109 protein-coding genes, 2 tRNA genes, 15 pseudogenes and 2 riboswitches (2 of these 128 only partly in view) are annotated in these 115343 nt (G+C 55.6%); of the genes and pseudogenes, 63 read left to right on the top strand and 63 right to left on the bottom strand.

Annotated features, from left to right (window positions below; translation table 11 throughout):
- The 4 genes and pseudogenes from JCM17844_RS04630 to JCM17844_RS04620 form a co-directional block, all read right to left on the bottom strand.
- A pseudogene (locus tag JCM17844_RS04630) lies at positions 1–160 on the bottom strand (sodium:solute symporter family transporter); it reaches 1321 nt to the left of the window's first position.
- Positions 85–303, bottom strand: a complete 219-nt coding sequence (locus JCM17844_RS14415; protein ID WP_210431365.1) for a hypothetical protein — start codon at positions 301–303, stop codon at positions 85–87. Before JCM17844_RS14415 ends, JCM17844_RS04630 begins: the two are co-directional and overlap by 76 nt.
- Positions 300–1601, bottom strand: coding sequence for an MGH1-like glycoside hydrolase domain-containing protein (locus JCM17844_RS04625; RefSeq protein ID WP_149999872.1), 1302 nt, complete (start codon positions 1599–1601; stop codon positions 300–302). Before JCM17844_RS04625 ends, JCM17844_RS14415 begins: the two co-directional genes overlap by 4 nt.
- 124 nt (positions 1602–1725) lie before the next feature.
- Positions 1726–4224, bottom strand: a complete 2499-nt coding sequence (locus JCM17844_RS04620) for a TonB-dependent receptor (protein WP_149999871.1) — start codon at positions 4222–4224, stop codon at positions 1726–1728.
- 451 nt (positions 4225–4675) lie between these two features.
- Between JCM17844_RS04620 and JCM17844_RS04615 the strand changes: the two genes are divergently transcribed.
- The 3 genes from JCM17844_RS04615 to JCM17844_RS17140 all read left to right on the top strand — a co-directional run bounded on the left by JCM17844_RS04615 (position 4676) and on the right by JCM17844_RS17140 (position 7782).
- A complete protein-coding gene (locus JCM17844_RS04615) occupies positions 4676–5836 on the top strand; it encodes an ROK family transcriptional regulator (RefSeq protein WP_149999870.1) in 1161 nt (386 codons plus the stop codon).
- A gap of 153 nt (positions 5837–5989) precedes the next feature.
- Positions 5990–7116 (top strand): IS3 family transposase gene (locus JCM17844_RS04610; protein ID WP_371864738.1). Its coding sequence is split into 2 segments (ribosomal slippage): positions 5990–6230 and positions 6230–7116, totalling 1128 coding nucleotides; the frame shifts between segments, so codons are not numbered across the junction.
- Positions 7117–7251: 135 nt separating this feature from the next.
- Positions 7252–7782 (top strand): tyrosine-type recombinase/integrase, encoded by a 531-nt coding sequence (locus JCM17844_RS17140; RefSeq protein ID WP_149999907.1) that lies wholly within the window; start codon positions 7252–7254, stop codon positions 7780–7782.
- Here the strand turns inward: JCM17844_RS17140 and JCM17844_RS04600 are convergent.
- The 7 genes and pseudogenes from JCM17844_RS04600 to JCM17844_RS04580 form a co-directional block, all read right to left on the bottom strand.
- Positions 7733–7807: transfer RNA gene (locus JCM17844_RS04600), tRNA-Val, on the bottom strand. The two genes, JCM17844_RS17140 and JCM17844_RS04600, sit on opposite strands and share 50 nt — an antisense overlap.
- Entirely contained in the window at positions 7798–8067 is a 270-nt protein-coding gene (locus tag JCM17844_RS14410; protein WP_210431364.1) for a hypothetical protein, read from the bottom strand. Before JCM17844_RS14410 ends, JCM17844_RS04600 begins: the two co-directional genes overlap by 10 nt.
- 13 nt (positions 8068–8080) lie before the next feature.
- The gene (locus JCM17844_RS04595) at positions 8081–9541 is read right to left on the bottom strand and encodes an NAD(P)(+) transhydrogenase (Re/Si-specific) subunit beta (protein WP_149999868.1); all 1461 of its coding nucleotides are present in this window, start codon (positions 9539–9541) and stop codon (positions 8081–8083) included.
- Positions 9542–9551: 10 nt separating this feature from the next.
- Positions 9552–9872, bottom strand: a complete 321-nt coding sequence (locus JCM17844_RS04590; protein WP_371863757.1) for an NAD(P) transhydrogenase subunit alpha part 2 — start codon at positions 9870–9872, stop codon at positions 9552–9554.
- A 29-nt stretch (positions 9873–9901) separates the two neighbouring features.
- Positions 9902–11043 (bottom strand): annotated as a pseudogene (locus tag JCM17844_RS04585) (Re/Si-specific NAD(P)(+) transhydrogenase subunit alpha).
- A 112-nt stretch (positions 11044–11155) separates the two neighbouring features.
- Positions 11156–11284, bottom strand: coding sequence for a hypothetical protein (locus JCM17844_RS16410; protein WP_268885058.1), 129 nt, complete (start codon positions 11282–11284; stop codon positions 11156–11158).
- A 142-nt stretch (positions 11285–11426) separates the two neighbouring features.
- Positions 11427–12791 carry an ABC1 kinase family protein gene (locus tag JCM17844_RS04580; RefSeq protein ID WP_149999866.1) on the bottom strand — a complete coding sequence of 455 codons (1365 nt, stop codon included), beginning with the start codon at positions 12789–12791 and terminating at the stop codon, positions 11427–11429.
- Positions 12792–13029: 238 nt separating this feature from the next.
- On the opposite strand from JCM17844_RS04580, the gene JCM17844_RS04575 reads away from it, so the two are divergent.
- Together JCM17844_RS04575 and JCM17844_RS04570 are read left to right on the top strand one after the other, a co-directional pair.
- Positions 13030–14475, top strand: a complete 1446-nt coding sequence (locus tag JCM17844_RS04575; RefSeq protein WP_149999865.1) for a sigma-54-dependent transcriptional regulator — start codon at positions 13030–13032, stop codon at positions 14473–14475.
- Between the two features lie 142 nt (positions 14476–14617).
- Complete coding sequence (locus tag JCM17844_RS04570) at positions 14618–15478, top strand: glutamate racemase (RefSeq protein WP_149999864.1); 861 nt, start codon at positions 14618–14620, stop codon at positions 15476–15478.
- Between the two features lie 29 nt (positions 15479–15507).
- Here JCM17844_RS04570 and JCM17844_RS04565 read toward each other — a convergent pair whose 3' ends face one another.
- Complete coding sequence (locus tag JCM17844_RS04565; protein WP_188873742.1) at positions 15508–15786, bottom strand: DUF2312 domain-containing protein; 279 nt, start codon at positions 15784–15786, stop codon at positions 15508–15510.
- 324 nt (positions 15787–16110) lie between these two features.
- Here JCM17844_RS04565 and JCM17844_RS04560 point away from each other — a divergent pair, with 324 nt between their 5' ends.
- Genes JCM17844_RS04560 through JCM17844_RS04545 form a run of 4 tightly spaced genes read left to right on the top strand, consistent with a single transcriptional unit; the run spans position 16111 to position 18569 of the window.
- A complete protein-coding gene (locus JCM17844_RS04560) occupies positions 16111–16386 on the top strand; it encodes a BufA1 family periplasmic bufferin-type metallophore (RefSeq protein ID WP_149999863.1) in 276 nt (91 codons plus the stop codon).
- A gap of 35 nt (positions 16387–16421) precedes the next feature.
- A complete protein-coding gene (gene bufB / locus JCM17844_RS04555; RefSeq protein ID WP_149999905.1) occupies positions 16422–17273 on the top strand; it encodes an MNIO family bufferin maturase in 852 nt (283 codons plus the stop codon).
- The gene (locus JCM17844_RS04550; protein WP_210431360.1) at positions 17254–18045 is read left to right on the top strand and encodes an HvfC/BufC N-terminal domain-containing protein; all 792 of its coding nucleotides are present in this window, start codon (positions 17254–17256) and stop codon (positions 18043–18045) included. Before bufB ends, JCM17844_RS04550 begins: the two co-directional genes overlap by 20 nt.
- A gap of 35 nt (positions 18046–18080) precedes the next feature.
- Positions 18081–18569: a DoxX family protein gene (locus JCM17844_RS04545; protein ID WP_149999861.1), complete on the top strand. Its 489-nt coding sequence runs from the start codon at positions 18081–18083 to the stop codon at positions 18567–18569.
- 40 nt (positions 18570–18609) lie between these two features.
- On the opposite strand, the pseudogene JCM17844_RS04540 reads toward JCM17844_RS04545, so the two are convergent.
- The 3 genes and pseudogenes from JCM17844_RS04540 to JCM17844_RS04530 form a co-directional block, all read right to left on the bottom strand.
- Positions 18610–18920 (bottom strand): annotated as a pseudogene (locus tag JCM17844_RS04540) (DUF1244 domain-containing protein).
- A gap of 27 nt (positions 18921–18947) precedes the next feature.
- Positions 18948–19724: a prepilin peptidase gene (locus JCM17844_RS04535; RefSeq protein ID WP_149999860.1), complete on the bottom strand. Its 777-nt coding sequence runs from the start codon at positions 19722–19724 to the stop codon at positions 18948–18950.
- Positions 19725–19748: 24 nt separating this feature from the next.
- A complete protein-coding gene (locus JCM17844_RS04530) occupies positions 19749–20111 on the bottom strand; it encodes a response regulator (protein WP_149999859.1) in 363 nt (120 codons plus the stop codon).
- Positions 20112–20228: 117 nt separating this feature from the next.
- On the opposite strand from JCM17844_RS04530, the gene JCM17844_RS04525 reads away from it, so the two are divergent.
- From JCM17844_RS04525 to JCM17844_RS04510, 5 genes are all read left to right on the top strand, one after another.
- Entirely contained in the window at positions 20229–21128 is a 900-nt protein-coding gene (locus JCM17844_RS04525; protein WP_149999858.1) for an N-formylglutamate amidohydrolase, read from the top strand.
- A 141-nt stretch (positions 21129–21269) separates the two neighbouring features.
- Positions 21270–23228 carry an acetate--CoA ligase gene (gene acs / locus JCM17844_RS04520; RefSeq protein ID WP_149999857.1) on the top strand — a complete coding sequence of 653 codons (1959 nt, stop codon included), beginning with the start codon at positions 21270–21272 and terminating at the stop codon, positions 23226–23228.
- A gap of 304 nt (positions 23229–23532) precedes the next feature.
- Positions 23533–24840, top strand: coding sequence for an ABC transporter permease (locus tag JCM17844_RS04515; protein ID WP_210431358.1), 1308 nt, complete (start codon positions 23533–23535; stop codon positions 24838–24840).
- Positions 24729–25172, top strand: coding sequence for an ABC transporter permease (locus tag JCM17844_RS14400; protein WP_210431357.1), 444 nt, complete (start codon positions 24729–24731; stop codon positions 25170–25172). The genes JCM17844_RS04515 and JCM17844_RS14400 overlap by 112 nt, the downstream gene beginning before the upstream one ends.
- 97 nt (positions 25173–25269) lie before the next feature.
- Entirely contained in the window at positions 25270–26313 is a 1044-nt protein-coding gene (locus JCM17844_RS04510; protein WP_149999856.1) for a Fe(3+) ABC transporter substrate-binding protein, read from the top strand.
- Positions 26314–26377: 64 nt separating this feature from the next.
- Here JCM17844_RS04510 and JCM17844_RS04505 read toward each other — a convergent pair.
- The 3 genes and pseudogenes from JCM17844_RS04505 to JCM17844_RS04495 all read right to left on the bottom strand — a co-directional run bounded on the left by JCM17844_RS04505 (position 26378) and on the right by JCM17844_RS04495 (position 30414).
- Positions 26378–27909 (bottom strand): annotated as a pseudogene (locus JCM17844_RS04505) (FMN-binding glutamate synthase family protein).
- Positions 27910–28299: 390 nt separating this feature from the next.
- Positions 28300–29310 (bottom strand): annotated as a pseudogene (gene nadA, locus JCM17844_RS04500) (quinolinate synthase NadA); the annotation flags it as partial.
- A gap of 165 nt (positions 29311–29475) precedes the next feature.
- The gene (locus JCM17844_RS04495; RefSeq protein ID WP_149999854.1) at positions 29476–30414 is read right to left on the bottom strand and encodes an MBL fold metallo-hydrolase; all 939 of its coding nucleotides are present in this window, start codon (positions 30412–30414) and stop codon (positions 29476–29478) included.
- A gap of 400 nt (positions 30415–30814) precedes the next feature.
- Here JCM17844_RS04495 and JCM17844_RS04490 point away from each other — a divergent pair, with 400 nt between their 5' ends.
- Together JCM17844_RS04490 and JCM17844_RS04485 are read left to right on the top strand one after the other, a co-directional pair.
- Positions 30815–31846 carry a PAS domain S-box protein gene (locus JCM17844_RS04490; RefSeq protein WP_210431354.1) on the top strand — a complete coding sequence of 344 codons (1032 nt, stop codon included), beginning with the start codon at positions 30815–30817 and terminating at the stop codon, positions 31844–31846.
- Positions 31828–32328 carry a sensor histidine kinase gene (locus tag JCM17844_RS04485; RefSeq protein ID WP_210431353.1) on the top strand — a complete coding sequence of 167 codons (501 nt, stop codon included), beginning with the start codon at positions 31828–31830 and terminating at the stop codon, positions 32326–32328. Before JCM17844_RS04490 ends, JCM17844_RS04485 begins: the two co-directional genes overlap by 19 nt.
- A gap of 9 nt (positions 32329–32337) precedes the next feature.
- Here the strand turns inward: JCM17844_RS04485 and JCM17844_RS04480 are convergent, their stop codons facing one another.
- A complete protein-coding gene (locus JCM17844_RS04480; protein ID WP_149999851.1) occupies positions 32338–32808 on the bottom strand; it encodes a PAS domain-containing protein in 471 nt (156 codons plus the stop codon).
- Positions 32809–32952: 144 nt separating this feature from the next.
- Here JCM17844_RS04480 and mnmC2 point away from each other — a divergent pair, with 144 nt between their 5' ends.
- The 6 genes from mnmC2 (at position 32953) to JCM17844_RS04450 (ending at position 44171) form a co-directional block, all read left to right on the top strand.
- The gene (gene mnmC2 / locus JCM17844_RS04475; protein ID WP_149999850.1) at positions 32953–34821 is read left to right on the top strand and encodes a tRNA (5-methylaminomethyl-2-thiouridine)(34)-methyltransferase MnmC2; all 1869 of its coding nucleotides are present in this window, start codon (positions 32953–32955) and stop codon (positions 34819–34821) included.
- A gap of 96 nt (positions 34822–34917) precedes the next feature.
- Complete coding sequence (locus JCM17844_RS04470) at positions 34918–36756, top strand: autotransporter assembly complex protein TamA (protein WP_149999849.1); 1839 nt, start codon at positions 34918–34920, stop codon at positions 36754–36756.
- On the top strand, positions 36753–41162 hold the full coding sequence (locus JCM17844_RS04465; RefSeq protein ID WP_149999848.1) for a translocation/assembly module TamB domain-containing protein: 4410 nt from the start codon (positions 36753–36755) through the stop codon (positions 41160–41162). Before JCM17844_RS04470 ends, JCM17844_RS04465 begins: the two co-directional genes overlap by 4 nt.
- Positions 41163–41289: 127 nt before the next feature.
- Positions 41290–42195 carry a 30S ribosomal protein S6--L-glutamate ligase gene (gene rimK / locus JCM17844_RS04460; RefSeq protein WP_149999847.1) on the top strand — a complete coding sequence of 302 codons (906 nt, stop codon included), beginning with the start codon at positions 41290–41292 and terminating at the stop codon, positions 42193–42195.
- Between the two features lie 12 nt (positions 42196–42207).
- Positions 42208–43266: a succinylglutamate desuccinylase/aspartoacylase family protein gene (locus tag JCM17844_RS04455; RefSeq protein ID WP_149999846.1), complete on the top strand. Its 1059-nt coding sequence runs from the start codon at positions 42208–42210 to the stop codon at positions 43264–43266.
- Positions 43267–43394: 128 nt separating this feature from the next.
- A complete protein-coding gene (locus JCM17844_RS04450; protein WP_149999845.1) occupies positions 43395–44171 on the top strand; it encodes an alpha/beta hydrolase in 777 nt (258 codons plus the stop codon).
- Here the strand turns inward: JCM17844_RS04450 and JCM17844_RS04445 are convergent.
- Together JCM17844_RS04445 and JCM17844_RS16860 are read right to left on the bottom strand one after the other, a co-directional pair.
- Positions 44168–44535: pseudogene (locus tag JCM17844_RS04445) on the bottom strand (DUF6691 family protein). The gene JCM17844_RS04450 and the pseudogene JCM17844_RS04445 sit on opposite strands and share 4 nt — an antisense overlap.
- Positions 44536–44600: 65 nt before the next feature.
- A pseudogene (locus tag JCM17844_RS16860) lies at positions 44601–45028 on the bottom strand (YeeE/YedE family protein).
- Between the two features lie 76 nt (positions 45029–45104).
- Between JCM17844_RS16860 and JCM17844_RS04435 the strand changes: the two are divergent.
- The 5 genes from JCM17844_RS04435 to JCM17844_RS04415 all read left to right on the top strand — a co-directional run bounded on the left by JCM17844_RS04435 (position 45105) and on the right by JCM17844_RS04415 (position 50401).
- Positions 45105–45431, top strand: a complete 327-nt coding sequence (locus JCM17844_RS04435; RefSeq protein ID WP_210431350.1) for an ArsR/SmtB family transcription factor — start codon at positions 45105–45107, stop codon at positions 45429–45431.
- 405 nt (positions 45432–45836) lie between these two features.
- Complete coding sequence (locus JCM17844_RS04430; RefSeq protein ID WP_149999843.1) at positions 45837–46445, top strand: 2OG-Fe(II) oxygenase; 609 nt, start codon at positions 45837–45839, stop codon at positions 46443–46445.
- A gap of 89 nt (positions 46446–46534) precedes the next feature.
- Positions 46535–47590: a ferrochelatase gene (gene hemH, locus JCM17844_RS04425; RefSeq protein WP_149999904.1), complete on the top strand. Its 1056-nt coding sequence runs from the start codon at positions 46535–46537 to the stop codon at positions 47588–47590.
- Between the two features lie 136 nt (positions 47591–47726).
- On the top strand, positions 47727–48716 hold the full coding sequence (locus JCM17844_RS04420) for an alpha/beta fold hydrolase (protein ID WP_210431348.1): 990 nt from the start codon (positions 47727–47729) through the stop codon (positions 48714–48716).
- 680 nt (positions 48717–49396) lie between these two features.
- Entirely contained in the window at positions 49397–50401 is a 1005-nt protein-coding gene (locus JCM17844_RS04415; RefSeq protein ID WP_149999841.1) for a carbon-nitrogen hydrolase family protein, read from the top strand.
- Here JCM17844_RS04415 and JCM17844_RS04410 read toward each other — a convergent pair.
- Positions 50398–50607 (bottom strand): hypothetical protein, encoded by a 210-nt coding sequence (locus JCM17844_RS04410; RefSeq protein WP_149999840.1) that lies wholly within the window; start codon positions 50605–50607, stop codon positions 50398–50400. The two genes, JCM17844_RS04415 and JCM17844_RS04410, sit on opposite strands and share 4 nt — an antisense overlap.
- Positions 50608–50747: 140 nt before the next feature.
- Between JCM17844_RS04410 and JCM17844_RS04405 the strand changes: the two genes are divergently transcribed.
- Positions 50748–50822, top strand: a tRNA-Val gene (locus JCM17844_RS04405).
- A 166-nt stretch (positions 50823–50988) separates the two neighbouring features.
- Here JCM17844_RS04405 and JCM17844_RS04400 read toward each other — a convergent pair.
- Both JCM17844_RS04400 and JCM17844_RS04395 read right to left on the bottom strand, forming a co-directional pair.
- Positions 50989–52197, bottom strand: coding sequence for a cation:proton antiporter (locus JCM17844_RS04400; RefSeq protein ID WP_149999839.1), 1209 nt, complete (start codon positions 52195–52197; stop codon positions 50989–50991).
- A gap of 40 nt (positions 52198–52237) precedes the next feature.
- Entirely contained in the window at positions 52238–52504 is a 267-nt protein-coding gene (locus JCM17844_RS04395) for a DUF6356 family protein (protein ID WP_149999838.1), read from the bottom strand.
- Between the two features lie 179 nt (positions 52505–52683).
- Here JCM17844_RS04395 and upp point away from each other — a divergent pair, with 179 nt between their 5' ends.
- Together upp and JCM17844_RS04385 are read left to right on the top strand one after the other, a co-directional pair.
- Positions 52684–53328 carry a uracil phosphoribosyltransferase gene (gene upp / locus JCM17844_RS04390; RefSeq protein WP_149999837.1) on the top strand — a complete coding sequence of 215 codons (645 nt, stop codon included), beginning with the start codon at positions 52684–52686 and terminating at the stop codon, positions 53326–53328.
- Between the two features lie 138 nt (positions 53329–53466).
- Positions 53467–54846 (top strand): sodium-dependent transporter, encoded by a 1380-nt coding sequence (locus tag JCM17844_RS04385; protein WP_210431347.1) that lies wholly within the window; start codon positions 53467–53469, stop codon positions 54844–54846.
- Between the two features lie 49 nt (positions 54847–54895).
- On the opposite strand, the gene JCM17844_RS04380 is transcribed toward JCM17844_RS04385, so the two are convergent.
- The 4 genes and pseudogenes from JCM17844_RS04380 to ispH form a co-directional block, all read right to left on the bottom strand.
- Positions 54896–55339 (bottom strand): PaaI family thioesterase, encoded by a 444-nt coding sequence (locus JCM17844_RS04380; protein WP_149999835.1) that lies wholly within the window; start codon positions 55337–55339, stop codon positions 54896–54898.
- Positions 55336–55824, bottom strand: coding sequence for a PaaI family thioesterase (locus JCM17844_RS04375; RefSeq protein WP_149999834.1), 489 nt, complete (start codon positions 55822–55824; stop codon positions 55336–55338). Before JCM17844_RS04375 ends, JCM17844_RS04380 begins: the two co-directional genes overlap by 4 nt.
- Before the next feature lie 11 nt (positions 55825–55835).
- A pseudogene (gene rnhA, locus JCM17844_RS15830) lies at positions 55836–56281 on the bottom strand (ribonuclease HI).
- Positions 56282–56301: 20 nt separating this feature from the next.
- A pseudogene (gene ispH / locus JCM17844_RS04365) lies at positions 56302–57251 on the bottom strand (4-hydroxy-3-methylbut-2-enyl diphosphate reductase).
- A 327-nt stretch (positions 57252–57578) separates the two neighbouring features.
- Here ispH and JCM17844_RS04360 point away from each other — a divergent pair.
- The 6 genes and pseudogenes from JCM17844_RS04360 (at position 57579) to JCM17844_RS04335 (ending at position 63344) form a co-directional block, all read left to right on the top strand.
- Entirely contained in the window at positions 57579–58013 is a 435-nt protein-coding gene (locus tag JCM17844_RS04360; protein ID WP_149999833.1) for a hypothetical protein, read from the top strand.
- A 62-nt stretch (positions 58014–58075) separates the two neighbouring features.
- A riboswitch (glycine riboswitch) is annotated at positions 58076–58181 on the top strand.
- Position 58182: 1 nt separating this feature from the next.
- Positions 58183–58280, top strand: a riboswitch (glycine riboswitch).
- A gap of 69 nt (positions 58281–58349) precedes the next feature.
- Complete coding sequence (gene gcvT / locus JCM17844_RS04355) at positions 58350–59528, top strand: glycine cleavage system aminomethyltransferase GcvT (protein ID WP_149999832.1); 1179 nt, start codon at positions 58350–58352, stop codon at positions 59526–59528.
- Positions 59529–59574: 46 nt separating this feature from the next.
- Positions 59575–59952, top strand: a complete 378-nt coding sequence (gene gcvH / locus JCM17844_RS04350) for a glycine cleavage system protein GcvH (protein WP_149999831.1) — start codon at positions 59575–59577, stop codon at positions 59950–59952.
- A 33-nt stretch (positions 59953–59985) separates the two neighbouring features.
- Positions 59986–61355: pseudogene (gene gcvPA / locus JCM17844_RS04345) on the top strand (aminomethyl-transferring glycine dehydrogenase subunit GcvPA).
- A 2-nt stretch (positions 61356–61357) separates the two neighbouring features.
- Positions 61358–62926, top strand: a complete 1569-nt coding sequence (gene gcvPB, locus JCM17844_RS04340; RefSeq protein WP_149999830.1) for an aminomethyl-transferring glycine dehydrogenase subunit GcvPB — start codon at positions 61358–61360, stop codon at positions 62924–62926.
- A gap of 16 nt (positions 62927–62942) precedes the next feature.
- Positions 62943–63344 (top strand): VOC family protein, encoded by a 402-nt coding sequence (locus JCM17844_RS04335; RefSeq protein WP_149999829.1) that lies wholly within the window; start codon positions 62943–62945, stop codon positions 63342–63344.
- Here JCM17844_RS04335 and JCM17844_RS04330 read toward each other — a convergent pair whose 3' ends face one another.
- Both JCM17844_RS04330 and JCM17844_RS04325 read right to left on the bottom strand, forming a co-directional pair.
- The gene (locus tag JCM17844_RS04330) at positions 63345–63929 is read right to left on the bottom strand and encodes an adenine phosphoribosyltransferase (RefSeq protein ID WP_149999828.1); all 585 of its coding nucleotides are present in this window, start codon (positions 63927–63929) and stop codon (positions 63345–63347) included.
- Complete coding sequence (locus JCM17844_RS04325; RefSeq protein WP_149999827.1) at positions 63926–64807, bottom strand: S-methyl-5'-thioadenosine phosphorylase; 882 nt, start codon at positions 64805–64807, stop codon at positions 63926–63928. The genes JCM17844_RS04330 and JCM17844_RS04325 overlap by 4 nt, the downstream gene beginning before the upstream one ends.
- A 197-nt stretch (positions 64808–65004) precedes the next feature.
- Here JCM17844_RS04325 and JCM17844_RS04320 point away from each other — a divergent pair, with 197 nt between their 5' ends.
- Positions 65005–65274, top strand: coding sequence for an MGMT family protein (locus JCM17844_RS04320; protein WP_210431341.1), 270 nt, complete (start codon positions 65005–65007; stop codon positions 65272–65274).
- A 29-nt stretch (positions 65275–65303) separates the two neighbouring features.
- Here JCM17844_RS04320 and JCM17844_RS04315 read toward each other — a convergent pair whose 3' ends face one another.
- Together JCM17844_RS04315 and JCM17844_RS04310 are read right to left on the bottom strand one after the other, a co-directional pair.
- On the bottom strand, positions 65304–66314 hold the full coding sequence (locus tag JCM17844_RS04315) for a DUF3179 domain-containing protein (RefSeq protein WP_149999826.1): 1011 nt from the start codon (positions 66312–66314) through the stop codon (positions 65304–65306).
- A gap of 90 nt (positions 66315–66404) precedes the next feature.
- Positions 66405–67778: a sodium-dependent transporter gene (locus JCM17844_RS04310; protein WP_210431340.1), complete on the bottom strand. Its 1374-nt coding sequence runs from the start codon at positions 67776–67778 to the stop codon at positions 66405–66407.
- Positions 67779–67915: 137 nt separating this feature from the next.
- Between JCM17844_RS04310 and JCM17844_RS04305 the strand changes: the two genes are divergently transcribed.
- From JCM17844_RS04305 to gpmA, 3 genes are all read left to right on the top strand, one after another.
- Positions 67916–69412: an alanine/glycine:cation symporter family protein gene (locus JCM17844_RS04305; RefSeq protein WP_149999824.1), complete on the top strand. Its 1497-nt coding sequence runs from the start codon at positions 67916–67918 to the stop codon at positions 69410–69412.
- A 41-nt stretch (positions 69413–69453) separates the two neighbouring features.
- Positions 69454–70155: an SDR family NAD(P)-dependent oxidoreductase gene (locus JCM17844_RS04300; RefSeq protein WP_149999823.1), complete on the top strand. Its 702-nt coding sequence runs from the start codon at positions 69454–69456 to the stop codon at positions 70153–70155.
- 105 nt (positions 70156–70260) lie between these two features.
- Positions 70261–70965: a 2,3-diphosphoglycerate-dependent phosphoglycerate mutase gene (gpmA, locus tag JCM17844_RS04295; protein ID WP_149999822.1), complete on the top strand. Its 705-nt coding sequence runs from the start codon at positions 70261–70263 to the stop codon at positions 70963–70965.
- Positions 70966–70977: 12 nt separating this feature from the next.
- On the opposite strand, the gene JCM17844_RS04290 is transcribed toward gpmA, so the two are convergent.
- The 12 genes and pseudogenes from JCM17844_RS04290 to JCM17844_RS04245 all read right to left on the bottom strand — a co-directional run bounded on the left by JCM17844_RS04290 (position 70978) and on the right by JCM17844_RS04245 (position 79534).
- The gene (locus JCM17844_RS04290) at positions 70978–71976 is read right to left on the bottom strand and encodes an RluA family pseudouridine synthase (RefSeq protein WP_149999821.1); all 999 of its coding nucleotides are present in this window, start codon (positions 71974–71976) and stop codon (positions 70978–70980) included.
- Positions 71973–72368, bottom strand: coding sequence for a fluoride efflux transporter CrcB (crcB, locus tag JCM17844_RS04285; RefSeq protein WP_149999820.1), 396 nt, complete (start codon positions 72366–72368; stop codon positions 71973–71975). Before crcB ends, JCM17844_RS04290 begins: the two co-directional genes overlap by 4 nt.
- A 94-nt stretch (positions 72369–72462) precedes the next feature.
- A complete protein-coding gene (locus JCM17844_RS14375; RefSeq protein ID WP_210431339.1) occupies positions 72463–73185 on the bottom strand; it encodes an FAD-binding oxidoreductase in 723 nt (240 codons plus the stop codon).
- 121 nt (positions 73186–73306) lie between these two features.
- On the bottom strand, positions 73307–73723 hold the full coding sequence (locus JCM17844_RS14370) for an FAD-binding oxidoreductase (protein ID WP_210431338.1): 417 nt from the start codon (positions 73721–73723) through the stop codon (positions 73307–73309).
- 32 nt (positions 73724–73755) lie between these two features.
- Positions 73756–73893, bottom strand: coding sequence for a hypothetical protein (locus tag JCM17844_RS14365; protein WP_210431337.1), 138 nt, complete (start codon positions 73891–73893; stop codon positions 73756–73758).
- Between the two features lie 31 nt (positions 73894–73924).
- The gene (locus JCM17844_RS04275) at positions 73925–74989 is read right to left on the bottom strand and encodes an NAD-dependent epimerase (RefSeq protein WP_149999819.1); all 1065 of its coding nucleotides are present in this window, start codon (positions 74987–74989) and stop codon (positions 73925–73927) included.
- Positions 74990–75019: 30 nt separating this feature from the next.
- Positions 75020–76293 (bottom strand): annotated as a pseudogene (tviB, locus tag JCM17844_RS04270) (Vi polysaccharide biosynthesis UDP-N-acetylglucosamine C-6 dehydrogenase TviB).
- Positions 76294–76394: 101 nt separating this feature from the next.
- Positions 76395–76574, bottom strand: a complete 180-nt coding sequence (locus JCM17844_RS17135) for an AMP-binding enzyme (protein ID WP_371864740.1) — start codon at positions 76572–76574, stop codon at positions 76395–76397.
- Positions 76534–78138, bottom strand: a complete 1605-nt coding sequence (locus tag JCM17844_RS04260; RefSeq protein WP_210431335.1) for an AMP-binding protein — start codon at positions 78136–78138, stop codon at positions 76534–76536. Before JCM17844_RS04260 ends, JCM17844_RS17135 begins: the two co-directional genes overlap by 41 nt.
- A 115-nt stretch (positions 78139–78253) precedes the next feature.
- Positions 78254–78595, bottom strand: a complete 342-nt coding sequence (locus JCM17844_RS04255; protein ID WP_210431334.1) for an energy transducer TonB — start codon at positions 78593–78595, stop codon at positions 78254–78256.
- A 21-nt stretch (positions 78596–78616) separates the two neighbouring features.
- Positions 78617–78985 (bottom strand): antibiotic biosynthesis monooxygenase family protein, encoded by a 369-nt coding sequence (locus JCM17844_RS04250; protein ID WP_149999815.1) that lies wholly within the window; start codon positions 78983–78985, stop codon positions 78617–78619.
- Between the two features lie 120 nt (positions 78986–79105).
- The gene (locus JCM17844_RS04245) at positions 79106–79534 is read right to left on the bottom strand and encodes a hypothetical protein (protein ID WP_149999814.1); all 429 of its coding nucleotides are present in this window, start codon (positions 79532–79534) and stop codon (positions 79106–79108) included.
- Positions 79535–79712: 178 nt separating this feature from the next.
- Between JCM17844_RS04245 and JCM17844_RS04240 the strand changes: the two genes are divergently transcribed.
- The 4 genes from JCM17844_RS04240 (at position 79713) to JCM17844_RS04225 (ending at position 82565) form a co-directional block, all read left to right on the top strand.
- Positions 79713–80384 (top strand): J domain-containing protein, encoded by a 672-nt coding sequence (locus tag JCM17844_RS04240; RefSeq protein ID WP_149999813.1) that lies wholly within the window; start codon positions 79713–79715, stop codon positions 80382–80384.
- A 107-nt stretch (positions 80385–80491) separates the two neighbouring features.
- Complete coding sequence (locus JCM17844_RS04235; protein ID WP_149999812.1) at positions 80492–81256, top strand: N-acetylmuramoyl-L-alanine amidase; 765 nt, start codon at positions 80492–80494, stop codon at positions 81254–81256.
- 206 nt (positions 81257–81462) lie between these two features.
- Positions 81463–82251 (top strand): tetratricopeptide repeat protein, encoded by a 789-nt coding sequence (locus JCM17844_RS04230; RefSeq protein WP_149999811.1) that lies wholly within the window; start codon positions 81463–81465, stop codon positions 82249–82251.
- Entirely contained in the window at positions 82197–82565 is a 369-nt protein-coding gene (locus JCM17844_RS04225) for a hypothetical protein (protein WP_210431333.1), read from the top strand. The genes JCM17844_RS04230 and JCM17844_RS04225 overlap by 55 nt, the downstream gene beginning before the upstream one ends.
- A 26-nt stretch (positions 82566–82591) precedes the next feature.
- On the opposite strand, the gene JCM17844_RS04220 is transcribed toward JCM17844_RS04225, so the two are convergent.
- On the bottom strand, positions 82592–83197 hold the full coding sequence (locus tag JCM17844_RS04220; RefSeq protein WP_149999809.1) for a nitroreductase family protein: 606 nt from the start codon (positions 83195–83197) through the stop codon (positions 82592–82594).
- 126 nt (positions 83198–83323) lie between these two features.
- Between JCM17844_RS04220 and JCM17844_RS04215 the strand changes: the two genes are divergently transcribed.
- The 9 genes from JCM17844_RS04215 to htpG all read left to right on the top strand — a co-directional run bounded on the left by JCM17844_RS04215 (position 83324) and on the right by htpG (position 93607).
- Positions 83324–84586, top strand: coding sequence for a PQQ-dependent sugar dehydrogenase (locus tag JCM17844_RS04215; protein WP_210431332.1), 1263 nt, complete (start codon positions 83324–83326; stop codon positions 84584–84586).
- On the top strand, positions 84573–84974 hold the full coding sequence (locus JCM17844_RS04210; RefSeq protein ID WP_210431331.1) for a c-type cytochrome: 402 nt from the start codon (positions 84573–84575) through the stop codon (positions 84972–84974). Before JCM17844_RS04215 ends, JCM17844_RS04210 begins: the two co-directional genes overlap by 14 nt.
- Positions 84975–85318: 344 nt before the next feature.
- Positions 85319–85954, top strand: a complete 636-nt coding sequence (locus JCM17844_RS04205; RefSeq protein ID WP_149999806.1) for a head GIN domain-containing protein — start codon at positions 85319–85321, stop codon at positions 85952–85954.
- A gap of 115 nt (positions 85955–86069) precedes the next feature.
- A complete protein-coding gene (locus tag JCM17844_RS04200; RefSeq protein ID WP_149999805.1) occupies positions 86070–86756 on the top strand; it encodes a glutathione S-transferase family protein in 687 nt (228 codons plus the stop codon).
- A gap of 123 nt (positions 86757–86879) precedes the next feature.
- Positions 86880–87866, top strand: a complete 987-nt coding sequence (locus JCM17844_RS04195) for an ABC transporter ATP-binding protein (RefSeq protein ID WP_210431330.1) — start codon at positions 86880–86882, stop codon at positions 87864–87866.
- Positions 87863–88603, top strand: coding sequence for an ABC transporter permease subunit (locus JCM17844_RS04190; protein WP_149999804.1), 741 nt, complete (start codon positions 87863–87865; stop codon positions 88601–88603). The genes JCM17844_RS04195 and JCM17844_RS04190 overlap by 4 nt, the downstream gene beginning before the upstream one ends.
- 1 nt (position 88604) lies before the next feature.
- Positions 88605–90518, top strand: coding sequence for a GldG family protein (locus JCM17844_RS04185; protein ID WP_149999803.1), 1914 nt, complete (start codon positions 88605–88607; stop codon positions 90516–90518).
- A complete protein-coding gene (locus tag JCM17844_RS04180) occupies positions 90515–91579 on the top strand; it encodes a DUF4340 domain-containing protein (RefSeq protein WP_210431329.1) in 1065 nt (354 codons plus the stop codon). The genes JCM17844_RS04185 and JCM17844_RS04180 overlap by 4 nt, the downstream gene beginning before the upstream one ends.
- Positions 91580–91690: 111 nt before the next feature.
- Positions 91691–93607 carry a molecular chaperone HtpG gene (htpG, locus tag JCM17844_RS04175; protein ID WP_149999801.1) on the top strand — a complete coding sequence of 639 codons (1917 nt, stop codon included), beginning with the start codon at positions 91691–91693 and terminating at the stop codon, positions 93605–93607.
- A gap of 172 nt (positions 93608–93779) precedes the next feature.
- On the opposite strand, the gene JCM17844_RS04170 is transcribed toward htpG, so the two are convergent.
- The 12 genes and pseudogenes from JCM17844_RS04170 to coxB form a co-directional block, all read right to left on the bottom strand.
- Positions 93780–94574, bottom strand: coding sequence for a cytochrome c1 (locus tag JCM17844_RS04170; protein ID WP_149999800.1), 795 nt, complete (start codon positions 94572–94574; stop codon positions 93780–93782).
- A gap of 20 nt (positions 94575–94594) precedes the next feature.
- A pseudogene (locus JCM17844_RS17130) lies at positions 94595–95850 on the bottom strand (cytochrome b).
- 12 nt (positions 95851–95862) lie between these two features.
- A pseudogene (petA, locus tag JCM17844_RS04160) lies at positions 95863–96407 on the bottom strand (ubiquinol-cytochrome c reductase iron-sulfur subunit).
- Between the two features lie 313 nt (positions 96408–96720).
- Entirely contained in the window at positions 96721–97923 is a 1203-nt protein-coding gene (locus tag JCM17844_RS04155) for a M16 family metallopeptidase (RefSeq protein ID WP_210431328.1), read from the bottom strand.
- Between the two features lie 169 nt (positions 97924–98092).
- A complete protein-coding gene (locus JCM17844_RS04150; RefSeq protein ID WP_149999799.1) occupies positions 98093–98827 on the bottom strand; it encodes an SURF1 family protein in 735 nt (244 codons plus the stop codon).
- On the bottom strand, positions 98811–99131 hold the full coding sequence (locus tag JCM17844_RS04145) for a DUF983 domain-containing protein (protein ID WP_210431327.1): 321 nt from the start codon (positions 99129–99131) through the stop codon (positions 98811–98813). The genes JCM17844_RS04150 and JCM17844_RS04145 overlap by 17 nt, the downstream gene beginning before the upstream one ends.
- Before the next feature lie 128 nt (positions 99132–99259).
- Complete coding sequence (locus JCM17844_RS04140; RefSeq protein ID WP_149999797.1) at positions 99260–100066, bottom strand: cytochrome c oxidase subunit 3; 807 nt, start codon at positions 100064–100066, stop codon at positions 99260–99262.
- Positions 100067–100118: 52 nt separating this feature from the next.
- Complete coding sequence (locus JCM17844_RS04135; RefSeq protein WP_149999796.1) at positions 100119–100727, bottom strand: cytochrome c oxidase assembly protein; 609 nt, start codon at positions 100725–100727, stop codon at positions 100119–100121.
- Positions 100727–100849, bottom strand: coding sequence for a cytochrome c oxidase system small membrane protein (locus tag JCM17844_RS16400; protein WP_268238497.1), 123 nt, complete (start codon positions 100847–100849; stop codon positions 100727–100729). The genes JCM17844_RS04135 and JCM17844_RS16400 overlap by 1 nt, the downstream gene beginning before the upstream one ends.
- Before the next feature lies 1 nt (position 100850).
- The gene (locus tag JCM17844_RS04130) at positions 100851–101783 is read right to left on the bottom strand and encodes a heme o synthase (protein WP_149999795.1); all 933 of its coding nucleotides are present in this window, start codon (positions 101781–101783) and stop codon (positions 100851–100853) included.
- Positions 101784–101798: 15 nt separating this feature from the next.
- Positions 101799–103433 carry a cytochrome c oxidase subunit I gene (ctaD, locus tag JCM17844_RS04125; protein ID WP_149999794.1) on the bottom strand — a complete coding sequence of 545 codons (1635 nt, stop codon included), beginning with the start codon at positions 103431–103433 and terminating at the stop codon, positions 101799–101801.
- A gap of 25 nt (positions 103434–103458) precedes the next feature.
- A complete protein-coding gene (gene coxB / locus JCM17844_RS04120) occupies positions 103459–104379 on the bottom strand; it encodes a cytochrome c oxidase subunit II (protein ID WP_149999793.1) in 921 nt (306 codons plus the stop codon).
- Between the two features lie 372 nt (positions 104380–104751).
- On the opposite strand from coxB, the pseudogene tldD reads away from it, so the two are divergent.
- The 3 genes and pseudogenes from tldD to JCM17844_RS04105 all read left to right on the top strand — a co-directional run bounded on the left by tldD (position 104752) and on the right by JCM17844_RS04105 (position 107205).
- Positions 104752–106132, top strand: a pseudogene (gene tldD, locus JCM17844_RS04115) (metalloprotease TldD).
- A 29-nt stretch (positions 106133–106161) separates the two neighbouring features.
- Positions 106162–106725, top strand: coding sequence for a pyridoxamine 5'-phosphate oxidase family protein (locus JCM17844_RS04110; protein ID WP_149999792.1), 564 nt, complete (start codon positions 106162–106164; stop codon positions 106723–106725).
- Between the two features lie 108 nt (positions 106726–106833).
- Complete coding sequence (locus tag JCM17844_RS04105; protein ID WP_149999791.1) at positions 106834–107205, top strand: hypothetical protein; 372 nt, start codon at positions 106834–106836, stop codon at positions 107203–107205.
- 63 nt (positions 107206–107268) lie between these two features.
- Here the strand turns inward: JCM17844_RS04105 and JCM17844_RS04100 are convergent, their stop codons facing one another.
- The 4 genes and pseudogenes from JCM17844_RS04100 to JCM17844_RS17125 all read right to left on the bottom strand — a co-directional run.
- Positions 107269–107649 carry a response regulator gene (locus JCM17844_RS04100; protein WP_149999790.1) on the bottom strand — a complete coding sequence of 127 codons (381 nt, stop codon included), beginning with the start codon at positions 107647–107649 and terminating at the stop codon, positions 107269–107271.
- On the bottom strand, positions 107627–108208 hold the full coding sequence (locus JCM17844_RS04095) for a phosphoribosyltransferase (RefSeq protein WP_149999789.1): 582 nt from the start codon (positions 108206–108208) through the stop codon (positions 107627–107629). Before JCM17844_RS04095 ends, JCM17844_RS04100 begins: the two co-directional genes overlap by 23 nt.
- Positions 108208–109146: a hypothetical protein gene (locus JCM17844_RS04090; protein ID WP_235898905.1), complete on the bottom strand. Its 939-nt coding sequence runs from the start codon at positions 109144–109146 to the stop codon at positions 108208–108210. Before JCM17844_RS04090 ends, JCM17844_RS04095 begins: the two co-directional genes overlap by 1 nt.
- Positions 109147–109158: 12 nt before the next feature.
- Positions 109159–109257 (bottom strand): annotated as a pseudogene (locus JCM17844_RS17125) (MJ0042-type zinc finger domain-containing protein); the annotation flags it as partial.
- Positions 109258–109546: 289 nt separating this feature from the next.
- Here JCM17844_RS17125 and ftsE point away from each other — a divergent pair.
- The 4 genes from ftsE to JCM17844_RS04070 are packed head-to-tail and all read left to right on the top strand — an operon-like array spanning position 109547 to position 112760.
- Positions 109547–110239, top strand: coding sequence for a cell division ATP-binding protein FtsE (gene ftsE / locus JCM17844_RS04085; RefSeq protein ID WP_149999902.1), 693 nt, complete (start codon positions 109547–109549; stop codon positions 110237–110239).
- The gene (locus JCM17844_RS04080; protein ID WP_149999787.1) at positions 110236–111114 is read left to right on the top strand and encodes a cell division protein FtsX; all 879 of its coding nucleotides are present in this window, start codon (positions 110236–110238) and stop codon (positions 111112–111114) included. Before ftsE ends, JCM17844_RS04080 begins: the two co-directional genes overlap by 4 nt.
- Positions 111114–111695 carry a YdcF family protein gene (locus JCM17844_RS04075; RefSeq protein ID WP_149999786.1) on the top strand — a complete coding sequence of 194 codons (582 nt, stop codon included), beginning with the start codon at positions 111114–111116 and terminating at the stop codon, positions 111693–111695. The genes JCM17844_RS04080 and JCM17844_RS04075 overlap by 1 nt, the downstream gene beginning before the upstream one ends.
- Before the next feature lie 18 nt (positions 111696–111713).
- Positions 111714–112760 (top strand): DUF2125 domain-containing protein, encoded by a 1047-nt coding sequence (locus JCM17844_RS04070; protein ID WP_210431324.1) that lies wholly within the window; start codon positions 111714–111716, stop codon positions 112758–112760.
- Positions 112761–112776: 16 nt separating this feature from the next.
- On the opposite strand, the gene hisC is transcribed toward JCM17844_RS04070, so the two are convergent.
- Positions 112777–113895: a histidinol-phosphate transaminase gene (hisC, locus tag JCM17844_RS04065; protein WP_149999784.1), complete on the bottom strand. Its 1119-nt coding sequence runs from the start codon at positions 113893–113895 to the stop codon at positions 112777–112779.
- A gap of 159 nt (positions 113896–114054) precedes the next feature.
- On the opposite strand from hisC, the gene JCM17844_RS14355 reads away from it, so the two are divergent.
- Genes JCM17844_RS14355 through JCM17844_RS14345 form a run of 3 tightly spaced genes read left to right on the top strand, consistent with a single transcriptional unit; the run spans position 114055 to position 115204 of the window.
- Positions 114055–114744 carry an alpha/beta fold hydrolase gene (locus tag JCM17844_RS14355; protein WP_210431323.1) on the top strand — a complete coding sequence of 230 codons (690 nt, stop codon included), beginning with the start codon at positions 114055–114057 and terminating at the stop codon, positions 114742–114744.
- Positions 114729–114905 carry a hypothetical protein gene (locus JCM17844_RS14350; RefSeq protein ID WP_210431322.1) on the top strand — a complete coding sequence of 59 codons (177 nt, stop codon included), beginning with the start codon at positions 114729–114731 and terminating at the stop codon, positions 114903–114905. The genes JCM17844_RS14355 and JCM17844_RS14350 overlap by 16 nt, the downstream gene beginning before the upstream one ends.
- Positions 114872–115204, top strand: coding sequence for an alpha/beta hydrolase family protein (locus JCM17844_RS14345; RefSeq protein WP_210431321.1), 333 nt, complete (start codon positions 114872–114874; stop codon positions 115202–115204). Before JCM17844_RS14350 ends, JCM17844_RS14345 begins: the two co-directional genes overlap by 34 nt.
- On the opposite strand, the gene JCM17844_RS04055 is transcribed toward JCM17844_RS14345, so the two are convergent.
- Positions 115118–115343, bottom strand: the 3' end of a protein-coding gene (locus tag JCM17844_RS04055) for a class I SAM-dependent methyltransferase (RefSeq protein WP_149999783.1). 635 nt of this gene lie beyond the right edge of the window; 226 of the gene's 861 nt are visible here — the last part of the coding sequence; its start codon lies beyond the right edge, outside the window — the gene reads right to left on this strand; its stop codon occupies positions 115118–115120. The genes JCM17844_RS14345 and JCM17844_RS04055 overlap by 87 nt on opposite strands.

The following is a 115343-nucleotide window of genomic DNA, read 5'->3' as shown; positions in this document are numbered from 1 at the left end:
GACCCGAGGCATAAAGTCGGGGCATGATCGCCCACATTAAAAAGATCATGGCAAGCGGCACGGCCAACTCATAAGACAGCCAGATCATACCGCCGCCATCGCGTATACCAACAAAGGCAGGCGCTGAAATGAAGCTGATAGCGGATAATTGTGTTGCCATGGTCGATAAGGCCAGTGGAAACCAGCCAAGCTACGGCCACCGAGGAAATAATCGCCCCGGTTGCTTTGCTGGCGGAAGGCATAGCCTAAAAACAGCAAGCCAGCCAAATAGATGGCAATGATGCTGTAATCGAGGCCGTTCATGCCTTGCCCGCCCAGAAAAGCCACATGGCAGCCGTCCAGGAAAATAAGTCGCCCCCGGTACCGCGTCCGCTGACCGGGCAAAAGGCTTCATAAAAGCCGGTGTCGCGGATCAGCGCTGCGGTATCAAGACGCAGGCGTTCGGCCCATTCGCTTTGCCCTTCGTCCAAAAGCCCCCGAGCAACGAGGAAGGTGACCACCGCCCAGCAAGGCCCGCGCCAATAGCGCATAGCATCGAAGGCCTCATGATCGGGATCAAGGCTTGGCAGCATCTTGTCTATCTTGGAGCTGATCCGATCAAGATGTGCAATCAGGCTTTGATTTTGCTTCTCTGTCCCAACGCCCGCATAAAACGAGAGAAAAGAGGCGCTTGTGATCATTGCCGAAGAGCGCCCGCTGATCAGGTCACGGGAGCAGAAGGCCTCTACTTCATCATTCCACAGCCAGTCAATCCCGGCTCGGGTTTTTTCGATCGAGGCCTCTATTTCAGCGTAATCCTTACTGCGCCCCAAAATCTTGGCCAGCGCCAAAAGATCGCGATTGGCCCGTAGCAAGATCATTGTCATCCCCACATCTGCCACTCGAAAGGGTCCGGTGCGAGCGATGACATCATGGTCCCAATCATGATCGCGGCCAAATTGCACGATAGCCAGATAGCGGTCATAATCAAGCTTTGTCGGCCGCATTTGGGCGTCGAGGTGGCTGGTATCACGGCGCTCGTAGGAACCAACGGCGGAGATATCAACGCCTGATGCGGGATAATCCCATTCCGGGGAATTGTCGCGTCCCGTCTCCCACGGATGAGTGGCAACCACCAGCCCACGACCTTCCGGATCGCGATGGCGGGCGAACCAGCGGTGCCATTTCAGCACTTTTGGATAAAGCGCAGCCATACGCTCCGCTTCTCTGGCAGATTTTGGCCCAGAGTCCCATAACCAACGGATCACTGATGCGGCAACCGGCGGCTGCGTTATCCCTGATGTTGCGGGGTTCTTGTGGGCATCCCAAACCGAGGCGCCCGGGAAATAACCACTATCGTCTTTCCAGAAAACAATATGTGGCAAGAAACCATCATCCCATTGCGCTTCAAACAACGTTTCAATTTCAACCCAGGCACGATCCCGGTCAAAATCAGCAAAGCCCAAAGCCACGAAGGCTGAATCCCAATTCCACTGAAAGGGATAGACCCGGCCATTTGGAACCGTATAGCCGCCCCGATCATTGGTTTTGAGGATCGCGCGGGCGGCGGCGTCAAGCGTCTGCGTCTGCGTCTGCGTCTGCGATGAGGTTGAATACGTCATGCCCGTTTAAAGCCCTTTATTGAATACATTATCTATTGAGAAAGGGGGTCGGCACCATCTTAAACTCGGTGCCGACCCATTACAGAGGTGCGGGGAGGCCACCTCTGCTCAAGACTTCTAAAGCCTAGAAATCATAAGTGAGACGTACGCTATAGCGACGCGGCAGGATCGGACGGCCGACAAAGAAGGCTTGGTCTTCGGATTGCCCCACGCCCTGACGCGGCGACCCTTCCGTCACGCCATCGTTATCGAACAGATTGAAGACGCTAAAACCGATGCGTGCAGTTTGGGCGCCCATCACGCTGAACGTATAACCGGCATCAAGCCGGGCAATATTATGCGAATCCAACAGCACCGTATTGGAATCATTTGCAAAATTATTGCCAACAAAGGTCTGGAAGAAAGCAAAGTCAAAGCGATCATCATCATAAATCACACCGGTATTGAACAGCAGATTGGGCTGACGACGCAGTTCGTTGCCGATAAATTGTGCATTGCTGTCGAAATCGGTGAATTTGTGATCCTGAAAAGTGACATTTCCATCGAGCCGCAGAGCACTGGTCAGATAGACGCTGGCCGAAGCTTCAATCCCGTAGGACCGGGTCGATTGGATCGATGTGACTTCAATGACTCCACCTTGCCCGTCATTGACGAAATCGACAGAGCGACGGTCATCAAGCTCGGAATAAAACCCAGCGAGAGTGGCTGAGAAACGCGGGCCGCTATATTTCACCCCGGCTTCCGCCTGTTTGATGATTTCAGCTTTATATGTTTGCGGCTCACCGAGAGCGTTAAAGCCGACACTGCGTATTTCAGGGAAGAAAAAGCCGCGCGCGCCATTGGCATACAGGCTGACGCTATCGGTCAAATTGTACAATGCCCCAAGGGCCAACGCCCATTCACTAGTATCCACTTCACCAATGGTGAAATCGCCATTACCAAAGATCACAGATTGTAGGTCAGGGGCGAGGCTGGGATCATCATCAATCTGGAAGGATTGCGAGCCTTCGCGGCTGATATCGCCTAGGATCTTCTCGACGCGCAAGCCAATATCGAACACCCAGCGGTCCATTTCCATCTGATCGGCAACATAGCCGGCAAAGCGGGTGGCCGTATGGTGATTGTTTGTGAAACCCGCTCCGGCATTGAGCAGGCCATTACGCGAAATGGTGATATCATTGCCCGCTTCATCCTGAATCACGAGATTGACGAGATCAGGCCGGTCGTTAAACTCGGCAAGAAAAGTAGTGGTAATATTTTCATCATCGGCTTCGGCGCGGGCAAAAAATCCGCCCAATGTGAACGAATGATCGATGGGCCCAGTGAAGAGCGTTTTAGTGATATTCAATTCCGCGGTAAAATCTTCCGCAGGACGGTTGCGATCGAGAATGCGATTGGCAAACAGCAAGCTGTCGGGGGCCAACTCCTGACCGTTTGTTTCATTGGTAAAGCTGGCATTGGCCAAACTCCCCAGACCCCGTGCATCCAGAAAACCCGATAGCGTTTCCGGCAGATTGACGATGCCATCGCCATCAAGGAACAGATTGAACTCATGGGAATAGCGCGCATATTTGGCGCGGGCATTGACTCCCCAGCCATCATCGAGTTCCCGTTCGAAGGCGACCGATACCGAACCACCTTCGGTACTGGCACCATCACGGATGCCGGTTTCAAATACGCCATCAGGGGTCTGGAAATTGAGATTTGCCGCCGCGTCAGTTTGCAAGCTGTTTATGGTCTGCCCATCATTGCCAATGGGGCGATTCCTGTCTTCGCCGGTCAATGGGAAGGGCAAGAAGAACTGCACGCTGTCGTCAATCCATTGACCGTAAATCGTAAAGGAACCGGAATTATCTTCAAATTCACGTTTGATATTGCCGCGCAGTTGAAAGCCTTCCGTGGGAAGCCCGGTCTTCAGCGGGCCTTCATCATAGCGATAAAAGCCGGAAAGGGCATAAAAGGTATCCGAATCCTTGCCGCCGAGCGGCCCCGATGTGGCAAAATCACCGCGAAAACGGCCTTCATCCGCCCATTCAAGTTGAATCGTCCCTTCCGATTCTGCGCTGCCGGTTTTGGAAATATAGTTGATCAGACCAGCCACTGAACCGGCGCCAAACAGGTTCGATACCCCACCACGCACGAATTCAAGCCGCTCGATCCCCAAGTCATTGCGATAATAAACATCAAAGGCCGAACTGTTGAGACCAAAGGAGCTGAATACCGGCACGCCATCATATTGCAACGGCGTGAACTGGAATTGCCCACCCGAAGGAAGGCCTTTGATAAAGACATTGGCAGCCACTTCGCCACCGCCGCCTTCGGCCTTAATGGTGGGGATGGAACGCAGGATATCAGCCTGACTGCTAGCCGAATAACGGCGGATGCCCTCTTCATCGAGACTGGTGAGCGATAAGGGGGTATTCAATCCACTGCGCGCCCGGCTGGTGCCAGTGACAACAATCTCCTCAAGGGAGCCGCCACCACGGGACGGCTCATCGCTCTGCGCACCTTCCAACGCAGGATCGGTGCTGTTGTTTTGCTGAGCTAGAGTAACGGTAGAGTTTGCTGCCAAAAATGCAATGATGGCACAAGATTGCAGATATATATTCCGTTTAGATGTCATGTCGTCCTCCCAATTGATCCGTCCCTATTTTCTCGGCGAGACAACTATGCCGCCGCCACGCTTGCGCAAGGCTCTGGCAGAGCGACAAGCCGGGCAGAATACTGGACTGTGGGATGCGATGATCATGATGGAGGTAAAACGAAAAACCTCTCCCATATGATCTTTTTCGCCGACTTTGACAGAGCCGGTCTTGTTATTCCTCAACCCAATATTTTGCACTTATGTCTGCTGGCAGGTCCACTGCCCGTGCCTTATTACGATTGATATGACACAGTTGAAATTTACAATCAACAAAATGGGTATATTAATGAGTTAAATAAATGGACGCGAAACTTCAGGATCTCACGAGAGGACTTGCGTCGAGGATAAAAGTTCGCATGATCGAGCCGAACCGGATAAAAAAGATGTCTTGGTCATGGTAAAACCATGACCGGCAAGAAGGGCGAAAGGCATGCGCATCAGTCAGGATATACAGACCTTGCCACCATTTTTTACAGACAATGATATTTCACCAATTTCACAACGCGAAAAAGTTATTCTCGATTTGATATTGCGCCATGATGGGCTATCGCAGGCCGACCTTGTGCTCCACTCTGGACTTCCCCAGCAAACCGTTTCACGTTTGGTCAAGGGATTGACCGACACGGGCATCTTGCGCGATGGTCCGCGACAGGCGCAGAGACGGCGCGGTCAGCCTGCAACATTAATGCATGTGGTGCCTGAATTTTCCTATAGTTTTGGCATTGCCATGATGACCGACGCACTGTCCGTGGTTTTAATGGATTTTTCCGGCGCCGTTTTGGAAGAAGAACAATGCGAGATGCCGTCAATGTCGCGACCTGCGGTTTTGGCGCAACTTTCCCGAATGTTTGAGACTATCCGTACCCGGCGTCCTATCGATAATCGTCGCCTGCTAGGCATAGGTGTAGGAATTTCCGGGTATAATCTTGGCGGACGGGCGCACTACAACACGCCACGACAGCTTGATGATTGGGCAATCGTGAATATCGACGATATCTTGACAGCACAATTCGGGCTGCCGGTATGGGTTGAAAATGATGGCAATGCAGCAGCTATTGGCGAAAGCCTCGTAGGCGTGGGGCGCAGCCATGCATCTTTCGCCTATTTATATATCGCAGCAGGGATTGGTGGAGGCATCATTGTCGATCATCATTTGATGCGCGGGGTCAATGGCAATGCCGGTGAAATCGGACTCATCCTGCCCAGCCTGATTTATCCTCATCCTAATCTGGAATTATTACGGCAAACGGTAAGTCGCAAGGGCGTGGTGATCGATGGCTTATCTGACATGCTGCGCCGCTTTGATCCATCATGGCCTGGGGTAGATGAATGGTTATCATGTACACGCGATAGCTTGTCGTTGATTGCTTCGGCTTTGTCGGCGATACTTGACCCGGAAGTGATTGTACTAGGCGGGCGAATTCCGCGTGATTTGGCACGCATGATGATCCCGCATATCGAAATTCACGACCACCGCAGACGAGCCGAACCACGCCCCATGCCACAACTCGTGCTAGCAGAAAGCCCGGGGGACGCTTGCGCAATCGGCGCAGCCACCTTACCCTTCAAGCGCTATTTCTTCACTGGTTAGTGCCAGCTCGCAACAACCTATCATAACATGGCATAATCCTTTTCTTTTCCGCCAATGAAGAGAAGCCCCCAAGACCAAGACACCATAGTGGACTTGTAACGGTTTTGTGCCGGTGACTTGAGCATATAACACTGGCACAAGGAGACCGGTAAAATGAAGAAGCATACAGAGGCTTTCAAGCAAGAGGCGGTTCGGATTGCACTGACGAGCGGATTGTCGCGGCGGCGTGTTTCTGCTGATTTGGGTGTTGGATTATCGACACTGGGTAAGTGGATGTCGCAGTATCGATCCAGTGATCTGACGGCAGCACCGCAGGCTGATTTGGCCCGCGAGAATGAACGTCTGCGCCGTGAGAACCGTATTCTCAAGGAGGAGAGGGAGATTCTAAGAAAGGCCACGCAGTTCTTCGCGAGCCAACGCCCATGAGGTTTGCGTTTGTGCATAGCTGGCGTCATGTTTGGCCAGTGGAGATGCTGTGCCGGATGCTGCTGGTCAGCCCTCGTGGCTATCGTTCCTGGCGCACACGACCGATGAGTGAGCGGTCGCGCGTTGATATGAAAGTGCTGGCGCACATCAAGGACCAGTATAAGCTTAGCCTTGGCAGCTACGGCAGACCGAGGATGACACTGGAGCTTAAAGAGGCGGGGCTTGATGTTGGTGAGCGCCGCGTTGGCAGATTGATGCGGATAAACGGGATCAGGCCGGTTCGCACCCGCAGGCATAAGGTTACCACGAACAGTAATCACAGCCTTGGCATTGCGCCCAACCTGCTGGATGGCAACTTTGCTGCCGATATGCCTAACCGCAAATGGGCGGGTGACATCAGCTGTATCTCGACCGCCGAGGGATGGCTCTACCTCGCTGTCATCCTTGATCTACACAGCCGCCGTGTGATTGGCTGGGCAGTCAGTGACCGGATGAAGAAAGATCTGGCGATCCGTGCACTGGATATGGCAGTAAACCTGCGGCAACCCGCTGAAGGCTGTATTTTCCACTCAGACCGTGGCAGCCAATATTGTTCCCATGATTATCAAAAGAAGTTGCAGGCCTACGGCCTGCGGCCATCGATGAGTGGGAAGGGGAATTGCTATGATAATGCTTCGGTTGAGATGTTCTTTAAATCACTGAAAGCTGAACTGATCTGGCGGAAGAAATGGCAAACACGGCGTGAAACCGGGACTGCCATCTTCCAATATATCAACGGCTTTTATAATAGCCGTCGCCGTCACTCATATCTGGGTGGCATCAGCCCATTGGCGTTCGAAGCAAAGGTGGCTTAATAGAGTTCTGTCACCGGCACAAAACCGCTACAAGTCCAAGCTTACATCGTAGGTGCCTTATGCACCATCGCTCGGCCGGAAGCCGTATTAGATATTTCTTCTGACCCGGATCGCGAACAAGTGAACCTGTCCTCCATGCGCCTCTCTTTAAATCCCAAGGGTAGAAAGCAGACCAAGAAATTTCGACCCACTATCCCTATTGTTCCCGTATTCAAGCCATGGCTGGATCGCGATGGCTGGTTAGTGGAGTGGAGAGGCCGCCCTGTAAGCTCGATCAAGACTGCCTGGCGACGAGCGCGCCGCGAACTCGAGTTTCCGGAAGATTGGGTGCCAAAAACGATCCGTTATACCGTCGCCTCCGAGATGCGGAGACGCGGGGTCGACAAATGGGATCTTGAAGGCTGGTTGGGCCACAGGAACCCATCGTCCACGGATATCTACGCGTCCTTCGATCCCGAATATCTTGGAACTGTAACGCCAGCGCTGAACGACTTTCTCAACGAGATCGCCACAGCGTCGAAGTTGCCTTTACACCCGAGTTGCACCCGAGACGGGGGTACGATCACGTCATGCCTTATCGAAAGAAAAACTAACATGCTGTATTCTCTACAAAAAATGGTGGGCGCGGCAAGGATTGAACTTGCGACCCCTACGATGTCAACGTAGTGCTCTCCCACTGAGCTACGCGCCCGATATATCAAATGCAGCATCTACCGCAATAGCCTGTTGGGGCAGGCCTTCGGGAGGGATCGTATAAACGAGGCATCGCCCTTCTCGCAAGCCCCTTCTTTCATTTTCTTTGTTTCTTTTTGCAAATAATCGCTGCGAAGGCGGATAGCGCTCCAAAGCACCTTTAAAAAGAAAACGGGCAGAATGAAAAAGCCCGACGGAGAATGTCCACCGGGCCTTTCCTGCTTTTCCAAGCGCGTCAATCGCCCAAAGTCCACTCACTCCTTTGACGATATCAGTTCAACGCTTTCACGATATCCTCGACCATTTTTTTCGCATCGGCGAACAGCATCATGGTGTTTTCACGCCAGAACAGCTCATTATCCACACCGGCATAGCCCGCCCCCAAAGAGCGCTTCACGAACAACACCGTCTTTGCCTTTTCCACATCCAAAATCGGCATACCGAAAATAGGGCTTGAAGGATCGGTTTTGGCGATGGGGTTGGTCACATCATTGGCCCCGATCACAAAGGCCACATCGGCAGTCTGGAAATCATTATTGATATCGTCAAGCTCGAACACCTCGTCATAGGGGACATTGGCTTCCGCCAGCAAAACATTCATATGCCCCGGCATACGGCCCGCCACCGGATGAATGGCATATTTTACCGTCACCCCTTCGGCTTTCAAAACATCGGCCATTTCCCGCAAGGCATGTTGAGCCTGCGCCACCGCCATGCCATAGCCCGGCACGATCAGCACAGTGCCCGCGTTCTTCATGATAAAGGCCGCATCTTCCGCCGAACCGGATTTTACCGGACGATCAGGCCGTGCGCCCTTGATCCCTCCCGCATCATCGCCACCAAAGCCACCGGCAATCACCGAGATAAACGAACGATTCATGCCCTTACACATAATATAGCTCAGGATTGCCCCCGACGAGCCCACCAGCGCGCCGGTAACGATCAGTGCATTATTGCCCAGGGTAAAGCCAATGCCCGCGGCCGCCCAACCGGAATAGCTATTGAGCATGGAAACCACCACCGGCATATCCGCCCCGCCAATAGGGATGATCAGCAAGAAGCCGATGAGGAAGCTGAGAGCCGTCATCCACCAGAATACATGAATACCCAACACCGACGCTGTTTGATCCATGGAAAAGGCCACAAGACCGCCAAGGATCGCCAGCCCGATCACCAGATTGATCCCATGCCGCATGGGCAGCGTGATAGGAGCGCCGGACATCAACCCTTGCAGCTTCAAAAATGCGATCACCGAGCCGGAAAATGTGATGGCCCCGATGGCCACACCAAGGCTCATTTCAATGCGGCTTGCCAGAAAAATATCGCCATGCCCATTGCCGGTGGCGCGGGCCAAAAGGTCGCTGGTCATATCCACAATGCCAAAAGCGCCGGGATTGACGAAAGCCGCGCCCGCCACCATCACCGCAGCCAAACCCACAAGGCTGTGGAACGCCGCCACAAGTTGCGGCATGGCCGTCATGGAAATACGCCGGGCGATCACAAGACCAACCCCGCCGCCCACGGCGATGGCGCCCAAAACAGGCAGCAGGCCAAATTCAAACACATCCGGGCGGGCGATGGTGGCCGTCACCGCAATCAGCATGCCCAGCATGCCAAATACATTGCCCTGCCGCGACGTTTCCGGATTGGACAATCCGCGCAAAGCCATGATGAACAGAACCGCCGCAACCAGATAAGCCGCAGCCGTAATATCAATGAATTGTTGGTTCATCTGCCCACCCTCATTTCTTTTCTTTTTTCTTGTACATGGACAGCATGCGCGCCGTAACGGCAAAACCCCCGAAGATATTGACCGATGCCAAGGCAATGGCCACCAGCCCCAACCATGTGGCGATATTTGTCCCTTCACCGCCAACGGCGATGATGGCCCCCACAATAATCACCGAGGAAATGGCATTGGTGACGCTCATCAAAGGCGTGTGGAGGGCCGGTGTAACGCTCCACACCACATAATAGCCGACGAATACCGCCAGCACGAAAATGGAAAGCTGTTGAAGAATCGGGCTGGCAGTCGCGGCGCTTGCCCCCGCGGCCGCCATCATGGCGATCTCGTGCATCTGATAGTCCCCTCTTAGGCGGCAGATTTGATTTGCGGATGAATGATGGCACCGTTTTGCGTCACCAAAGATGCCGCAATGATCTCGTCTTCAAGATCAAGGGCCAGCGCCCCTGTTTCCTTGTCCACAAGCGGTGTCAAATAATTGAGCAGGTTTTTGGCAAACAGCATGGAGGCATCTGTCGCCACAAGAGACGGCATATTGCGATGCCCGATAATGGAAACCCCCCCACGCGAACGGTTTCACCGGGCTTGGAGCCTGCGCAGTTCCCGCCTTGCTCCACCGCCAGATCCACCACCACCGATCCCGGTTTCATGCTGGCCAGCATCTCGGCTGTTACCAGTTTCGGGGCCGGACGGCCCGGAATCAGAGCAGTGGTGATGACAATATCCTGCTTCTTGATGGTTTCGGCAATCAGCGCCGCCTGCTTCTGCTTATAGGCGTCGCTCATTTCCTTGGCATATCCGCCTTCCGTTTCTGCTGTTCTGGCTTCGTCATCTTCGACCATCACGAACTTCCCGCCCAGGCTTTCCACCTGTTCCTTGGCGGCAAGGCGTACATCGGTGGCGGAAACAATGCCGCCCAACCGCCGCGCTGTGGCAATGGCTTGCAAACCGGCAACCCCGGCCCCCATCACCAGCACCCGTGCCGGGGCGATAGTGCCTGCAGCGGTCATCATCATGGGAAAGGCCCGCGTAAAGACATGCGCCGCTTCCAAGACCGCCTTATAGCCCGCCAGATTGGCCTGAGAAGACAACACATCCATCGCTTGCGCCCGCGTGATCCGTGGCACCAGTTCCAAAGAAACTGCTTGCAAATCAGCCTTGGCATAGGCTTCGATCCGCGCTTTATCGCCATAAGGGTTCAAAAGCCCCAGCATCAAAGCTCCCGCCTTCACACCGGACAGGGAATCCGCTTCCAGTCCACGCACGCTCAAAATCACATCCGCCCCATCCAGCACTGCGCCGCGTGTTTCAGCGATCTTTGCGCCGGCATCTATAAAGGCTTCATCCACAAACGAAGCTGCGGCCCCTGCGCCTGTTTCCACATGCACATCAAAGCCCAAAGCGATCAGCTTTTTTACGGTTTCAGGGGTTGCGGCCACACGGCCTTCATCGATGGCGGTTTCCTTAACGACAGCGATCTTCCTTGTCACAGCACGCAAACTCCTTGTTGTGTTAAAGCACGTCACCCACCGCCCGGCCCGGCCATATGGGGCCGGTAGATGGTTCAACCAAGCCCCCCGGTCCATGTGGCCCATCGACAGATCACAAAAGAAACAACGCCATCAGCGCGAGAATGCAAAGATGGCCCACAGCAAGCCAAAACAGAAAATTGCCGAACCGGCTAAATTGCACTTCTTTATCATGTTGATAATCCTCGGGAATTACAGCCATTGCTCCCTCCATCAGATGATCTCTGGTAAAGACGACAACAAGACCATAGCAAAAGCTATTCACATGCACAAAATGCAATTTTTATTGCGCAACAAAAGACATAATATTTCTCATGCGGTCTATTCCATTAGGGGCGTGATGCTTAGGCCCACTCCACCAGCCCTGCATAAGCAAGGGCATCGCCTTGCCTTTTCTCCAGAGCGGGCACAGAAAAATCGTCGATAATATCCTGAAACAGACGGTACCAGTTCACTTCCGCCTGTAGATGCAAAAACACCCCGCCAAGGCCAATGGCCGCCCGATCCATAAAGACAAATTCCCTCGGCGGCGTGATCGGCCCCAGTTCCTTTAAACGCCGGTGCACCTTTGCCGCCGTTTGCGCGCCATATTGCCCCGGTTCAGCGGCGGAATTGATCAGGCGGGGATGGTCTTCCATCAAGGGAGCGTAAAGAAAAGAAGCCCAGATATTGAGCACATCGATCAGTTCATTGGACAGATCCTTGAACCCCCATGTTTCATAGGCATGGGCAGCCAGATCGCGATCTCCATCACGCAAGGCCCGATACAAATCGATCACAGCCCCCACAAATGTCGGGGGAAATACCCGTACACAGCCAAAATCCAGCAAATTGATAGAAAGATCAGGCGCGGCGGTATAATTGCCCAGATGCGGGTCCCCGTGGATCACCCCGAAGCGGTGGAACGGCACATACCATGCCCGGAATAAATTGATGGCAAGCCGGTTGCGGGTGTCCTGATCCGCATCTTTGAACTGCAACAAGCCGCGCCCTTCCAGCCAGCCCATGGTCAAAAGCCGCCCGGTGCCAAGATCGGGATAAGGAAGCGGCACATGCACCGACATTTCACCATGCAGCATATGCTGATAAAGCCGCATATGCTTGGCTTCGCGGCGATAATCCAGTTCTTCACGCAGACGTTCGGCCAATTCCATGCGGATCTGCCGGGTATCGATGGAACTGTCATAGCGGCGGTATAGCGACAATAACACATCAAGCTGGTTCAGATCCGCTTCCACCGTGCTGGACATATCGGGATATTGCAGCTTGATGGCCAGTGCCGTTCCATCATGGGCCCGCGCGCGATGCACCTGTCCCAAGGACGCCGCGGCAGAGGCTTCTAAAGAAAATTCCGCGAAATTCTCCTGCCAATCCGGCCCCAGTTCCGAACGCATGCGGCGTTTTACAAATTGCCGCCCCATGGAAGGGGCCGCCGCTTGTAATTGCGAAAGTTCCGCAGCAAAAGTCGCGGGCAAGGCATCGGGAATGGTGGACAAGATCTGCGCGATCTTCATCACCGGCCCCTTCAAGGTGCCTAGGGCTGTACGCAAATCCTCGGCCAAAGCCTGTTGATCGGTGGAGCGCCCCACCAGTCGATCCCCCGCCAGACGCACCGCCAATCCACCTACAGAGCCACCGACCCGGGCATAGCGGCGCAAACGCCCACCCAGCCTGTTCGATTCGCTGTTGTCAGGCCTATCTTTGGGCATAATCAGCTCATATCCCTCTTGCAAATCGGGAACCGGCATAAGGGGCGCAGGACAACGCCCTTGCAACAGATGTGGGCGCTGTGCAGCCAGCGCAAGGCAGCGGCCTGATCGCACAAAGGAAAACCCTTTCATTTCCCCCTATTTTTCGCGGTTTCTTAACGCTTGTCCCGTAATGATACAAAAAAGAGAACAGTGCCTGTCGGTTCAACCGGCTGGCCAATCAGGTATCAGGCCCACTATGATCCACGCACCGCATCTCATTCTCGTTGTTGATGACGAGCCGACACAACGCCATTTGCTGTCGGGGATGATCACCCGCGCCGGTCATAGGGTGGAAACGGCCTCCGATGGGCAAGCCGCCTTGACGCGCCTGCTCGATCAGGATCTCCCGGCAGTGTCGTGCCTTGTGCTTGATCTGCAAATGCCGGGCCTGTCGGGGCTTGAATTGCTGGAAAAGTTAAAACCGCATAAGCCAAACCTGCCGGTGATCGTGTTGACCGCCCATTCCGGTGTAACCCGCATTGTTCAGGCGATGAAAGCCGGTGCCAGCGATTTTCTGGTGAAGCCCGCCAGCGCCGAACGCATCCGCACGGCCATCGACAGCGCCCTGTCCCATGTGGCCATGACCGGCGAATTGGCCCCCATGCGGGCCACCGAACAGGCCCATCCCGGCTTTGACGACCTGATCGGTGAAAGCGACACCCTTAAAAGCGTGGTGCGGCTGGCAAAAAAAGCGGCAAAAACCTCTATTCCCGTGCTCATTGAAGGGGCGTCGGGCGTTGGCAAGGAAATGTTCGCCCGGGCTATTCATGAAAGCTCGGATCGGGCGGGCAAGCCCTTTGTGGCGGTGAATTGCGGGGCCATTCCGGAAAATCTGGTGGAAAGCATCCTGTTCGGCCATGAAAAAGGGGCCTTCACCGGAGCCGTAGAACGCCATATCGGCAAATTTCAAGATGCCTCTGGTGGCACCTTGTTTCTGGATGAAGTCGGTGAATTGCCGCACGATATTCAGGTGAAGCTGCTACGCGTTTTGCAAGAAAATGAAGTGGACCCCATCGGAGGCGGCCAAACTGTGCCGGTGGATATCCGGTTGATTTCCGCCACCAACCGCAATATGGCCGATCTGGTTTCCAAGGGAATCGTCCGCGAAGATCTGTTTTATCGCCTGAATGTCTTTCCCCTGACCATTCCAAGCCTTAAAGACCGCGCCGACGATATCCCCCAACTGGCGCAGCATTTCGCTCGAATCATTGCCTTAACCGAAGGCATCGAGCCCAAAACCTTGTCGAAAAGCGCCACCATCATGCTACGCCGCTATCCATGGCCGGGCAATATCCGGCAATTGCAGAATGCCGTGTTCCGCGCGGTGGTGATGAGCGACGGCCCAAAACTGGAAGTGGAAGACTTTCCACAAATCGCACCCAAGCATACAGCCCCGCCTTCCGGTCTTGTGGAAACATCCGGCTCCCATGAGGATTCCACCCCCTGTTTGCCATTGATTACCGAAGATGGCGATTTTCGCACCCTTGCCGATATCGAAGCCGAAGCCATCGAAGCAGCGATCCAGCGTTATGACGGGCGGTTATCCGAAGTGGCCCGGCGTTTGGGCATCGGGCGATCAACCCTATACCGCCGACTGGATGAGCTGGGCCTGAGCCCAAAAACCAAACAAGCCCGCGTTTGAAAATTTTTCATGGCCGCTATTGTTCGATAAAGCGCACTCTTATTTGCGCCGCTTTTCTTCATAAGCTACCACAGATGAAACGCTGATTTTAACGATATCCGGTTATGAAGCATAATGTGGTTCCAGCAATGAGTAAGATGGCGTGATCGGTATTTTCGATTCCGGCTCCGGCGGCCTGACGGTTCTCAAAGCCCTGCGCCAAGCCTTTCCCCATAGAGATTTCTTGTATTTTGGCGATCACGCCCGCGCCCCTTATGGCAGCCGCGATGCCAAGGAAGTAGCGGCTTTCACCCAACAGGCCATCGAATTTTTACTGGATCAGGGGTGCCGCCTGATCGTGATTGCCTGCAACACGGCGGCAGCCGTTGCCTTGCGCCCCTTGCAACAGGGCTGGCTTTTACGCCATGCACCGCAAGCGCGCGTTCTGGGTGTGCATGTCCCCTTGGTGGAAACCATCACCGGACAGGACTGGGCCATAAAAACGCCGGCCAGCACCCCGCCCCATCGCAAAAGCCGCAGCATTGCCATTTTCGCCACACCGCGCACTGTGGCCTCCCGGGCCTTTGTTCTGGAAATCTCTCAACGGGCGCCTGAAATCACCGTGTTCCAGCAAGCCTGCCCGGGCCTTGCCGATGCCATCGAAGCCCATCTTCCCGATGCGGACATCCAGAGTCTGGTGGATGGTTATGTGGCCGGGCTCATCGCGCAAAAAGGGGCCGCTGCCATCGACAGCGCCGCCCTTGCCTGCACCCATTATCCCTTTGCGATCGACCAGTTCCGCAAGGCCCTGCCCCGAACGGTGGAGATTTTCACCCAGCCCCATATGGTGGCCACAGCTTTGGAGGGGTATTTGGCCCGCCACCCGGAAATGGATATATCGGGCAGCGGCCATTTACGGCTTTTAACCAGTGGCGATCCGAAAAAGCTCAATGGACTGGCGTCACGCCTGCCGCCGGATTTGCGGCAGTTCACCCATCAAAACCTTCCCGAAATCAGCGCCTGAAACTGTATTGGTGCACGTTTTGGAGACGATTAGTCCTCGGCAGCTTCCGCCGGGCCACCGCTATGTCCTTCAAGGGCGTGCATATAAACATCGAGCAAGGCTTCCTGCTCTTCCCGTTCATGGCTTTCCATTTTGCGAATACGGACCACTTGGCGCATGATTTTGGGTTCGAAGCCAGATGATTTGGCTTCTGCATAAACATCCTTGATATCATCCGCGATCCCTTTTTTTTCTTCTTCGAGCCGCTCAATGCGCTCGATGAAAGACCGAAGGATATCGCCGGCAACACCGCCTGCGTTGGTCACCATAAGGACCCCCTGTGCTATACTGGTTACAAAAATCCATCAAATGGTCGCGGACTGTAGCCGCGAGACATCCTCGATGCAACGCCGGCTAAGGCCGGACCCGTAAAATGCGGTACCGTCAGGCTGAAAACAAGGTGGGGATTTCGTGATACTCCACCTAAACCGTCTGACGACAATGTGAAAATCATCTGACTTCACCTTTGACCCCATCCCGCTTACCTTTAAGGGGTGTCGGCGCGGAGAGCTATCAGGCCAACCGTCAAATGCCGGCCTCGGATTATCTAAAAGCCAGATGATCTGTGCCCTACTTAACTGGAGAAAATTGCTATGAAAACGCTGACATCCAAAGCCACCACCATCGCCCTTGCCGGCGCCCTTGCCGCGGCTGTTTCTGTTTCTTCCGCTCAAGCTCAGGATTGGGCCAAGAAAGCTGAAAAATGCTACGGTGTTGCCAAAGCCGGCCAAAACGATTGTAAAGCAGGTCCCGGCACCTCTTGCCAGGGCACGTCCAAAGTGGATTTCCAAGGCAATGCCTGGATGTTCGTTCCTAAAGGCGTGTGCGAAAAGCTTGCCGGTGGCAGCCTCGAAGAGAAAAAAGCCTGAGGCATTTGATGCCCGGATTTCAGCCTGACCGCCCGATGCCGGATAAAACCGGCATCGGTTTGAAGGTCGAGCATTATCGGGATGTTCTTGAAGGACGTCCCGACCTCGGATTTTTCGAGGTCCACCCCGAGAATTATATGCTCGGTGGTGGTCCCAGACTGACAACACTTGAAGCGGTGCGGTCCAATTACCCCTTGTCTTTGCACGGCGTTGGCGCGTCCCTTGGATCATATGACCCGGTAGATCCGGACCATCTGGCCCGTTTGAAAGCGCTGGTCGACCGGTTTGACCCTTTTGTGGTGTCCGAGCATTTGTCCTGGAGCCGCTATCAGGATCATTTTCTTGCGGATCTTTTGCCCCTGCCGCTAACCACCGCAGCCCTTGCGGCCATGACAGCCAATGTCAATCGCATGCAAGAGGCATTGGGGCGCACCATTTTGGTGGAAAACCCTTCCACCTATCTCGAATTTGCCAATGCCGATATGACAGAGCCAGACTTCTTGCGCGCCCTTGTCAAAGCCACCGGCTGCGGCCTGCTGCTTGATGTGAACAATATCCATGTCTGCGCCATGAACCACGGCTTCGATCCCATCGGCTATCTGGATGCCATCCCCGGCGATGCCGTGGGCGAAATCCATCTGGCCGGCCATAGCATCGACCAGTATGGCGAACGAGACATTCGCATCGACACCCATGGCACACCGATCAATGATGATGTGTGGGCTTTATATGAACAGGCCATCATTCGGATCGGCCCAAAGCCCACCTTGATCGAGCGCGACGACAATCTGCCGCCCTTTGCGGATCTTTTGGCTGAAGCAAAGCAAGCCGAGCATGTCATGGCATCTTTGGTGCAAGGGACAAACAATGCCAGCGTCGCCGGATAAAATAACACTTGCAGGCATACAATCCGCTTTTGCCGATGCTCTTTCAGGCCGCGGCGATACGGCACTTGCGCCCCATATCAAGCCCATGCCCGGCGTGCCTACGGATGTGCAACTGGATATTTACCGCAATAATGTGCATGCGGCCCTCGCCCGCTCCACCGAAGGGCTATATCCGGCGGTGGCGAAATTGGTGGGCGAAGAGTTTTTCCACCATATGATGCGCGATTATATCCAGCGCTTTCCACCTCAACATGGCCGCATGGTGGATTATGGCCATGAACTGCCGGATTTTCTGGAAAGCTATCCACCGGTGGCCAATCTTCGCTATCTGGCGGATGTGGCGCGGCTGGAACTGGCCTCTTATCTGGCCTATCGCGCCCCGGATCATACGCCTTTTGATCCTGCACAATTGGCGGGCCTTAGCCCCCAAGAGGTGGCGGCCTTGCGTTTTGACTTCGTCCCGTCTCTCACTTTGCTGGCCAGCCCTTGGCCGATCCTCGATATCTATCGGCTGGCAATGGCCTCCGAAGGGGAAGAGCCACCGGCCCCGGAAATGGACAACAATCCTGCGCGGCTTTTGATCCTTCGCAGCCAAGACGAGGTGGACATGATCCCCTTGCCTTATGGCGATTTTTCCTTCCTCATGAGCTTGCAGACGGGGGCAAATCTGGAAGATGCAGCGGCGGGGGCTACGGCATCGCAAAGCGATTTCGATCTGTCATCCACTCTGGCACAGGCATTTTCTGCCGGTGTTTTCTCGACTGCACGTTAACCAAATCACAAAGCGATAAAACCAAGGAGACCCACATGACCGACACTGCCTCAACCGGGGGGACCGGCCTTCTGGATAAAGCCAAAGCCGCTTATTCCCTATTCGATAAAATTCCCGAAGCGCTGGTTTTGTTCATTGCCCGCATCACCATGATCCATATTTTCTGGACATCGGCAGGCAACAAACTGGCCGGGCTGTTCGAACTGAAGCCCTTTCAGGCCATGCTGTTTGAAAGTGAATTCGGTATGCCCTTCCCCGAAGTGACGGCAGTGGTCACCGCGTGGGCGGAATATGCCCTGCCCTTCCTGTTGCTGATTGGCTTTGCCAGCCGTTTGGCCGCCACCGGTATTCTGATCATGACTCTGGTCATCCAGTTCTATGTCTTCGGCGGCGCCGACGATTTCTGGGCCATGATGATGCAAACCCATATTCTGTGGGCCGCCCCCATGCTGGTCATCATGAAATACGGCCCGGGCAGCCTGTCTGTGGATGCCATTTTGAAGAAAACCGTTTTCGCCAAATAATCCGGTTCTTTTCAATCAATCCATTCGGCAAGGCCGGGGCTTAAAACCCCCGGCCTTCATTTTTGCGCAGACTGTCTTTCATCGCCGCCAATTGCGCCTCGCTGGCAGGGCTTTGGAATTGCGCTTTCCACTCACCATAGGGCAGGCCGTAAATGGCTTCACGGGCCGCTCCTTATCCAGCTCGACGCCCACCTCTTTGGCCGCAGACTGATACCATTCCGCCAGACAATTGCGGCAAAATCCCCCCACTGCCATCAGATCGACATTTTGCACATCGGTGCGGTGCGCCAAATGTTTGAGCAGCGTGCGAAATGCCGTCGCTTCCACTGCCATGCGCTGATCATCGGTCATCGTTGTCATTATAAGTTCCTTTTTATTTCAGAAAGCGGCCCCCAGGCCATATATCGCCGGACCATAAAGCCAGACCAGCCAAAAACCAAAAGCCAGAAACGGCCCGAAGGGAAGCGCATCCTGTGCGCTCAATCCCCGCCCCATACGCTGCAAGATAAACGCATAGAAAAGTCCGCAAAGGCTTGCAATGACCAGCACATAAGGCAGGCTGAACCATCCCAGCCACGCCCCGGCCGCCGCCAAAAGCTTGGCATCCCCAAGCCCCAAGCCTTCCCGCCCCCGCATCATGCGATAAAAAAAGGCGATGCCATAAAGCAGGCCATAGCCTATGACCGCCCCGATGGCTGCGGAAAGCAAATCCGTTCCCAAACCCAAGGCGGCCACCGCCAAGCCCGCCAGAACCAGCGGTAAAGTCAGCTTATCCGGCAGATAGAAATGTGCGCCATCAATCACCGACAAGGTGAGAAGCACAAGCCCCAACATCAAGGATAATGGCACCGGCCAGCCGCCACCAAAGGCCAGAAACGCTTGTCCTGCCAAAACAAGGGCCCCAAGCTCGAACAGCACTGTTTGTTTTGGAATAGATGCGCCGCAATGGCGGCATCGCCCCCGCAAACACAGAAAGGACAGGATCGGCACCAAATCCAGAACGGTCAAAGGCGTGGCGCACGACCGGCACGCAGACCGGGTCAGCCCCACAGGCTCCTCGCGGGGGAAGCGGTCCGCAAGCAAGGCGAAAAAGCTGCCCAGAAAAGGCGCGAAAATCAGGCTCAACACCCCCAAAAGAAAATCAGTTTGGATCACAGGCCATGTCCCAAGGGGCTATCATCATGATGCGCAAAGCTGCTCGATCACCGCCACCAGATCCCGCAAATGAAAGGGCTTGGAGAGCACTGCCGGAAGGGGCGGCAGGTCACTGTCCTTGCGATTCATGACAATGGCAGCAAAGCCTGTGATAAAAACCACTTTCATCATCGGGTCAAGGTCTGCCGCGCGTTTGGCCAGCGACACCCCGTCCAGTTCCGGCATCGCCACATCGCTCAATAACAGATCAAAACCGCCCGGAGTGATATGCGGCAAGGCTTTCAGGCCATCTTCCACCGCCACCACCTCATGCCCGGCGCGGATAAGGGAGCGCGTTAGAAAATTTCGCATGGCCGCATCGTCTTCGGCAATCAGCAGTCGCGCCATTCCAGCCTTTCCAAAATCGCGGGACGTCAGGTCTCTTTCTCCACTGTGCCTGTTGCATCAAAGCACTGCAATGGGTGACACTGCATAAAGGCTGTCCCTTTACCCATCTTGAAATCCATGACCCAAACCGAGCGTGACATGTCCGCACCGCCCTATGACCTTTTCCCTGCTTTCGGAGGGGTGGGGCCGTTCCTTTGTTCTTCTCCCCATAGTGGCCGCTATTACCCCGTGACTTTCAAACGGGCTTCGCAATTGGACGGGACCATGCTGCGCCGGTCTGAAGATTGCTATGTGGACGAGCTGTTCGCCCATGCCCCAAGCTATGGCGTTCCCTTGTTAAAGGCGGTTTATCCACGCGCTTATGTGGACCTCAACCGTTTGGAAACCGAGCTGGACCCGCTGCTGATCCGCGATCCTTTGCCCTCTTATGCCACCAGCGAAAGCGAACGGGTGATGGCGGGCCTTGGCACCATTGCGCGGGTGGTTGCGGTGGGGGTTCCCATCTATTCCCATCCCCTTTCACTGGACGAAGTGATGGCCCGCATCGCCCATATTTACCGGCCCTATCATCAAGCCTTGAACCATCTGCTTACAAAAGCGCAAACGCATTTTGGCTGGTGTGCCTTGATTGATTGCCATTCCATGCCCTCGCATATTGTGCGGCCCACGGTGGATATGCCCGACAAAAACTGGGATGCGGATATTGTGTTGGGCGACCGCTTTGGCACAAGCTGCGATCCGCGTCTGACCGATCAGGCCGAAGAGCTTTTAACCGGGCTTGGCTATAAGGTGGTGCGCAATAGCCCTTATGCCGGGGGGCATTGCACACGCCATTATGGCGCGCCTGCAAACGGCCGGCACGCCCTTCAGATCGAGATCAACCGGGCCCTTTATATGAATGAACAGAGCCTGGAAAAAACGGCCGGATTTTCCACTTTGCGCAAGGATATGGGGCACTTGATCAAAGGTCTGTCGCAGCTTGATCTTTCAACGGACCAGCAACTTGCAGCGGAATAAGGAAGGGCGCGGCATTGGTAAAAGATAACTTAATCTTTTCAGAAAAAGACAGTGATCCCGCGCCATGAGCGCGTTACAGTCCTTTTAGGCTAAAGACCAAAATCACGATGTTACAGAATGGCTTTGGGTAGGAGAGCAACAATGAACGATCAGCAACAGGCCGCGGCGGAACAGATGATTTTTCCCGTTCCCGAAGACTTCGCCAAAGCCGCAAAGTGCGACAAGGCGCGTTATGAGGAAATGTATCGGCGCTCCGTATCAGATCCGGACGGATTTTGGGGCGAGCATGGCAAGCGTCTCGATTGGTTCAGCCCTTATAAAACTGTCAAGAACACCAGCTTTGAAAATGATGTCTCTATCAAATGGTTCGAAGATGGCACGCTCAATGCCAGCTATAACTGCATCGATCGGCATCTGCCGGAAAAGGCCAATGATGTTGCGCTGATCTGGGAAGGCGATAATCCCGCCTATCATTATTCCATCACCTATCAGCAGCTTTATATCCATGTGTGCCGCTTCGCCAATGTGCTCAAGAAAATGGGCGTCAAGAAAGGCGATCGGGTGACGCTCTATATGCCGATGATCGTTGAAACGGCTTATGCCATGTTGGCCTGCACCCGCATCGGGGCGGTTCATTCCATCGTCTTTGGCGGCTTTTCCGCCGAAGCGCTGGCGGGCCGCATCAATGATTGCAAAAGCGAATGGGCCATCACCTGCGATGAAGGGGTGCGGGCCGGAAAACCCGTGCCTTTGAAAGCCAATCTGGATAAAGCCGCCGAACATTGCCCCGGCCTTAAAGGGGTTTTGGTGGTGCGCCATACCGGCGGCGCTGTGGGCTGGGTGGAAGGCCGCGACATCTGGTATCACGATGCCGCACTGGACGTGAGCAGCGCGTGCGAACCAGAGGTGATGAACGCGGAAGATCCTTTGTTCATTCTTTATACGTCTGGTTCCACCGGCCAGCCCAAAGGCGTGTTGCACACCACCGGCGGCTATCTGGTCTGGGCCTCCATGACTCATGAATATGTGTTCGATTACCGCCCCGGCGAGGTTTATTGGTGTGCCGCCGATGTGGGCTGGGTCACCGGCCACAGCTATATCATCTATGGCCCGCTGGCCAATGGTGCCACCAGCCTGATGTTCGAAGGCGTGCCAACCTATCCCGATGTGGACCGTTTCTGGCGGGTCATCGCCAAGCATAAGGTGAATACCTTCTACACCGCGCCCACTGCACTACGCGCTTTGATGCGTGAAGGAGACGAGCCGGTAGAGCGCCATGATCTTTCCAGCTTGCGGATCTTGGGGTCTGTGGGGGAACCGATCAATCCCGAAGCCTGGCTATGGTATCACCGGGTTGTGGGCAAGGAACGCTGCCCCATTGTGGACACCTGGTGGCAAACCGAAACCGGCGGCATGATGATCACGCCTCTGCCCGGAGCCATGGATTTGAAGCCCGGTTCCGCCACAAAACCTTTTTTCGGCGTGCAAACGGCCCTTGTTTCCAATGAAGGCGACATCATCGAAGGCGCGGGCGAAGGCAATCTGGTCATCACCGATAGCTGGCCCGGTCAGGCACGCACGGTATATGGCGACCATGACCGCTTTATCCAGACCTATTTCAGCACCTATAAAGGCCTTTATTTCACCGGTGATGGCTGCCGGCGCGATGAAGACGGCTATTACTGGATCACTGGCCGGGTGGATGATGTGATCAACGTATCTGGCCACCGCATGGGAACAGCCGAAGTGGAAAGCGCCCTTGTGGCCCATCAGCTTGTGGCGGAAGCAGCCGTTGTGGGCTTTCCCCATGATGTGAAGGGACAAGGCATTTACTGCTATGTGACCTTGAATGCCGGATTGGAGCCAACGGACAATCTGGCCAAGGAACTGCGCCTGTGGGTCCGCACTGAAATCGGCCCCATCGCCACCCCCGATCATATTCATTTCACCCCGGCATTGCCCAAAACCCGGTCGGGCAAGATCATGCGCCGTATCCTGCGTAAAATCGCCGAAAATGAATTCGGAAATCTGGGCGACACGTCCACCCTTGCCGACCCAAGCGTTGTGGACAGCCTGATCGAAGGACGAAAAGTCCGCTAAATCCGGAAAACAACGGAAGCTGCAGGCAAAGATGCCAGCTTGCAGCTTCCATCCCGCCAACTGCCAAGCTTGTTTCCAAAGACAACCGCCCATACCGTCCATGCCCGCCATGCCTGCGCAGTCGCAAGCGCGTCGCATTTTCTTCTTGGGCCAAGCCTTATGATCCGCTATGTGCAAGGCTGGAATAAAAGAGGTCATTGCACGCCGTCTGGATAAGGTATCGGAATAAAGTGTCTGGCATGTCTCGTACTTTCAGCTTGATGGCCTGCTGTTTTTCGGCGTGCTTTTGCTCATCGGGCTGCCGGTGACAACGGTTGTCGCGCATCTGTTCATGGCGGGTGGCGATAGCTGGGCCCATTTGATGGCCACCGTTCTGCCGCGCTATATCGCCAATTCCTTATGGTTGGTGATGGGGGTGGGCCTTGGCACCTTTTTGGTTGGCACCGGCTCGGCATGGCTTGTCACCCTTTTTGATTTCCCCGGCAGGCGGCAATTTGAATGGGCGATGATCCTGCCACTTTCCGTGCCTGCCTATGTGCTGGCTTATGCCTATACGGATTTTTTACAAGTCGCAGGACCGGTGCAAAGCCTGTTACGCGATCTGACCGGCTGGGGCCCACGGGACTATTGGTTTCCTGAAATCCGCTCCCTTGGCGGGGCGATCTGGCTGTTCGTTTTAGCGCTTTATCCTTATGTCTATCTGGCGGGCCGGTCGGCCTTCTTGCAGCAATCGGAATGTGTGGTCGAGGCCAGCCGCACCCTTGGCTGCACCTCATGGACGGCATTCATCCGCGTTGCCCTGCCTCTCGCCCGTCCGGCGCTGGCGGCAGGCGTGGCGCTGGCATGCATGGAAACCCTCGCCGATTTCGGGGCGGTGTCCTATTTCGGCGTGCAAACCTTCACCACCGGCATTTACCGCACATGGTTTTCCTTTGGTGACCGGGTGGCGGCGGCGCAATTGGCCAGCTTATTGCTGGGCTTTGTGGCATTGCTGCTTTTGGCCGAACGCATCAGCCGCAAAGGCGCACGCTATCACGAAACATCGCGCCGGATACGGCCCTTGGGGATACAGAAGCTTTTTGGCTGGCGCGCCGCATTGGCCGCCTTTCTCTGTTTTTTACCGCTCTTGTTCGGGTTTGTGCTGCCCGGTGCCATTCTTGTAACGCTGGCGCTTGATGTGGGGGATGCCCAGCTTGGCGGGCGCTATCTGGGCCTGATCCGCAACAGCGTCAGCCTGGCGGCTCTTACAGCCGCCTTGGCGGTGGTTTTGGCTCTGGCCATTTCTTATATGATGCGCACAAACCGTTCGGCTGTGGCCCGCTCCACCGCATGGATTGCCGGATTGGGTTATGCCATTCCCGGATCGATCATCGCCGTGGGCGTGCTGATCCCCCTTGCCTGGTTCGACAATCGGCTGGATGCTTCATGCGCAGCCAATTCGATCTTTCCACCGGCTTGTTGCTCACCGGCTCCATCACAGCACTGGTCTTTGCCTATCTGGTGCGCTTTTTGGCGCTGGCCCAGCAAACCACCCGCGCCGGACTGGAAAAAATCACGCCTTCCATGGATGCGGCAGCGGCCACTTTGGGCGCAGGGCGCTTTCAGGCTTTAAGAAAAGTGCATGCGCCCTTGCTGAAGGGACCATTGCTCACCGCCTTTTTGCTGGTCTTTGTGGAGGTAATGAAAGAATTGCCCGCCACCATGATCATGCGGCCCTTCAATTTCGATACTTTGGCGGTGCAAGCCCATAATCTGGCCGCCGATGAACGCTTGGCGGAAGCTGCCACACCGGCCTTGACCATCGTGATTGTCGGCCTGATCCCCGTGGTGATCCTGACCCGCCTGATTGGCCAGTCCCGGCCCGGCCAGCCCACGGGATCAACCTTACGCACTGCTTTTTCTTCTTTTTGGCCGCGCGTAAAAGCCGCAGGAACAGGAAAGTAAAGGGCTTGAATTCCGCTGAACCCTTGCGATATAAAAGCAACTGATAATCGTTCTCAATTCATCCTCCTTGCTTTCCCACGCCTTTCCGGAGTTGGTTATGTCGCCTTTCAGTCCTTTTAAAATTGGCAGTGCAGCCCTTTTGGCCCTTGGCACGCTTTTGCCCCTGTCTTTTGCGCAGTCCGTAAAGGCGCAAGAAGTAAACATCTATTCCTCGCGGCATTATCAAACCGATGAGCGGCTCTATTCCGATTTTGAAAAAGCCACCGGCATCCATGTCAACCGGCTGGAAGGCGGCGGCGATGCCCTGATCGAGCGCATCTCCCAAGAAGGGCGAAACAGTCCTGCGGATATTTTGCTCACCGTGGATGCAGGCATGTTGTGGCGGGCCGAAGATGCGGGCCTGTTCCAATCCACCCGATCCGATGTGCTTGAAGACCGTATCCCTGCACATCTCCGCCACCCCAAGGGTGACTGGTTCGGTTTCTCCTCGCGGGCGCGGTTGATCTTCGTCAATAAAGATCTGGCCGATCCTGCCAGCATCAGCCGCTATGAAGACCTCGCCGATCCCGAATGGCGAGGGCAAATCTGCATCCGCTCTTCCTCCAATGTCTATAATCTGTCGCTGATGGCATCGCTGATTGCCCATCTGGGCGAAGAAAAAGCGCAGGATTGGGCGACCGGCGTGGTGGAAAACTTCGCACGCAAACCACAAGGTGGCGATACGGACCAATTGCGGGCTGCAGCCACCGGAGAATGTGCCATTGCCGTTGCCAACAGCTATTATTTTGTCCGCCTGATGCAATCCGACGATCCGGCGGATCAAGAGGTCGTCTCGAAACTTGCGGTGATCTTCCCCAATCAGGATGATCGCGGAACCCATGTGAATATCTCCGGAGCCGGGATCGTCAAAAATGCCCCGAACAAGGCGGAAGCCCGCGCATTTCTGGAATATCTGTCCTCCGATAGCGCCCAGCGTTATTTCGCTGCCGGCAACAACGAATATCCGGTGGTCGATATCAAAGCAGACAATGCGTCCCTTCAAGCCTTGGGAACGTTCAAGGCCGATGACATCAATGTCTCGGTTTTGGGAAAAAATCAGCCCAAGGCACAGCAACTGTTCGATCGGGCCGGTTGGCGATAAGCCACTCTAATTTGGCGACAAGCCTTATAAAAAGGGGAGCCAGTGCCCCCCTTTTTTGATCCCTTCAGGCCATGGCCGCGTCTTTGCGAGCGGAAGACAATAACGACCCTGCCGGGACATCAGGATAAAGCGCATCCATCGGTTTGGACCGCCCATTCTCTCCCATGATCCGCGCATGCATCCGCCGCAGCCGCCTCGGCTCTGCCACGCCGCAGCTATGGGCGATGGTTTCCACCTCTTTTTGCATATGATGAATATAATTGGCGACGCGCTGGGCTTTGTCTTCCACATTCAGCCCCCGTTGCAGCCGCGGATCATGAGTGGCAATGCCGGTGGGGCATGTGTTTTTATTGCACTGCATGGCCTGAATACAGCCCAGCGAAAACATGAAGCCCCGTGCAGAATTCACGAAATCCGCGCCCATGCACAAGGCCCAGGCCACATCGGCCGGATTGATCAGCTTGCCTGATGCAGCCACACGAATGCGTTGTTTCAGGCCATAGCCATTGATCATATCCACCACCATCGGCAGGCTTTCAGCGATGGGAAGCCCCACATTATCCATCAAGCTCATAGGGGCAGCGCCGGTCCCCCCTTCGCTTGAATCGATGGTGATAAAATCCGGAGCGCTTTCAATACCGCGACGGTGGATGGTTTCAAACAGCGTTTCAAACCAGCCATAGGCTCCCACCACGCATTTGAAGCCGACAGGTTTGCCGCTCAGGTCCCGCAAACGGTTGATCATATCCAGCAATTGTTCGGGATTGTCGATCTCCGGATGGCGATTGGGACTGATGGAATCCTGCCCTTTGGCGATACCGCGAATCCGGGCGATTTCCTCTGTCACCTTGGCACCGGGCAAAATGCCGCCCTTGCCGGGCTTTGCCCCTTGGGACAATTTCAACTCGATCATCTTGACCTGAGAATGTTTTGCAATGCTGCGCAGCCTGTCTTCGCACAGATCGCCCGCTTCATTGCGCACGCCATATTTTGCCGTCCCGATCTGGAAAACGATATCGGCCCCCCCTTCTTCATGATGGGGGGATAACGCGCCTTCGCCTGTATTGAGCCACGCCCCTTCCATGGCACAGCCGCGCGACAAGGCCCGCACCGCAGGCTTGGAAATGGCCCCATAGCTCATGGCCGAAACATTGAACAGCTGCGGGTCGTGTAAGGCTGCTCACACATATCCTTGCCAATGGTTACACTGGACGTTTCCAGCGCATCGCTTTCCAATGTGGGAAAGGCGCAATTGACAAACAGCACCGATCCGGCGGCATGCAGATCGCGGGTTGATCCAAAGGCACTGGTGGTATCCACATTTTTGGATGCCTGATAAACATAGGTGCGTTGTGCGCGGTTGAAGGGCATTTCCTCGCGATCCATGGCGAAGAAATACTGGCGCAAAAATGTCCCCATATGTTCAAGCAGATAGCGCATACGCCCGATGACGGGATAATTGCGCCGGATGGCATGATGGGTTTGGGTGCGGTCAGCAATATATAAAACGATGATCGCCAGAACGCCGACACCAATGGAGAAGATGAACAGGACTGCCAGAAAAAAGAGGACATCGAACACGAAGCCGGATGGCATAAACGTCTCCTCGCATAAAAATAACCAAAATTCTGGCCATAGCTTATGCGAAGTTCAGCGCCGCGCCCACGCACAATCGATCACCAGCCCTGCCCCACAGGTCAAAGGCTGGTGATCGTGCATTATGAGGCTGTTTAAAACGCCGCCTCAATGCTGCCAGATATCACGCACCACTTTGAGAAAATAGCGCAGAAAATACCATGCGCCCGCCGCGTTCATGGCAATGGCCCCCACCAAAAGAACACGGATAAACACCCCGTCATGGGCCAGCCAACCACTGCTGGCCACAAGCAGCATCAAAACGCCGGCACAGAGAAACAAAGCCGCACGCATCATCAGCCGCATCACGGCCGGTTCAAGCGCTTTCACCCTAAATCGCTCGGCGCCGATGCTTGAAACATCGGTCATAGGAGCGGATTTAGGGCTCATTTCCAGCATTTTTTGCAAAGGCCGCAAAGCGCGTTTGCGCACATCTTCATCCAGATGGATCTGTGGCTCCAGATCGCGCAGGGCCACATACAGCTTTTCCATGGAGTTCATCCCCATGAACGGACACATATTGCAATTGCAATTGCCATCCGCCCCCGGTGCCCCAATAAATGTCTTGTCCGGCTGGGCTTTTTGCATCTGATGGATGATATGCGGCTCCGTGGCCACAATGATGGTTTGCGCCGGGCTATCACTGGCAAATGTCAGGATCGAGCTGGTGGACCCCACATGATCGGCCAATTCCAGAATATGCGCCGGGCATTCGGGATGGGCGGCAACCGGAGCATCGGGATGGGCAGCCTGCAGCTTGATCAATTCCCGCTCGCTAAAGCGTTCATGGACAATGCAGCTTCCCGGCCAAAGCAGCATATCACGCCCGGATTTGCGGGCCAGATAGGCTCCCAAATGCCGATCCGGCGCAAACAGGATTTTCTGGTCCAATGGGATCTGGTTGATGATCGCTTCCGCATTGGACGAGGTGACGATGATATCGGTTTCCGCCTTCACCGCCGCCGAACAATTGATATAGGTAAGCGCCAGATGGTCGGGATGGGCGCGGCGAAAAGCGGCAAATTCCTGCGGTGGACAACTGTCTTCAAGGCTGCATCCCGCGCGCATATCGGGCAGAACCACGGTTTTTTCCGGCGACAGGATTTTGGCCACTTCCGCCATGAACCGAACGCCGCAAAACGCGATCACATCGGCATCGGTGGCCGCAGCTTTGCGCGAAAGATCAAGGCTGTCACCGACAAAATCGGCAATATCCTGAATATGGGGATCCTGATAATAATGCGCCAAAATCACCGCATTACGCTCATGGCGCAAGCGATGGATTTCCGCCTCGATATCAATTGACGGATCGATCTTTGGAGCCGGGGATGGCTCAAATGGATCGAGGGCAATATCGTCCATAACCAATGCTTCCATTCTGTTCCAAGCAGTCCAGCCACTGCCATGCAAAGGCCCATTCGGCACTCTGGCACAGCCTGTCCTCTATATAACCTGTCTCCTATATAAGAGGTGATCTGGAAAATTGCAGATTTTTCTTAATAGGCCTTCATCAGGCTATGAAGGGCATTATGAATGTGCCGCCGGGGATGTGATGAAAAACCGCCCCTCTGCGTTGAACGCCCCCTCGACCCCGACCATATCCCGATCGGCCAAATCCACCAGATGGGCCAAAACAGACCGGGCCGCAGCCGGTATAAGGCCGGGATGCAGATCCGTATAAAGCCGCGCCACAATACCGGGCACATCACATATCCCCGCTTCAAGGCATGCCAAAACCGCCTGTTCGCGGCCTTTGCGATGGGCAATCAAGGCCGCCACATGCTCGGCAGGTTTGGGGATCGGCGGACCATGCGTGGGCCAAAAGACCGCATCATCACGCGCACCAACCCGCCTGAGAGAGGCCATATACTGCCCCATATCGCCATCAGGGGGCGAAATAACGCTGGTGGACCACCCCATCACATGATCGCCGCTAAACAAGGCCCGTTCCGCGGCAAATGCGAAACACAGATGGTTCGAAGTGTGGCCCGGTGTCCAGATAGCCTCAAGGCTCCAGCCCGGCCCGCGCACATGGTCGCCATCGCGCAAAAGTTCATCGGGGCGAAAGGCCATATCCGCCCCCTCCTCCACCTGTCCCGTCGCCAAATCCGAGGGCAAATCGGCCCGCGCACCGGCCCCATGCTGCCCATAAGCCAGCACTGGCGCCCCTGTCTCAGCCTGAAGAAGAGACGCCCCGGGGCTGTGATCGCGGTGCGTGTGGGTTATCACAATATGTGACACCCGCTCCGATCCCAGCCCATCCAAAATCTTTTCCACATGGGTGGGATCCGCAGGCCCCGGATCGATCACCGCCACCGTACCCCGACCAATGACATATGTTCCGGTTCCGGTATAGGTAAACGGCCCGCTATTGGGCGCAACGATCCGCCGGATCAAGGGGCTGACCCTGACCAACACACCAATACGCGGATCAATTTTCTCAAGCGGTTTCATCTGTGGCGACATAGTCGAGCCTTGCCATGACACAACCACAGGCGCAAGCCTTCATCTGATTGAAAAAGATCAACATGCACCCTTCTTTTTTACTGTTATTTATGTCTTAATATGTTTGGCTTGGTCCCTAGACTATCCTTTGGATCCGGCTCAGAGAAAAGCAAAATGGAACAAGGCTTTTCCCTTAAAAGGCAGCACAAAAAGGCAATAAAATCCTTTAGCGGCCGTCCGTTATCGTATGAAACTGAAATCAGAGAGCTGACCGGGATCTCATTCACGTGACATCCAGATGTACACGTATCCGGAAATGCTTCAGGGGTCATTATGATGCGTATTTTTGATACAGCAAAAATAGTTTATGATAGCGAGTAATGTGGTGATAAAGCTCAATTATAAAAATGACATAACAACAATGGACACCGCAGCAACGCTCAATGCGGAATCGCTCCCGCCCGGGGTTGTCGCCCAAATCCTTGATATGGCTACCCAAAGTTTTGTGGTGCACCGTGGCGGTCTGCCTTTATTTGTCAACAATGTCACCGCCGATATGTTGGGCGTTCGTGACAAAAGCCAAAGTTTCAAAAAAACGGTTCTGGAATGGATTCACCCGGACGACCGCGCCAGTGTTTCAAGAAATATCGCCGCGCGGATGGAAGGGCGGAGTGCCCCGCAAGATCAGCAATTTCGCCTTGCCCGAGAAGATGGGGCCGAAATTTGGGTGGATTGCCGCGCCACCGTTGTCGATTGGCCCGGAGGCCCCGCGATTCTGGCAACCCTGATCGACATCACCCAACTCAAGCAAACCGAACGGGCCCATGTCCGCTCCGATGCTCTGTTCAAGCGCGTTTTTCAAGCCACGCCGGATATGATGTCGCTGTCTTATCTGCGCACTGGAGTGTTTTTGGATGTGAACGACAATCTGGCCAATGCCATCGGCATGTCACGACGCAAGATTTTGGGTCAAAGCATCTTCGATCTGGCTATTTGGGGGGACCCAACGGTGGCCATAAAAATCGGCAATGCCATTCGCACCGATGGATCCATTCGGCAAATGGAAGCCAGCGTGCGCCGGGTGGATGGCACCATATTCCCGGTCAAATTCTCTGCCGAATTGCTGAATGTGGATGGAGAAGAGGTGATTTTAATCATCGGACGCGACATCACCGATGAAAAAAAGAGCGAGGAAGAGCTGCGCAACAGCCGCGATATGGCAGAGCTGGCCAATCGAACGAAATCAGAGTTTCTGGCCAATATGAGCCATGAACTGCGCACCCCTTTGAATGCCATACTCGGTTTCTCGGAGATCATAAAAGGAGAGGTTCTGGGGCCTTTAGGAGATGCACGCTATCGGATTATGCCAATGATGTCCATCGTTCCGGCACGCATCTTCTGGATATCATCAACGACATTCTCGACCTCTCCAAGGTGGAAGCGGGCCGGCTAGAGATTTATCCGTCGGAAGTGGATGTGTCGGAGCTTGTGGCGCAATGTATTCGCCTGATACGGGAACTCGCCCACCAGGCCGGCCTGCGCCTCGTTTCCCGGATTGAGCCAGACGAATTCTCTCTGTTTGTGGACCGGCGGCTGTTCAAGCAAATCCTGCTTAATCTGTTATCCAATGCGGTCAAGTTCACGGAACAGGGCGGGCATATCGCCATCAATGCCCTTGCCCTGCCCGATGGCGGTTGCAAACTGATTGTCACGGATACCGGTGTGGGCATGTCCAAAGAAGAAATCGAACGCGCCATGACTCCCTTTGGGCAAGTAGACGGGGTGATGACCCGCCGTCATCAGGGCACCGGGCTTGGGCTGCCTTTGATCGCTGCCTTCGTTGATGTGCATGAAGGAACGCTGCATATCGACAGTGAAAAAAATGTCGGAACCACCGTCACCATTGTCCTGCCCGATCAGATGAGCAAAGACTGAGTCCTGTTTCTATTCAAAGGTCAGATGAAACAGGATCATATTCACATCCTTATCATTGGCTGAAAGCGGCAAGGCCAGAACATCATATCTGCGATATGATCGTTGGGACCATTCAAGCTGAACCTTGCGAATGAAGGTCGGGGCTTTATGCGCGATGACCCATTGGCAACGCCGCCCCACATTCTCGCTTCCCGGAATTTGATCCAGATATTTTCCTGTCAGATCCAATCCCGACATTTGGACAATACGCGTTCCATAAAGCCGGACACGCAGGCGGGATTCTGCACCGTCCACATCGAACAGAACCATATCTTCAAGCAATGCACGCATATTGGCGGGATCAAAATCACGCCGCGCAGGCATCAAGCGCTGTCCGCGTTTATCATCCCACAAGATATAAAGGGCACGGGCAGCCTCAAGAGGCACGTCATCAGAAGATAGTACCGGCTGAATATCATTCGCTTTATGATCGAACTCCATCACAGCGTCCTACATAGAATGTGACCCCTCACCCTGTCACAATCGCGCATAAAGAGTAATTATGCAATTATCCTCATTTTTCTTTATAGAAAAAGAGACCATTGTGACTGAAACCATCAGACCCACCGGGAACGCGTTTCATCCATGCCATTGCCAATCGATAATCCTGCACACGCCCTTGCCCTACCCCATCCGCGACTGGATTGGGAAAAGGATACGCCACGATCACTTGATCATGGCGACAAATATTATGATCTGCATGACGGGCTATCGGAAAGCATCGACGTTTTTATAAAACCATGCGAATTCAATACATTATGGCATAATCGCCCGGTTCTCGCCGTAGGGGAAACAGGCTTTGGCACAGGGTTGAATTTTCTTTCACTTTGGCACCATTGGCGTGAACATCAGGCTTCAGCGCGGCTACACTTCCTGAGCGTGGAAAACCGCCCGCTTCAAAAAGCCGATCTGCTGCGGGCCTTGAAGCCTTTTCAATGCCTTGCCCCCTTGGCCCAAGAGCTTGTGGCGCAATGGCCGCCCGCCTATTCCGGCATCCACCGCCTGATATTTGACAAAGGCCATGTGCATCTGACCCTGTGCTTTGGCGATGCCGCCACCATATTGGATCAGGTGGAAGGCCGGATGGACGCCTGGTTTCTCGATGGCTTTGCCCCTTCGCGTAATCTGGATATGTGGTCAGCCCCGCTTTATGCCCAATTGGCCCGCCTCAGCGCCCCCGATGCCCGGCTTGCCACCTTCACCGCCGCAGGGCATGTGCGACGCGGCTTGATGGATGCGGGATTCGACATAGAAAAACGGCCCGGCTTTCAGGGAAAGCGTGAACGGCTGGTGGGGCGCTATAAAGGCAGGTCCGCATCTCCCGACCTTGAGGCGCCATGGTTTGCGCCCCCGGCTCCCTCTTCCGGTCCGGTGGCTGTCATTGGCGACGGCATTGCCGCCCGCATGATGATTGCCGCTTTGCACGATCACGGGCTGGACAGCATCCAGATCGCCTCCCCTCATATGTCCCCTTTGCCCGCCGCTATTTTAGCCCCACGCATCGATCTGGGCCACAATGCCGCGGCCCGTTTTTCCATTCAAAGCCTGCTCAGCGCATGGCGCACTTATGATGCATTGGGTGCGTGGCATGGCCCACGCGGGGTGTTAAGCCTTCTGGAAGGAAAAAAGGCAGAAAACTGGGGCAAAAAGGCGGTCGAAAGCCTGAACTGGCCAGCGGATCTTTTACGCTTATGCACACATGATGAGGCCAGCAAAATCGCCGGTGTGGCCCTGAAGTCGCCAGCCATGCACTGGCCCCATGCAGGCTGCATCATCCCGCAAGCGCTTTATGACCTTTTGCCGCCGCCGCAACAGCACATCCCCCATTCCGCCCATAGCATCCAACAGATCGACCATGATGCGGGATGGCGGATATTGGGGACTGATGGCAAAATTTTATGTGAAACGCCAACGCTGATCCTTGCCGCAGGGACGGGAACGGCGGCACTTTTGGGTGCCAATGCACCGGAAATGGTGCTGCGCCCGGGGCAATTGGGCCTGCACCCGCCGGAGAGCTCTCCCAAAATCGCGCTCAATGCCAAAAGCCATATCACGCCAACCCTGAATCTTCCCACGGGGCCTGCCCGTATTGCAGGGATAGATTTTCCATTTATGGACTTGCCCGCGCCCCGTTCCTTCTGGTCCGGCACAAGGGTAACCAGCCCCGACCATGGGCCATTTGCGGGGCCCGTTTTCGACCGTGGCTGGTTTGAATCCGCTTATGCTGCGGCCAGATTGGACAAACGCCGCCGCGACTTTCCTGAAATGCGCTATCATGCAGGGCTTTATATTTTTTCCGGTTTGGGAGCGCGGGGGTTTCAAACAGCCCCATTGATGGCACAATCCATTGCAGCACAGATTGCAAACACCCTTTCGCCCTTGGAAACGGCGCAAAGGCATGCCTTGCACCCGGCCCGCTTCATGATCCGAAAGATCATCCGCGGCACCCCATAAGTTTATTCGGCAAACCATTGCCGTAAAATTGCCATCACACATCGTCTTGATAGTCCCAAGCGTTCAAAAGCAAAGAAAGTCCGACAGTTCAACCCTATGTATTCTCTGCGCCCTATCGTGCCGCTGCTGTCTTTGATGGTCTGCCTTATGGTGGCGGGCATGGTGACATCTGTGCAGATTTCGGCTCAAACCAATGGGCAGGCCGCGCGAAACCCGAACAATATTCCCTATGATCTGAGCCTTACCGGCATTACGGGCAGTTTAAAAACCCGGCTTGAAGGGCTTTCCATCCTGATAAAAGACAAGAAAAGCCCACCACGTTCTTATGGGGCTTTGCGGGCACGGCTGGAGCAAGATCTCAAAACCTTTGAAAAGGCCCTGCGATCCGAAGGATATTATAATGCCAGCATCAGCCACCAAATCGACAGTTCCCAAAGCCCGGTGGCCATTACCATGCGCATTTTCACCGGCAAGCAATATAAAATCGGCCTGGTGGATCTCGCCTTTCCCGGCGTGCGCCCTGAAGAAAATGTGGTGGAAGCCTTAAAGGCCGCCATGACTTTGGCCCCCGGCGATCCGGCCCGCGCAGAAGATATTGTTCTGGCAGAAACGGCCATTCTTTCCGCCCTGCCGCAGCTTGGCTATCCGCTTGCCCGCACCGCCACCCGTCGTGTGGTGATCGACCATGATACGGATAGCGCCCGCATCACCTATCGTTTCGATACCGGCCCGGCCATGCGCTTTGGCAATGTTCGATTCGATGGCCTTGAAACGATCAAAGAAGGCTATTTACGCCGCCTTGTGCCGTGGGAATCCGGTGCCCCCTACGATCAGGCACAGGTGGAAAGCTTCCGCCGCACGCTGATTTCCAGCCGCTTGTTTGGCAGCGTGCGTATTCAATTTTCTGACCCTTTGGCAGATTTACGCGCCCACACAGAAACCATCGCGCCCGAGATGAAAATCACTGTGATCGAAACCGATCAGCGCACCATTTCTCTGGGGGCGGGCTTTTCCACCAGTGAAGGATTCGGCGGGGATGCCACATGGGAGCATCGAAATTTCTTCGGCGCAAACGAACGGCTGACGCTGACGGCCAAGATTGCCGAAATCGAGCAATCTTTAGTGGCCGACATTCGCAAACCCAATTTTTTACGCCGCGATCAATATCTGACGGGGCGTGTTGGGGCCATTCGGGAAAACACCGATGCCTTTGACAGTCTGGAACTGAATATCCGTGCCGGGCTGGACCGGGCCATAGGTCGTTATTGGCAATTCGGCGTGGCAACGGATCTCAGCTTCACCGATGTGAAAGAAAACGACGAGCGCCGGACCTTCTTGCTGGCCTCCCTTCCCCTAAGCGCCACCTTTGACAACCGCGATTCCGTGCTCGATCCCACCTATGGTCTTTATGCCCGCCTGGCCATTGCCCCGCATCTGGCGGAACAAAGCGGCTTTTTCAGCTTTTATAAAACCGCATTTGATGCCAGCAGCTATCTGGCAATGGACAAAAACAAAGACATCCTTCTGGCGGCCCGTGTGGCTGTGGGGTCGATCATCGGAGCCGAAAACGAACGCCTTCCTGCCAATCGGCGCTTTTTTTCCGGTGGCGGCGGCTCGGTTCGCGGCTTTGGCTTCCAAGATGTCGGCCCCTTGGCCGAGGACGGCCAACCCTTGGGCGGACGGTCCTTGTTCGAAGCCTCGTTTGAAGCCCGTTTTCGCATTGGCGAAGACTTTGGGATTGTGCCGTTCATCGATGTGGGGGAAGTCACCGAAAGCACCACACCGCAATTTGGCGATTTACGCTGGGGCGCCGGTCTGGGCTTTCGATATTATACCTCCTTTGCGCCGATCCGGGTGGACATTGCAACGCCCATCAATCGCCGCCCCGGCGATAACCGTATCCAGTTTTATATCAGCCTGGGACAAAGCTTTTGAACGACGCCGCGCCACATTCTGACAGCCCCAAAAAGCCATGGCAGCGCCGCTGGCGCATCGCCCTTGTCGGCGTTTTGGCGCTGGCGGGCGTGTTGATCGGGCTGATGGTGGCGGCGGTCCTATGGCTGGATAGCAAGGCCGGAAAATTTTGGTTATGCGCCACCTTGAACGACATATTGGCGGAAAGCGGCGTGGAAATCGGCACCCTTCGCGGGCAGCTTTTTTCCGATTTTCGCATCGATAGCATCACCCTGTCCGATACGGATGGGGCTTATCTGGTGGCCAATGATGTTCGCCTGGAATGGCGCGCAAAAGCCTTGTGGGACAGGCATGTGGATATTGGCACCCTTGCCATCCACGACATTCGAATGACGCGCTTGCCCCAATCATCCCCCGAAGCACAAACGTCCGGCGCACCGGTGCGCCTGCCGCGCTTGCCCGAACTGCCGGTCAGCATCTCCGTGGCCCAATTCAGCATCGGCCAGATTTTGCTGGATGCCCCCATATTGGGCCAAGCCGCAGCACTTGAGGCTTCAGGGCAGGATTTGGCATTGAGCGACAAGCGCCTGAACGGCCAGCTTTCCACATTCGGCAGCAAACAGGCAACAGATGCGCCCGACAGCATCACCGCCGATCTCTCCTATGATGAAACTTTACAACGCCTTGATGTGACGCTGGATATGGTGGGGCCACCGGATGGGATCATCGCCCATGCCTTGAACATTGCCCCGCAAGAACCGGCCCGCCTGCATATTGATGGCGGCGGCACCTTCAGCGACTGGGTGGGCAGTCTGGACGCCCAATATGGTAAACGCGCCCGTTATGATGCGGGTATTCTGGTTGAAAACGGGCGGTTGTCCATCGAAGGTGATGCCGCACAATCGGGGCTGGTGGACGCCCCCTATGCGGATTGGCTCAGCCCCACCATCAGCCTTTCGGTTGTTGCCGATCTTGATGACACCGACATCATTCCCGTCACCGCGGCTTTGGGCTTTGCCAAAGGGAATATTCTGGTGGATGGCAAAATCCACACCGAAAACAGCCAAACGCTTGACCTTCAATACCATCTCACGCTCGATCAGAATGCCGGGGCGAAGCTACTGGATCTGCCCATGCGCCATGACGGGGCAATCCTGGATGGCACGCTTTCAGGCACTTTCGAAGCTCCCTTATGGACGGCCCGATTGGTGATCGATGCCCCCCAATGGGACAATGCGGCAAAAGCCACACAGGCCCGATTGCAGCTTTCCGGCGGTTTTGAAAAGTCCGCAATCCCGATCGAATCTTCAGGAAAAATTAGCGGTCTTTCCTTTCCGGATCAGCCCGATCTGGCGGAATTTGACACGGATTTGGCTGTGAACGGGCGCTATGATCTGGAAGCGGCCAGCGCCCATATCGCGCACGCCCGGATAGACGCTCCGGGGCTGAGCATCACCGGCACGGGGGACTATGCTTTAACCGCACAAACATTGGCGCTGGATCTGACGGCCCAAATAACGGCCCTGTCGCGTCTGCCTTTGCCCACCGCCTTGCCGCTTGATGGACAGATCGAGGCCCGGATCGGCCTTGCCCGTGCCAATGACGCCGATCCCATCACCGTTCAGCTGACCATGAACGGGGAAGCTATAAGCGCAAAGCAAGAAAGCCTTGGCCTGTTGCTGGGAGAAACCCCGCACTTTGAATCGCATATCCAGTTCAGCCCCGGCAGCACGGTGCGCATCCTGTCGGCACAGATCTCAGGGGCGGGGCTTGATGTTTTTGCGCAAGGGCTGGCGGATATCACGGCGCAGGATCTGGATATCACTTACCGCCTTGGGTTCACCGATCTATCGCTTCTGGGTCTATCCGGCCCCACCGATATAGATGGCGGACTGGTTCTGGAAGGCGCTCTCTCCGGCTCCTTTGATCAACCCGTACTGGCTGCAACAGCCGATCTGGCGCAGCTTGATGTGCAAGGCTATCGATTGCTCAACCTGCATCTGGATGCCTTGGCAACGGATCTGGTAAGCCAGCCGCATATGGAGCTTCGGCTGGGTGCCGATAGCAGCCTTGGCCCCTTACGCATCGAAGGGCGGGCGGCAATGGCAGAGAATGGCGTCATTGATATGCCATTGGTCTTTCTGGCCCTTGGGGGGGCGGAAATCGAAGGAGCCCTTGCTTATGGGACCGACGGGCTTGTGCGCGGCACCTTGGCCGGCGCCTCCGGCGATCTCTCAAAACTGCCGCAAAGCCAACGCTATGGCCTGCAAGGGGATATGAACTTCACCGCCGCCTTTTCAGCACAGAACGGCGAACAAGCCCTTCGTCTTGAAGGGGCAGGCGAAAATCTGACCATCCCCTCTGCCAGCACAGAATTGATGGAAATCGAAGCCATCAATCTTGATGCCACACTGCGCTTGACCGATGCCTTGCCCTATATCGATGCCCAATTTTCGATCACAGATTTTGCTATGGGCTTCACCCGCCTTGCCAACGCAGGCATCACCGCCCAAGGGGATAGCAAACGCCTGCATATCAGTGGCGAGGCCGATGGGGATTGGCGCGGCCCTTTAAGCCTGAAGGGCGCGGTGGATTGGGGCAAAGATGCGGATAGCCAAACCATCAGCCTTGATCTGGATGGCACTTTATTCGGGGAAGATATCAAAACCCCTGCCCCCATCGTGGCGCAACAGACCGGCGATCTGTGGCAGATCGCGCCTTTCCGGATGCAGATATCTCAAGGCCAGATTTCCGGCACCGCACGCTATGGCCCAGAGCGTATCCACGGGAGTCTCGATCTCCTGTCGGTGCCATTGGAACTGGTGAATGTGGCGGCCCCGCGCCTGCTTCCCACCGGCACAATCAACGCGCGTTTATCTGTTGAGCAAACCGACGGCCCGGCCACCGCCGAGATGCACTTGGCGCTTTTGGATGTGACCCCGGCCATAACGGGATTTGCCACAACCCCGCCTTTTTCCGCCACCATCGACGGGCAATTGACCGATGGTCTGTTCAGCATCAAAGGCGAGGCCAGCGCCCAAGAAGCCATGCGTGCCGATCTGAGCCTCCGCATGCCTTTGGCACTTGATCTAAGGGCGGGCAACTATGCCCCGAAGGCCGATGCCCCCCTTGAAGGGCAGCTTTCCTGGGATGGAGCATTGGCCTCCCTGTTCATGCTGGTCACCTTGCCCGAACATGAGGCCAGTGGCACCTTGCATGCGGATCTGCAAATCGGCGGCTTATTGAATAATCCCGATATCAGCGGCGATATCCGCTTGAACGACACCCGATATGAGCATCTTGGCAGCGGTTTTCTGGCCACCGACATCACCCTTGCCGCCGATCTTTCGGACCGCAGGCTCAGCATCACCCGCTTTGACGCCCAAGATGGCAATGGCGGCACCTTGAAAGGCTCTGGCTGGGCAGAAATTGATGAAACCGGGGATTTCCTGACCGATATAAATTTGCTGCTGAATGATGTAACCGTGATCCGGCGCGTTGATGTGAAAGCGGTAACATCAGCAGATCTGCGGTTTCAAAAAACGCCCGAAACAATGACAGCATCAGGGACCATTGAGCCCAGCCGGGCCGATGTAGATATCAGCAAATCATTGCCCAATGATGTAACCAGCATCGAGGTAACGGAAATCCGCACCAGCGAAGGTGGCGGCCCAAACACTCCCGATGGACAAGAAGCCGCTTTTGAACCCGCCATGCCGGTAGCGCTGGATTTCCAGATTGATGCGCCGCGCCGTATTTTCGTGCGTGGGCGCGGGCTGGATTCCGAATGGGAAGTGCATCTGAAAATTCTTGGCGATGCCGAAACGCCGCTCATTGAAGGCACGGCCTCGCTGCTAAAAGGCGCCTTCGATTTTGCCGGACGACGCTTCACTCTGGATGGCGGGCAACTCATTTTCACCGGAGCGGCCACAATCGACCCCATTCTGGATATCCGGGCGCGGGAAACCGTCGATGGCCTTGATGTGGTTTTAAGCCTTAGCGGTCCTGTTTCTTCCCCGTCTCTCAGCCTGCAATCCACCCCGTCCTTACCCGAAGATGAAATCCTGTCGCGGCTATTATTTGGAGAATCAGTGGCGGATCTGACGCCTTTGGAAGCGGTGCAGCTTGCCTCGGCCCTTGCCAGCCTGTCCGGCGGGGGTGGTCTGGATGTGGTGGGGGCCGCACGGGCCGGTTTGGGGCTGGATCGGCTGAATATCGAAATGGGCGATGAAAACTCCAATGGTCCACGCATTACGGGGGGGAAATATCTCACCGACAATGTCTATTTCGAAGTGGCAACAGAAACCGGAACCGGGATCACCACCGGCACATTGGAATGGGCGCTCACCCGCAATCTCAGCCTAAGAAGCCAAATGAGCTCCAGCCAGGAAAATGCCGTCTCCATCCGATGGTCATGGAACTATTGAGCGGGAAAATCCGTGCAAAATCACCATTGCGCCATGGAGTGAACTGGGTCAAAGAGCACGCGCAAAAAATATCGGTATTTGCACCGAATATCCGTTAGGCTCACTATAGCCAATTGGGAGATCTATCATGCGTATCGCCCTGCTTGCCCGTAATCCGAATCTGTATTCCCACCAGCGCCTGATGGAAGCCGCCAAAGAGCGCGGCCATGAGATTCAGTGGATCGACACCATGAAGGTGTATCTGAAGATGGGCGAAGTGCGCCCCGAAATGCGCTATAAAGGCGAAGAAATGCCCCAATTCGATGCGGTTATCCCGCGGATCGGTGCATCCATCACCTTTTTCGGCACTGCGGTTTTGCGCCAGTTCGAAGTGATGGGGGTTTATCCCTTGAACGAATCGGTCGCCATTTCCCGATCCAGAGACAAATTGCGTTCGATGCAGCTTCTTTCCCGACGCGGGGTAAAGCTGCCCGTGACCGGCGTTGCCAATGGTACAAGGCAAACCGATGATCTGATCCATATGATGGGAGGGCCGCCTCTGGTGATCAAGCTGGTAGAAGGCACCCAGGGTGTGGGGGTGGTTCTGGGCGATACCATGCCAGCGGTGAAAAGCATGATTAATGCCTTTGCTGGCCTTGAAGCCCATATTCTGGTGCAGGAATTCATCAAGGAAGCCGGCAACGAAGACATCCGTTGCTTGGTGGTTGGCGAAAAAGTGGTGGCCTCTATGCGCCGCAAAGGGCCGGAAGGTGATTTCCGTTCCAATCTGCATCGGGGCGGCTCGGCCCATGCGGTAAAAATCACGCCGGCAGAGCGCGCCACCGCTGTCAAGGCGGCCAAAGTCATGGGGCTCAATGTGTGCGGTGTGGATATGCTGCGGTCCGATCGCGGTCCGCTGGTGATGGAAGTGAATTCCTCACCGGGGCTGGAAGGGATCGAGAAATCCACGCATCTGGATATTGCAGGAAAAATCATTGAATTCATCGAAAAAGATGCCCGTCCACATCGGACGAAAACCAAGGGGAAAGGCTAAGCGGGACCGGTCATGACAAAATCGAAAAGCGTCCGACCGTCTTTTGTTCTTGCCGGCCATGAGGTGGAAGCCGGGGAGCGGACCCATGTGAATGTGCCACTTCCCAGCCAATCCAGTTATATGCCCATTTCCATGCCGGTGCATGTGGTGCATGCCAAGCGCGATGGACCGACATTATTCTTGTCGGCCGCGGTGCATGGAGATGAAATCAACGGCATTGAAATCATCCGGCAGGTGATGGCCCATTCCGCTCTCAACCGTATGCGCGGCACCCTAATCGCCGTGCCCATTGTCAATGTTTACGGCTTCACCACCCACACCCGTTATTTGCCCGACCGGCGCGATCTCAACCGGTCTTTTCCCGGCTCCCAGCACGGATCTTTGGCATCAAGGCTGGCCTATGTGTTCGCCAGCGAAATCATCGACCGCTGCACCCACGGGATCGATCTGCACACCGGGGCCAATCATCGCACCAACCATCCGCATATCCGCGCCAATCTGGATGATCAGGAAACCGAAATCATGGCCCGCGCCTTTGGCACGCCGGTGATGATCAATGCCAATATGCGCGATGGTTCCTTGCGCCAATATGCTGCAGAAAAAAATGTCAAAACCCTGCTTTATGAAGCCGGAGAAGCCCTGCGGTTCAACAGCCTGGCCATCCGTGCCGGAGTGCGGGGCGTTTTGAATGTGATGCGGGTGCTCGATATGATCGGCGGCAAACCCTCCCTTGATCATTCGGTCATCAAAGCCAGTGAATCCCAATGGGTTCGCGCGCCGAAAAACGGCTTGTTGCGGGTAGAGGTGCATCAAGGCACCCGCATCGAAAAAGGCGATACATTAGGCACCATTTCCGATGCCATCGGCAAACATGATGCCAGCGTGATATCGCCAGTGACCGGAATTGTGATCGGCCGCACCAATCTGCCGGTGGTGAATGAAGGGGATGCGCTTTTCCACATTGCCCGTTTCAATGATTCCGCCAAGGTGGAAAGCGCCATCGAAACCTTCCATTCCACCCATATCGAGGGGCTTGGCCCGGGCGATTATCCCGATCTGGGCGTGGTGTGATGAAACCGCCCGGATATGGTGGGTTTTGAATTCTGGACACCAAATCATAAATGCAGGAATGGTGACGGGCTGGCATAAGTCCATCCGGCACGCTATTCTTGTGCCCGGATAAAGTGGGGACACACCGGATGAACGACAAGACGCCTATCGTCATGGTCCACGGCATGTGGAGCCGGGGAAATTGTTGGGACCGGCTGCGTGCTTATTTTGAAGAGCGCGGCCATCGCGTGCTCACCCCCACATTGCCTTGGCACGATATTTCCGCCGCCAGCCCGCCTCCCGCAAAGCTGGGGTGCGCCTCCCTCATTGATTATACCGATGCGCTGGAAAAAGAGATCATCGCCTTCGACCGCGATGCCATCCTGATCGGCCATTCCATGGGTGGGCTTTTGGTACAAAAATTGGCCGCACGGGGCCTAGGGTCCAAATTGATCTGCCTGTCGCCCGCCCCGTCATCGGGCATGTTCCCCTTTTATTGGGAGCCGACCCGCAGCTTTCTCAAAACCACCTTGCGCCCCGGCTTTTGGAAAAAACCCCATAAAGCATCGTGGGAGCAAGCCCGATGGAGCGTCTTCAATGCGGGCGTTCCTCTGGAAGAAGCCCGCGCCGTATATGCAGATTATGTCTGGGAATCGGGGCGTGCACTTTTTGAACTGGCACTTTGGTATCTGGATGGCGATCAAGCCGCTTGCGTCAACCGTGACCGTATCCGCATCCCTGTTCTGGTGGCTGTGGGCGCACAAGACCGCATCACACCCAAAGAATGGGCCAGATCAGCGGTGCGCCGTTTTGAAGGCCGGGCACGCTATGTGGAATTCCCCGATTACGGCCATTGGCTGATCGGGGAACCCGCTTGGCCCCATGTCGCCAAACGCATCGAGCGCTTTCTGGAAACAGGGCTTTAGGCAGATGCGTTTTGTGCCTGCCTTTGCAATATAAAGCGGGTGACGATCATGCCAAAAACCATGGCCAAGCCGAAATAGACCACCTCCATGCCGCCCACCGCCAAGGCGGTGATGGCGGGGCCGGGGCAAAAGCCGACCAATCCCCAACCAATACCGAACAAAGACGCGCCAATCAGCAAGCGCTGATCCACATCGCGGCGCGTGGGCAGGCTGAACCCTGCCCCCCAAAGCGGTGCTGTGCGTTTGAAAACAAGGCGGTAGCAATAAAGGTCACGGCCAAAGCTGCTCCCATTACAAATAAAAGGCTTGGGTCCCACGCCCCGGCAACATCAAGAAAGGCCAGAACCTTCAAAGGGTTCACCATCATCGAAACCACAAGACCCAATCCAAACAAAAGGCCTATTACGAAGCTTCCCAGAAAATTCTTCATCACCACATCCCCAAAAGATGACGCATCACAAACACCGTGGCGATGCCTGTGGCCATAAAGCTGATGGTGGCAATGACCGAACGGTGCGATAAGCGCGCCACACCGCACACACCATGGCCGCTGGTACAGCCGCCCCCCAATATGGTGCCCACGCCAACCAAAAATCCGCCCAGAACCACAAGCAGTAGGGGAACAGGATGGTGATTTCGGGCTTTTCCTCCATCATCGCCCAATAGATCAACGGCGCAGCAATCAAGCCCAGCAAAAACCCGCCGCGCCATGTCCGCTCGGATGCGGAGAGCGAGAAGAACCCGCCCAGAATACCACTGACCCCTGCGATTCTTCCGAAAAACAACATGGCTAATACAGCGGACAAACCGATCATCGCACCACCGGCCAACCCGGCAAAGGGGGTGAATTCCGTCATAGATATCTCCGCGCCAAAGAGGTTCTTGATACTATATTCTAATATACGTATATACAAATATATGAATTTACAAGATATGCAACACTCGGCCCAATCCGCCAGCGAATTTCTGCGCATTTTGGCTCATGATGGGCGGCTGATGGTCCTTTGTCGTTTGTGCGAGGGGCCGTCATCTGTTGGCGCCTTAAGCGAGGCGCTGGGCCTCCGGCAATCCACCTTATCGCAGCATCTGGCGATTCTTCGGCGCGAAGGGCTGGTGCAAACGAAGCGGGATGGCCAAACCATTTATTACAGCCTTGGCGATGCCCGCACGCGCGAGGTGATCGCCCTCCTTTATCGCTTGTTTTGCCAAGCCGATAGGGAAGACCAAACGGCAAAAAGAGCGCCTGTGGGCGAAGCATAAAGAAAGAGCCGCCAGATTGCCGGCGGCTCTTCTTTAGGGCTTTCACCCTATTTCTACCGATTATTTCTTACCGGCAGGCTTTGCTTGGGCGGGCTTTTGCGCACCAGGTTTCGCTTGCGGCTGAGATTGAGACGGTTTCTGTGTCTTCATCGGCATGGTCTTGGTCCTTTGGACTGTTGCAGTCGGAGATCATCTCCAACGCATTATCATTTGGACTTTTTTATCCGCCGGAGTAGATGTGATTTTTGCATAACGCTGCCTTTAGTCATGCGTTTTTTACATAACATTTTCGTTCTTTATGATCGGAATCTGTATTAAAGATTGACCTTTGCAAGAAAGTGTTTATGTGCAGCTTTCACAGGATTGTTTGATTGTATTTCAAATATCCATTTTTGAAAGACTGTCATGTCTTCTGCTTTCGCACTGAACTCCACAAATGGTCGCCCGCCCTTTACGGGCTCCGGAGAGGTTTTTGTCGCACAGCAAGATGTATTCAGCGCTGAAGAGTGCCAGACATTACGTCAGTTGATGGACCTTTCTCCCACAGAATCAGGAAATCTTTCAGGGTTTGGTACGGTTCGATCCATCCGCGCGTGCGACATTTCATGGCTGGACGATCAACCCGAAACATCCTGGATTTTTGAACGTCTTGCCCGCCTGTTATCATCCATCAATCAACAGTCTTTCGGCTTTCGGCTGGACAGCTTTCAAGAAGGCGCGCAGCTTATCCGATATGATGGCAGCGAATTGGGAACCTATGACTGGCATGCCGACCGCGGGCGGGCGCCTGCCACCCGTACACGCAAACTCTCGGTTTCCGTGCAGATCACACCGGAAGCCGAATACCAAGGCGGACGATTGGAATTGAACGGCGAAGGCACCGTGATCGAAGCCCCGGCCAGCCTCGGCACAGCTATTGTCTTTCCCAGTTTCGTGCTGCATCGTGTTACCCCGGTCACCGCGGGTCGCCGCATTGCCTTGGTGGCATGGCTGCATGGCCCCGCCTTCAGCTAAGGCACTCTTTTTTCAACCTTTCCGCTTCTCCGCCCAAGACAAACTCCTACGGATATGGCAGTCACTGGGAAAACGCAGGGACATATATGATGGCCAAGTCACCGCCTTCTTTAGCCACAACCAGCTCAAACCCGCTGCCTGCCGGACATCCGCCGGTTAAAATCGGGCGCATTGGCGTGTTGATCGTCAATTTGGGCACCCCCCAAAGCACTGATTATTGGTCGATGCGGCGATATCTGAAGGAATTTCTTTCCGACCAAAGGGTCATCGAGCTGAACCCCTTGGTTTGGAAGCTGATTCTCAATCTTTTTATCTTGCCCTTTCGCCCGCAAAAATCGGCGCGGGCATATCGCGCCATCTGGAACCGGGAACGCGACGAAAGCCCGCTTTTAACCCTCAGTCGCGCTCAGGGAGAAGGGTTGGCCAAGGCGTTGGACGATGACCGACTGGTGGTGGCCTGGGCCATGCGCTATGGGCAACCTTCCATCGGTGAAAAGCTGACACAACTTCAGGATCAGGGCTGTGACCGCATCGTCACATTGGCGCTTTATCCGCAATATTCCGCCACCACCACCGCCAGTGTCCATGACCAGCTTTTCCGCGAATTGATGAAACGGCGCTGGCAACCGGCCATTCGCACAATCCCGCCCTATTACGATCACCCTGCTTATATTGCCGCCCTTGCCGCGTCTGTCCGCCGCCACATCGCAGAACAAGGATGGCAACCGGATATGCTGTTGGCATCTTTTCACGGCATCCCCAAAGCCTATTTCGACAAGGGCGATCCCTATCATTGCCATTGCCAGAAAACCGGACGCTTGCTGCGCGAAGCCCTTGACTTGGATGAAACAAATTTTCAGGTCACCTTTCAATCGCGCTTCGGACCAAAGGAATGGCTCGAACCCTATACCGATGAACGCTTGAAAGCCTTGCCCGCCAAAGGCATGAAAAAGGTTTTGGTGGTCGCACCGGGTTTTGCATCCGATTGCGTGGAAACTCTGGAAGAGCTTGCCATAGAAGGCCGGGACATTTTCATGGCTTCCGGTGGTGAGCATTTTTCCTGCGTCCCTTGCCTCAATGATCATCCCGATCATATCGAGATGCTGGAAACGCTGGTTCGCAATGAAATTTCAGGATGGCTGTAAAAAAGACCACATCCCCTCCTCTTTAGATTTCCTTCAGAGAAACAGCACGCTATATTCCACCTCCAAATGGTGATTCGTGAATAGGCGGGCCAGCGCCGTTTCTTGCGCCATCACATCTATGACCGGGGGGAGAAGAATGTGGACGTTTGCAAAATGGTGCCTATGGGCCATAGCCATTTTTGCTGTTCTGTTATGTGTGATCGTGCTCAATTATGGCACACCTGATCTGGATCGCGCGCTTCTGACAGAATATTACGCCAAAGCCCCCTCCCGATTTCTCGATCTGCCCAATGGCGGACGCATCCATTACCGCGATTATGGCCCGGCTGATGCGCCGCCCGTTGTTTTGGTGCATGGCTCTGGCGCTTCTTTACATAGTTGGGAAGGATGGGCTGATAGTCTCGCCCCACAATTCCGGGTCATCACTCTGGATCTGCCCGCCCATGGGCTCACAGGTCGCATCCCCGGCGATGATTATGGCATTTCCGGCATGACCGCGGCCATTGATGCCATTGTTGATGCGACCAGCCTTGAACGCTTTGTTCTTGGCGGCAATTCCATGGGCGGAAAAATGAGCATCGCCTATGCCTTGCAGCACCCGCAAAAGATTGCCGGATTAATCCTGATCGATTCATCGGGTTATTATCCTGAAGCCATGCCCCCGCGCTCCGTCCCCCTTGCATTTACCTTGGCACGCACTCCGGTCTTGCGCCATCTGATGACATGGATAACCCCGCGCGCCATTATCCGGGAAGGCTTGAAAAATGTTATGGCCGACAAACAGCGCGTCACCGAAACGCTGGTGGATCGATATTGGCATTTGCTGCTGATGGAAGGATCGCGTGAGGCCATGATGGAATATTTCGCCACGCCCGATGTCCCTGTAGATCCAAGCCGGATCATCAGTCCTACCCTGATCCTATGGGGCGGGAAAGACACCCTTTTGCCACTGGAAGTGGGCACGGCTTTGGCGGAACAGATCCCGCAATCGCATCTTCTGGTCTATGAAGATCTGGGTCATATCCCGATGGAAGAAGACCCGCAACGAACGGCCCATGATGCCATGGCCTTTCTTTCCAGCCTGACAGACGACACAAGCTGGAACCAAGCCGCACGCGCCCGCTAAGCTAAAATCCTGCGCCCATGGCAAAAAGAACGGGGCCACCCGGCCCCGTTATGACATGCATATCGCTCACTGAAACTGGCCTTTTCTTTTTCGATCGCAGATCCCGTCAGGAAGCAAGGCGTTGGCTCAAGCGGCCAGAAAAACGGCGGCTGCGACGATCACGGCGTTGGCTGTATCCTGTGGAAGGACGGGGCGCTTGGGTGCTGGCAAACATTGTGTTCTCGCTTTCAATCTTTGATCTGCTCTTGTGGCAGGATGTTGCTGTCGTGACTCGGGCTTCTATGCTTAGGCCAGACGTTGATAACGCTGGCGGCGGCGAAGGCGACGGATGGAACGTTTTGCTGATCCGTTGGTGGCTGTGTTTTCGATCATCATCGCTTTATCCTCGGGGCTGTCGGTTTGTTACTGTGTATTTTCTTACCGAGTTATCGTCTCGGTGTACTAGGTATGTAATACACCTAATCGGCAATTCAAGCATTTTTTTGATGTGAAATAGGATTTTTGCATGAAAATTATACTAAGTGATTGTTATAAAAGAGATTATAAAATGACAAAAAAATGCATATCCATCGGGCAAACGCCTTGTCATCAGGGCTTATGCTAAAAGAACGATGCTCTTTTTTGCCGACTCATAAACACTGCCGCATCTATTCGACCTCAAAAGAACCGGGAGCTACCCCATGACCCAAGCCACGCCATCCTCCCCCGTCCAACCGTGCCTTGCGATCATCCAGCGCGCTCCGATCTTCCTGAATCTTCCGGCATCGGTGGATCTGGCAATCTCGGAGATCGAAGCCGCCGCGAAAGAAGGGGCAACCATCATCGCTTTCGCTGAATGTTGGCTGCCGGGCTATCCGGTATGGCTGGATGAAGCGCCCAAGGCGGCGCTTTGGAATCAAGAAGGAGCAAAGCAGCTTTATCAGCTTTTATCCCAAAACGCCGTGGTGCTTGGAGACGCATATCTCTCTCGCCTTGCCGATGCCGCCCGGCGCACCGGCTGTTACATCCTGATCGGCAGCCATGAACGGCGCGGCGGCACGCTTTATAATACCAGTTTCGGCTTTGCGCCCGATGGCACCTATATCTATCACCGAAAGCTGGTTCCCACTTATACTGAGCGGCTGGTTTGGGGACGCGGAGACGGCTCTACCCTTAAAACACAAGAAACACCGTGGGGCGTGCTTGGCAGCCTGATTTGCTGGGAACATTGGATGCCCTTGGCCCGCGCCGCCATGCATGCGCAAACCGAGGCCATCCACATCGCCCAATGGCCCACGGTCAATGATATGCATCAGGTGGCCAGCCGCGCCTATGCCTTTGAAGGCCGATGCTTTGTGGCGGCAGCGGGCTGCATCCTTTCCAAAGACCATGTTCTGGATGGCTTTGCATCTTTAAAGCCCGATATGCCGCAAGCCTTGGAAATTCTGAGCTCTATGCCCCCTGAAGGCAGCGATCTGATCCAACGTGGCGGCAGCGCCCTTATCGCCCCCGATGGCTGCTATAGTGTCTCTCCCGTTTATGATCGGGAAATCCGGCTCATGGCACCGCTTGATCTGGGGCATTTGGCCCGCGAACGCCAAGCCTTGGATAGCGCCGGACACTATTCCCGCCCCGATATTTTTGAATTGTCGGTGAATACAAAGCCACAAATGGGCGTGGTATTCAAAGACGACGAGACGGATTAAAATCGGCCTTTGAACGGCGTGCCTGTTACCAGCGTAATCACATGACCCGCCAGCATCAAAAGCACCAAAATCGCCACGAACTGCACAAAGCCATAAGGCACCAAGGGCGGCTTTCCCGGCACATATTCGCGTCGGGACAAAAGCGTGGTCAGCGCAAGAACCAAAAGTGTAACGCCCATCAGGCTCAGGGTTACGAAAAGTGTCATCGCCAATCCGCTCTTTTCACCGTCTTTTCACAGCATTTCTGCCCAGTTATGGCGATCTAGCGTGTTTATCTGGCAAGGGCCACAGGAAAATGGTTGCACTCATCCCCGAAGCCGCTATATAAGGCGCCTCCGTGACGAGCGGGCGCGTAGCTCAGGGGTAGAGCACTGTGTTCACACCGCAGGGGTCGCAGGTTCAAATCCTGCCGCGCCCACCATTTAAAGCAAGGGCTTAGCCATTTTGGGCTGAGCCTTTTCTTTTATGTACCGATCCGCCTTTGAGGGAATCGGCTGCAACCGGACAGATGGATTGGCCCAAGCATGGCGAAAAAACCTCAGCTCTTATGGTTTGCAATCCTTGCGCGGTCAGAAGCGGGCCAAACCTTAGCAATCACCGCCCATATAACGCCCATAAAGCCGCGATAAGGGGGTGGCCGACAGGCCATGAAGAACGATGGAAAATGCCACGGTCAGCATCACACATGCCTGCAATTCCGCATGAAACGGCACGTCGTATGTCTCGAAGATCATCAAGGCGAACAGGATCGACGCAAGGCCGCGCGGCCCGAACCACCCCATGAACAACCGGCCGGGATAATCGACCTTGCTTCCCATGAAAGACAGCATGATCGCCACAACCCGCACCACAAACAGGCTGGCCAGCGCATAAAGAACAGTGCCCCATCCCATCACCGCCAGCCCGTCCGGCAACAAGGTTGCGCCAAACAGCAAAAAGGTGAAGGCCGTCAGGATTTGGCCTTCTTCCTCCATGAAATCAATCAGCGCTCCACATCGGTGTTTCACCGTACAGCCCAAGGTAATCCCGGCCGAAAAAGCCGCTAAAAATCCATTGCCGCCAATGCTTTCGGCCAAGGCATAGGCCAAAAGCGCCAAGGCCAGCATCGCCACCCCCTCCAACGCCTTGGCGACCGTGCCGGACCGCACCGCCCAATCGATCAAATGCCCTCCAAGATATGCGACGATGATCCCGCTCAGCGGGCCCAAAACAATCTGCATGACGGCAAATTGCGCCATCGCCGGTCCGGAGGAGCCGGGGCCATCGGATGCCGAGGCCAAAATCGCAAACATCACCACCGCAGGCAAAGCAAGGCCGTCATTGAGGCCACTTTCCGCCGTCATCACCTCGCGGGTTTCCAAAGGCACATCTTTGTTTGTCAGCACCGCCTGCCCAAGGGCTGCATCGGTGGGGGCGAGCATGGCCGCCAGCAAAAACGCCGCCGTGGGAGGGGCATCGGGGAATAAAAGCAGCGCCAACACACCGCCGATCAAAACAGCTAAAGGCAGCCCCACCAGCAGCATACGCAGCGCCAAAATCTTGCCGTTCAACAGTTCTTTCACATCCAAACGGGCCGCATCGCTGAACAGCACAAGAGCCAAGGTCAGCTCTGCCAATAAATGAATGCTGCCATGCCCCGTATCGAAGGCCACCAAATCAAAACCGTCGGCCCCCACCAAAAACCCGAACAGGGCAAAGGCCATGGGCAGGGTCACCAGCCCATCATTCAGACGTTTGGAAAAAACCGCATAAAACAGGGTCCCTGCGGCGAGAATTGCCAAGTCCATCGCCGACATAAACCATCTCCGAAAATAGGCTGCCCGAACAATTAATGCTTCAGATTACATAATCGAAGCTGGCCATAGGCCGGTCCGGACACTGGGCATTTTGCGGTCGCCGTCTGCGGCTGCGTATCATTTTATCATGCAGCCGCCCCACTATGGCGCTGCCGGTTTTGGTGAAACATCCCGGTAAAAAGGCGTGAACAAAACACACGCCGGCTCCGGTCAGCAATAAAACCGCGAAACTCAGGGCAGAAGCCATATGCGCGAAATAGCCTTCGCCGACGGATTTCGGGTGCTCCAGAAAAAATCGGTAAAACATGACGTGTCATTGCCTCGGCTGATGCATTAGATTTTCTAATGCCTTACTATAGCAAAACTTATCAAAACTGCCATGAATTTCACATCACCCCGTCTTCAAAGCCCGATTGCCGCAATCCTTGCTTGATCGAACCGGCGCGGAGTGGTCAATTGCACGAAACTGCGTTGAGGGAGAAATCAATGACGCGCACAGACCAGGATGGCTTAACCGTAATCGACCACCCACTTATCCGGCATAAGCTGACCATCATGCGCCGCACCGGCACATCATCGGCACAATTCCGCCAATTATTGCGCGAAATCAGCTTGCTTCTGGCCTATGAAGTGACCCGCGATTTGCCTTTGGAAGATGTGGAAATTGAAACGCCACTCGCCATCACCCAGAAAAAGCAGCTCTCCGGCAAAAAGCCCTGCTTTGTTTCGATCATGCGGGCGGGCGATGGCCTGCTTCAGGGCTTGCTGGATCTGGTCCCCTCGGCACGTGTCGGACATGTGGGGCTATACCGCGATCACGACACATTGCAGCCGGTGAAATACTATTTCAAAATGCCCCATGGCCTTGATGAACGCCATGTTCTGGTGGTGGATCCGATGTTGGCCACCGGCAACTCCGCCGCTGCCGCCATTTCGCTGATCAAGGAAGCCGGCGCCACCAATATCCGCTTTTTGTGCCTTGTATCCGCACCGGAAGGGGTGAAAGCCCTGCAAGATGCCCACCCGGATGTTCCTGTTTTCACCGCATCCCTTGATGAAGGATTGAATGAAAAAGGCTATATCATGCCCGGCCTGGGGGATGTGGGCGACCGGCTTTTCGGCACCAAATAACGCACAGCGGAAAGGGCGGCATGCAGCACGGGCGTATTTTCTTTGCGCCGTTGCAGCGGCCTGTCTTCCGAGGCATTATGCAATGATAAGCCCATGAAGGCATCATAGATAAAACAAGATATGGGGAAGGATTCATCCATGGCAGGGCCTGCTCCCGCAGCGCACGAAAACTGGTCGTCGCGTCTCGCCTTTATGTTTGCAGCCATCGGCAGTGCCGTAGGCTTGGGAAATATCTGGAAATTCCCCTATGAAGCAGGGGAAGGCGGCGGCGGCGCCTTTGTCCTGATCTATCTGGCCTTTGTATTCGGCATTGGCGTGCCGGTGATGATCGCAGAGCTCTCGCTGGGGCGGCGCGGGAAAATGTCTCCCCCCAATGCGGTGAGAAGTGTTGCCAAACAAGAAGGGCGTTCAAACCTTTGGTCCATCGCCGGCTGGTCCGGTGTTATTGGCGCGTTCCTTGTGCTCAGCTTTTATTCGGTGATCGCGGGGCTGACGCTCTCTTATATGGTGGATAGCTTCTCCGGCTCCATCGATACCCTTGATGCCAGTAATTCTGCGGATTATTTCGGTTCCATAACGGGTAATTTCCCGCTCCTTTTATTATGGCATGCCATTTTCATGGGATTGACCATTGCGGTGGTCGCGCGGGGGATTCACGGTGGTCTGGAAAAAGCGGTCACATGGCTGATGCCTGCCCTGTTCGCTATTCTGATCCTGTTGGTCACCTATGCCATGGCTGTGGGCGATGCGGCCTCTACCTTCAAGTTTTTGTTCCAGCCCGATTTTTCAAAAGTCACATTGGAAACCGTTATCCAGGCGCTTGGACAAGCCTTCTTCTCGCTCTCTTTGGCGCTTGGCTCGATCATGGCTTATGGCGCTTATGTGCCTAGGGATGTGTCCTTGCCCAAATCCGCCTTCATCATTGCCGGGGCCGATACCGCGGTTGCGATTTTGGCTGGCTTGGCCATTTTCCCCATCGTGTTTCAATATGGGCTGGAACCGGGCGCAGGACCGGGCCTTGTGTTCATCACCCTTCCTGTCGCTTTTGCACAAATGCCCGGCGGCATCCTTGTGGGTGGGGCCTTCTTCTTGCTGCTCGCCATTGCCGCACTCACCTCGGCAATTTCCCTGCTAGAACCCATCGTGGCATGGCTGGAAGAACATCGCGGCATCAATCGCGTCAAATCGGCCATCGGTGGCGGCATTGCCATTTTCATTCTGGGGATCGGCTCTGTCCTGTCCTTCAATTACTGGGCGGATGTCACCTTCTTACGCGGCACCGTTCTGGATAATCTGGATTTCCTGACCAACAATATCATCATGCCATTGGGCGGACTTTTGGTGGCTGTCTTTGTGGGCTGGCGCATGAAGCGCATCAGCATCCGCGACGAACTGGCACCGAAAAGCGAGTTCGGCTTTGCCCTGTGGCTGTTCATGCTGCGCTATGTGTGCCCCTTGGCACTGGGGCTGATCTTCCTGGGATTTGCGTTCCGGGGCCTGTTGTTCGGCGAAGGATAATCCCGCTCAGAAAGGCTGATATGCCCTGCTCGAAAAGGGTGTGTCAGCCTTATGAGACAAGAAAATGCATCTGCGCTTCGGCCACAGGCTTTTGGCGATCTTCTTGCCACGCGCTTGCCCGCACGGAGGCAATCCGCCGACCCTGCCGCACGATAAGGGCACTGGCATAAAGATCACAAAGCCCCGCACTGCGCAGGAAATCCACGGTGACCGTCACCGGTTTGGGCAAGCTGTCCCGCGCCACAGGCTCTCCCTTGAGATAAGCCGCCCACATCACCTGCGCCATGGCGGCAAATTCCAAAGTTGCCCCCACAACGCCGCCATGATAGCGCCCCGGCGCACCGATATGCTTGATGTCATATTTCAAATGCACCAGCATATCGTCGACGTTTCTTTGCAAAAACATGCCCATAAACCCAGCATAGGGAATGGCCGCCAAAGACACTTCCTGGGCGCTCTTTTCTTTCAAAGCGGCAAAGACCTCCGGAGTCATGCCTGATCCTTTTTCATGCTATCTTTTTCAGCGGCCTCTTGTTCGGAAGAAGCCTCTTGGCTTGACGGGCGGTTCAGAATGAAGCTGGCCGTGGCATGGGCGATGGGACTGTCTTCGGTATCGTGAAAAGCCACGCCGCGCACAAACGCCACCTGCCGCGTCAGCTTATAGCAATGGGCGCTGGCAAAAAGATCCCGACCTGGCGTTGCCGGTTTCAAATAATCCACCCGCAAATCAAGGGTTGCCACCGGCACCAAGGATGGCAAAGCAGAAAATACGGCTGTCCCCAGCACCGAATCGAGCAGCGTAAACACCGCGCCGCCCGCCATTACCCCGCTATCCGCATAAGCCACAAGGCGGTCCGCCCAAGGCAGGCGCATTTTCGCGCGGGCCTTATCCATCTCGCAAAGCTCGATGCCAAGCGCCGATAATTGCGGCACCAACCCCATCATTGAAGCGAGAGTGTCCTTATCGGGAAGGGCCATAAACGCTCCTCTTATGATTTATAAGGGGCCATCCCCTCATTGGCCAATTGGTCGGCCGCTTCATTACCTTCATGGCCGGCATGGCCCTTGACCCAATGCCAGGACACCTGATGACGGGCCAGCGCCTGATCCAGAGCCTGCCACAAATCGACATTTTTCACCGGCTTTTTGGAGGACGTGCGCCAATCACGTGCTTTCCAGTTGTGAATCCACTGGGTAATGCCTGAACGCACATAGGTGCTGTCCGTATAAAGATCCACCTCGGCAGGGCGCTTCAAAGCCTCGAGCGCTTGATAGCGGCTGTCAGTTCCATACGGTTATTGGTGGTCTCTGCCTCGCCGCCCTTCAGGGTTTTCTCATGGCCGTTCCAGCGTAGCAAAACGCCCCAGCCACCGGGGCCGGGATTCCCCGAACACGCCCCGTCGGTATAAATCTCGACGCGATGTTTTCCAGACACACTCACCTTTAAACGATTGTTCAGGCGGCGCTATCGCGCAGGGCAGCCGGTATTTTGAAGGTGACTGCTTCCCGTGCGGTTTCCACCTCTTCCAACTGAACATCATAATGTTCGGACAAGGCGGAAATAACCTCCTGCACCAGCACTTCCGGTGCCGAGGCTCCGGCGGTGATACCAATGGTGGTCACGCCCTTCAACCATTCCCAATCAATCTCTGCGGCTTTTTGCACCAGACGCGACGGCACACCCTGCTTTTCCGAGACTTCCACCAAACGGCGGGAATTCGAGGAATTGGGCGCACCGATCACCAACAACCGGTCACAGCGTTCGGCAATGGCCTTCACCGATTCCTGACGGTTGGTGGTGGCATAGCAAATATCTTCCTTGCGCGGCCCATGAATATCCGGGAAGCGGCGGGTCAATATTTCAACAATGCCTGCGGTATCATCCACCGACAATGTGGTCTGGGTGACATAGGCAAGATTCGCGGGATCTTTGGGCTGGACCGTTTCGGCATCTTCTTCCGATTCGATCAAGGTGATGGCCCCGTCTGCCACCTGCCCCATGGTGCCAATCACTTCCGGATGGCCCGCATGGCCAATCATCAGAATATGATAGCCCGTGCGGTCGTGATGCTCCACTTCCCGATGCACTTTCGACACCAACGGGCATGTGGCATCCACATACATCAATTTACGGCGATCTGCTTCGGCAGGGATATTCTTGGGAACCCCATGGGCGGAAAACACCACCGGCACATCATCGGCACTTCATCCAGTTCCTCGACAAAAACAGCGCCTTTGCCTTCCAGTTCTTCCACCACATGGCGGTTATGCACAATCTCGTGGCGCACATAAACCGGAGCACCGAATCGCTCCAGCGCCAGTTCGACAATTTTGATCGCACGATCAACGCCGGCGCAAAAACCGCGCGGCGCTGCAAGAAGAATATGAAGGCTCGGTTTGCTCATGGGGGTCCAGTCCTTTGGTGCCGATAAGGCCGATACGCCCTCATGTGGACGCAACATCAGCATAGCGCAAGCATCTTTGGGAAAAAACCGTTTCAATTTTGAATGAGCGGTGAAAGCTGTAGGGGTAAACAGCGCGTCTCCAAATGCCAGCAGTGATTGCCATCACGCGCCCAAGGCCTTAAGGGTATTTTGCACCGTGCCGATCTTGCCAACATCAAATTGAAGAGACTCGATGTCCAGAATGCGCCAATTGCTGAAACTCGCCGTTTTGGGCTCGCTTGCAACGCTTGCGCCTGCGGCTCCAATAAAAATCCTCTGGAAGTGACAGTGCAGCGCTGCCCCGCCCTCGCGGTGGTGGGTGGCACCGGGTCTTATACCCGCTTTATCGGCGAAGAAAAAAATGCCGCCGATATCGCCTATGAAGCCAGCATCTCCAATCTGAGCCTCGATTGCGATCAAGGCCGCGATGTGGTGAGCGATGTGTCCTTCACCATTGCCGCCATGCGCGGCCCGGCTTTGCCTGCCACGGGGGATGTCTCCCTGCGCTGGTTCGTGGCGGTGGTGCGCGACAATTCGGAAATCGTCGCCAAGGATATTTATGACACCCGCCTTCACTTCGAGGCCGATCAACAACGGGCCATAAGCCGTGAAACCATCCGCCAGATCCTGCCCACCATCGAGCAGGCCCGGCGTTATGATTACGAGATTCTGATCGGCTTCCAGCTGGATGCCCAAGACGTGCGCTATAATCTGCTGCGTTGACAGAGACGCACTTGGACGGATAGAGGAACGACACATATTGTCTAGTGGCGGGTAACCGTCACTGGCCGCCTGCGGGAGAGAGCCTGAACAGGGCCATATCACCCCGTTCACGACGCCGAAGGAGCAACCGCCCCGGAAACTCTCAGGCAAAAGGACCGTTGGCGGCGGACACTCTGGAAAGCAGCAAGGGAAATCCTTGCTCACCGACGGGGATAAGGCGGCGCTTTTTGGGCGTTGGTGAAATCTCTCAGGTTCCGTGACAGAGGGGGCTTGTTGGTGCCGCATTTCGCGGCCAAAGCCCTTTGCGCCATTACGGCGCCTGACCGGAGCCGCAGAATGACCGATGCCCCTAAGCCTGATACCGCACCCATCACTGCGGCCAACAAAACCACAGCCCTGCATAGCCTGCATCTGGAATTGGGCGGCAAGATGGTGCCCTTTGCGGGCTATGACATGCCAGTGCATTATCCCTCCGGCATCATGGCCGAGCATCTGCACACCCGCGAAAAAGCCGGGCTGTTCGATGTTTCCCATATGGGGCAAGCCTATCTGACCTCCCTTCAAGGCTCCACCGATGTGGCCGTGGCCCTTGAAGGTCTGGTGCCCGGAATATTGGCCACATTAAAGCCCGGTGCCATGCGCTATACGCTTTTGCTGAATGACGAAGGCGGTATTCTTGACGATCTGATGGTTACCCGGCGCAAGGATGGCGAAGACGGCTTGTTTCTGGTGGTGAATGCCGGCCCCAAAGACAGTGATTTTGCCCATATCTCCAAAAAGCTTGAAGGCCGCGCCCAGCTACACCGCCTGGACGACCGCGCCCTGCTTGCCCTTCAAGGGCCAAAAGCGGCGGCGGTTCTGGCCGATATTGCCCCGGACTGCGCAGCACTTTCCTTCATGGAAGCGCTATGGACCGAAATCGACGGTATCCCGACGATTATCAGCCGTTCCGGCTATACCGGCGAAGACGGTTTTGAAATCTCCATCCCTGCGGAACATGCAGAACGCTTCGCCCGGCGTTTGCTGGCCTATGAAGATGTGGCCCCCATCGGTCTTGGCGCACGCGATTCGCTGCGTCTGGAAGCGGGCCTGTGCCTTTATGGACATGATATCGATACGGCAACCACACCCGTGGAAGCGGCTCTTAAATGGGCTGTTCCCAAAGCACGCCGCGAACGGGCGGATTTCCCCGGTGCCGCCAAAATCCTGCAACAATTCACCGATGGTACAGACCGCGTGCGCGTTGGCATCCGCCCCAAAGACCGCGCCATTGCCCGCGAAGGCACCCCCATCACCACCGCCGATGGCACACGCACCATCGGCGCGCTGACCTCCGGCGGTTTTGGCCCTACATTAGGCGGGCCTGTGGCCATGGGCTATGTAGACAGCGCTTTTCAGGCCCCCGGCACCGATCTGGGGCTTTTGGTGCGCGGCAAGGTTCGCCCCGCCAGCGTTCAGGCCTTGCCGTTCGTTACACAGAATTATGTGCGAAAAACCGCCAAAACAAAAGGCTGATCGCCTAAAACTCGTTGATAATCATCAAGATAAGGGAGCGTTTGAAATGACCATGATCCGATATAGCGAAGACCATGAATGGATCCGCGTGGAAGATGGCAAAGGCACCGTGGGCATCACCGATTATGCCCAAGCCCAATTGGGCGATGTGGTGTTTGTGGAACTGCCGGAAAAAGGCGCGACATTGACCAAAGGCGATGAAGCCGCCGTTGTGGAATCCGTGAAAGCCGCCAGCGAGCTTTATGCCCCGGTTTCCGGCGAGATTATCGGGTTAAATACAGCAGTGGTGGATGAACCGGCCACCGTGAACACAAGCCCTTTGGACGCCGGATGGTTCTTTGAAATCGCCTTGAGCGACCCGTCGGAACTGGATGATCTGATGGATGAAGATGCCTATGAGGCTTTTGTCAAAGATTTGGGATAACCGGCTGTAACGCCCGCAAAAAGGCCTTCGCCCATGCGCTATCTTCCGCATAACGAGACTGACCGCCGAGCCATGCTTTCGGCCATTGGCGTGCAATCCATCGACGATTTGTTCCGCGATGTACCGCCCGCGGCCCGGCTTGATGCCTTGCTGGACCTGCCTTTGCATAAAAGCGAAATGGAGGTGGACCGCCTGTTCCGCGATTATGCCCGGAAAAATGTCCCGGCAGCGGAACATGCCTTTTTCGTGGGCTGTGGAGCTTATCGCCACCATGTCCCGGCAACAGTGGATCATCTCATTCAACGGGGCGAATTCCTGACCGCCTATACGCCTTATCAGCCGGAAATTGCCCAGGGCACGCTGCAATATCTGTTTGAATTTCAAACACAAGTGGCCAATCTTTTGGGCTGCGATGTGGCCAATGCCTCACTCTATGATGGCTCCACCGCTTGCGGCGAAGCGATCTTGATGGCACGGCGCATCACACGGGGCCGTAAACGGGCAATTCTTGCTGGCGGATTGCACAGCCATTATGGCGATGTGGCGCAAACCATGACCCGCTTTGGCGATGAAGATGTGGTGCGCCTCGCCCCCTCCCCCGATGATGCACAAGGCGATATGGACCGTCTGATCGCCGCCATTGACGACAATACCTCCTGCGTGGTGGTACAAACCCCCGACATGTTCGGCCATTTGCATGATCTAGGCCCCATCGCCGAGGCCGCCCATGCAAAAGGCGCGCTTTTGGTGGCAGTGGTGACAGAAGTGGTGTCTTTGGGCGCTGTGCGGTCCCCCGGCGAAATGGGAGCCGATATCGTGGTGGCCGAAGGGCAATCCATCGGCAACAGTCTCAATTTCGGCGGCCCCTATCTGGGTCTGTTTGCCACCCGTGCAAAGTTCGTGCGCCAAATGCCGGGGCGCTTGGTTGGGGAAACCGTGGATGCAGACGGCCAACGTGGTTTCGTGCTGACCCTTTCCACCCGTGAACAGCATATCCGTCGAGAAAAGGCCACCTCCAATATCTGCACCAATTCCGGTTTGTGCTCTTTGGCCTTTACCATCCATATGACCTTGCTTGGCGAAGAGGGCTTGCGCAAATTGGCGTTGCTCAATCACCGGCAGGCCACACGCCTGAAGGCGGCGCTTTCCGGTATCAAGGGAGTAGAGGTGCTCAACAACCAGTTCTTCAATGAAGTGTCGGTGCGCCTTGACCGTCCTGCGGCCCCGGTGGTCGAAGCCTTGGCCGGGCGCAAAATTCTGGCCGGTGTTCCCGCCTCGCGGCTGTATCCCGATAGGACGATCTCGCCAATATCTTGATCCTTGCCACCACCGAAACGGTGAGCGACGGGGATATTGCGGCCCTTTCGGATGCCTTGGCCGATATTATGCAAGCGGAGCTTTGATCATGTCCATGAACCGTACCGGACGTCCCACCCAAAGCGGCCCGAATTCTTCAAACAATGCCGTTCCGTTTGAAACCACCAGCGGCCACCGCGGATTGCATCTTGTAGAGCCCCTGATTTTCGAGATTGGCGATGCACGCCATAGCGGGGTGGATCTGAAAGACGTGGGGGATTTCGACCATGCCCTTGGCGGGCTGGAACGCGAAGACCGCATGGGCCTTCCCGGATTGTCAGAGCCCGAAACGGTGCGCCATTATACCCGGTTGAGCCAAAAGAATTACGGCATCGACAGCGGCTTTTTCCCGCTGGGTTCCTGCACCATGAAGCACAATCCCCGGATCAATGAAAAGGTCGCCCGCCTGCCCGGTCTTGCCGATATTCATCCCCTACAACCGGAAAGCACCGTGCAAGGTGCCTTGGCGGTAATGCGCGATCTGGCCCATTGGCTGACCACATTGACCGGCATGCCCAGTGTGGCACTAAGCCCCAAGGCCGGAGCGCATGGCGAGCTGTGCGGCATCATGGCCATTCGTTCGGCTTTGGAAGCGCGTGGCGATGCCCGCAAAGTGATTTTGGTGCCGGAAAGCGCCCATGGAACCAACCCCGCCACCGCCGCCTTTTGCGGCTATCAAGTGAAGGCCATTCCGGCAAGTGACGATGGCCGGGTGGATCTTGCGGCCTTGAAAGCCGCCCTTGGTCCTGATGTGGCGGGCATCATGCTCACCAATCCCAATACCTGCGGCCTGTTTGAACGCGATATTATCGAGATCGCCGACGCGGTGCATGAAGCGGGCGGATTCTTTTATTGCGATGGGGCCAATTTCAATGCCATCGTCGGGCGCGTGCGTCCGGGTGATCTGGGCATTGATGCCATGCACATCAATCTGCATAAAACCTTTTCCACCCCCCATGGGGGCGGCGGTCCCGGCTCTGGCCCTGTGGTGTTTTCCAAAGCCCTTGCCCCTTATGCGCCGATCCCCTTTGTGGAAGAGGGCGAGGAAGGGCTTTTCTTGCGCGAACATAAAGCCGCCGAGGGCGATAAAAGCTTTGGGCGTTTGGTGGCCTTCCATGGGCAGATGGGCATGTATGTACGCGCCCTTGCCTATATGATGAGCCATGGAGCCGATGGCTTGCGGCAAGTGGCCGAAGATGCAGTGTTGAACGCCAATTATCTGCTGCATGAGCTGGCCAGCGACATGACCCCGTCTTTTGAAGGGCCATGCATGCATGAAGCGCTCTTTGATGACCGCTTCTTGAAAGACACCGGCGTTTCCACGCTGGATTTCGCCAAGGCGATGATCGACGAGGGCTATCATCCCATGACCATGTATTTCCCGTTGGTGGTGCATGGGGCCATGCTGATCGAGCCCACGGAGACCGAATCGAAAGATACGCTGGATCAGTTCATCGCTTCCATGCGCGCCCTTGCCAAAGCAGCACGCGCAGGCGAGACAGACCGCTTCACCGGTGCCCCTTATTTCGCACCATTGAAGCGTCTGGATGAAACCCGCGCCGCCCGCCAACCGATCCTGAAATGGACCGCACCGCAATCACAAGAAGCGGCGGAATAACGAAAGAGCAAAGCCCATGTCGATGATCGCCGCCATCAGCCTCTTGGTCCGCGATTATGACGAAGCCATCGCTTTTTATTGCGATACGCTGGGTTTTTCTTTGCTGGAAGATCAGCCATTGGGCGGCGGCAAGCGCTGGGTGCGCGTTGCCCCGCCCGGCGGGCAAGGCGCGTGTCTTTTATTGGCAAAGGCCGAAGGGGCCGACCAAACCGCCCGCATCGGCGATCAAACCGGCGGGCGCGTGGGCTTTTTCCTGCACACAGAAAACTTCACCCGCGATTATGACCGCATGAAAAAAGCCGGGGTGCAATTTTGCGAACAACCGCGCCATGAAGCCTATGGCAGCGTTGCGGTTTTCAAAGACCTTTATGGCAATGGCTGGGATCTTATCCAGCCCATCGCCACCCAGGCCGAATAGTCAATCCCCTGCGAAAGCACACAGGGTCATCACCTCGACCCCCATATCGCGGATTTTTTGCGCTCCCCCCAGATCGGGAAGATCAATGGCGAAACAAGCCGCAACCACGGTTCCGCCCGCTTGCCGGATCAGCTTGATTGCCGCTTTGGCGGTGCCGCCGGTGGCAATCAGATCATCGGTAAGCAGCACCAGATCGCCTGACCGCACCGCATCTTCATGCATTTCCAACCGGTCTTCGCCATATTCAAGCTGATAGCTTTCACCAATGGTGCGATAGGGCAATTTACCCGGCTTGCGGATGGGGATAAAGCCACAGGCCAATTGATGGGCAATGGCCCCGCCCAGAATGAAGCCACGTGCTTCAATCCCCGCGACCTTGTCAATGGACACCCCCACATAGGGCTGCACCAGTTCATCCACCGCTTTGCGGAAGCCTTTTGCATCGGCCAAAAGCGTGGTGATGTCCCGGAACTGGATACCTTTTTTGGGAAAATCGGGGATGGTGCGTACCCTGGATGTGGCCCAGCGGCTCGCCAGATCGCCCACTTGATTTGTCTGCTGTTCTTTTTGCGTTTTCCCGGTCATTGCGCTGCCCTCCCCAGAACACGTCCGGCCACAGCATCCAGCCGATCCATCAAAGCCGCATCGCGCTTGTCGGGATGGGTAACAATGGCCATTTCCAAAGCCCGGTCACAGCCTGCTTCACAGGTCTCGGACCGTTCCTCCATAATAAGGGGCGCTGCATCGGCCACCAGCTTTTGGGCGGTCTTGGCATTGTTCACCAGAATTTCCAGCACAGCGCTCACATCCACATGCGCCTCCCCCTCGCGCCAGCAATCATAATCGGTGACCATCCCCACCGTCAGATAACAGATCTCTGCTTCGCGGGCGAGACGGGCCTCCGGCATATTGGTCATGCCGATCAGATCCGCCCCCCATTGGCGATAAAGATGCGATTCAGCCCGTGTCGAAAATTGCGGGCCTTCCATCACCAGATAGGTGCCTTTTTCATGCAAGGGGATACCCAGCGCCTTTGCCGCCACAGCCACCTTTTGGCGCAGCCGCGAACAGGTGGGTTCTGCCATGGACACATGGGCCACAAGGCCATTTTCAAAAAAGGACAAAGGCCGGGCGCGGCTGCGATCAATGAATTGGTCCACCAGAACAAAATCGCCCGGTGCCATATCTTCTTGCAGCGATCCGCACGCCGATAAGGATAAAATATCGGTCACACCAAGACGCTTCAGACAATCGATATTGGCGCGGTAATTGATGCCGGTGGGGCTAAGCCGATGGCCCACCCCGTGGCGAGGCAAAAAGGCCAGTTCCAGATCCCCCAAACGCCCGCGCACGATCTTGTCGGACGGCGCTCCAAAAGGCGACTCCACATCGACGGCGCGCACATCCGAAAGCCTATCCATATCATAAAGCCCGCTGCCGCCGATAATTCCAAGAACGCCCATAGCCAAAATCCCGTGCAAATGAAAAGAAGGTTTCGCGCCGCAAATGGGTGCGCGAGCGGTGCTGTGAAGTCAAGGTCTTGCGGGCATGAGGGGCTTATGGGTAACTCAGCTTTGAACAGACAGAATGGCAAGGCTTTCATGAACACACAAAAAACGGAACGTATCCACAAGCTGGTCTGCGCGATCCTTCGGGGCAGGTGGCAAGCTATGGGCAGATTGCACGCTATGTCCCCGGTGTTACGGCACGCATGGTGGGCTATGCCTTGGCTGGTGTCGGGGATAAAACGGGCATTCCGTGGCACCGTGTGGTGAATGCGAAAGGAACGGTGAGCCCGCATCAAGCGCTTTTGAGCAACGCCAAAGATTGGAAGCGGAAGGCATCCAGTTCAATGCACGCGACCAACTGGATTGGTCGCAAGCATTATGGCCCGGTCCGGACCCGCTGTTATTACTGGATCTGGGACTAGACCCCGAAGATGCGTTCCGCACCTAGCCCTTAGGGGGCTTCGATGTCATGAATGATCCGGGCATCGGGATAAAAGGCATGGAAGGCAAAGGCAAAATCCACGCCATGCACCACATCCACAAGCCCGTCAGCGGTTTTGCGCTGCACGCTGACATTGCCCACATCCCGTGACCGGTCGATCTCATGGGCATCCAAAGCGCTGGCCTGACCCGGCACCCATTCCAGAATCAGCCCGTCCACGGTTTCAATGCGCGTTTCGCGGCGCAAAAGATCCAGCGTCCAGGCCCGCTCTCCTACGCTCACCACACGGGCCATGGCGGGAATCTCTTTAGGCAGGCTGCCATCATATAAGAAGGGGCGGGCAAGGCTGTCATAGCCCTCATAAGGATTGGCCCCATAAAGTCCGGTGCGGCTATAGGGACGCTTCAACACCTTGCCATGGGGAAAGCGTTCTTTGAATCGAGCAAAACTTTCCAAGCGGGATGGCAAACGCTCCAACTCGGCTCCGGTCAACCGCCCGACAATGGCGGTGCCGGTGAATTGCTGCCACCAGCTTTCGGTTTGCCGGTCATACATCACCAGATCCGAATTGCGCAGCTTGCCCGTGGTGCCAAATTCCAGCTCACGGCCATTATACTGCCGCTCAAACACGATGGCAGCATTGCACAGAGGGCAGAATGTTACGGCAATGGGCATATCGCCCATACGGTCATTGACGATTTCATGGCGTGTCAGAATGGCCAAGGGATAGGCCCGCGCCTCGCCCGCAACCTCAAGGCTGATGACCGGCGAGCGGTCTGTCAGCCAATCGGCCTCTTTGATCGCTTCAAATGTGGGCCGATCAATGGACGGAATACCGTCTTTGGGTGGGCCACCGGAGAAAATCTCGGACAGGTCCACCGAACGTTTGGTGAAATCCGTTTTTTTCCACTCGGTCTTCCAACCGCGCGGGATATCTTGCGCGGCAACCATCTGCGGCGCGATGAAAGCCGTCACAGCAAAAAGCCAGAGGGCAGAAGCGATAATCAACCGGATTTTCATAGGCTTATCCTATCAGCTTTTTACTTTTGAACCGATCAATACCCCTTCAAGGGCGCTCAAACTACCGTGAGACGGGGCCAAGTTTGCGGCCTAGATCAGATTCACAAGGAACAAGATCGCCACCGCCACAGGGGTAATCCAGCGCAGGGAGAAAATCCAAAAACGGAACAGCAATCCGCCCTCGACCCCCAGTTCCGCCATCACCGCTTTCCGCGCCAAAAGCCGCCCTGCGAACCATGAAATAATCAGCGCCCCAATGGGCAGGATCAACTTGTCCAAGCCATTGGTGATCAACCCAAAGAATGTCATGCCCTCAAGACCCGGTAAAAAGCCCAAGGGCGAAAAATCTTTCCACAGATTGAAGCTGAAAATGTTCAACAAGCCCAATAGCCAGCTGCCAAAAGCGGCAATCACCGTGCCTTTGATGCGACTAATCCCGCGCTCCGCCAGCCACGCGGCCACAGGCTCATAAAGAGCGATGGCCGATGTCAGGGCTGCGATGAACAAAAAGAAGAAGAACAGCGTCCCCAGAATATCGCCACCGGGCATGGTGGAAAAGGCCAGCGGCAAGGTGACGAACACCAATCCCGGCCCGCCTGAAGGATCCAGCCCATTGGCAAAAACGATGGGGAATACCGCCAATCCGGCCAGCAAGGCTACCGCCGTATCGGCCGCCACCACCATGCCGGAGGCACGAAAGATGGACGCACCCTTGGGCAGATAGGCGCCATACATCATCACACCGCCGATCCCCACCGACAGGGTGAAAAAAGCCTGTCCCACGGCGGCCAGTGCCATATCCGGGGTCAGCTTCGAGAAATCGGGACGGAACAGATACTCGATGGCCCGGCCTGCATCCCCCGTGGCCAGAGCATAAATCACCAACAAGATCAACAAGACCCCCAAAGCCGGGGTCATCACCGTAACAGCGCGTTCGATGCCTTTCTTCACGCCCATGGCCACGATGCCCAAGGTGGCCAGAATGAACAGCCCTTGCCAGAATAACAAACGCGGCACAGAGGCTTTCAGATCATCAAAATGCTGGCTGGCGGTTTCTGCTGTAAAGCTGGAAAACATCCCCCGCGCGCCAAAGGAAATATAATCCAGCGTCCATCCGGCAATCACCGAATAAAAGCTCATCACGAACAGTCCGGCCAACAAGCCGAACAGCCCCGGAATACGCCAGCCTTTGGACTTGCCATGCTCCACCGCTTGGCGCCGCAGCGCTTCGGGCGGGCTGGCAGCGCCCCGCCTGCCGATGACCACTTCGGCCACAAAGATCGGGGCGGCCACCAGCACCAGCCCGATCAGATACACCGCCACAAAAGCGGCCCCGCCATTTTCGCCGGCGGCATAGGGGAACTTCCACACATTGCCAAGGCCCACAGCGGCCCCTACAGCGGCGAAGATGAAAGCAAAGCGGGATGAAAATTGAGGAGATTTGGAAGAGGCCGCGTGCGCCACGGTCAGGTCCTTTTATTATTTTGCTGACGAGACAGTGCAGATTGAGAGCCAAAACTTCAAGCGTCATATCCTTGCCGTTCAATGAACCTGCCCCTAAGCTGTCTCACATAAGGAATCTCAAGAAAGATAAGAACACGATGCGTGCATATAATCTGGGGAAAACCGCCATATTGGCTGTATTTGCAGCGCTTTTATTGGTGTCTGGCCCGGCGTCGGCAAGTGTTATCGATCAAATGATTGATGGGCTTTCAGGGGCAGTTTTCTATAAAATCAGCCTATTTGGGACGCCTGTTGAACTTATTGTGATCTGGATGGCCGCCCCTATGCTGTTTCTCACAGTGTATTTCGGCTTCATCAATCTGCGCTCTTTCAAATTGGCGGGCCGAATCCTGAAGGGCCAATATCGCGACGATAATGCGCCCGGTGAAGTCACCCAGTTTCAAGCCTTATCCACCGCCCTTTCGGGCACGGTGGGATTGGGCAATATCGCAGGGGTTGCCATTGCCATTGCCATGGGTGGCCCCGGTGCGGCCTTTTGGATGACGGTGATCGGCTTTTTCGCCATGACGCTGAAATTTGCCGAATGTACGCTGGGCGTGAAATACCGCAAACACCATGAAGACGGCACGGTTTCTGGCGGACCCATGTATTATCTGGGCCGGGGTTTGGCGGCGCGCGGCTGGAAAAAAATAGGTGTCGTTCTGGCTTGGAGCTATGCCCTGTTCGCCATTCCGTCCTTGTTACAAATCGCACAGGTGAACCAGTCCTACAGCCAGTTCTCCGCTGTGACCGGCATTGATGCCCCTTGGCTGTTCGGCATTGTTTTGGCGGGGCTTGTGGCCGTAGTGATTGTTGGCGGCATCAGCAAGATCGCCAGCGTAACGGTAAAACTGGTGCCCTTGATGGCCGCGCTTTATATCGGGGCGGCGCTGTTTATCATTTTGTCCAATGCCGCCCAGATCCCCGATGCTTTGGCGTTGATTATACGCGAAGCATGGAAGCCTGAAGCCGGTATCGGCGCCATTATCGGAGCCTTCGTATGGGGCATGCGCCGTGCCGTTTATTCCACGGAAGCGGGCCTTGGCTCTGCCACCATCGCCCATGCGGCCGCCAAAACCCGCGAACCGGTTTCCGAAGGCATGGTGGCTCTGTTAGAACCGTTCATCGATACGGTGGTGATTTCGTCCATGACCGCCCTTGTGATCGTGGTCACCGGTGCTTGGCAGGTGGAAGGGCTGACCGACATTCAAATGACAAGCTGGGCCTTTAACAGCGTGATTGATGGCTTCGATATGGTTCTGGCGGTGGCCGTTGTGCTCTTTGCCTATTCAACCATCATCAGTTGGGGCTATTATTCCAGCAAGATCTGGGCCTTTGTCTTTGGTAGCTCACGCACGAGCAACACCTTGTTCAAAGTCGTTTATGTGGTGGCATTGATCCCCGGCGGGGTATTCACCGTGTCGCAAGTATTTGATATTATGGACAGTTTCTTTTTCTTGATGGCAGTGCCCAATATCATCGGCATTTACCTGATGGCCGGAGAATTGAAACGCGACATCAAAAGCTATCATGCGCGTCTTGAAAGCGGCGAAATCAAGCGGGCGGACCAAATGGTGGAAACCCCGGCGCAATAGCACAAGGCCCCAATTCCGCATCCTCTAATCGGAGATGGCTTATGGCTCGACCTGTCTGTGCGATCATCGGCGTTGGCCCCGGAAATGGTTTGGCTCTGGCCAAACGCTTTTCCCAAGGCGGCTATGATGTGGCATTGCTTTCGCGTAGCCTTGAAAAGCTCGATATGTTCGCAAAACAGGTGGACAACGCCCGCACCTATCCATGTGATGCAGCCGATCCGGAAAGCCTTGCTTCTGCATTTCAAGCTGTCGCCAACGACATGGGGGCGGTGGACGTGCTGTGCTTCAATGTGGGCGGCGGAAGCTGGAGCACGCCGGATGCCACCACAGTTGAAGACATGGACCGCGCCTTTCGTATCAATGCCACGGGCCTTTTGTGCGCGGCGCAGCAGGTCATCCCCGGCATGATAAAAAAAGGCGGCGGGGCCATTATGATAAGCGGGGCCACCGCTTCGGTGCGGGGCGGGCCGAAAACCACCGCCTTTGCCGCGGCCAAGGCCGCCCAACGTTCCGTGGCGCAATCTCTGGCGCGGTTTTTAAGCCCCAAAGGTATTCATGTGGCGCTGTTTATCATTGACGGGGTGATCGATCTGCCCCGCACCCGCAAGGTTTTGCCCGACAGGCCCGATACGTTCTTCCTGAAAGCCGATGATATTGCCGACACCATTTTCCATACGGCCCGCCAGCCTAAATCCGCATGGACATTTGAAATGGACTTGCGGCCCTTTGTCGAGCGTTGGTAAACTGACCGCGCGGATGGTGTTATACCGCTCAAGACTTTCTTGACGCGGCAACGCCTTATTGGGCACAAACATCCCTCCCCTCCTTCCCAATTACAGGACATCGCCATGCCCGATCTGATTTTGCTGCGCCACGGCCAAAGCCAATGGAATTTGGAAAACCGCTTCACAGGCTGGGTCGATGTGGACCTGTCGGACAAGGGCCGAAGCGAAGCTATGGAAGCCGGAAAGCTGATCCGCAAGCACGGTCTGGAACCGGATCTGTGCTTCACATCGCTGCTGAAACGCGCCATTCGCACCCTGCATATCGCCCTGGATGAACTGGACCGCCTGTGGCTGCCGGTGGAAAAGTCGTGGCGTTTGAATGAGCGGCATTATGGCGGGCTGCAAGGGCTGAACAAAAAAGAAATGACCGATAAGGTCGGGGCGGAACAGGTGCATATCTGGCGCCGCAGCTATGATGTGCCGCCGCCCGCTTTGGAAGACACCGATCCCGGTTTGCCGATCAACGACCCGCGCTATCGCACCATCGACCCGGCCCTTTTACCACATAGCGAAAGTCTCAAGGATACGGTGGAGCGGTTTTTGCCCTATTGGCATGACACACTGGCCCCGGCTTTGAAAGCGGGCAACACCGTTCTGGTGGCGGCGCATGGCAATTCCTTACGCGCGCTGGTCAAATATCTGGACAAGATTTCCGATGACGATATCCCAAATCTGGAAATCCCCACCGGCACACCGCTTTTATACCGGCTTGATGACGACCTTAACCCCATCGAGCATTATTATCTCAGCGACCGGCCTGCGCCCTAAGACAGCCGTTTTTCAGAGAAACCCTGCATCTTCAAACGGATCGTCTTCATATTCCGCATCCCAGCCAAAGGTTTCCCATGTGGCATCCATATGGTTGGGAAGCGGGGCGATCACATCCACCACCCCGCCATCGGGATGGGGCACCCGTAAACGGCGGGCATGCAGATGCAGTTTCCGTGACACAAGACCGCCCAAAAACGCTTCCGAACCGCCATATTTCCCATCTCCCACAATCACATGCTCCATATGGGCGCAATGCAGGCGCAATTGATGGGTGCGGCCAGTCAAGGGCTTCAGCGCCAGCCAAGCGGCCTTTTGCCCGGCATTTTCAATCACCGCATAAAGCGTGCGGGCGGGCTTGCCACGCTCTGTCACCACCATACGTTCGCCCCCCGGTCCGGGCAGCTTTTCCATGGGTGCCAAGATCTTGCCTTCGCGTGGGCTGGGCGTGCCCTTGACCAATGCCCAATAAACCTTATGGGCATCGCGCCCCTTGAACGCCGCCGCCAATTCCGATGCCGCACGCACCGTGCGGGCAATCATCAAAACCCCCGACGTATCCTTGTCCAAACGGTGCACAAGGCGCGGGCGTTCATCGTTTTTGCCAAACCGCAAAGCGTCTAGCAGACCATCCACATGGCGGGTGATCCCCGGCCCTCCTTGGGTCGCCAATCCCGCTGGCTTATTAAGCGCGATCACCTGGTCGTCTTTATACAGAACCCAAGAACGCACTTCGGCAATGTCTTGATCGCTCAGCCCCTCTTTTGGCGTGCGTCCGGCCCCCCGCGGTGGCTGGGTTGCGTCTGCCCCCACAGGAGGAACGCGAATGTCCTGACCGGCGGCGATACGATCCCCCGGCTTTGCCCGCTTGCCATCCAGCCGGATTTGCCCGGTGCGCAAAAGCCGTGACAAAACCCCGAAAGACAAGCCCGGATAGTGGCGCTTGAACCACCGGTCCAGACGAATCCCGTCTTCATCTTGAGAGACACTGAGATGTTGCACATCGCTCATGCGAAAATCCGTCCTGCATAAAGGCCCGCAAACAATCCAATGACCGACAGGCCAACGGAAAGCAGGCTATAAAAAGCCGCCACACCAAGCTGGTGGCGTTCGATCATCAAGGCCACCTCAAGGGAAAAGGCGGAAAAGGTGGTGAAACCGCCCAACAAGCCCACGGCCAAAAACCCGCGCAAAGCGGGCGTTAGCGAAAAGCGCACCGCCAAGGCTTCCACCAAAAGCCCCATCAAGAAAGCCCCTGCGATATTGACCATCAGCGTGCCATAGGGAAAACCGCCCCCGGTCAAACGCATGATCCATCCGGCCAGATAATGGCGCGACAACGCCCCCAATGCGCCCCCTGCCGCAATGGCAAACGGCATGGATATTGAAAAACCGCCCCCCATTTTTCGCCTTCCTGTTTTGAAATGCCCCGTCACTGCCTTGATGACGTGTTGCGCAGGCTTTTGCTACACTGGCCCGCACCATGATACAAGCGGCTCAATGGCCGGGCATGGCCAGAATACGTCCGGGATTGAGAATATTATTGGGATCGAGCGCCGTTTTTATCCGGCGCATGGCCGCAAGGGCCGCCGGGTCTTTATAACGCTCAAGATCCCCCACCTTCATCCGACCAATGCCATGTTCCGCAGAAATCGAACCGCCCATCTCCACCGTAAGGTCATGCACCATACGGCTGATGTCAGCCCAGCAGTCCAGAAACGCCGCCTTGTCTGCCCCTTCGGGCTGGGTGAAATTGGCATGCAGATTACCGTCGCCCAAATGCCCGAAAATACAAGGGCGAATCCCCGGCACCCGGTGCGCCAACTGCTCTGTCACCTGCTGGATAAATTGGGGAATTCTGGATTGCGGCAAAGAAAGATCGTGCTTGATGGACCCGCCCGCATATTTTTGCGCCTCGGACAATGAATGACGCAACCGCCACAGCCCTTCCGCCTGTTCTTCGCTTGCCGCCACCACCGCATCTTGCACCATGCCCTTTTCATGGGCCGATGCCAGCGCCCGTTCCAAAACCGGGTCAAGCTCTTCCGCCTGATTGCTGGAGGCCAATTCCATCAGCACATACCACGGATAGGCCGTTTCCATAGGATCCCGGCACCGGGGCATATGGCAGCTCACCAGTTCCAGCCCGAACCGCGGGATCAGCTCGAATGCGATCAACCGGTCCCCACTGGCCATCTGCATATGGGCCAGCAATGCCAAGCATCCGCCACATCCTTCAGGCCCGCAAAAGCAACCGCATGGCGGTGCAAGGCCGGATATAGTTTCAGCGTCGCCGCTGTGACCACCCCCAATGTGCCTTCAGCCCCGCACAAAAGCGACTTCAGATCATAGCCGGTATTGTCTTTATGAAGCGCGTAAGCCCGTGATAAATCTCACCGGTGGGAAGCACCGCTTCCAGCCCCAAAATCAGGCTTCGCATGGTGCCATATTTCAGCACATGCACCCCGCCCGCATTGGTAGAGATCGCACCGCCGATGGTTGCCGTACCTTCAGAGGCAAGGCTTAAAGGAAACAGACGATCACGGGCTTTGGCCATTTCCTGTACGGCTTGCAGGGTTACCCCCGCTTCAACGCCAAGCGAAAATCCATCCCCCGAAACATCATCGCGCACGGCAGCCATGCGCTTTAAAGAGAGCAACACTTCACCGCCGCCCGCATCGGGCACGCCCCCCCCCACAAGACCGGTATTGCCGCCTTGCACCACCAGCGGCACATGACGATCATTGGCCACGTGCACAATGCGGGCCACCGCCTCGGTGTTAACGGGCTTTAACAGGAGCGGCGATCTGCTTGATAGCGGTCGCGCCATTCAACCAGATGCGGCGCGATTTCATCCGCATTGGTGGACCAGCTTTTGTCATCCAAAACCGCCTTGAAGGCAGCCATATCATCGGGGCGAATGGTCATGGAACAAGAGTGGGTCTTTTTAACCGCTCACTCAAGCCCCATAATAGCTGCGATACCAATCGACAAAGCGCTTCACGCCCTCTTCCACCGGGGTATCGGGGCGATAGCCGGTGATCGCCACAAGGCTGGAGACATCGGCATAGGTATCGGGCACATCTCCGGGCTGCAAAGGCAGCAGATTTTTCTGCGCCTCCTTGCCCAACGCCTCTTCCAGAAGACCGATATAGCGCATCAGTTCCACCGGCCGTTCATTGCCGATATTGAACACCCGCCACGGCGCTTTAGAGCTATCTGAGGCGGGATTGTCACTATCCCAATCCGGATCGGGCCGGGCCACATGATCCAATGAAGCCACCACGCCTTTGACGATATCGTCGATATAGGTGAAATCCCGTTTGTGATGGCCGTAATTGAACACATCGATGGGCTGGTCTTCCAAAATCGCTTTGGTGAATTTAAACAGCGCCATATCGGGCCGCCCCCACGGGCCATAGACCGTGAAAAAGCGCAAGCCGGTGGTGGGCAAAGCAAATAAATGCGAATAGCTATGCGCCATCAACTCATTGGCGCGTTTGGTCGCCCCATAAAAAGCGACAGGATGGTCCGCCGGTTCCGAAACCGTGAAGGGAATATGGGTATTGGATCCATAAACCGAGCTGGTGGAGGCATAGACCAGATGCTCCACCTTATGATTGCGGCACCCTTCCAGCACCGTCAGAAAGCCGGTGATATTGCTATCCACATAGGCAAAGGGATCATCGATGGAATAGCGCACACCCGCTTGCGCCGCCAGATGCACCACCCGATCGAACTTTTCCTCCGCAAACAAGGCTGCCATGCCATCCCGATCCGCCAGATCCAGCTTCCGGAAGGTGAAACGGCCCACCGGCTTTTCTGTGCGTATTTCGGGATAAATATCGTCATTCAACCGACCATCGCAAAAAGCGGCGATCCTATCCAGCCGCTTTTGCTTCAATGTTGGGTCGTAATAATCATTCAGATTATCCAAGCCCACCACATCATCGCCACGCGCCAAAAGATAAAGCGACACATGACTGCCAATAAAGCCAGCGGCACCGGTTACCAGAATTTTCAAAAGCCTATTCCCTGCTCTTTCGCCAGACCGTTACAATCGGGCGTCCACCTGATCTCTGGGCAATACCGACTTGATATCATAAAGCACAGCACCGGGCCGACCCAAGGCCCGGATGGCATCTGCCCCCATGGTGATGAACTGATGATGGGCCACGGCCAGCACCACAGCATCATAATCATCGCCCAATTCGCTCAAAGGCGTAACACCACATTCCCGTGTGGCTTCATCCCGATCGACCCAAGGGTCATAGACCGAAACATCCGCGCCATAGCTGGTCAGTTCGGTCACGATGTCCACAACCCGCGTATTGCGCAGATCGGGGCAATTTTCCTTGAAGGTCAGCCCCAGAACCAGCACTTTTGCGCCAGATACCGGCACCTTGCGGTGGATCATCTTCTTGATAATCTCGCCGGCGATATAACGCCCCATGCCATCATTGATGCGCCGGCCGGCCAAAATCACTTCCGGATGGTGGCGCACCTCTTCGGCTTTATAGGTGAGATAATAAGGGTCAACGCCGATGCAATGCCCCCCCACAAGGCCGGGCCTGAACGGCAAGAAATTCCATTTGGTGCCCGCGGCTTCCAACACTTCCAGCGTATCGATGCCCAGCTTGTTGAAAATCACCGCCAGTTCATTCACCAATGCGATATTGAGATCCCGCTGGGTGTTCTCGATCACTTTGGCAGCTTCCGCCACGCGGATCGAACTGGCCCGATGGGTTCCCGCCTCGATGATCATTTTATAAAGCGCATCCACAAAGTCCGCCGCTTGCGGTGTGGAGCCCGATGTCACCTTCACGATCGAATGCAGACGATGGTCCTTATCGCCGGGATTGATGCGCTCGGGGCTATAACCGCAGAAAAAGTCGTCTTTATATTCAAGACCGGACACCCGCTCCAATATCGGCACGCACACTTCTTCGGTAGCGCCGGGATAAACGGTGGATTCGTAAATCACCAAATCGCCCGGTTTCAGGATCTGGCCGATGCTTTCGCTGGCTTGATCAAAGGGGTAAGGTCCGGACGGAGATGGGAATCGATCGGCGTGGGAACCGTAACGATAAACACCGTGCAATCGCGGATATCATCCAGATCACTGGTGAAACGCAACAGAGCAGCAGACGACAGTTCCTCTGCCGTTGCCTCCAAAGTAGCATCATGCCCGGCTTTCAGCTCCGCAACCCGGTGCTTGTTGATATCATAGCCCACCGTTTCGACGCGGCGTCCAAAGGCCACAGCCAATGGCAATCCCACATATCCCAACCCGATGATGGCGAGTTTCACTTGTTCCGGCGACTGCATGCCTGTTTTAAATCCCGTTCCGCAAAGAAAACCTAAGTGCGGCGAACATTAGGTAGCTGAAAGAACGGGATCAAGCGCAATCGCCAAAAATCGCCCGATCTTCACTGCCTTTTATCTACACCAAAGTGCTGTCTTGCCTCTTCACGCAGCGCGCGGCGCAATAATTTCCCCACCGGAGATTTGGGAAGCTCCTCAACCAGCACATAATGACGGGGACGTTTGTAATTGGTCAAATGGTCTTCACAATGGCGGCGGATATCGTCTTCCCCAAGCCCCGCCACACGCGGCACAACATAAGCCACCGGCGCTTCCCCCCGTACGATCGTCCAGAACGCCCACCACGGCGGCTTCCAAAACAGCGTCATGGCTTTGGATCACCTCTTCGATATCCGAAGGATAAACATTGAAGCCCGAAACGATCAGCATATCTTTCTTACGATCAAGAATGGTCAAAAAGCCATCCTCATCCAAACTCCCAATATCGCCGGTATAAAGCCAGCCATCACGGATCGTCTCTTTGGTGGCATCGGGGCGGCCAAGATAGCCGCGCATCACCTGCGGGCCGCGCACCAGAATTTCCCCCGCTTCCCCCGGTGCCAAAATAGTGCCTGCATCATCGACGATGCGGATATCCGTTCCCGGAATGGGCACCCCCACAGTGCCGGGCTTGGCGCTGCCATCAAGGGGAGAGGAAGAAACGATGCACGTGCCTTCGGTCAAGCCATAACCTTCATAGATCTGGCAACCGGTAAGCCTTTCCCAGCGCTGACGTGTGCTCTCGCTCAAAGGAGCCGCGCCGGAAAAACACCAGCGCAAGGACTCCGGCGGATTTTCGGTAAACCATTCCTGCTTCAGCAATTCATTGAACAGCGTGTTGATCCCCGGCAACATGCTGATCTCGAACTGTTCAAACGCCGACCGTAAATTGCTTAAAGGGCGCGGATTGGGGGCCAGCACCATATGGGTGCCCGACCGCATGGCGTGCATTGCCCCGATGGCCAAGGCATAAACATGATAAAGCGGCAAGATCAGCAAGCTGGTTTCCTGCCCTTCGTTAAGGGCCCGCAAACGCGCTCCGTTGAATGTATCTTGCTGGGTGATATTGGCCAATAGATTGCGCTCGGTCAGCTCTGCCCCTTTGGACCGACCGGTGGTGCCACCGGTATATTGGAAGATGGCCACATCATCCAGCTTGCGGTCCGCCGTCAGCACCGCAGCATCACGCCCTGCCTGTTTCTTGTGGCCCCGCTTGATCGCCTCTGCCAAAGAAATGGACGGCACAGCCATAGGCGGAATACGCTTTTGCACATGGCACAGCACCATCTGGATCATCAGGCGTTTGAATGTGGGGAACTGGTCCGCCACCGACAAACGGATCACATGGCGCACATCCGTATCTTTCAGGGATTGGGCCAGTTTATCGCCAAACAGATCAAGAATGAAAAGCGCTTTGGCGCCGGAATCCTTGAGCTGATAATTGGCTTCCGACACGGTATAAAGCGGATTGATGCCGGTAAGGATCAATCCGGCGCGCATCACCGCAAAGGCGGCAACAGGATAGCCCAAAACATTGGGAGCCTGAATGGCCACCACATCGCCGGGCCGCAACCCCAGATCATCGCGTAAAAAAAACGCAAGCGCCGCAGACAAGGTTTCGATTTCGGAAAATCGCAGGCTTGCATGGGCGCCATTGGGCAGGCAGCAGCTATAAGCCAATTGGTCGCCATGTTCGGCACAGGCTCGCTCGATAAGCTCTGCCATGCTGCCGGCCAACAGGCGTTCGGGATGAAAAGGACCAGACGACTGATCGTAATAACGATGCCAGGGTTTTGCCGCTTCGGTCATGGTAAAACACCCTTCCCATTGCTGCGCCATTCCCCGACAGACTAACGTGTAATCAAGACAGAGGATACCGCCGCAAGCGTGAGTATCCCCTCGTCCTTTATCTTATTGCGTCATCTTATTGCGCCAGTTCGAAATTCAGCACCGCTTCCGCTTCGGGGCTGCGCGTGGGACGCCCCATCTTCAAGGCAGGCTGATAGCGCCATTGGGACAAAGCGGCGATGGCGGCAAGCTCGAACACACCCTTGGGCGTGGCCTCGACAATCTGGATATCCACAGGGATACCCTCTTCATTGATGATATATTCCAATACCACACGCCCTTCGATGCCCTGGGCACGGGCCTCTTGCGGATAATCGGGCTGAACACTGGTCACCAGAATGGCATCGCGGGTTTCAAAATGCGTACAGGCCGCAAGGCTCAAAATCGCGGTAAAAACCAGAAAAAATCGCTGCATCATGTCTCTCATTCTAGACCATCCTCACGCAGTATGTTCTGTATGGGGAACATCTTTAGCATAAGCCCGCGTCACTGTGGCAATACGCACATAATAGGCACGATACCAATGCTCTTGCCCATGCGTCTGTGCTACTTTATGGCGGGCATCGGCTTTCCATGCTTTGGCAGACAGCTCATCACGCCAATAACTGACAGTGATCCCGAACCCGTCCCCGTCTCGCGCACTTTCTATACCCAGATAGCCCGGTTGTTCGGCTGCCAAACGGTCCATATCCTCCGCCATCCGCCCATAGCCTTCCGCATCATCCTCCAGATGGCGCAGGCTGGTGAAAATCACCGCCACATAGGGCGGCGCGGCTGTCGAAGCGAAATATCTATCAACCGGTTCCATAGCGGAGCCCTTCCGGTGTGTTCATCGCCAAGCGATCCATAAAAAACGCCGCCGCACAAAATCGCGCGACAGCGTCTGTCATACAAGACCTTTATCCACTTTGCGTGGCAGATGATCCGTTCAGGACGGCAAAGCTCCTGCGCGCAATTTGTTATCCAAAGAGATGCTATCGAAATCGCGCAGGGAAAATTGCAGCCACAAAGCCGCCAGCACCGGAATGGCCGCCCAGAACAGCAGATTGCCATCATAAAGAGCGAGATAAACCTTCCACGCGGAAAGCGTGCTGCCCGCATGCATCAAGAACACCAGAAAATAGCTGTAGGTTTTCATGAAGCCGACCAAAAAGGCGATCAAGACAGCCAATTGCACCAAGCCCAATACCCATGTCATTTCCATCGGCAGGCTGATGCCATAAAATTTGGTAAAAACACCTGCGGTGTGACCGGGGTTCACGAATTTATCCAGCGCCCAGATCCCCATAAAAAGTGTCACGGCAATACGCTGAATAAGCAAAGGCACCGCTGCCTTGTTCATAATTGTGCTGCTCATCATTCATCCTGTTTAAAATGGGCCAAAAAGTGATTATCGTGTGCATCTTTACAAAAACAATGGACAAGCCATCACAAGCTCGTGTCCCAAAACCGCGTTCCCGGTTGGCTCATCATTGCCAGCGCAGTATTGATGGATTTTTCTGGAATCTTAAGCCCTTGGCGAGTAGAGAGAACCTATGTCGATTTGGGAATCTGTCACCTCTGCCGCTTTTGGATTGCTTCGCCGTATCACGGGAAGCGAACCCGATGACATGGCCACACGAAAAATCACCTTCACCATTGGCGTGATTGCTTTATCTGCAAAAATGGCAAAAGCCGATGGACAGGTGACCCAGGACGAGGTCGAGGCCTTTCAGGCTATTTTCAAAGTCCCGGCCCATGAACTGAAAAATGTGGCGCGGGTTTATGATATGGCCAAGCGCGACACAGCCGGTTTCGAGGTTTATGCCCGGCAGGTCGCCGCCCTGTTCACCGACCGCGCCATTGTTTTGGAAGAACTGATCGACGCCTTGTTCTATATCGCCAAGGCCGATGGCAGCGTTCATCCTGCAGAACTGGATTTCCTTAAAAAGGTGGCCACCATATTTGGCTTTTCCGATGCCAAATTCGATTGTCTGGCGGCACGCCATATCGGTCCGGACCGGTCCAGCCCCTATGTGGTTCTGGGCATTGACCCCTCTATTTCCGACGACGACCTAAAAGCAACCTATCGCCGTCTGATTAAAGAAAACCATCCCGACCACCTGATGGCTTTGGGCTTGCCCCGTGAGTTTATTCAGGTGGCAACAGACCGGCTGGCCGCCATCACCGTGGCCTATGAACGGGTACGCGCCCAGCGCAATCAATAACCGCCAAGTCTTGGCCGTGCCACGCCCTGCTTTTCCCGGATGTTGATCATCCCCTTGCGGACGCGTAGAAAAGAAACTCCATAGTATCAAAAGAGGCCCAGGCAGATATGATGGCTTCAGTGCCGGGGATCATCCACCGCCCATCGCCCAATTTTGGTCCCCGTGCCGATAACCGCGCACCGGATATGCTGCTTTTGCACTATACCGGCATGCGCACAGCCCAAGAGGCATTGGCGCGCCTTTGCGACCCCGCCGCACAGGTTTCTGCCCATTATCTGATCGATGAAGACGGCAGCCTTTATAAGCTGGTGGAAGACGACAGACGCGCGTGGCATGCGGGTGTTGCCCATTGGGAAGGGGACCCGGATGTCAACAGCCGCTCCATCGGCATCGAACTGGTCAATCCCGGCCATGAATTTGGCTATCGCCCCTTCCCCGAACCGCAAATCAAACGCCTGATCGCCTTGGCGCATGATCTTTTGGCCCGCTATCCTATCGCCCCTTGGCATATTCTGGGACATTCCGATGTAGCGCCCGCGCGCAAAACCGATCCGGGCGAACTTTTTCCATGGGCACGACTGGCCGAAGAAGGCATCGGCCTGTTTCCATATGTGGCAGACGAGGCAGCACATAGCCTTTCCGACCCGATGGACGCCCCCTGCCACGAAACGATCACCGAGCTGACAGATCTTTTATCCGGCTTTGGCTATGGCTTGCCGCAAAAGAACCAAAACAGCCCCGGCCTTGAAGATATTATCCGCGCTGCCCAGCGTCATTGGACGCCAAAAACCGTAACAGGGGTGGTAAACGCGCCGCTTCTTGCCATTTTAAGAGCCTTATGTGCCATAAAGGCCGCCGCACCATCCGCATAACCAATGCACGATAAACGACAGCCACGCAGGAGTTCCATGATTTCATTTCGCCCGCTTCGTCCCGCCGCCATGAGCCTTGTGGCCGTCCTGACCATGGCTGCCGCCCCTTCGGGGATAGAGCTTCGGCAGGCTCCGGCGTCTTCCGGCTCCCTTATGGCGCAGGCTGAAATAGAACAACAAAGCACCAGCGGCGATCTGGTTCGGCAATGCTTCAAAATCCGAGCCAAAGCTGCACCTTGGCCGCAGCCCTTACCATCACAGCCGAAGAAGAATTGCCCATAGCACGGGTGGATACGCTGATTGCCATTGCCGAAACCTTTGAACGCCTTGGCGATATGAAAAGGGCCGATGCCACCGTGGATTTGGCCAAGCAAGCGGCGGAGGATATTGGCATTTCCATCGGCACCGAGCAGAAAATGGTGCGGATTGTCGGCCCCATGACCGGCGTTGGGCGCACGGAAGAAGCCGTTGAGGCCGCTCATGCGTTGAAAGATCGCTTTTTAAAGGCCGATGCCTTGGGCACCATTGCATTGACCCAGGCCCGCATGGGCAATATGGACGCCGCACAAGCCACATTGGATATGATCGTCGAACCATTGCTCGCCTTGCGCTATGCGGTCCGCATGATCGAGAATTTGGCGGAAAACGGCGTTGACACCAATGCCATTCCGGTTGGGCCATTAACCGAACGCATTCAGGGCATTGAAAATGTCCTTTTGAAAGCCCTTGGCGAAACGCGCCTTGCGGTTATCCAGGCCAAACGCGGCGAAACTGAAGAGGCGATAAAGCTGCGGGATCAAGCGGCTCTTGCGCTGGAAACGCTTAGCCTCAATCACGAACGGGCGCGGATCTATGCCGGACTGGCGCTCGCAGCCATATGCTGGGCGACATGGAAATGTATGAAGATTATGCCAACCGGGCGGCCAATCTGGCCGGCGGTGTGCGTTCGGATTATGATCGCGCCCTTGCCATTGGCGATGCCGTGGCCGCGCTAAGCGTGGGCGGTCATGTGGACCGGGCCATAGACCTTGCCTCCCGCGTGACAGACCTTCGGGCGCAAAGCCGCCTGATCGATCAGCTTTCCCGCCGCTCCTCTGCCCATGCCGCCGTCGCCCCATTGGCCGAACATATCCTGAAAGCCGTGGCCGACCATGATGAACGGTTTGAACGGGATCGGGCGCGGCTGGCGGTGGCACAGGCTTTGGCACGGGTTGAAGCCATCCAAAGCGCCGCTCAGGTGATTGCCGATATCGAAACAGACGACGATCAGGCGCAAGCCTTGGCGGTTCTGGCGCGCGTCTTGAAATAACAATAAGGCATTGGATTGGCGGTCAATCAGCCGTCCAGATCGGCCCGTGTGCGATAATATTGCACAAGGCTGTCAGGGTCTGGACGGGGGCGCTCCGGTGGCTGATCGCCAGCCGAGCCAAAAAACAAAAAGCCGGCGATCTTATCCGCGTCCCCAAGGCCCAGATGCGCCTTCAAGCGCGGGCTATAAGCCGGCCAATCGGTAAGCCATTGCCCCACATAGCCCAGCATATGGGCGGCAATCAGCATAGACATGGCGCTGGCCCCTGCGGACAAATGCTGTTCCCAATCGGGGATTGGTTTCTCCCGTGATGGGCAAGACGCCAGAATAACCAGCCTTGGGGCTTGCACCGCAAATCTTTGCATTTTCGCTGATTGCGCGTCCGACAAGGTTTGGCTTTCCTTGCAAAACGCATCCGAAATGATGTCGGCCAGCGCCTCGCGCGCGGTGCCGCTATAAACGAAAAACCGCCAAGGAGAGAGCTTGCCATGATCGGGCACCCGCATCCCTGCCTTCAAGATCACCGCCATTTCTTCATCCGAAGGCCCCGGCTCTACCATGTCCCGGGTTTTCACCGACCGTCTGCTTAAAAGAACATCAATGGCATCGGGACGGGCAATATTGAGGCACATAGGCTATCCTTCGATCTCTTTTGCTGTTTTTGAAAACTGGCGCTTGAGGATGAAACTCATTAAATAGCGTCTAATCCGTCTGTTTAAAGGAGAATTCGAGATGACGCGCCATGCCCTCCTCGCCTTTTGTGCCTTAAGCTTCTTGGCCCTGTCAGTGCTTCGGCGCAATCACAAGATTGGTCCGCCGCCAGCGGAGAACAGGATGCCACCCTTGGCATTCGCGTTCCCAAAGGCTTCAAAGCAACGGTTTTCGCCGATGATCTGGGAAGAGTGCGCCATCTTGCCGTGCGCGAAGATGGCACGGTTTACGCGTCTCTTTACAGCAAAAACAAAGATGGCTGGCTGATCGCCTTGACAGATGGCGATGGCGATGGCTCAGCCGATGAAATTAACGAATTCGGTTCATTCGGCGGTACCGGCCTCGCCCTTTATAAGGATTGGCTGTATTTCAGTTCCGATACCACCATTGGGCGCTATAAGCTGGGTGAAGCGGCTGTTCCCACAAGCGACGCAGAAATTGTCGTTTCAGGCTTTCTCAGCCAAAACCAGCATGCCACCAAGCCCATGACCTTCGATGATCAGGGCCATATGTATGTCACGGTGGGGGCACCGTCCAATGCCTGCCAGGAACGCGCCCGCACACCGGGCAGCCCCGGCCTTTCTCCCTGCCCGCAGCTTGAGCTTCAAGCCGGTATCTGGCGCTTTGACGCCAATAAGACAGGCCAAAAACACGGGGAAGATGGAGAGCGTTATGCCACCGGCATCCGCAATGGTCTGGCTATGGATTGGAACGCTTCCGCAAATGCGCTTTATTTCATCGGCCATGGCCGCGATCAGTTGCAACAGCTTTTCCCGCAATATTACACGGCAAAGCAAAGTGCCGAATTGCCCGCGGAAGAATTCCACCGCGCCCGGAAAGACGGCAATTATGGCTGGCCCTATAGCTATTGGGATCATCAGCGCGGCGAACGGATGAAAGGGCCGGAATATGGCGGCGATGGAAAGACACCGTCGGAAAATCCCGACTTCATCGCTCCTCTGACCGCCTTCCCCGGCCATTGGGCCCCCAATGATCTGACCTTCTATACGGGCGACGCTTTCCCCGACTATTTCAGGAATGGCGCCTTCATCGCCTTTCATGGCAGCTGGAATCGGGCGCCCTTGCCGCAGCAGGGCTATAATGTGGCCTTCATTCCCATGAATGACGCCGGCGAGATCACCGGCGACTGGTCCATCTTCGCCGATAAATTCAAAGGGGCAGACCCATTGGCAAGCCCGCGTGCGGCCACACATCGCCCCACGGGCCTTGCCGTCGGCCCCGATGGCGCACTTTATGTGGCCGATGATGCCGGTGGCCGCATCTGGAAGATCACCTATGACCACCGCTAAAGCCCTGAGCGCCCTCTTTCTTGCATCTGTATTGGCGGGTCTTTTGCCCGCCAATGCCGAAACCATCACCGGCAAGGCCGTTTATGAGCAACATTGCCTGAGTTGCCATCAAGCCGATGGCGGCGGCGTGCCGATGATGCAGCCGGAATTATGGGGCTCGCGCCGGATCAATGGCCCGGATGCGGCGCTGATCGACTTTGTTCTGGGCGGCAGCGCCAGCCTGCCCGATGAAGAACGCACCTATAGCAATGAAATGCCCGGCTTCGATCATCTAAGCGATGCAGAACTGGCCGCCGTTCTAAGCTATATACGCAGCCGGTTCGAGAATGACGCGCCGGCCATTGCAGCAATAGACATTGCCGCACGAAGATCAGGGGCGCGACAATAAGTATAAAAAACAACCAATTTACGACATTTTAGTACTGTTTTTGTGTTGACATCGCAAGATTGTCGCTTATCCTGATTGTATTACATTCAAGGATGTAATTGCGGTCCCGATGCGAGCTGGCGCTTCGCGCTCTGGGCTTCCGCCTGGAGAATGATGTGCTAGAGCATTCCCCAAACTTTGCCCACCGTGTTCATCACGGTGGGCTTTTTCATAGATGAAACGGCCCGTCCCCGGCCCCTTTTATGGCGATGCGCTGCTCTCTTCACATCCTTATGACGCTGTTGATTATAATGCCTGATTGATATATATCGATCCTACATAAAATATTTGCGAGGAGACGAGCCATGACCATCCACACCAAATCGCTGAGCGCCCTTGGTTGTGCCCTTTTGCTGTCCACCACAGCGCTTGCCGCCCCTGTTACCCAGACCCGCGATGTCCCGTCTTTCACCAAAATCGCCATCAATGGCAGCATTGATGCCGACATCACCGTGGGGCCCAAGCGGTCGGTTGCCATCACCGCCGATGCCGAAGATCAGGATCGCATTAAAACCGAGGTCAGAGGCGATACCCTTGTCATCCGCATGAAGGGCCGTTTCCAGCATAGCGGCGATATGCAGGCCACCATTCAGGTGCCCAAGCTGGAAGGCATTGACATCAATGGTTCATCGGATGCCGTCATCGCCGGAATCGATAGCGAAGACTTTGAAATCAACATCAATGGCTCCGGGGATGTTTCCGCACAGGGGCGCTGTGATGAAGCCGAATATGAAATCAATGGATCGGGCGATATTTCCGCATTCGACTTGGTGTGTAACGACATTGATGTTGAAATCAACGGGTCGGGCGATACCGATGTTTATGCGGAAAAAAGTATCCAGATCTCCATCAGTGGTTCAGGAGACGTGACCGCCAAAGGCAGCCCGAAAGTAAAACATATGCGCAGTTCAGGGTCGGGCAGCTTTCAGATGAAAGACTAAGCATCCTCTTGCTGCCTCAAACGAAGGGATAGCTTAGGACTCCTCTTGCGCGGAGGTGACACTGCGGTCACACTCCGCGCTCGCTATTTTTCGAAAGAGTATGAGGAGTCTCCATATGCGTTTGTTTGAATTGACCGGAAGTGATGCCGAGCTCAGCTTTTCTCCCTTTGTTTGGCGCACCCGCATGGCCCTTGCCCATAAAGGCATCACACCTGAGCGCGTTGCGACGCGCTTTCTGGATAAATCGGCTTTCGCACCCTCTGGCTCCAAAACCGTGCCGGTGATTGAAGACAATGGCGAATGGGTGTCTCAAGCATGGGATATCGCCTGCTATCTGGAAAAAACCTATCCCGATGCACCCTCTCTGTTCGGCGGTCCCCTCGGCATGGGTCAGGCCCGTTTCATAGATAGCTGGGCCGATGCGACCATTCTGAGAGGGTTGTTCCCCATGCTGGCCGCCGATATTTGTGCCTGCCTTGATGCGGAAGACCAAGCCTATTTCCGCTCCACCCGCGAGCCACATCTGGGATGCAGCCTGGAAGAAGCAAAGGCCGGACGCGACAAGGCCGTGATTGCGCTCCGCAAAGCGCTGGACCCCATGCGTGGCACATTGCGCCATCAGCCTTTCTTAGGTGGCGAAACCCCAAGCTATGCGGACTATTCTGTTTTTGGCCCCTTTGTCTGGGCGCATTGCTGCACGGATTTTGCCATTTTGGAAGACGACGACATCATCACCCAATGGCGCGCCCGCATGTTCGATCTGTTCGACGGTCTTGCCCGCACGGCCAAAAGAGCCGTTTGACCCCCTTCACCTCAAGAACACAATGACATAAATAACGGATGCGACCAAAACTGGCGCTGGCGCATAACCGGATCGACGATTCGGTTGTGCGCAGCTTTTCGATCATAAGCAAGGGGTTGCACGATGCACATGGATTGCATGATCAAGGCCCATGAACTGACCAGACGCTTTGGATCATTCGTGGCGGTAGACGGCATTTCTCTGGCCGTTCAAAAGGGCGAAGTTCTGGGTTTTCTTGGGCCGAACGGGGCCGGAAAAACCACCACCATGAAAATCCTGACGGGGTTTCTGCCCGCCACATCGGGGTTGGCGGAGATCTGCGGCCTGAATGTCACCGATCATCCGATCGCTGCGCGCCAAAAGCTGGGCTATCTGCCCGAAGGGGCACCGCTTTATGATGATATGACCGCGGGTGGCTTTTTACAGTTCATTGCCCAAGTGCGGGGATTGTCGGGGATGGCCGCAAAAGAGGCCATTCAAAAGGCCGCACAATCGGTGCATTTGCTGCCGGTGCTTCATCAACCCATTGAAACCCTGTCCAAGGGCTATCGCCGCCGTGTTGGCTTGGCACAGGCGATCTTGCATGATCCCGATGTCCTGATTCTGGACGAGCCCACAGACGGGCTGGACCCCAATCAAAAACATGAAGTCCGCCGCCTGATCGAGCAAATGGCCCCCAACAAGGCCATCCTGATTTCCACCCATGTGCTGGAAGAGGTGGAAGCCCTGTGCTCCCGCCTTATTATCATTGATCGGGGCCGGATCGTTGCCGATGGCACCCCGGCGGATCTCAAGGCACGGTCGCGCTATCATGGGGCCGTGACTTTGGAAGTGTCCACCGATCAGGCCGAAGCTGCCCGCTCTGCCCTTGCGGGGATGGAAGGTTTGACCGATCTTGAGCAGCATGAAAGTGGCGGGCTGACGCGCTTCACCCTTTTCCCAAAAGCAAAAGCGGACCTTCTTGATCCTGCCCGCATGCTATTGGGCGGGCACGGCATCACCATTCGCCAAATTGCGCTGGAAGCGGGACGGATCGACGATGCCTTCCGCGCACTGACCCATTCTGATGCGGCCACCGATGCAGACAGGGCCGAGGAGACAATCGCATGAGCGCCGCCCTGACCAGCGTGTTCAAACGCGAATTCACCAGCTATTTTTCCACACCCGTCGCCATCGTGTTCATTGTTATCTATCTGATGCTATCCGGCGTCTTTACATTTTATGTGGGCGGGTTCTACGAACGCGGGCAAGCGGATCTCAGTGCCTTTTTCACCTATCAACCTTGGCTGTTTTTGTTCCTTATCCCCGCCATTTCCATGCGGCTTTGGGCCGAAGAACGCAAATCCGGCACCATAGAATTGCTGCTCACCCTGCCCGTTGGCACCTGGTCTGCGGTTTTGGGGAAATTTCTGGCGGCCTGGGCCTTGGCTGCTTTAGCACTTATGCTCACCTTTCCCATCTGGATCACCGTCAATTATCTGGGCGATCCCGATAACGGGGTGATTTTGGCAAGCTATCTGGCCGCCCTTTTGATGGCAGGGGGATATCTGGCCATCGGGGCTGCCATGTCCGCCGCCACACGCAATCAGGTGATCGCCTTCGTGCTGGCCATTGCCCTGTGCTTTTTATTCACCGTAAGCGGCCTGCCCATCATTTTGGCCTTTTTTGAAGGTTGGGCACCGGATTGGCTGGCCACATTGGTGGCAGATTTCTCCTTCCTCACGCACTTTTCCACCCTTTCCAAAGGCGTTTTGGAAGCAGCAGATATCCTTTATTTCCTGAGCCTGATAGGGCTTTGGCTCTTTTTGGGCTATCTGATTATCGAACTGAAACGGGAGGATAACTGACATGACCTCACGCCGTTTAAGTTATGTCATCGCAGCACTTCTGGCGGTGATCCTTTTCGGGGCCATCACGGTGATTTTGCCCCGCGGCCTTGCGGGGGCGCGTCTCGATCTTACCCAGGACAAGCTCTATTCCATTTCCCCCAGCACCGAACGGGTATTAGGGGATTTGGACGATCCCATCACCGTGACATATTTCTTTTCCCAATCGGTGGCCCGCGATTATCCGCAGATTTTCACCTATGGTCGCCGCATCCGCGATTTGTTGGCGGAATATGAAGCCCTGTCCGATGGAAAAATCCGCCTAGAGGTGATCGAGCCGGAGCCTTTTTCCGAAAGTGAAGACAGCGCCGTTGCTGCTGGCCTGCAAGGCGTCCCCACCAATAGCGGCGAACAAATCTATATGGGGCTGGTGGCCCGCGATCTCACCGACCGCATGGCCCTTGTGCCGTTTTTCAATCAGGATCGGGCGACATTTTTGGAATATGATCTGACCAAGCTGATCGCCTCGATCGCCCAACCCGACAAGCCCGCTTTGACACTGCTGACCAGCCTGCCCATGATTCCCGGACAATTTGGCGGTTTTGGTGCGCCGGCCCGCCCCGGTTGGGCCATCCATGAACAACTGACCCAACTTTTCGATCTTGGCACGCTGGATGCGGATTTTACGCACATTCCCCAACCCACCGATATTTTGCTGATCGTCCATCCGCCTGAATTAAGCCCCCGCCAGCTATATGCCATCGATCAATTCGTACTTGCTGGCGGTCGCGCCGTAATTTTTGTCGATCCCTTATCGGAAGCGGTGGCCAATGCCCGCCTGCCATCCGCCGCACCGGAAAGCTCGTCGCTTGATCCTTTGTTCGGCGCATGGGGAGTGGATTTGATCGACGATCGTGTTGTGGCCGATGTGGATTTGGCCCAACGGGTCAATATGGGCGATGGCGGCCCCCGCGCCATCAAGGATTTTGCCCTCTGGCTGGCGGCCCGCGCGGAAAATACGGCGACCGACGATCCGGTAACGGCCAATCTGGAGCAGATCAATCTGGCCAGCTCTGGCGCACTTTTGCCCATCGAAGGCAGCTCCGTCCACTTTGAGCCGCTGCTGCAATCCAGCGCGGTTTCGGCCTTGCTGGACAAAGGTGTCGCACGTGGCATGCCAGATCCCGACCATATCATGCGGATGATCGAACCGACCGGCGAACGCTATACCCTGATTGCGCGCCTGAACGGTGACGGCATCAGTGCCTTTCCTGATGGCCCGCCGCCACCGGAAGATAATGGCGAGGCTGAAACGGATCGCCCGGCGGAAGACGAGCCGCCTCATTTGGCCCGCTCCAAAGGCCCCATCAATGTGATCGTGGGCGCCGATAGCGATCTGTTCGATGACCGTTTCTGGGTGCAAGTGCAGGATTTCTTCGGCGAACGCATCCATGTGCCGGTGGCGGACAATGCCAATCTTGTCATCAATGCCATTGACCAATTAAGCGGTTCCGATGCCTTGATCGCTTTGCGCGGACGCGGTGTGACCCAGCGCCCCTTTGACCGCGTGGAGGATATCCGGCGTGCCGCTGAAAGCCGCTTCCGTATGGAAGAAGAACGCTTGCAGGCAGAATTGGCACAAACCGAAGCGCGACTGGCAGATCTGCAAACCGCTCCTTTGGAAGGCGAATTGATGTTCTCGTCCGAGCAGGATGTGGAAATTCAACGCTTCCGCGACCATATGCTGGAAATTCGCAAAGAATTGCGTACTGTACAGCGCAATCTGATCGAAGACATCACGGCACTTGGCGCACGCCTTGCCCTTCTCAATATCGCCCTCATGCCTGCCTTGCTGATTGTGGCCGCCCTTGGGCTTGCCATATGGCGACGCAAGCGCAGCGAATGGGCCCGCCAGTTGCAAAGGTCTGCACCATGACGCAAAAACAAACGTCGATTCTTGGCTTCCTTACATTGTTTGCGGTTTTGGCCGCCCTGTGGCTTTTGTTTGGCGAAAGCCATGATCGCTCTCCACAACAGCAAACGCATCTGCTGCCCAAGCTGTCCGCGCAGATAAATGATGTGGCAAAAATCGAAATATCCGATGCTTTGAACAGCACCCATCTGGTGCGGGAGAATGGCAGTTGGTCCATTGCCGAAAAAAGTGGCCATGAAGCCAACAGCACCCAATTGCGAGCCATTCTGCGTGGGCTGGCGGATGCACAAATCGCTTTGGTGAAAACCGACAATCCCGATCTTTACGAGCGGATCGGCCTTGGTGAAAGCGCCCTTCATCTGGTGTTGAAAGACAAAGCGGATAAGGTGATCGTCGCCCTTGATATTGGCAGGCGCTCTTTTGAAAATCGCAGCTTCATGACCTTTGTGCGCCCCTTGGATGGGGCCCGCAGCTATCTGGTCAGCGGTCTTCCCGAAATCCGCGCTGAGGCGTCCAACTGGCTGGACCCCACACTGTTTTCCATTGAACGTCGGCGCATTGCCCGTATCGACATTCAGCATAACAATGGCGAGACGCTTTCCATCCGCCGCAGCGATCCGCGTTCCTTGTTTGCCATTCAGGATCTTGCAGCCGGCACCAAGGAAAAAGACAGCTTGCCCACCGATATGCTGGCCAATGCCTTCACCGAGATTTTGAGCGAAGATGTACGTCCCGCCGATGAACTCGATGAAACGGAATTGCTCTATACGGCGCACCTGCACAGTTTCGATGGCTTTGTGCTGACCCTGTCCCTTTATGACACCGGCGATGAAACCGGCGATGCGTGGGCCGTGGGCGAAGCCACCGCCCATATTCCCGATGAAGAAGACCTGCCCGATGCCCAGACCGCATTGGATATGTCTCCCGAAACGGAAGCCACGCGTTTTAATCGGCAGCATATGGGCTGGGCTTACCGCCTGCCCGCTTCCAAAGCCATTGCCTTGGGAAAAACGCTCGAAGATCTGGTAGAGAACGCGCCACAAGATCCCGATGACGGGGCTTGACGGTCAACGATCACACACCACTTTCATGTCATTCAATCAATGGCTCCGGCCCGGCCATGATGGCCCATTGCCGGGGCACAGACGCCCTGAGACAAATCAAGAGGACCACGCATGACGCAAGCAGGAACGGCGACCCAGGAACGTCGCGGCTTTGAGGCGGAAGTTTCCCGCCTGTTGCACCTGATGGTGCACTCCGTTTATTCAGACCGGGAAATCTTTCTGCGCGAATTGGTGTCCAACGCATCGGACGCCTGCGACAAGCTGCGCTATGAAGCCATCACCGCCCCCGATCTTTTGAGCAATGGCACCGAACTCGCCATTGCCATCACAGCCGATCCCAAGGCCGGAACCCTGACCATTGCCGATACCGGTATCGGCATGGACCGCGAAGACCTGATCGCCAATCTGGGAACCATCGCCCGCTCTGGAACGGCCGCCTTTCTTGACCGTCTGTCCGGCGATAAATCCAAAGACCTTTCGCTGATCGGCCAGTTTGGTGTGGGCTTTTATTCCAGCTTCATGGTCGCTGATAAAGTGCGGGTCGTCAGCCGCAAGGCAGGCACCGAACAGGCCTATCAATGGGAAAGCGATGGCGAAGGCAGCTACATCATTGACGAAGCCGAAAAGGCAGGCCACGGCACCGAGATTATCCTGCATCTGAAAGACGATGCGAAAGACTTTCTTGAGCGCCCGTGGCTGGAGCGCACCTTACGCAAATATTCCGACCATATTGCGGTGCCCATTTCCCTGAAAGTTTGCGGCACGGAAAAAGATGGCGAAACGGATAAAGCGGAAACGGTCAATTCCGGATCGGCCCTTTGGACCCGTCCGAAATCCGAGCTGAGCGATGACGATTATACGGAATTCTATCGCCATGTGGCCCACAGCCCCGATGAACCGGCGCTGGTGATCCACACAAAAGCGGAAGGCGTGATTTCCTATAGCGCCCTTTTGTTTGTCCCCGGCCAACGGCCTCTGGACCTCTTTGATCCCTCGCGCAAGCCACGGGTGAAGCTCTATGTGAAGCGGGTGTTCATCACCGACGACACGGAAGAGCTGTTGCCCGGTTATCTGCGCTTTCTCAAAGGGGTGGTGGATAGCGAAGATCTGGCCCTCAATATCAGCCGCGAAATGCTGCAAAACAATCCGGTGGTGGCCCGTATTCGCAAGGCCGTGACCAACAAGGTTTTGTCCGAAATAGAGAAGCGGGCCAACAAAGACAAAGACGCTTACGAGAAAATCTGGGAAGCCTTTGGCCCGGTTCTGAAAGAAGGTCTTTATGAAGATGCCGGACGTCGCGACACGTTACTGAAGCTCAGCCGTTTCAAATCCACCCATGGCGATGCTTGGGTGTCTTTGGCCGATTATGTCGGGCGCATGAAAGACAACCAGAAAGCCATTTATTATGTCACGGGGACGGACGCGGAAGCTGTCAAGCGTTCGCCACAACTGGAAGGCTTCCGGGCCCGCGATGTGGAAGTGCTGCTGCTGTCCGATCCGGTGGATGATTTCTGGCTTTCCGCTATTTCCGAATTTGATGGCAAGCCCTTCAAATCGGTCACGCGCGGCGGGTCCGATCTCAAAGACCTGAGCAACAGCGATAGCAACACATCCGACGAGGCCAAATCCGAAGACGACACAGAGGACATGGTGGCCCTGAGCGCCCTTCTGAAGGGCATCTTGGGGGATCAGGTGGCCGATGTACGGTCCTCGGACCGACTGACAGAAACCGCCGCCTGCCTCGTCGCCGACGACAATGGTCTGGATATGCATCTGGAGCGTATTTTGCGCCAGCATAACCAGATGGGCGGGGAAGCGCCGAAAGTGCTGGAGATCAACCCCAAGCATCCCTTGATCAAGGCAATGGACAACCGGAAAGAAGGGGATAATCCCATGGACAGCCTGCGCGACCCGGCATTCCTTCTTCTGGATCAGGCACGGATTCTGGAAGGCGAAACGCCTACCGACCCCGCCGCCTTTGCCAAAAGGCTGGCGCGGTTGATGGAAAAAGGCCTGCCCGCCATTTGAATAGAGCGTGAAAAAACCCATTATGGGGGAGTAACTCGAAAGGCTCCCCCTCGATTTCTTTAGCCCCCGAAAACAATCCAAATCGTCGTCCGTGCCACCGACAGATGCCATAAAAAAGCCCGCGATCCTTATGGAACGCGGGCTTTTCGCATATCAGAACCAATCAGAACGATCAGTCTTTATCCACCAAAGGTGAATGACCATTCTTGACGGGACGCCAGACCCGTTTGTTGGTGAGATAAAGCAGCACCACAAACACCGCCATGAACAACATGAAGGACAATCCCATGGATTTACGATGTTCCATGCTGGGTTCGGCAAGCCATGCCAAAAACACGGTTACATCATGGGCCATCTGGTCAACCGTTGCCGGCGTGCCATCGGCATATTCCACCTGATCATCAAAGATCGGTTGCGGCATAGCGATTTTATGGCCCGCCATATAGGCATTCCAATATTGGCCGGGACGCAATTCCTCGCCAGCAGGGGCTTCTTCATAGCCCGTCAGCAAGGAATAGATATAGGTGCCGCCACCTTCCCGCGCCTTAACAATCACCGACAGATCCGGAGGATAGGCACCGCCATTGGATGCACGCGCCGCATTTTCATTGGGAAATGGCGCGGGCACATAGTCGGACAATTTGCCCGGACGCTGGAACATATCGCCAAATTCGTCGGGCCCATCGGTAATCTGATATTCCGCAGCAATAGCCTTGGCCATTTCCTCGGAATATCCGATGCCTTCCAATGTGCGGAACGCCAAATATTTGGCGCTGTGGCAAGACGAGCAGACTTCGCGGAAAACCTGGAACCCACGTTGGGCAGCGGCCCGATCGAAGGTCCCGAACGGACCTTCATAGCTGAAGTCTACAGTTTTCAGTTCGGTGTCCCCTCCTGCGGCCAAGGCAGAGCCTGAAACCATCAGAGCAGAGGCAAGACCGAGGATCAGCGTGTTCATAATGCGCATATTTTCTCTCCCGGTCCCTGTCATTCCGCCGGAGCGGTTGCAGACCGCGCCGATGCTTTGTTGCCAATGACCGCCGATGCAATCGATTCCGGCAAGGGCTTGGTTTTCTCCACTTTACCCAAAATTGGCAGGATCAAGAGGAAGTGCACGAAATAATACACCGTGGCCAGGCGCCCGATCAAAATCCATGATCCTTCCGGCGGATTGGCACCAACCACACCAAGCACGACACCATCCACAACCAACAGCCAGAAAAACAGCTTATAGGCAGGGCGGAAGATCGCAGAGCGGACCTTCGAGGTATCGAGCCAAGGCAGGAAGAACAACAATCCCACGGCGGCAAACATCAACAACACACCACCAAGTTTATCGGGAACGGCGCGCAAGATGGCGTAGAAAGGCAAGAAATACCATTCCGGCACGATATGCGGCGGCGTCACCAGCGGATCGGCTGGGATGTAATTGTCGGGATGTCCAAGGGAATTGGGCATATAGAAAACAAACAGCCCAAAAAAGATCAGGAACACACCCACACCCAGCGCATCCTTGGCTGTGTAGAAGGGATGGAACGGCACTTGATCCTGCGGGCCTTTGACATCAATCCCCAGCGGATTGTTCGAGCCGGGCAAGTGCAGCGCCCAGATGTGCAGGATCACCACGCCGGTAATCACGAAGGGCAACAGATAATGCAGGGAGAAGAACCGCTTCAATGTGGGTTCATCCACCGAGAAACCGCCCCACAACAGGGTCACAATGCTTTCACCAACCCCGGGGATAGCCGAGAACAGATTGGTGATCACCGTGGCACCCCAGAAGCTCATCTGGCCCCAAGGCAGCACATAGCCCATGAAGCGGTGGCCATCATCAAAAGCAGAATCACAACACCCAGCATCCACAAAATCTCACGCGGGGCCTTATAAGAACCATAATAAAGACCGCGGAAAATATGGATATACACAACGATGAAGAACATCGATGCGCCATTGGCGTGGATATATCGGATCAACCAGCCATAATTCACATCACGCATAATGCGTTCGACCGAATCGAACGCCGCCAATGTGGACGGGGTATAGTGCATGGCCAGCACAATGCCGGTCACGATCTGAATCACCAGACATAAACCGGCAAGACTGCCAAAATTCCAAAAATAATTCAGGTTGCGCGGTGCTGGATATCCGGCGCCCAGCGTTCCGTGAACCAGAGACAAGATCGGCAAACGCTCATTAAACCAGCGCACTGCCTTGTTCTTGGGCGTGTAACTTCCCGTTGCCATGATGTGCGCTCCTTAGCCGACCAGAATGCGGTCATCGCTGATGAACTGATAATCCGGAACCTCAAGATTGAGGGGAGCCGGGCCCTTGCGAATGCGACCTGCGGTATCATAATGCGATCCGTGACAAGGGCAGAACCAGCCCCCGAAATCACCGGCTTCACCCAATGGTACACAGCCAAGATGGGTGCACACACCCACCATCACCAGCCATTGTTCATGGCCCGGCTTGGTGCGTTCGTCATCTGTTTGCGGATCGCGCAGATCGGAAAGATCGACGGCTTTTGCCTCTTCAATTTCCTTATCGGTGCGATTGCGGATAAAAACCGGCTTCCCGCGCCACATTACCTTGATCGACTGGCCCCGCTCCACCGCGGCGATATCCACCTCGATGGAGCAAGCGCCAATGTATCTTTGGAAGGATTCATCTGATCAATGAACGGCCATGCGGCATAAGCCGCACCCACCGCCCCCATCGCTGTTGTAGCGATATACAGGAAATCCCGGCGCGTGGTGCCGTCTTCGCTAACCTGTTCAACCGTGCTCGGGTTGCTGCTCATTTTCCCGTCCCAGAGCTTGAAGGCGGATCGCCCATTTCACATAATAAAACCATGCCTGATCTACAGGCCCGGCAGCCAAACTTCTATGCGACACGCGGTCACGTTCAAGGCAAGAAATGGCTGTCGACCCCTCTCAACATGCTGCGGCGTGGTTTAGCTGGGCGCACGCGACTTTGCAACGGTTAAACCCGATCAAGGCGCGGACACCCCCGTTTAACTGCCCTAAAAACCCGCAATCAGGAAAACAAACCTCCCCTTAAAAGAGGGGCTTCCTTGTCCGGACGCGGATTTTTATAGACTGGTTTAGGCACGCTTACCCAGCCTGGAACAACGCCTGCAGCCGATCATAATCCGGCAAGCGATCTGACAGGCCCACTGTCGCAACACTCAACCCGCCATCGCTCAGCAAGCGTTCGCAGACACGCACAAGCGCTGCTCCATCCACGGCATCCACAGCATCCACCATTTCATCGATACTGATCAAGCGCCCGAAAATCAAAAGCTGCCGGGCCATATGCTCGATACGCGATGACGTGCTTTCCAAAGACATCAAAAGACCGGCCTTCAACTGTGCACGGGCGCGGGCAATTTCATCGACAGGGGCCTGATTGGTCATGGCCAGCATTTCACCGGCAATCACCTGCACCAGATCTCCGGCCATATCCGGCGATGTACCTGCATAAACCCCGAACAGGCCCGTATCCGCATGGGAATTGGTGAAGCTGTAAACGGAATAGGCAAGCCCGCGTTCTTCCCGCACTTCCTGGAACAGGCGCGACGACATCCCTCCCCCCAACATGGTGGAAAATACCTGGGTGGCATAATAATCGGGATCAGAAAACGACACCGAGGGAAAGCCCAAGGTCATATGAAGCTGTTCGGTTCTACGGTTACTGCGTTTCTCGCCACCACCATATCGCGCCGGTTCATAAGCACGCGGCCTGCCCGTGGGCAAAGATGATAACGACTCCGAAACAAGCCTTACAACATCTTCATGTGTGATATTTCCCGCCGCGGCGACAATCGTATTGTCACAGCGATAATGCCCTTTCAGAAAGGCGAAAACATCATCTCTTTTAAAATTCGCAACCCGTTCCGCCGTTCCCAGAATGGACCGCCCCAGCGGTTGATCGGGATAAGCCACCTCTTGCAGATCATCGAACACGATATCGTCAGGCGTATCTTCCGCCTGGCCAATTTCCTGGATGATCACTTCGCGTTCCCGATCCAGTTCTTTCGAATCGAGCACAGAATTCTGAACGATGTCCGCCAGAATATCCATGGCCAGCGGCACATCTTCCTTCAAGACCTTGGCATAGAAGGTCGTATGATCCCGTGAGGTATAAGCGTTTAAATGCCCCCCCACATTTTCAATTTCTTCCGCAATGGCCCGGGGGCTACGGCGCAAAGTCCCTTTAAACAGCATATGTTCCAAAAGATGGGACATGCCGTTTTCTTCCAATGTTTCATAGCGCGCACCGGCATCCACCCACAGGCCAAGGGACACCGACGCCACATGGGCATATAGTCCGTCACGATGCGGATACCATTGTCCAATTTGGTCAATTGCGCACCATCCGCCAGCGGAGATTGGGTGTCTATGATGCCGTTATATCGATGCAAATCCTGTATCCTTGAAGGGTTTTGAAAAGTCTAATGGACGAAACGGTCCGCCGTCCAGCGGCTCAGCGTTTTACGCCGGTCTTCGCCCCGGTTTCAGAGGGTGGCCGCCGCCATCCGAAAACCAGATAAATGGCCAATAAAGCAAGCGCCAAGCCATACCATGTGATCACATAGCTCAAATGGTTATTGGAGATCGTGTAATTCGTCACGCCGCCGCGCGGCCAACCGCCCTTCGCCGTTTGAGTCGCCTCAACAAACACCGGTGCCACACGCTGAAGCCCCGCATGGGCTGCCATGGCAGGCAGGTCACGCCAGTACCAAAGATTGGCCTGCGGATCATTCTTCGGGACAAAAAGGCCAGGGCGCGACGGCAAGCGCACAATGCCCGTAACGCTGACCACCCCGCTTTCTTGCCCATCGGGACGGCTGTCAGGATCGCGGCCATCCGGCGGCACCTCGCCGCGCACCACAAGCACCGGCGAACCACCATCAAGGCGGATCAATGGTGTGATAATATGATATCCCCGCCCCGCATGGACGGCCATTTCGGCAGCATGGTCGAACCGCCCCGTCACCGTCACCGGGCGGTAGCGCCAGCGTGTCAGATCGTCCAATTCCGCCGGCAGGGGCACAGGGTCCGCAGCCGACCGTTGAGCGATATCCGCAAGCAGGTCGGTCTTCCACGCCAAGCGCTGTATTTGCCACGTGCCCAAACCCACCAACAGCACAAGGCCAAAGATGGTGAAGATCGTTGGCCACAGGCCGGGGCGAAATCCGCGATCAGGATTCACCGTCATCGCCCTGCGCCCCAGATTCAACAGATCCTTCGACGGCGCTATGGCGATATTGGAGGGCAATCAATGTCGCCTTGAAGGGCCGCAGCAAGCCGATGGACAGCCCTAGGATACAAGGCCCCCACAACACCACATGCACCCAGTAAGGGGGCTTGAATGTGGTCTCAACAAACAGCGCGGCAAAAGTGACAATGAAACCGACGATCAAAATAATGAACACGGCGGGTCCGTCACCACTGTCCACCTTTTCATAATCAAGGCCGCACTGGTTGCACGCCGTATCGACGGTCAGAAAACCTTTGTACAATGAGCCGGTGCCACATCGCGGGCAGCGCGATCGCGCCCCCGCAAGAAAGGGAGAAACCGGCGGAAAGGATCCACCGGCTTCATCAGAGTGTTTTCCGAACCCAGATTCGGATGAAGGCATGTTCTTACTCAATGGGTTATCGACCCCGCGCCCCAAATATAAATGCTGGCGAACAAGAACAACCACACCACATCCACGAAATGCCAATACCAGGCCGCCGCTTCAAAGCCGAAATGATGATCGGCGGTGAAATGCCCGCGATAGGCCCGGATCAAGCAAATGGTCAGGAAGATTGTTCCAACAAGCACATGGAAGCCATGAAAGCCCGTGGCCATGAAGAAGGTCGAGCCATAAATCCCCGACGACATGCCAAAGGCTGCCGACGAATATTCATAGACCTGTAAGCAGGTGAAGAATGCCCCCAGAAGAACCGTTGCCCATAGCCCTTGTTTCAAGCCATCGCGGTCATTGTGCAACAAGGCATGATGCGCCCAGGTGACTGTGGTACCCGAAAGCAGCAGAATCAATGTGTTCACATATGGGATATGCCAAGGATCGAAGGTGACAATCCCTTCCGGCGGCCATGTGCTGCCAATGGCTTCCGTGGGGAACAGGGCCGCATTGAAATAGGCCCAGAACCACGCCACAAAAAACATCACTTCCGAGACAATGAACAGTATCATCCCATAGCGCAAACCGATCTGCACCACGGGCGTATGATCGCCGGCAAGAGCTTCACGGATCACATCACCCCACCATTCATACATGGTGTAAAGTACGCCCATAACGCCCAGCGCAAAGATATAAACGCCATAAGGCCAGTCATGGAACAGGCCCACAGCGCCAAGGGCCAGAACAAACACCGACATGGAGCCGATGAGGGGCCAAGGGCTGGGGTCTACCAGATGATAATCGTGCTTAACGTCGCCCGCCATGATTTCACTCTCTCTTCTCTGCCAAGCCGCCTTGTCTCGGCGGCCCTCTTTGTTATTCGCCTGAAATATCACCCAACCCCATATCGGATGTCTTTAATCCGGCATGGATTTCATTGCCCTTCCCCTCGGCAATGCCTTGGAAAAAGAAGGTATATGACAAGGTGATTTCCGTCACATCATCAAGTTTTTTATCGTCCGCAATATCGGGGTCGATAAAATAGGTCACCGGCATTTGCACCGTTTCCCCGGGTTGAAGCGTTTGTTCGGTAAAGCAAAAGCAAGCGATTTTCGAAAAATACAAGCCCGCTTTATAGGGGGTCACATTAAAAGCCGCGCTGCCCGTGATCGGCTCATCGGACAGATTGGTGGCCTCAAAAAAAGCCAGGGCCGTTTCTCCGACCTTCACAGTCTGTGTGTTTTGAAGCGGATGGAATTTCCAAGGCAAATCCGCATCCACGCTGCCATCGAACCGCACACTCATGACCCGGTCGAGGACCACATGATCTCCGGCGTCCGCCCGTTGGGTGGTGCCGCCATAACCGGTAACCTGACAAAAAATCTCGTAAAGCGGAACGGCAAACGCGGCCAAAGAGCCAGACGCCGTCAGCGCCAAAAGGGCAATGGATACCGCCCGGAGATTTTTCTTTGCCATGGGGGTCATCAAGACAACCCCTGCAGTTTTACAATGGTGACAGCGAAAAACACGACCACAAAGCCCGCCAAGGCAAGGGCAAGGCCGATATTACGCTGCCGGCGGCGCTTTTCAAAATCCGGATCGGCCATATCAAACAGCTCCCATCACATGTTCAGCGCCCAAAGTGGCAAAGATCAAAAACAGATAGAGGATCGAAAAGGTGAACAAGCGCCGGTCCGCTCCGTCTTTCCCCTGCCAAAGCCGGAAAGCGCGATACACAAACACCGCTCCCAGCACCGAAGAAATAACGCCATAAGCCGCACCGCCGAACCCAAGCACCCAGGGCAACAAACCAGAAATCGCCAGCAGAACGCTATAAAGCAAGATCTGGCGACGGGTTTCCGGCTCCCCCGATGTGGTGGGAAGGATGGGCACGCCCGCGCGGGAATAATCCATCTTCACAAACAGCGCCAAAGCCCAGAAATGCGGCGGCGTCCATAAAAAGATAATGGCAAACAGCACCAGCGATTCAATGGTTACGGAACCGGTGACGGCTGCATAGCCGATCATTGGCGGAAAGGCTCCTGCCGCTCCGCCAATCACAATATTCTGAGGCGTCCGCCGCTTCAGCCAAATGGTGTAGATCACTGCATAAAATACAATGGTCAGCGCCAGCAACGTGGCCGCAGCCAGATTAAGCGCCAAGGCCATGAAGGTGACAGACCCCACCGACAGCACCAACCCGAACCCCAAGGCATCATTGGCGGTGAGTTTTCCTGACGGCACCGGACGTTTTGCCGTGCGGGCCATCACCGCATCAATGTCTGCATCGAACCACATATTGAGCGCGCCTGCAGCCCCGGCCCCGACAGCGATGCACAGCACCGCTGCGAAGGCCAGAACCGGATGCAGACTGCCCGGTGCCACCAACATGCCGACAAAGCCGGTGAACACCACCAAAGACATCACCCGCGGCTTTAAAAGCAACGCATAGTCCCGCACATCACCCTGCCCATAAGGGAGAGAGACATTGGCACCGGATGCCGATTGCGTAGCAATCTGTGGATCGATGGGTTTGGTCATTTTTAATGTGCAGCCTTATTTGATCTGCGGCAGCTCATTGAACTGATGGAACGGCGGCGGTGACGACAAGGTCCATTCCAGCGTCGTTGCCCCTTCGCCCCACGGATTTTGCACAGCTTTGCGGCCAGCAAGAAGCGTATAGGCCACAACCCCGAAGAACCAGAGCAAACCAAGGCCGGTGATATAGGTACCGTAGCTGGAAACCTCGTGCCACAGGGAATAGCCATCGGCATAATCCACATAGCGGCGCGGCATGCCTTGCAGGCCCAAGAAATGCTGCGGGAAGAAGATCAGGTTCACACCGACAAAGGTGAGCCAGAAATGCACCTTGCCTGCCCATTCGGGATAGTCCCGCCCGCTCATCTTGCCGATCCAGTAGTAGAAGGCGGCAAAAATAGCGAACACAGCCCCCAACGACAGCACATAATGGAAATGGGCCACCACATAATAGGTGTCATGCAAAGCCGTATCAACGCCGGCATTGGCCAGAACAACCCCGGTCACACCGCCAACCGTGAACAAAAAGATGAAACCAATGGCCCACAACATGGGGGTTTTGAATTCCATGGAACCGCCCCACATGGTGGCGATCCAGCTAAAGATTTTCACGCCCGTCGGCACAGCGATCACCATGGTCGCCGCCACGAAATAGGCTTTGGTATCCACATTCAGGCCCACAGTGAACATGTGATGCGCCCACACGATAAAGCCGATGAAGCCGATGGCCACCATGGCATAGGCCATGCCCAGATAGCCGAACACAGGCTTCTGACAGAATGTGGAAACAATGTGGCTGATAATGCCAAAGGCCGGCAGGATCAGGATGTACACTTCAGGGTGACCGAAATACCAGAACAGATGCTGGTACAAAATCGGATCCCCACCACCGGATGGCTCGAAAAAGGCTGTGCCGAAATTACGGTCCGTCAGCAGCATGGTCAGGGCCCCGGCCAGAACCGGCAAGGCCAGAAGCAGCAAGAAAGCCGTTACAAGAACCGACCAGGCAAACAGCGGCATTTTATGGATGGTCATACCTGGTGCGCGCATATTCAAGATCGTGGTGATGAAGTTGATCGCACCCAGAATCGAGGAGATCCCGGCAATATGCAGCGACAGAATAGCCAGATCCACAGCAGGTCCGGGATGGCCCGTGGTGCTGCTCAACGGAGGGTAGAGAGTCCAGCCACCGCCAACGCCCGCGGCACCCGGAGGGCCTTCCATGAACAAGGACAGGATCAACAGCATCAGCGACGGCGGCAACAGCCAGAAACTGATATTGTTCATGCGCGGGAAGGCCATATCCGGCGCACCGATCATGATCGGGATGAAAAAGTTCCCGAACCCGCCGATGAGCGCGGGCATCACCATGAAGAAGATCATGATCAGGCCGTGGCCGGTAATCAGCGAATTATAAAGTTGATAGGCGGCATTCAAATCACCACCGGTAAGAAAGGGCAAAAACTGCACGCCCGGTTCTTGCAATTCAATGCGAATGGCAAGCGACATCAAAAAGCCGACAAGCCCGGCGAATCCAGCGAACCACAGATACAGGATCCCGATATCTTTATGGTTTGTGGATAGCAGATAACGCTTCAGGCCCGTTGGGTGCCCGTGATCGTGCGTATCATGTGTATGAGCGGTGGTGACCATTGTCCCGTCCTCGATCGTATCTAACTCAATGAACCTGACGGCCGGCTGATGCCAGACGCGTGGAGCCGGGCGCTTCGGCATATTCTGCGCGCGCCTTTTCAACCCATAGCTTGAAATCTTCTTCGCTCACCACTTCAACCACGATGGGCATATAAGCATGGCGAATACCGCAAATTTCCGAGCATTGCCCGTAATAAGTACCAATTTCGTCGGCCTGGAACCATGTTTCGTTCAACCGGCCCGGCACGGCATCGATTTTCACACCGAAGGAGGGAATCGCCCAGCTGTGGAGCACGTCAGATGCGGTCACCAGCATTTTGACCACTTTGCCCACCGGCACAACGATCCGGGTATCCGTATCCAGAAGACGGAAAGTTTGCGGCGGCTCGTCGCGCACCAAAAACTCGGCAAGGCGCATCTCGGCATCTTTGCGTTCGCCCTGCACGTCGCTGGACATATCCGTATAATATTTCTCATCCAGCATCAGCGCATCGAAGGCCATATTATCATAATCGGGATATTCATAGCTCCAATACCACTGATGACCGGTGGCTTTCACGACCAGATCCGCTTCGGGAATTTCATCTTGCAAATAAAGCAATTTGAAGCTGGGGATCGCGATCAGCACCAGAATCAGGATCGGCACCACGGTCCACACCACTTCCACAAGGGTATTGTGCGATGTTTTGGACGGCTTTGGATTGGATTTCCGATTATACCGAATCATCACCCATACCAGCAAAACCGCCACCATCACGGTGATGACCGTAATGATCGACAGCAAAAGATTATGAAAGCTGGTGAGCTGCTCCATGATCGGCGTTGCGGCTGGTTGCAGCCCCATATGACCATCTTCGCCTTTACGCACGACCTGGGCCATCGCAGACACGGCGCCTGAGGTGCTGGCAAAAAGCGCCGCACCGATTATGCCGAGAAGCTTTTTCATCACGTTTTCCCGCCTCACAGTTTTATGACCGGGCCACCCGAAAGGAACGCCCGGCAATGGCCGATTGTATATCGACCCTTTTCCTATACCCGACATCATGCCCCATAAAGAATGAGACAAATTGCCCAGCCCTTGTTTCTGGTCCTTATTTCTGGCCACAACCGGGACCATATCCCCAAGAACGGAGGACGCACAGGGACCATTTGCGCGGACATATAGCAGGAGATTGCTCCAAGGCAAACATTGTGCAAACCTCGACATCACATCTCGGTGCTTCAGAGCGCGCCCCAAAGGCACCCGCTTTGAAGAGGCCCCGTCAAAAACAGGATCGATATGAGCCTTTCCCCAGACTTCTTTTTCCAGCATTCCGGCATGGATGCCGACACTGTAACACGTCTTTTAGACAACAGCCTTCATGGCCTTGATGATGGCGAATTATTTTTGGAATACAGCCAATCCGAAGCCCTGCTTTTGGATGACGGGCGGCTGAAATCCGCGTCATTCGATACCAATCAGGCTTTGGTCTGCGTGGTGTCAGCGGGGAAGCCACCGGCTATGCCCATGCCTCTGAACTGTCCGAAGCCGCCATTGCCCGCGCCGCCGAAACGGTAAAAGCCGTCCGCAGCGGAGCCTCGGGCACATTGTCGCACCCACCCATCGGCACCAATCGTCGGCTCTATAGCCCTGCCAATCCGCTCGATACGCAGGATTTCGCCCAAAAGGTGGCGCTGCTGCGCTCCATTGATGCCTATGCCCGACAAAAAGACAATAAAGTGGTGCAAGTCTCTGTCTCTTTGGCAGGAAGCTGGCAGGTGGTCGAGATTATACGCCCCGGCGGACAACGGGCCCGCGATATTCGTCCGCTTGTGCGACTCAATGTGTCCTTGGTGCTGGCCAGTGGCGAACGCCGCGAAAGCGCCAGCTATGGCGGCGGCGGGCGGCATGGCTATGATGATTTCTTCAAAGAAGCCACATGGAAGCGCTATGTGGATGAAGCCTATCGCCAAGGGGAAGTGGCACTGGAAAGCGTGAACGCGCCGGCGGGCACCATGCCGGTGGTGCTTGGCCCCGGCTGGCCCGGCATTTTGCTGCATGAAGCCATCGGCCACGGGCTGGAAGGCGATTTCAACCGCAAGAAAACCTCGGCCTTTTCAGGGCTTTTGGGTGAAAGGGTGGGATCGAAAGGCGTAACCATTGTGGATGACGGCACCCTTGATCAACGGCGCGGATCGCTGACCATCGATGATGAAGGCACCCCGACGAGCCGCACCGTTCTGATCGAAGACGGAATCTTGAAAGGCTATATGCAAGACCGCACCAATGCGCGTCTGATGGGCATGGCAGCCACCGGCAATGGACGGCGCGAATCGCATGCCCACCAGCCCATGCCACGCATGACCAATACCTATATGCTGTCTGGCGAGCATGATCCGGGCGATATTCTCGAAAGCGTACAGGACGGGCTTTATGCGGTGAATTTCGGCGGCGGTCAGGTGGATATCACCTCGGGAAAATTCGTGTTCTCCTGCACCGAAGCTACCGTATCCGCGGTGGCAAAATCGCCGAACCGGTGAAAGGCGCAACGCTGATCGGCAATGGGCCCGATGTTCTGACGCGGGTGAAAATGATCGGCAATGATCTGGCTTTGGACCCCGGCGTGGGCACATGCGGAAAAGGCGGGCAGTCGGTACCTGCCGGTGTCGGGCAGCCAACACTTTTGGTGGATGCCCTGACTGTCGGCGGCACCGCCTGATAGGCAACACACACGCATAAAGGAACGATATGGCGGATTTTTACGAGGCATTGACCGATGAATTGATCCGCTTTATCGACGCACAAGCGGTGTTTTTCACCGCCTCTGCCTGTGCGCAGGGGCGTATCAATCTCTCGCCAAAGGGCATGGACTGTTTCCGGGTTCTCGGCCCCACACGCTGTGCCTATATGGATCTTACGGGAAGTGGCAATGAAACGGCGGCCCATCTGAAGCAAGATGGCCGCCTGACCATCATGTTCACCAGTTTTGCCCGCGCTCCCCTTATCCTGCGGCTTTATGGGCAGGGATCGGTGATCCGCCCCCATCATCCCGAATGGACGGATCTGGCACCGCATTTTCCCGATGAACCGGGCCGTCGCCAGATCATCGTGATCGATATTGACAGCATACAAACCAGCTGCGGCTACGGGGTGCCGGAAATGACCTTCCAGCGCGAACGCCCCACCTTGCGCAAATGGGCTGAGAAAAAAGGCCCCGATGGCATCACATCCTATCAGAAGGAAAAGAACCAACGCTCCATCGACGGGTTCGACACGGGGCTTTATGAGGTCGGACCTCATGATGAATCATAAAATTTGAGATAAAGTCTAAAAGGGATTAAAGAAAGATTTACCGACGCATGTTAGAGTTTCCTGTCAGATTCGGGACAGCCGAGTCGTTTTAGGGTTTTGGAGAGCAATATGGCCATCATCGGTGATAGCGGCCTGTCGGGTTTAATTCCCGGCAATTCCCAGGCAAACCAACCCAATGCCCCGCAGGCACGGGAAACCTCTGGCAGTGGCGGCACCACAGCACGGGGCGGGTCCAGTGATCGGGATGAAGGTGTAATCGTCGATTTGTCGGCCACAGCCCGCGCCGTGGCGGAAGCGCCCGCTGATGCGGTTACCAGTGCGGCCAATGATTCCGGTGTCGGTGATCGGGACATTCAGCAAGAGCTTCAGGCAGATCGCGCCGAACGCCGCAGTGAAAATGACGATATCCGGCAAGAAGCCGCGGTTGAACGCCGTGATGCCGCCTCAGAACGCCGTGAGCGCGTGGATTTTCAGGTTTAAAGCCACAGAAACCGCCAACCTATAAGCTGAAAAAGCATTCTTGGAATCCGGCCCCTGATCTATTCAAGGGGCCGTGTTTTTTGGCGGGTTAGCCAATGCATGACGCACGGCCTTTAGCAATTGTTCCAGCGTAAATGGCTTGGACAGCACATCGGTGATTAAAAAATCCAGATTATGGGCGCGCTGCTTTTCCATGGCATAGCCGGTCATCAGCAAGACGGGCATATGGGGGCGGTCAGCGGATAATTTCAGCGCCAGCGCAATGCCATCCATCACCGGCATCACAATATCGGCAAGCAAAAGATCAAACGGCCCTGCCTGCAGCTTTTCCAAGGCCGCCCCGCCATCGGCCACATCGACCACATCATAGCCGTGACTTTCCAGACCACGGCGCACAAATTCCCTTACCGATGCTTCGTCTTCAGCCAGAAGAATTTTCGCCATCGCCGCCGGTCTCCTGCTCTACATATCCAATATAGGGCAATTCACGGAAACGATAAGCATAATCCATACCATAGCCAATCACGAACAGATCGGGACATTCAAACCCGGCGAAATCCGGCGCGATCACCGGCTCCCGCGCGGCGGATTTATCCAGCAAAACCCCAGTCATCACACGGGCAGCGCCTTTTTCGGCAAAATATCCTTTCGCAAAAGACAAGGTGCGGCCGGTTTCCAAAATATCGTCGATCAGCAGCACATCGCGCCCGGCAATAGCGCCCCGTGCATCGGCTTCCAGCACCACATTGCCGGAGCTTTTCGTGCCTTCGCCATAGCTGGACAAGGCAATGAAGTCGATTTCCACGGCCACACCGCGCCGCGACAGGGCCCGCACCAGATCGGCGGCAAACAGCACCGCCCCGTTCATAATCACTTCCACCAGCAAGGGACCGTCGGCGGCTTCAGCTATGGCATCTGCCATAACCTCGATTCGTGTGCCGATCTCCTCAGCGGAGTAGAGCGTCTTAATGGCATTTGGGCCAATTTCATCAGGATGTTGCATCAGCTCTCGCTCCGATTTTTCCATTCATGCACGATACCGGTGGTCTGGGCCGGCGCGTTTTCGATACGCACGGAAAACCGAACCGTTTCCCGCGCAGTCAATACAGGCATATCCAAGGCAACGCCAGCCCGTTTCAAACTGTTTCCCGCGCCATCCACAAGGATCAGCTCCAAGGGCGGCAAGGGATAATCCTCCCCAGTGCTATTGGCAATGGCACCACCCACCACCAAAGTCCATCCATCGCCCTCAGCTTCCCATATGGGATCTGTGTCGATGCGGACGGACAGGGCTTCATCCACGGGCGGCAACATGGCCGGGTTCACGGTTTCCAAGGCTTCGGCGCTGCCATCGGCCACGGATGTGGATGGAGAATCTCCCATACCCACCATGTCATAAAGTTTGGTAATCGGGGGCCACGCGCGGGACAGGGGTTTTTGCAAGGTGACAAACCCGGCCATCAGGGCAAGGATGAACAGGGCCCATGCAGCATAGCCCCAAACCACCCGGGAACTGCGGGTTTCCTGCACCACCGGCATCCCGGCACTGCCATAAACATGTGTGCCTTCCCGCAACCGGCGCATGGTTTGCGCCACATCCTCTTCAAGGCTGAGCTCGTCAAATGATGTATGCAGATCATCCCCTGCCGTCGGCTCTGTGGTGCGCCATGAGGCTTCCGGTTCTGCCTCGCCTTCATGGTCTACGTCCCAATCTTCGTCGTCCACTTCTTCTTGGGCGCGTTTCACCCCTTGGGCAATCTGGGACAAAATATCTGCGGGACTTTCTTCGGATGGTGCCTCATCAAAGGCATCTGACTTTGGCGATTCTTCCGCCTCAAAAGAAGGGGGCGCAACCGGCTCTGATCCCGTGGGCGCAGATGGAGCCTCAAGTGAAGAGGCATGATTGCCCTCAACTACACCATCCGATTCCGTTTCTGGCATGGCATGCCATTCATGGCCGCACGATCCACAGCGCACCCGCCGCCCCTGTGGCCCCACGGCCTGAGCGGGAATTCGAAAGCGTATCGCGCAATGTGGGCAGGTAAGAATCATAACCAGCGTGTTGAGCCACTTCCACTTCAGGAGACCATCCTTAGCCCCCTTGCGTGTTTTATACCGATCTTGACCTATATGGGTATCCGTCCGTCTGCGCAAGTTGCCAGCGAAAATCCGCATCATATCTCTATATGATTGTACCCCCCATGTTTGCGGATGCTGGACGGACAGGGAAAGGCTATGCCATGTTATCAGAATGTACAAACCATCCGGTTTGAATGGATTTTGAGTTTTCTGGGTCGGCAAAATCTTGAACAGTCGCAGCGTGAAATTCGAAAATGTCGGCATGCGTTACGGCATGGGTGCAGAGGTTCTGCAAGACATATCCTTTACGCTGGACCCTGGCTCCTTCCATTTCCTCACAGGCCCGTCGGGCGCGGGGAAAACCTCGCTTTTAAAGCTGCTTTATCTGGCCCATCGGCCATCCCGCGGTCTGGTGACCATGTTCGGCGATGATGTCACCTCCGCCCCCCGATCTGCCTTGCCGCGCCTGCGACGCCGCATCGGTGTGGTGTTTCAGGAATATCGCCTGCTCGACCATATGAGCGCCATTGATAATGTGGCCATGCCCTTGCGCATCGCCGGCGGGGCCGATGAAGCAAAAATCCGCGAGCATGTGGAAGAATTGCTGATCTGGGTAGGATTGAAAGACCGGATGCACGCCCGCCCGCCCACATTATCGGGCGGGGAAAAACAACGGGTAGCCATTGCCCGCGCCGTGATCGCCAAGCCTGAGCTTTTACTGGCCGATGAACCCACCGGCAATGTGGACCCCGATATGGCCCGCCGTCTGATGCATTTGTTTGTGGAACTGAACAAATTGGGCACCACCACCGTTGTCGCCACCCATGATCTGGAATTGGTGGAAGAAATGGGCGGCGCGGTGATGCAATTATCGGCAGGGGGGCTGACCCATTCCCCCGCGAGCGAGGGACAGATTCGCAATCCCCACCGCCCCCATAAAGGCCTCACCCCATGAGATTGCGCCGTATCCGCTTTTTACCGGCACGGGCGATTGCAGGCGGTGCGCTGCCTTGGGTAATCGGCACCATGGTCTTTTTATGCGCATTGGCCACCGGCTTTGCTTTCGCCATGAACAATGCGGTAGGCCAGTGGGCCGATCAACTGTCGCAGCAAATCTCGGTGCAGATTGTCACTGTGCATGAACAAGTGCGCGAGGAACAAGCCAGCGCCGCGCTCCAGCTTCTGAACGACCTCCCCGGCATTTCTTTGGCCAGCCGTGTCAGCACCGAAGACAGCGTCAAACTGCTTGAACCCTGGCTGGGGGCGGGAAATGTGACCGCAGATCTGCCGATCCCCATCCTGATCGATGTGGCCATCGACCCCAATCATCATATCGATCTGGATGCCCTGACGGCCCAGGTCCGCACTGTCGCCCCCGATGCCACATTGGACGACCATGAGCGTTGGCTGGACCGCCTGCACATGCTGACCAAAACATTGCAGTCCGTCGCCCTTTTGGTGGTGGTGCTGATCTTGGGGGCCACGGCTGCCATTGCCGCATTCGGCACCCGCGCCGGGCTTGCCAGCCACCGCGCCAGCATCGAAATCATGCACCTGATGGGAGCGACCGATAATCTGATCGCCGGAGAGTTCCGCTATCGCTTCATGCTTCAAGGATTAAAAGGCGGCAGCTTTGGATTGGTAGCGGGGCTATTTATACTGATTTTTGTGGATCATTTTGCGTCCCAATTGGGGCGCGGGCTTGTTCCGGCACTGGATATTTCACTGACGGGCTGGCTGTCTTTGATCGCCCTCCCCGGCTTTGCGGCTTTTTTGACCTTATTGGCCGCCCATCTTACCGTGCGGCGCGAACTGGCAAGGATGCCTTGATGCGATCCCGCTCCTTGCATGTTCGGGCAAAAGCGCATCCCGTAAGGCGGCTTCTCGCGCTTTTCGTCCTCGCCTTGGGCCTGTGGTTTCTTGGATTTATATGGTTCTTCCTGACCATGCCGCAAGAACGGCCTTTTCCAACAGACCGCTCTCTTGGTGGTATCGTGGTGTTTACCGGCAGCGCCGGACGTATTCAGGCCGGTGTGTCTGCCTTGGAAGCCGGATTGGGGGACCGGCTGTTGGTATCGGGCGTCAATGCAGCCCTTGCTCCTTCCGTGATCCGGTCTGCCATTGAAGGCGATCAGGGGCTTGTAACCTGCTGCATCGATCTGGGAAAAGCCGCCCAAAATACCGAAGGCAATGCCAAGGAAGCCATCCAATGGGCGCAGCAACATGGCTATGACGAGATCATGATTATCACCGCCGATTGGCATATGCGCCGCAGCCTTGTGGAATTGAGCCGCCACACCCATTCTCTGACCATTCATGCGGCACCGGTAAAAGGCCATGTGTCAGTGTCGCGGTTGGCCCTTGAATATAGCAAATATCTGGCGGCCTGTTTGCGCGCCGGGCTGGAATGATCCGATGGAGAAATTTTTGTGAAATATCGCCTGCTGATCGGTTCCGTGATCCTTTTGGCTCTGGGCTATGGCGCTTTTTGGCATAGTGCCGCCAATCGCGCGGAAACACTGGTCAAAGAAGGGCTGGACGCGCTGAACGCCGGCCCGACCAAAGCCCGTGCCCAACGGATCGACAGCCAAGGCTTTCCTTACCGCTTACAGATTCGCATTGATCAACCGTTTCTGAGCAATCAAAAAACCGAACTGCAATGGTCTGCTGGTGCCCAACGGCTGATGCTGTTCACCCACCCATGGACCCCCGATCATGTGGTGGCCGAAGGCACAGCGGTGGCCCTTGGCCTTGGGGCGCTTACCCTGTCCGCCCCTGCCCCGAAAGCCAGCGTGGTACGCGGGGGCGGGTTTGCCCGCATCGATGTGGATTTCGGCCCCGTGCACTTGAATGTCCCCAACAGCAAAAACCAGCAGATGACCGCGGACCGAATGCAGCTTCATCTGCGCTTGCCCGATCATAAGGCCGATAGCGAAGCATCAAACGCCGCAACCGAGGCCCCTTCATCCGACGCATTGTTACAAGAAGAACGGGCCGATATTGCCATATCCCTGACCAATCTGGCGCTTGGCCCCTTTGCCGACCAAGCGCCGGACCCGGTGATTTCGCGCCTTGAACTGCATGGGGAATTGCACGGGCGCTTGCCAACACCGGTAACCGCCCGAAGCCTTGCGCAATGGCGCGATCAAGGCGGCACCATCGAAATATCGGATCTGGCCCTGATTTGGGGCACGGTGCGCATCACCGGCGATGGCAGCCTGACACTGGATGAACAGCTGCGTCCCTTGGGGGCTTTAAGCCTTACCATTGAACAACCGGGCCTGTTGATCGCCTATCTTGCGGCCCATGGCTGGATCGACCGTGAAAGCGCCCCTTATTTGCGCGAAGGGATGGAGCAGATTGCCACCATGGGGGATGGACGCGCCATGCGCCTGCCCATCACCATGCAGGATGGCCGCATCTTTGCAGGGCCTTTTCCGGTGGCGGATACAGGGCCAATCGTCGAGGGCCGGTAAGCCCCCGCGATCCTGTTCAGGCTTGGTCTTCAACCGGATAGGATTGGCGATCCATAAAGGCGCGCAGCAATTCGATCACCGCGTGATTTTCCTGTTCGGTGCCGATGGTCAGGCGCAGGCAATCGGCCAAGCCCTGTCCCGGCAACCAGCGCAAGAGATAGCCGCGCTCCGTAAGATATTGATTGGCCTCTTCCGCTGTAAATCCCTGTTCCTGGGGAAAGCGGATCAGCACGAAATTGGTTTGGCTAGGCACCACATCCAGCCCCAAAGCGGCGAGTTGCGCCGTCAGCCATTTGCGCCATTCAATGGTAAAGACGCGGGCTTTTTCCGCATGATCCGGATCACGGACAGCGGCAATAGCGGCTTGTTGGGCGGGCAGATTGGCGTTGAACGGCATACGAATACGGTTCATGGGGTCCAGCAAGGCCGGTTGGCCATAGCCCCAGCCGATACGCAATGCAGCCAAACCATAGAGCTTGGAAAAAGTCCGCGTCATCAGCACATTGCCATGGGCCGCCACAAGATCGGCACCATCGGTGTAATCTTGCGCTTCCACACATTCCGCATAGGCCGCATCATAAACCAGAACGCATGTCTGAGGCAGGCCCGCAATCAAGCGCTCCACTTCGCTTTTCGGAAGATAGGCCCCGGTGGGATTATTGGGATTGTCCAGATAAACCAGACGGGTTTTATCGGTTACTGCTGCCAAAATCCCGTCCACATCCGCCGCCCAGTCTTTATTGGCAACAGCAACCGGCGTCGCGCCAAGCGATTGGGCCACAATGGGATACATCATGAACCCGTAGCGAGAATGGATGATTTCATCGCCGGGCTTCACATAAGCCTGCGCTACCAGATGCAGGATTTCATCGGAACCGGCCCCGCAGATGATCTGTTTGGGATCAAGCCCATGTGCGTCCCCGATGGCGGTTCGCAGATCATGGGAATCGGGATCGGGATATAAATGCAGAGACAAGGCCGAAGCCACCATGGCTTCCACAGCTTTTGGGCTGGCCCCCACAGCGGATTCATTGGAGGATAATTTCACCACCTTGCTGACGCCCGCAGCCTTGGCACGGCCCGCCACATAAGGGGCAAGCGATTCGATCCACGGATTTGGTTTTGGCGTCCCCATGACGGTTCCCCTATTTTTTGATTCTGACCCTTGCTTTTTAGTCGCCCCTTTGATGAAAAGCAAAAGAATGCCACATGCGCCCTTATCGTGTGACATTCTTTCCATTCATTGCAGTCAAATGATTTCCATTGATCGAAAAATGCTCTAGCAAGAACCTGTATGACAGAATTTTCTCCACCATCTCCGCCACCGGGCCATGTGGCCTTGCTGGGCCAAGAGTCTCCCTTACCGCTGGACTGTGGTTCATCTTTGGGGCCGTATCCCCTTGCCTATTCCAGCTATGGCACCCTGAATGCGGACCGATCCAATGTGGTTTTGATCACCCATGCCCTGACCGGCGATCAGGTTGTCACCGGATCGCATCCTGTCACCAAGCGGCCGGGCTGGTGGGAGCGTATGGTGGGGCCGGGCCGTATCATTGATACAGATGCCTATTTCGTGCTCTGTGTGAATGTGTTGGGCGGCTGCATGGGAAGTGCCGGGCCAAGCGCCATAAACCCTGCCACAAATACCGTATGGGGGGCGGATTTCCCGTTTCTCACCATCGCCGATATGGTCCGTGCGCAGGCCGAATTGCTGGATCATCTGGGCATCGACACTTTGTTCATGGCGGTAGGCGGCTCTATGGGCGGGATGCAGGTATTGCAATGGGTCCGCGATTATCCCCAACGGGTTTTTGCAGGCGCAGCCCTTGCCACAGCGGCACGGCACAGCCCACAACAAATCGGCCTTCACAGCATTGGCCGCCGCGCCATTCTATCGGACCCCGATTGGCAAGAGGGGCGCTATCACGGCACCGGCAGATCCCCCACAAAAGGCTGGAGGTCGCGCGGATGTTGGCCCATCTAAGCTACCGCGCACCGGGCGAACTGGACACGCGCTTTGGGCGGGGACTGCAAGACCGCACGCAACCCGCTTACGGGCTTGAACCGGACTATCAGGTGGAAAGCTATCTGCCTATCATGGCCGGCGTTTTGTGGAGCGTTTCGATCCTGCCAGCTATGTGGTGATCACCAAAGCGATGGATTATTTCGATCTGGCCCCCGATGGCGATCTGGCATCCCGGTTCAAAGGAGCGCGCACCCGCATGTTTCTTGGCTCTTATGAAACCGATTGGCTTTATCCCCCGGAGCAAACAAGCGAACTGGCGGATGCCTTTCGCACAGCCGGCCTGCCGGTGTTTGACCGCTGTTATGAAGCCACCACCGGCCATGACAGCTTTTTACTGGACATCCCCGCTTTTGATGCGGATTTTACGCAGTTCATCAAGCTTGCGCACAGGAACGCGGTCTGCCGGTTTAAGATTTGATTGTCCATCGGTGCGCGAAGCCATCGGGGGCACCAGATGCGGCCGTGACGCACGGCTTTTGAAAGTTTCCCGTGCTGCAGTGGATGAGGGAACAGCACGGTAAATCTGTTTTTCCGCCTCCACCATCAGCACCCCCGCC

Origin of the sequence: Iodidimonas gelatinilytica (assembly GCF_008579125.1) — a bacterium.
GTDB classification, from domain to species: Bacteria; Pseudomonadota; Alphaproteobacteria; order Sphingomonadales; family Rhodothalassiaceae; genus Iodidimonas; species Iodidimonas muriae.
The sequence above is the reverse complement of the archived record's forward strand: the minus strand, read 5'-3'. Positions and strand labels throughout refer to the sequence as shown.

Bases quoted from the DNA above. Each gene is read 5' to 3' on its own strand.
- JCM17844_RS14415 (WP_210431365.1), bottom strand. From the start codon at position 303: ATGAACGGCCTCGATTACAGCATCATTGCCATCTATTTGGCTGGCTTG.
- JCM17844_RS04625 (WP_149999872.1), bottom strand. From the start codon at position 1,601: ATGACGTATTCAACCTCATCGCAGACGCAGACGCAGACGCAGACGCTT.
- JCM17844_RS04620 (WP_149999871.1), bottom strand. From the start codon at position 4,224: ATGACATCTAAACGGAATATATATCTGCAATCTTGTGCCATCATTGCA.
- JCM17844_RS04615 (WP_149999870.1), top strand. From the start codon at position 4,676: ATGCGCATCAGTCAGGATATACAGACCTTGCCACCATTTTTTACAGAC.
- JCM17844_RS17140 (WP_149999907.1), top strand. From the start codon at position 7,252: ATGCGCCTCTCTTTAAATCCCAAGGGTAGAAAGCAGACCAAGAAATTT.
- JCM17844_RS04595 (WP_149999868.1), bottom strand. From the start codon at position 9,541: ATGAACCAACAATTCATTGATATTACGGCTGCGGCTTATCTGGTTGCG.
- JCM17844_RS04590 (WP_371863757.1), bottom strand. From the start codon at position 9,872: ATGATGGCGGCCGCGGGGGCAAGCGCCGCGACTGCCAGCCCGATTCTT.
- JCM17844_RS16410 (WP_268885058.1), bottom strand. From the start codon at position 11,284: ATGGCTGTAATTCCCGAGGATTATCAACATGATAAAGAAGTGCAATTT.
- JCM17844_RS04580 (WP_149999866.1), bottom strand. From the start codon at position 12,791: ATGCCCAAAGATAGGCCTGACAACAGCGAATCGAACAGGCTGGGTGGG.
- JCM17844_RS04575 (WP_149999865.1), top strand. From the start codon at position 13,030: ATGATCCACGCACCGCATCTCATTCTCGTTGTTGATGACGAGCCGACA.
- JCM17844_RS04565 (WP_188873742.1), bottom strand. From the start codon at position 15,786: ATGGTGACCAACGCAGGCGGTGTTGCCGGCGATATCCTTCGGTCTTTC.
- JCM17844_RS04560 (WP_149999863.1), top strand. From the start codon at position 16,111: ATGAAAACGCTGACATCCAAAGCCACCACCATCGCCCTTGCCGGCGCC.
- bufB (WP_149999905.1), top strand. From the start codon at position 16,422: ATGCCGGATAAAACCGGCATCGGTTTGAAGGTCGAGCATTATCGGGAT.
- JCM17844_RS04550 (WP_210431360.1), top strand. From the start codon at position 17,254: ATGCCAGCGTCGCCGGATAAAATAACACTTGCAGGCATACAATCCGCT.
- JCM17844_RS04545 (WP_149999861.1), top strand. From the start codon at position 18,081: ATGACCGACACTGCCTCAACCGGGGGGACCGGCCTTCTGGATAAAGCC.
- JCM17844_RS04530 (WP_149999859.1), bottom strand. From the start codon at position 20,111: ATGGCGCGACTGCTGATTGCCGAAGACGATGCGGCCATGCGAAATTTT.
- JCM17844_RS04525 (WP_149999858.1), top strand. From the start codon at position 20,229: ATGACCCAAACCGAGCGTGACATGTCCGCACCGCCCTATGACCTTTTC.
- acs (WP_149999857.1), top strand. From the start codon at position 21,270: ATGAACGATCAGCAACAGGCCGCGGCGGAACAGATGATTTTTCCCGTT.
- JCM17844_RS04510 (WP_149999856.1), top strand. From the start codon at position 25,270: ATGTCGCCTTTCAGTCCTTTTAAAATTGGCAGTGCAGCCCTTTTGGCC.
- JCM17844_RS04495 (WP_149999854.1), bottom strand. From the start codon at position 30,414: ATGTCGCCACAGATGAAACCGCTTGAGAAAATTGATCCGCGTATTGGT.
- JCM17844_RS04490 (WP_210431354.1), top strand. From the start codon at position 30,815: ATGGACACCGCAGCAACGCTCAATGCGGAATCGCTCCCGCCCGGGGTT.
- JCM17844_RS04480 (WP_149999851.1), bottom strand. From the start codon at position 32,808: ATGGAGTTCGATCATAAAGCGAATGATATTCAGCCGGTACTATCTTCT.
- mnmC2 (WP_149999850.1), top strand. From the start codon at position 32,953: ATGCCATTGCCAATCGATAATCCTGCACACGCCCTTGCCCTACCCCAT.
- JCM17844_RS04470 (WP_149999849.1), top strand. From the start codon at position 34,918: ATGTATTCTCTGCGCCCTATCGTGCCGCTGCTGTCTTTGATGGTCTGC.
- rimK (WP_149999847.1), top strand. From the start codon at position 41,290: ATGCGTATCGCCCTGCTTGCCCGTAATCCGAATCTGTATTCCCACCAG.
- JCM17844_RS04455 (WP_149999846.1), top strand. From the start codon at position 42,208: ATGACAAAATCGAAAAGCGTCCGACCGTCTTTTGTTCTTGCCGGCCAT.
- JCM17844_RS04450 (WP_149999845.1), top strand. From the start codon at position 43,395: ATGAACGACAAGACGCCTATCGTCATGGTCCACGGCATGTGGAGCCGG.
- JCM17844_RS04435 (WP_210431350.1), top strand. From the start codon at position 45,105: ATGCAACACTCGGCCCAATCCGCCAGCGAATTTCTGCGCATTTTGGCT.
- JCM17844_RS04430 (WP_149999843.1), top strand. From the start codon at position 45,837: ATGTCTTCTGCTTTCGCACTGAACTCCACAAATGGTCGCCCGCCCTTT.
- hemH (WP_149999904.1), top strand. From the start codon at position 46,535: ATGGCCAAGTCACCGCCTTCTTTAGCCACAACCAGCTCAAACCCGCTG.
- JCM17844_RS04420 (WP_210431348.1), top strand. From the start codon at position 47,727: ATGTGGACGTTTGCAAAATGGTGCCTATGGGCCATAGCCATTTTTGCT.
- JCM17844_RS04415 (WP_149999841.1), top strand. From the start codon at position 49,397: ATGACCCAAGCCACGCCATCCTCCCCCGTCCAACCGTGCCTTGCGATC.
- JCM17844_RS04410 (WP_149999840.1), bottom strand. From the start codon at position 50,607: ATGACACTTTTCGTAACCCTGAGCCTGATGGGCGTTACACTTTTGGTT.
- JCM17844_RS04400 (WP_149999839.1), bottom strand. From the start codon at position 52,197: ATGTCGGCGATGGACTTGGCAATTCTCGCCGCAGGGACCCTGTTTTAT.
- JCM17844_RS04395 (WP_149999838.1), bottom strand. From the start codon at position 52,504: ATGTTTTACCGATTTTTTCTGGAGCACCCGAAATCCGTCGGCGAAGGC.
- upp (WP_149999837.1), top strand. From the start codon at position 52,684: ATGACGCGCACAGACCAGGATGGCTTAACCGTAATCGACCACCCACTT.
- JCM17844_RS04385 (WP_210431347.1), top strand. From the start codon at position 53,467: ATGGCAGGGCCTGCTCCCGCAGCGCACGAAAACTGGTCGTCGCGTCTC.
- JCM17844_RS04380 (WP_149999835.1), bottom strand. From the start codon at position 55,339: ATGACTCCGGAGGTCTTTGCCGCTTTGAAAGAAAAGAGCGCCCAGGAA.
- JCM17844_RS04375 (WP_149999834.1), bottom strand. From the start codon at position 55,824: ATGGCCCTTCCCGATAAGGACACTCTCGCTTCAATGATGGGGTTGGTG.
- gcvT (WP_149999832.1), top strand. From the start codon at position 58,350: ATGACCGATGCCCCTAAGCCTGATACCGCACCCATCACTGCGGCCAAC.
- gcvH (WP_149999831.1), top strand. From the start codon at position 59,575: ATGACCATGATCCGATATAGCGAAGACCATGAATGGATCCGCGTGGAA.
- gcvPB (WP_149999830.1), top strand. From the start codon at position 61,358: ATGTCCATGAACCGTACCGGACGTCCCACCCAAAGCGGCCCGAATTCT.
- JCM17844_RS04335 (WP_149999829.1), top strand. From the start codon at position 62,943: ATGTCGATGATCGCCGCCATCAGCCTCTTGGTCCGCGATTATGACGAA.
- JCM17844_RS04330 (WP_149999828.1), bottom strand. From the start codon at position 63,929: ATGACCGGGAAAACGCAAAAAGAACAGCAGACAAATCAAGTGGGCGAT.
- JCM17844_RS04325 (WP_149999827.1), bottom strand. From the start codon at position 64,807: ATGGGCGTTCTTGGAATTATCGGCGGCAGCGGGCTTTATGATATGGAT.
- JCM17844_RS04315 (WP_149999826.1), bottom strand. From the start codon at position 66,314: ATGAAAATCCGGTTGATTATCGCTTCTGCCCTCTGGCTTTTTGCTGTG.
- JCM17844_RS04305 (WP_149999824.1), top strand. From the start codon at position 67,916: ATGCGTGCATATAATCTGGGGAAAACCGCCATATTGGCTGTATTTGCA.
- JCM17844_RS04300 (WP_149999823.1), top strand. From the start codon at position 69,454: ATGGCTCGACCTGTCTGTGCGATCATCGGCGTTGGCCCCGGAAATGGT.
- gpmA (WP_149999822.1), top strand. From the start codon at position 70,261: ATGCCCGATCTGATTTTGCTGCGCCACGGCCAAAGCCAATGGAATTTG.
- JCM17844_RS04290 (WP_149999821.1), bottom strand. From the start codon at position 71,976: ATGAGCGATGTGCAACATCTCAGTGTCTCTCAAGATGAAGACGGGATT.
- crcB (WP_149999820.1), bottom strand. From the start codon at position 72,368: ATGGGGGGCGGTTTTTCAATATCCATGCCGTTTGCCATTGCGGCAGGG.
- JCM17844_RS14365 (WP_210431337.1), bottom strand. From the start codon at position 73,893: ATGACCATTCGCCCCGATGATATGGCTGCCTTCAAGGCGGTTTTGGAT.
- JCM17844_RS04260 (WP_210431335.1), bottom strand. From the start codon at position 78,138: ATGACCGAAGCGGCAAAACCCTGGCATCGTTATTACGATCAGTCGTCT.
- JCM17844_RS04255 (WP_210431334.1), bottom strand. From the start codon at position 78,595: ATGATGCAGCGATTTTTTCTGGTTTTTACCGCGATTTTGAGCCTTGCG.
- JCM17844_RS04250 (WP_149999815.1), bottom strand. From the start codon at position 78,985: ATGGAACCGGTTGATAGATATTTCGCTTCGACAGCCGCGCCGCCCTAT.
- JCM17844_RS04245 (WP_149999814.1), bottom strand. From the start codon at position 79,534: ATGAGCAGCACAATTATGAACAAGGCAGCGGTGCCTTTGCTTATTCAG.
- JCM17844_RS04240 (WP_149999813.1), top strand. From the start codon at position 79,713: ATGTCGATTTGGGAATCTGTCACCTCTGCCGCTTTTGGATTGCTTCGC.
- JCM17844_RS04235 (WP_149999812.1), top strand. From the start codon at position 80,492: ATGATGGCTTCAGTGCCGGGGATCATCCACCGCCCATCGCCCAATTTT.
- JCM17844_RS04230 (WP_149999811.1), top strand. From the start codon at position 81,463: ATGCTTCAAAATCCGAGCCAAAGCTGCACCTTGGCCGCAGCCCTTACC.
- JCM17844_RS04220 (WP_149999809.1), bottom strand. From the start codon at position 83,197: ATGTGCCTCAATATTGCCCGTCCCGATGCCATTGATGTTCTTTTAAGC.
- JCM17844_RS04210 (WP_210431331.1), top strand. From the start codon at position 84,573: ATGACCACCGCTAAAGCCCTGAGCGCCCTCTTTCTTGCATCTGTATTG.
- JCM17844_RS04205 (WP_149999806.1), top strand. From the start codon at position 85,319: ATGACCATCCACACCAAATCGCTGAGCGCCCTTGGTTGTGCCCTTTTG.
- JCM17844_RS04200 (WP_149999805.1), top strand. From the start codon at position 86,070: ATGCGTTTGTTTGAATTGACCGGAAGTGATGCCGAGCTCAGCTTTTCT.
- JCM17844_RS04195 (WP_210431330.1), top strand. From the start codon at position 86,880: ATGCACATGGATTGCATGATCAAGGCCCATGAACTGACCAGACGCTTT.
- JCM17844_RS04190 (WP_149999804.1), top strand. From the start codon at position 87,863: ATGAGCGCCGCCCTGACCAGCGTGTTCAAACGCGAATTCACCAGCTAT.
- JCM17844_RS04185 (WP_149999803.1), top strand. From the start codon at position 88,605: ATGACCTCACGCCGTTTAAGTTATGTCATCGCAGCACTTCTGGCGGTG.
- JCM17844_RS04180 (WP_210431329.1), top strand. From the start codon at position 90,515: ATGACGCAAAAACAAACGTCGATTCTTGGCTTCCTTACATTGTTTGCG.
- htpG (WP_149999801.1), top strand. From the start codon at position 91,691: ATGACGCAAGCAGGAACGGCGACCCAGGAACGTCGCGGCTTTGAGGCG.
- JCM17844_RS04170 (WP_149999800.1), bottom strand. From the start codon at position 94,574: ATGCGCATTATGAACACGCTGATCCTCGGTCTTGCCTCTGCTCTGATG.
- JCM17844_RS04150 (WP_149999799.1), bottom strand. From the start codon at position 98,827: ATGACGGTGAATCCTGATCGCGGATTTCGCCCCGGCCTGTGGCCAACG.
- JCM17844_RS04140 (WP_149999797.1), bottom strand. From the start codon at position 100,066: ATGGCGGGCGACGTTAAGCACGATTATCATCTGGTAGACCCCAGCCCT.
- JCM17844_RS04135 (WP_149999796.1), bottom strand. From the start codon at position 100,727: ATGACCCCCATGGCAAAGAAAAATCTCCGGGCGGTATCCATTGCCCTT.
- JCM17844_RS16400 (WP_268238497.1), bottom strand. From the start codon at position 100,849: ATGGCCGATCCGGATTTTGAAAAGCGCCGCCGGCAGCGTAATATCGGC.
- JCM17844_RS04130 (WP_149999795.1), bottom strand. From the start codon at position 101,783: ATGACCAAACCCATCGATCCACAGATTGCTACGCAATCGGCATCCGGT.
- ctaD (WP_149999794.1), bottom strand. From the start codon at position 103,433: ATGGTCACCACCGCTCATACACATGATACGCACGATCACGGGCACCCA.
- coxB (WP_149999793.1), bottom strand. From the start codon at position 104,379: ATGAAAAAGCTTCTCGGCATAATCGGTGCGGCGCTTTTTGCCAGCACC.
- JCM17844_RS04110 (WP_149999792.1), top strand. From the start codon at position 106,162: ATGGCGGATTTTTACGAGGCATTGACCGATGAATTGATCCGCTTTATC.
- JCM17844_RS04105 (WP_149999791.1), top strand. From the start codon at position 106,834: ATGGCCATCATCGGTGATAGCGGCCTGTCGGGTTTAATTCCCGGCAAT.
- JCM17844_RS04100 (WP_149999790.1), bottom strand. From the start codon at position 107,649: ATGGCGAAAATTCTTCTGGCTGAAGACGAAGCATCGGTAAGGGAATTT.
- JCM17844_RS04095 (WP_149999789.1), bottom strand. From the start codon at position 108,208: ATGCAACATCCTGATGAAATTGGCCCAAATGCCATTAAGACGCTCTAC.
- JCM17844_RS04090 (WP_235898905.1), bottom strand. From the start codon at position 109,146: ATGCCAGAAACGGAATCGGATGGTGTAGTTGAGGGCAATCATGCCTCT.
- ftsE (WP_149999902.1), top strand. From the start codon at position 109,547: ATGCGTTACGGCATGGGTGCAGAGGTTCTGCAAGACATATCCTTTACG.
- JCM17844_RS04080 (WP_149999787.1), top strand. From the start codon at position 110,236: ATGAGATTGCGCCGTATCCGCTTTTTACCGGCACGGGCGATTGCAGGC.
- JCM17844_RS04075 (WP_149999786.1), top strand. From the start codon at position 111,114: ATGCGATCCCGCTCCTTGCATGTTCGGGCAAAAGCGCATCCCGTAAGG.
- hisC (WP_149999784.1), bottom strand. From the start codon at position 113,895: ATGGGGACGCCAAAACCAAATCCGTGGATCGAATCGCTTGCCCCTTAT.
- JCM17844_RS14355 (WP_210431323.1), top strand. From the start codon at position 114,055: ATGACAGAATTTTCTCCACCATCTCCGCCACCGGGCCATGTGGCCTTG.
- JCM17844_RS14350 (WP_210431322.1), top strand. From the start codon at position 114,729: ATGTTGGCCCATCTAAGCTACCGCGCACCGGGCGAACTGGACACGCGC.